Below are 82,464 nucleotides of genomic sequence, written 5' to 3'. Positions count from 1 at the left end.
CCCCCCCCCCCCCCCCCCCCCCCCCCCCCCCCCCCCCCCCCCCCCCCGCCCCCCCCCCCCCCCCCCCCCCCCACCCCCCCCCCCCCCCCCCCCCCCCCCCCCCCCCCGCCGCCCCCCCCCCCCCCCCCCGCCCCCCCCCCCCCCCCCCCCCCCCCCCCCCCCCCCCCCCCCGACGGGTCGGGAGGAGCGTGCTCACGCCGGGCGCTCGGCCTCCTGCTGCTGCACCGCGTGCACCGCGTGCCCACCGAACTGCTGGCGCAGCGCGGCGACGGCCTTCATCGTCGGCGAGTCCTCCTGGCGGGAGGAGAAGCGGGCGAACAGCGAGGCGGCGATCGTCGGCATCGGGACGGCGTTCTCGATGGCCTGCTCGACGGTCCAGCGGCCCTCGCCGGAGTCCTCCGCGTAGCCCCTGATGCGGTCGAGCTCCGGGTCCTCGTCCAGGGCGCGGACCAGCAGGTCCAGCAGCCAGGAGCGGATGACGGTGCCCTGCGTCCAGGACTTGACCACGCCGGGGACGTCCTCGATCAGGTCGACGGCGGCCAGCAGCTCGTAGCCCTCGCCGTAGGCCTGCATCATCGCGTACTCGATGCCGTTGTGGACCATCTTCGAGAAGTGGCCGGCGCCCACCGGACCGGCGTGCACGAACCCGGCCCCCGGCAGCTCCTGGCCCGACGCGTCGACCGGCGCCGGCGGCTTCAGCGCGTCGAACACCGGCTGCACCTTGGCGACGTCCTCCTTGGTGCCGCCGACCATCAGCGCGTAACCGTTCTCCAGGCCCCAGACGCCACCGGAGACCCCCGCGTCCACGTAGCCGATGCCCTTCTCGCGGCACAGGACGTCGTGGACCTGGTCGTCGGTGTACTTCGAGTTCCCGCCGTCGACGATCACGTCGCCCGGGCTGAGCAGCTCGGCCAGCTCCTTGACCGTCGCCTTCGTGGGCTCACCCGCCGGCACCATCACCCACACCACCCGCGGGGCGGACAGCGCCTCCACCAGGGCCGGCAGGCTGTCGACGTCCCGCTTCTCCGGGTGGTGGTCGAAGCCGACGACCTCGTGGCCGGCGCGGCGCAGCCGCTCGGCCATGTTGCCGCCCATCTTTCCCAGCCCGATCAGCCCCAACTGCACGACGACGTCCTCTCCTCGCTGTCTTCCGGCCTCGGTGCCCCATCGTGCTCGCCCGCTGGTGCGGCCGCGCGGCGGGTGGGCCTCCTGTCCCGTCCCGGCGCGAGCCCGCGAGCGGTGGCGGGCAGCAGGGGGACCGCGCCCCGGCCTCCGCCGTCGGCGCGGGTGGGGGCATCAGCCGGGCAGGCGCACCGGCATGATCAGGTAGCGGTAGCTGCCGGGCCGCTCGACCGGCGTGGCCGCCGCGCCCTCCTCGTCGGCCGTCGGTTCCTCCACCCCCGACAGGACGGCGGGCTTGAGCGGGCTGGTGAAGTCCATCCGCGCGCGTGGCGTGTGCACCGCGGCCAGCCCGTCGAGCAGGAACGTCGGGTTGAAGCCGATGGTGAGCGGCTCGCCGTCGAACTCGACGTCGCAGCGCTCCTCGGCCTGACCCTCGTCGTCACTGCCCCCGGCCCGCAGCGTGACCTGTCCCGGCGTGAACTCACAGCGCAGCGGCGTGCCCCGCTCGGCGACCAGGGCGACGCGCTTGGCCGCGTCGGTGAACAGGCCCACCGGGAGCACCGCGTTGGCCTGCGACTCGTTGGGCATGATCGCGCGGTACTTGACGAACTCGGCGTCCAGCAGCCGGGTGGTGGTCTGCCGGTCCTTGCCGGACAGGCCGAGGATGCCCTCCCCCGAGCTGCCCGAGGACAGCGACAGGGTGATCTCCGGGCCGCTGGTCAGCGTCTTCGCGGCGTCGGCCAGCGTGCGGGCGGGGACGAGCACCGCCGCCGACAACCCCGGGGTCTCCGGGCGCCAGGCGAACTCGCGGACCGCCAGCCGGTAGCGGTCGGTGGCCGCGAGGGTGACCAGGTCGTCGTCGATCTCCAGCCGTACACCGGTGAGCATCGGCAGGGTGTCGTCGCGGCCCGCGGCCACGGCGACCTGACCGACCGCCTCGGCGAAGACGTCGCTGTCGACCACACCCGCCGACGAGGGCATCGACGGCAGGGAGGGGTAGTCCTCCACCGGCAGGGTCGGCAGGCTGAACCGCGCGTTCCCGCAGGCGATGGACAGCCGCGGACCCTCGGCGGTGATGTCCACCGGGTGCGGCGGCAGCGCCCGGGTGATCTCGGCCAGCAGCCGTCCGGGCACGAGGGTGCGGCCGCTCTCGGTGGCCTGCACGTCGACCTCGGCGCGGGCCGAGACCTCGTAGTCGAACCCGCTCACCGACAGCTGGCTGCCGTCGACCTCGAGCAGGATGCCGGCCAGCACCGGCACCGACGGCCGGGGCGGCAGGCTGCGCGCCGTCCACGCGACGGCATCGGCGAGCACCTCACGTGCCACCCGGAACTTCATGACCTGATCCACCCCAGCTCTGTCGTACTCCTCTGCTGCGGTGCTCATCGTGCCCTGTACGTCTGACTTGCGGGTGACTGCTTCCCCGATCAGGTGTGCTCCAGCCCCTGCAGACCCTGCTTCCCCACCCTGATTGTGGTTCGAGAACTCATCGAGATAACTCCCTCATCCTCGTCATCACTGGTGTGGAACCTGGGGATCGAGCCCCTCTGCCCAGGTCAGAGCCGATGTCGACATGTTGGTGGACTGTGGGTGCACCGGCGTCGCCTGTTGTCGACACGTGGACATCTCGACGTCCGTGCACACCGACCGTCGTCTCTCCACGCGCTGTCCCCTGGTTCCCCCAGTACCCGTCCCCAGGTGCTGTGCACGACGGCGACCCCGCCGACGCGGCCGGTCCCGGGCGCGGCCGGGGACGGACGCATACCAGCAGGTCACCGACGTGCCGACGATGGGAGGACCGCGGCGCGCCCACGGACCGGCGTCACGACGCGTGACGCCGTCCCTACGAGATACCCCCAGACTGTGCACATCCCTGGGGACAACTCATCGACCTGTCGACGAGCACCGATCGGTCACCGCGGCATCCCGGCGACGCACGCAGCCTGACGCCATGCACACGGTTGTGCACAGGTGTGGAGAAGTCGACAGCGCCGACCTGGGTCACCGGCCGGCACCGCGGTGACGTCGCGGTCCCCTGGGCCGCCGGCAGGGGACGGCCCGCCGCCGACGAGCGCCGGCGGTCCCCGGGGGCGGCCGGCCGACGGGGCTACTGGCGGGCGCGGCTCTTGATGCGGGCGGTCAGCTCGGTGACCTGGGTGTACGTGGCCCGGCGCTCGCTCATCAGGTTGGTGATCTTCTTGACCGCGTGCATGACCGTGGTGTGGTCCTTGCCGCCGAAGGAGGCACCGATCCGGGGCAGGGACAGCTCGGTCAGCTCCCGGCACAGGTACATGGCGATCTGCCGGGCGTTGACCAGCGTGCGGCTGCGGTTGGAGCCCTGGAGCTCCTCCATCGTCACGGAGAAGTACTCCGCGGTCGCCGCCATGATGATCGCCGCGGTGATCTGCGGGCCCTGCTCGTCGCTGATGAGGTCCTTGAGCACCAGCTCGGCCAGCGGCAGGTCCACCTGCTGCTTGTTCAGCGACGCGAACGCGGTGACCCGGATGAGCGCGCCCTCGAGCTCGCGGATGTTGGTCTGCACCTTGCTGGCGATGAACTCCAGCACCGGGTCGGGCACCTGCAGCCGCTCGCCGTAGGCCTTCTTCCGCAGGATCGCGATGCGGGTCTCCAGGTCCGGCGCCTGGACGTCGGTGATGAGACCCCACTCGAAGCGCGTCCGCAGCCGGTCCTCCAGCGTCGTCAGCTTCTTCGGCGCCCGGTCGGAGGTGATGACGATCTGCTTGCTGGCGTTGTGCAGCGTGTTGAAGGTGTGGAAGAACTCCTCCTGCGTCCGCTCGGCGCGCTCCAGGAACTGGATGTCGTCGATGAGCAGGAAGTCGATGTCGCGGAAGCGGCGGCGGAACTCCTCGGCCCGCCCGGAGTGCACCAGGTTGATGAACTCGTTGGTGAACTCCTCGGTGCTCACGTACCGCACGCGCACGTTGGGGAACATCCGCGCCGCGTAGTGCCCGATGGCGTGCAGCAGGTGGGTCTTCCCCAGCCCGGAGTCGCCGTAGATGAACAGCGGGTTGTAGGCCCGCGCCGGCGCCTCGGCCACCGCGACCGCCGCGGCGTGGGCGAACCGGTTGCTGTTGCCGATGACGAAACTGTCGAAGACGTACTTGGGGTTCAACCCGGGGTCCTGCGCACCGGCCGGCGCCCGGCGGTCGCCGAACAGCGGGACGGCGTCCCCGCCGCGCCCGCCCGACCCGCGGCCCTCGCCCCGGCGGCCCCGGCCGGTCGCCGGGGGTGCGTCGGCGTCCCGGTCCGCGGGCTCCAGGTCGAACGGCAGGACGGCGGCGCCGTCCTCGTCCACGTCCCCGCCGCCCCAGTCACGGTCGGCGCCGCGGGTGCCGCGGCCGGCGGACCGGCGCGTCGGCGGGCTCCAGTCGGTGGCCGGCCGGTCCTCGTCCTCCGGTGCCGGGTTCTCCGGGGTACCCGGGTGCTCGGCCGGGTCGCGCTCCCAGGTCAGCGGGCGGGTGACGTCGGTCCGGACGCCGAAGGCGCTGCGCCCGTCGTCGGCGCGGTCGCGGGTCTCGCGGTCCTCCTCGGCACGCTGCGCCTCGACCGCCGACCACGGCCGCCGGGTCGGGACCTCCGGGCGCGGCTCCTCCTCGGGCTGGGCCGGGGTGTCCTCCACCTGGACGGCGACGCGGATGTCACGACCGATCTGCTCGGACAGCGCCTCGGCCAGCACCCGCCGCATGCGCGACTCGAGCACAGTCTGGGTGAACTCGTTGGGCGCCGACAGCACCGCGGTGTCCTCGAACACACCGACCGGCCGGGTCAGGTTCAGCATCGCGTTCTGCTGCGGGGACAGACTCGTCGCCAGCCGCTCGCGGATCTGGTCCCAGACCGTCGCCAGGTCCACCGTGGCATCGGCCATGACCGTGTCCTCCCCAAACCGTGTGTTCGTCGCCACTGCCGCGGGTGCGCACCGCCGCGTCCGATCCCTCGGCAGTTCCCCGCTGTGGACAGCTGGACACACGGTGTCCACACCGTCGTCCACAGGCTGTGCACGGTCGGCGACGCGCTCGTCCGGCATCCGCTCGCGCGGGCCGGTCAGGGACGTCGTCGCTGGTCAGGGAGGGGGTCGAGAGGGGTGTACGGGGAGTGCGGTGGTCGGTCGACCCAGCGGGGCGGCCCCTGTGCCGGACGCGGATGTCCGGTGTGGAGCGACGGCGACGCTAACAGCCTCGTCCACAGCCCGGCAACGAGCCCGGCGGCTCCACCCGGCGCGGCGCAGGGCGTGTCGCGGCGAGCCCGCGGCCGCACAGCACCCACCGCACCCGCGGATGAGGGAGCCTGGGGAGTCCGTGTCCGGACGGGCCCTCCGGCACCCGGGATTCCTCGGCTATGCTGGCGGGAGTCTGTGGACGGGGAGCCGGTCCTGCCGAGCTCCAACCGTCCCTGAGCGCGCGCCTGCCCGCCGGCCGGTGCGCACCGTCGATGTCGTGTAGTGGGAGTACCTCGTGAGCAAGCGCACGTTCCAGCCGAACAACCGCCGCCGGTCCAAGACCCACGGCTTCCGGCTGCGGATGCGCACCCGCGCGGGCCGGGCGATCATCGCCGGCCGTCGGCGCAAGGGTCGCGAGAAGCTCTCCGCCTGAGGTGCTGCCCGCGCAGGCACGCCTGCGCCGGCGTCCGGAGTTCACCGCGGTCGTCCGGTCCGGTCGGCGTGCCGGACGGCCGACCATGGTGCTCCACTACCTCCCCGAACGGCCCGTGACTCCGGCCGCCGGCACCGCCGGCGGGTCCGGCAGTCCACGGGCCGGCTTCGTGGTGGGCAAGGCCGTGGGCAACTCCGTGGTCCGCCACCGCGTCACCCGCCGCCTGCGGGCGGTCGTGCTGGGCGAGCTGTCCCGCCTGCCGGTCTCCGCCGACCTCGTAGTCCGTGCCCGCCCCGAGGCGGCCACCGCGAGCTCGACCGACCTGCGCCGGGACCTCGCGGCCGGGCTGGACCGCCTCCTCGGCTCCCGGGCCCGCGCCTCGTGAGCGGCGCCGCGGTCCCCTCCGGCGCCTCCCCCGCCGCACGCGGGCGGAGCCCGGTCGGCCGCGCCCTCCTGGGCGCGGTGCGCTTCTACCAGCGGGCCATCAGCCCGGCACTGCCGCCGCGCTGCCGCTTCGCCCCCACGTGCAGCGCCTACGCCGTCGAGGCGATCGAAGTCCACGGCGCCGCCCGCGGCAGCTGGCTGGCGCTGCGCCGCCTGCTCAAGTGCGCGCCCTGGCACCCCGGGGGCTTCGACCCCGTTCCCCCAGGGAGCACCGCACCACCCGGAACCGACCGCGCCACCCCGCCGGCCCCCGCCCGGGCCCCGCAGGAGGAGTCCTCCCTTGCTTGACTGGCTGTACACCGCCATCTCGTGGGTCATGGCCCGGTGGCACTCGCTGTGGAACGTGGTCTTCGGTGACCCGCCGGCCGGCAGTGGCCTGTCCGGCCTGACCTGGGCGCTGTCGATCGTCTTCCTGGTCGTCACGATCCGGGTCATCCTGTTCCCGCTGTTCGTCAAGCAGATCAAGTCGCAGCGGGCGATGCAGGAGATCCAGCCGGAGATCCAGAAGCTGCGCAAGCAGTACGGCAGCGACAAGCAGGGCTTCAGCCAGGCGATGATGGCGCTGCAGAAGGAGCGCGGGGTCAACCCGCTGGCCGGCTGCCTGCCGATCCTCCCGCAGATCCCGGTCTTCCTCTCGCTGTTCCACGTCCTGCGCCGGCTCTCCCCGGACGCCGTGGGCCTCTACAGCTGGTCGACCGAGCTCACCCGCGAGGCGGCCCAGGCACCGCTGTTCGGCGCGCCGATCTCCTCGTCGTTCAACATGACCGGGGCCAAGGAGCAGGCCATCCTCGACCTGCCCGGGGTCAGCTACACCAGCATCCGGGTCGTCGCCTTCGTGCTCATCGTGATCATGTGCGTCACGACGTACGTGACCCAGCGCCAGACGATGAAGCGCTCCGGCCCGGTCGAGGGCCAGGCCGCCACGGTGCAGAAGCTGCTGCTCTACGGCATGCCGATCAGCCTCTTCGTCACCGGCTTCTTCTTCCCGGTCGGCGTCCTCCTCTACTGGTTCACCAACAACCTGTGGACGCTGGGCCAGCAGTTCTTCATCCTCCGCAAGATGCCGCCGCCCGGGTCCCCCGCGGCCCTCGCCAAGGCCGCCGCCGACAAGCCGGCCATCGACCCGAAGACCCTCGCGCCCAAGCCCGGGGCCAAGCCGGTGCGGCCGAAGCCCGGCCGCCCCGCGGCGCCGTCGTCCACCGTGGACCCGGCCGACCCGACCGGCGACACCGCGCCGTCGGGCACCGCGTCCGCCGACGGCGCCAGCGGGTCGACCGCGGCCGGGTCCAACGGCCAGGCGCCGAGCGGCAAGGGCCCGGCCGGGCGGCCGCGCGGCACCGCCGCCCGCGGCGGCAGCCCCGGCCCGGCCAACCGGGGCAAGCGCAAGCGCCGCTGACGGCCGCCCCGGCGTCCCTCCGCGGACGCCCGCCGGCCCCGCCGGCCACCGACCACCGGGCACGCCCGGACGCCCAACCACGGGAGGAGACGCCATGAGCGCCCCGCAGAACCCCACAGACACGGCCATGACCGCTGAGGCGACGTCGGGTGCGGTCCTCAGCCCCGTGACCGGCGACGCCGGCCCGGCCCAGCCGGACCTGCCCGACCCGGACGCCGACAGCGCCGACGCGGTCGTCGAGCCGGCCGACACCGACGACGACGAGGACGGTGGCGACGACCTGCTGGTGCGCGAGGGCGACGTCGCCGGGGACTACCTGGAGCGGCTGCTCGACATCCTCGACGTCGACGGGGACATCGACCTCGACGTGGAGGGTGACCGCGCCTCGGTCGCCATCGTGGGCGGCGAGCTGCAGGACCTCGTCGGGCCGGACGGCTCGGTGCTGGAGGCCCTGCAGGAGCTGACCCGGCTGGCCGTCGCCCAGTCCACCGGTGTGCGCAGCCGGCTGATGCTCGACATCAGCGGGTTCCGCGCCAAGCGCCGGGCCGACCTCACCGCCCTGGCCGCCGAGGCGGCCCGCCGGGTGGCGCAGAGCCGGCAGCCGGAGCGGCTGGCCGCGATGAACCCGTTCGAGCGCAAGGTCGTCCACGACGTCATCGCCGGCGTCGCCGGGGTGCACAGCGAGTCGGAGGGCGAGGAGCCCAACCGTCGCGTCGTGGTCCTGCCGGATCGGTGAGTGCCCCCGCCGACGTCCCGGCCGTCCCACCGGCCCCACCCGTCGCGCGGGCGGTGTTCGGGGACGCCGTCCCCGACGCCGAGCGCTACGTGGCCCGGTTGGCCACCGACGGCGTCACCCGCGGCCTGATCGGCCCGCGGGAGGTGCCGCGGCTGTGGGAGCGGCACGTGCTCAACAGCGCCGCGGTCGCCGAGGCGGTCCCCTCCGGGGCCCGGGTGGTGGACGTCGGCAGCGGCGCCGGCCTGCCCGGCATCCCGCTGGCGCTGGCACGACCGGACCTCCAGCTCACCCTCGTGGAGCCCATGGCCCGGCGGGTGGAGTTCCTCGAGGAGGTCGTCGCCGAGCTGGGCGCCCCGTGGCGGGTGGTGCGCGGCCGGGCCGAGGAGCGCTCGGTGCGCACGGCCGTGGGCCCCGTGGACGTGGTCACCGCCCGGGCGGTGGCGGCCCTGCCCCGCCTGGTGTCGTGGTGCCGCGGGCTGATGCGGCCGGGAGCGCTGCTCGTCGCCCTGGTCGGCGCGCGGGCGGTGGAGGAGCTGCCGGCGATGGTCCCGGAGCTCGAGGGCGCGGGGATGCGCGAGATCCACGCTCGGGCTGTCGGCGCCGAGCTGGGCGACGCTGCCACTACCGTGGTGGTCATGACGCGTGGGCAACGGTGAGCTCCGCTCCCTGTTCCACGTGGAACCCGTACGTCTCCCCGAGCCCGTTCCACGTGAAACGGATCGGCAGGAAGGACCCGAGATGACCGACCCGGGCCAGCGGCTGCGGAGCAGCCTCGCCGCCGACCAGGCGGGCAGCTCCGGAGCGGACTTCGACAGCCCCATCGCCATGGAGGCCCTGCGGGCCACCCGGGTGCTGCACGCGGCCAACCAGGAACCCTTCCCCAAGCCGGGGCGGATCCGGGTCATCACCATCGCCAACCAGAAGGGCGGCGTCGGAAAGACCACGTCGGCGGTCAACCTCGGGGTGGCGCTCGCCCTCTACGGGCTGCGGACCCTGGTGATCGACCTCGACCCGCAGGGCAACACCAGCACCGCCCTCGGGGTGGAGCACACCGTCGGGACGCCGTCGGTCTACGACGCCCTGGTGGGTGACAGCTCGCTGTCGGAGGTGGTCCACCCGACCACGGCCAGCCCGCTGCTGCTCTGCGTGCCGGCGACGATCGACCTCGCCGGGGCGGAGATCGAACTGGTCTCGGTCGTCGCGCGCGAGTACCGGCTGCGCCGGGCCATCGAGGCCTACCTGGCCGCCCTGCCGGCCGAGCAGCGCCCGTCGTACGTCCTCGTGGACTGCCCGCCGTCCCTCGGCCTGCTGACCCTCAACGCGCTGGTGGCCGGCGACGAGGTGCTCATCCCCATCCAGTGCGAGTACTACGCGCTGGAGGGCCTCGGGCAGCTGCTCAACAACATCGACCTGGTGCGCCAGCACCTCAACCCGGGCATCGCCGTCCGCACCATCCTGCTGACGATGTACGACGCGCGGACCAAGCTCGCCGACCAGGTCGCGGAGGAGGTCCGCAGCCACTTCGGCGACCTGGTGCTCGACGCGGTCATCCCGCGCAACGTGCGGGTCTCCGAGGCGCCCGGCTACGGCCAGTCCGTGCTCACCTACGACCCCGGCTCCCGTGGCTCGACCAGCTACGTCGAGGCGGCCCGGGAGCTCGCCGAGCGCGGCGTCCACCTGCCGCCGCTGCCCTCGCGTTCGGGCCCCGGGATGCCCGCCGCTCCCCCACCGCCGGTGGCGGCGGCCTTCCCCGACACCGACGCGGCCACCGTGCCCGTCCCCCCTTCGTCCCCTGAGGAGCGAGCATGACCAAGCGCGGCGGCCTGGGCCGGGGGCTCGCGGCACTGATCCCCACCAGCGCCCCGCCCGTCGAGCAGCCGACGCTGCCGGGCGCCCCGGCCGACGACGACGCGGCCGCGGCGCCCACTCCGGCGGCCGAGGCGCCGGCGGCTCCCCCGGTGCACCTGCTGCCCCCGGCGGCGCAGGCGGCCGAGACGGTGGCCCGGCAGCGGGAGGAGGCCACGGTCGGCGTCCCCGGCGCGCAGCTGCGGGAGGTCGCCGTCGCCGACGTCGTGCCCAACCCGAAGCAGCCGCGTCAGGTCTTCGACGACGAGGCGCTGGAGGAGCTCACCCACTCCGTCCGCGAGTTCGGCCTGCTGCAGCCGGTCGTCGTGCGCGAGCGCAGCGAGGGCGGCTACGAGCTCATCATGGGTGAGCGCCGGCTGCGCGCCTCCCGCGCCGCCGGGCTGGACACCGTGCCGGCCATCGTCCGGGACACCACGGACGACGCCCTCCTGCGCGACGCGCTGCTGGAGAACATCCACCGCGTCCAGCTCAACCCACTGGAGGAGGCCGCGGCCTACCAGCAGCTGCTGGAGGAGTTCGGCGCCACCCACGAGGAGCTGGCGCAGCGCATCGGCCGCAGCCGGTCGCAGGTCACCAACACCATCCGGCTGCTGAAGCTGCCGGTGAAGGTCCAGACGCGGGTCGCGGCGGGGGTCATCTCCGCCGGCCACGCGCGGGCGCTGCTCGGCCTGGCCGACGCCGAGGCGCAGGACGTCCTGGCCACCCGGATCGTCGCCGAGGGGCTGTCGGTGCGGGCCACCGAGGAGGCGGTCGCGCTGGCCGCCGCCGAGCAGCCCTCGGCCAAGCGGCGGACCCGGCGGATCAACGCCCCCGGCGTCGAGGACCTCGCCGGCCGGCTGTCGGACGCCTTCGAGACCAAGGTCAAGATCCAGATCGGCCGGGCCAAGGGGCGGATCGTCGTGGAGTTCGGCTCCGTCGACGACCTGCAGCGCATCATCGGCCAGATGGCGCCGGACGTCGCCGGTCGCCGCGCGGAGGACTAGCCCCACCAGGAAGGGCCGGTTGCGTCACTGACGCAACCGGCCCTTCGTGTGCACGTGCCCGCCGGGCCTCCCTCAGCGGGTGGACGTCGCCCTGCGGGTCAGCAGCCGGGCGAGGACGTCGCCGAGCGAGTGACCGGCCGCCTCCACCGCCATCGGGAACATCGACGTCTCGGTCAGCCCCGGGGAGACGTTGACCTCCAGGAAGTGCACCTCGCCGTCCGGGCTGACGATCGCATCGGTGCGGGAGAGGTCGGCCAGGCCGAGCACCCGGTGCACCTGGACGGCGAGCGCCGCCGCCGTGGCCGCCACCTCGTCGGGCACCCGCGCGGGCGCGTGGTACTCGGTGAGGCCGGGCGTGTAACGGGACGTGTAGTCGAAGACGCCCGACTCCGGGGCGATCTCCACCGCCGGCAGCGCCTGGGGCCCCTCCCCCAGGTCGACGACGGACAGGGCCAGCTCGACCCCGTCGACGAACCGCTCGACCAGCACGGTGTCGCCGTAGGCGAAGCAGCTGACCATCGCGGCCGGGAGGTCCTCCACGCGGGTCACCTTCTGCGCCCCCAGCGCGGAGCCCCCCGACGCCGGCTTCACCATGAGCGGCAGCCCGAGCCGGGCCACGATCAGGTCGAGCACCGCGCCGGCGCCGAGCTCGCGGAACGTGCTGTGCGGCAGGGCCACCCAGTCCGGCGTCGTGACCCCCGCGGAGCGGACCACCGACTTCGCGGCCGGCTTGTCCCAGGCCAGGCGGCAGGCCGCGGCGGGCGAGCCCACGTACGGGACGCCGGCCAGGTCGAGCACCGCCCGCAGCGCGCCGTCCTCACCGGTGGCGCCGTGCAGGGCGATGAACACCGCGTCGGCCGGGGCGGCGGCCAGGCCGGGCAGCAGCTCGGCGTCGGCGTCGCGGACCTCGGCGTCCACCCCGGCGCGGGTCAGCTCCTCCTCCACCTGGGTGCCGGAGGACAGGCTGACCTCGCGCTCGAAGTTCAGCCCGCCGGCCAGGACGACGGCACGCAGCGGGTGCGGTGCCGCCGAGGGCTCCGCGGCGGGTGCGGCCGACTCACTCATGCGCGTCCGTCCTCGTAGGTGTCGCTGTTGGCCGGGCCGACGATGTTCTCGGCCTCGTGGCTGCGGAAGGGCTGGGCGACGGCGCGGAACGAGCCGGTGTCGACGGCGCCGAAGGTGGAGTGCAGGTCCAGCTCGGCCTCGATGACGCGGGCCAGCCGGCGCACGCCCTCGCGGATCTGGTCGGGCTCGGGGTAGCAGTAGGACAGCCGCATGTACTCCCGCCCCGACCCGTCGGCGTAGAAGCCGATGCCCGGCACGTAGGCCACGTGCGCGTTCACCGCGCGGGGCTGCATGAGCTTGGCGTCCAGGCCGTGCGGCAGCTTGAGCCACACGTAGAAGCCGCCGTCCGGCCTGGTCCAGGTGGTGCCCGCGGGCATCAGCTGCTCGAGGGACTCCAGCGCGGCGTCGCGGCGCTCGCGGTACAGCTCGACGAAGTGCTTGATCTGCTCCCGCCACGGCTGGGTGTCCAGGTAGCGGGCCACGGCGTACTGGGTCAGCGAGGGCGGGCAGAGCACCTGCGCCTCGGTGGCGAGCACCAGCTTCTCGCGGACGGCGAGCGGGGCGAGCACCCACCCGACGCGCAGGCCCGGGGAGAAGGTCTTGGAGAACGACCCCAGGTAGATGACCCGGCGGCTGTCCCGCGCCCGCAGCGCCCGCATCGGCTCCCGGTCGAAGCCCAGCAGCCCGTAGGGGTTGTCCTCGACGACGAGCAGGTCGTAGCGCTCGGCGATCTCCATGACCGCCTGGCGGCGCGGCTCGGACAGCGTCACGCCGGCCGGGTTGTGGTAGTTCGGCACCGTGTAGAGGAACTTCACCCGGTCGCCGTTGGCCCGGCACTCCAGCAGTGCCTGCTCCAGCGCCTCGGGGATGAGGCCGTCGTCGTCCATCGGGACGTGCCGGACGCGCGCCTCGGACGCGTCGAAGACGCCGAGCGCGCCGACGTAGGACGGCCCCTCGGCGAGGATCACGTCACCGGGGTCGCAGAACACCCGGGTCACCAGGTCCAGCCCCTGCTGGGAGCCGACGGTGACCACCACCTCGCTGGGCGAGGCGTCGGTGATGCCCTCGAGCGCCATGACGTCGCAGATGCGCTCCCGCAGCCGCGGGTCGCCCTGGCCGGAGCCGTACTGCAGGGTCTGGGCGCCCATGCCGGAGACGAGCTCGCCGATCATCGAGCCCACCGCGTCCAGCGGGAGCGCGGTGACCGCGGGCATGCCACCGGCCAGCGAGACGACCTCGGGCCGGCTCACGACGGAGAACAGTGCCCGGATCTCCGACGTCTTCATCCCGTGCGTCCGTGCTGCGTACCGGTCCGCCAGCGGGTCCAGCCGCGGATGGCGCGGAGCCGGGTGGGGGGTCACGCCGGGGCCCGGAGGCGTGCCGGGCGGGAGGTTGGCCACCCGTCGAGTGTAGGGAGCCACCCCCGGCGGCCCGCCGGGGACACGGCGGGTGTGACGGAAGGGTCCGGGGAGGCCTGATCCCAGCCGCCCCGGGAGGGGCGGCGGGGCCGGGCGGTGTCCCGGTCGGCTCACACCCTCCCGGGCAGGACGAAGGTGCCGGTCGGCGGGTCGGCCTCGGCGGGCAGGAACAGCCGCTGGACGGCGGCCAGGACGGCGCTGGCGACGGTGCTGCGCAGGCGGGCGTCGAGCAGCAGCAGCCGGTCGACCGGGTGGGAGAGGTAGCCGCAGTCCATGCGCACCGCGGGCATGCGGGTCATGCGCAGCAGGTCCCAGGTCTTGGGGTGCGAGCCGAGGTCCAGCAGGCCGGTGCGGGCCACCACCTCGCGGCGCACCAGGTTGGCGAACTGCTCCCCCACGGTGGACGACGCCCCGGAGCCGGTGCCGTAGTAGTAGCTGGCCACCCCGCGGGCGTGCTCGGAGGCGTGCGCGTCGATGTGCAGCGAGAGGAACAGGTCGGCACGGGCGTCGTTGGCGAACGCCGTCCGCTCGGCCGGGGTGGGGTTCTGCTCCCGGCCGCGGGTCAGGTAGACGGTGGCCCCGGCGGCAGCCAGCCGGCCCTCGATGCGGGAGGCCAGGTCGAGGACGAGGTCGGCCTCGGTGGTCTCGCCCGCGGTGAAGCCGGTGTCGGCCCCGCCGTGCCCGGGGTCGATGACGATCCGCCGCCCGATGAGGTGCGGGCCGCTCTCCACGAAGCTGGCGCTCTGCCGCAGCAGCTGCGGCCGGCCGCCGGTGACCTTGCGCCCCAGCTGGCGCAGCGCGCGCAGCGTCGCCGGCCCGCAGGTGCCGTCGGAGGTCAGCCCGTAGTCGCGCTGGAAGGCCCGCAGGCCCACCTCGGTCTCGGGCCCGAAGACGCCGTCCACCGGGCCGGCGTCGTAGCCGAGCTCGTGCAGCCGGTCCTGCAGGTTCGTGACGTCGTCCCCGCGGATGGGCCGTTCGGGGTCGTGGTGCAGCAGCCGGTCACCCAGCGACCAGCGGGCCTCGGACAGGGCCCGGTAGGTCTCCTCCCCGACCCGGCCGTCGACCGACAGGCCGCGGACCTGCTGGAAGTGCCGGACGGCGAGCTCGGTGGCCGGGTCGTAGACCGCGTCGTCGAGTGCGGCGTCCTCGGTGCCGCCGTCCCCGGAGGGCAGCAGGCCGAGCGCGCGCAGGGCCGCGTGCACGTCGGCCACGGCGGGGCCCCGGTCACCGGGGCCCAGGGGGTGCATGCGGCTGTCGGTTCCCATCGTGGGTCGATTGTCGTCCCCGGCCGTTCCCGCGGCCTCCCGGGGGGCACCCCGGACGCGCGAGGGCCTCCCCGGCACGTGGCCGGGGAGGCCCTCAGCACGACCCCCGGCGGGGGCGGGTGCTCAGATGTAGTCGGCGAGATCGGAGAGGATCGCGCCCTTCGGCTTGGCCCCGATGATGCTCTTCACCGGCTTGCCGCCCTGGAAGACCGTCATCGTCGGGATCGACATGACCTGGTAGTCACGGGCGATCTGCGGGTTCTCGTCGATGTTCAGCTTGGCGATCGTCAGCTTGTCGCCGTGCTCGGCGGCGATCTCCTCGAGGACCGGAGCGACCATCTTGCACGGCCCGCACCACTCCGCCCAGAAGTCGACGAGCACGGGCTTGTCGCTGCCCAGCACGTCGTTCGCGAAGCTGGCGTCGGTGACCGTCACGGTGTTGCCTGCCATGGTCGTTCTCCTCGTGGTTCGTGGCTGTGGGGTGGGCCCGGCAGGGGTAACCGACCGGAGCGGCCGTCTATGCCCCGGTCCGCCTGGTGCCCCGGATCACCCGGCGGCGAACGCGCTCAGCGCTCGCCGAAGGACTCGGCGAGGTACCGCTCGGCGTCGATGGCCGCCGCGGCGCCGGTGCCGGCCGAGGTGATGGCCTGCCGGTAGATGTGGTCGACGACGTCGCCACAGGCGAAGACACCGTCGATGTTGGTCCGGGTGGTCGGGTGCTCGACCTGGATGTAGCCCTCGTCGTCCAGCTTCAGCTGGCCGGCGAAGATCTCGCTGCGCGGGTCGTGCCCGATCGCCACGAACACGCCGGTGACCGGGACGGTCTCGGTGCTGCCGCTCTCCACGTCGGTGAGCTGGACGCCGGAGACGGTCTCCTCACCGAGGACGTCGGTGACCTGCTTGCCGAGCGCCCAGCGGATCTTCTCGTTGTCCTGGGCGCGCTGCTGCATGATCTTCGAGGCGCGCAGCTCCTGGCGACGGTGCACCACGGTGACGGTCTTGGCGAAGCGGGTGAGGAAGGTGGCCTCCTCCATCGCCGAGTCGCCGCCGCCGACCACGATGATGTCCTGGTCGCGGAAGAAGAAGCCGTCGCAGGTGGCGCAGGCGGAGACGCCGCGGCCGAGCAGGCGGGCCTCGTTGTCCAGGCCCAGGTACCGGTACTTCGAGCCGGTGGCGACGATGACCGCGTGGGCGCGGTGCACCTCGTCGCCGACCTTCACGATCTTCGGTTCGGCGGTCAGGTCGACCTCGCTGACGTCGCGCGCGACGAGCTCGGCGCCGAAGCGCTCGGCCTGCTGGCGCATGTCCATCATCAGCTGCGGGCCCTGGATGCCCTCGGCGAAGCCGGGGAAGTTCTCGACCTCGGTGGTGGTCATGAGCGCGCCACCGAACTGGGAGCCCTCGAACACCAGGGGGTGGAGGTTGGCGCGGGCGGCGTAGACGGCGGCGGTGTAGCCGGCCGGGCCCGACCCGATGATGATCAGGTCTCGGATGCCGTCATGCTCCGCCGGCGGGATCGCGGGGTTCCCGTCGGTGGTCACGGCGGGGCCGGGGGTCGGGTGGTCTGAGGTCACGGGCGGCACAACGTGGATCGTAGGAGCCGCATTCCCCCGTGAGCAGGGCCTCATTCCAGCGGGTGGAAGACCCGACGGGGGTGCGGTCAGCCGGCCGGCTGCGGGGCGACCTCGGCGATGTCGGCGGAGAAGCCGTCGTCCGAGGGCACCAGACCGGTGACCCACACCAGCAGGTAGCGGGTGGTGACCGGCTCGTCGAACCCGAGCTCCGTGGTCTCCTCCAGCTCACCGGAGGCGACCACGTCGAAGCCGTCGAGACCGTCGTCGGGCTGATCCCCGACCCGCACCTCGACCGTCGCCCCGGGGGTGGTGGTGCTCAGCGCGACGCCGGCCAGGGCCTGCTCCGACCCGAGGTCGTAGACGACGCCGACGCCGTCCTTGAGGTTGCCGAAGGCCGGGGAGCCCCGGTAGGTCAGCGTCGACCAGGCGGTGGCGGGGTCGCCGTCGAAGGACAGCGGGATGTCGTCGACGTTCTCCGGCTCGCCGTCCCCGCCGGGGTCGAGCACGGTGCCCTCGACGATCGTGGCGGGCGGCCCGTCGGCGGGCGCGGGGGGATCGTCCTCGGCCGGGGCGCTGCTGGCCGGCGGGGCGGGCGTGGTGTCCTCCGCGTCGACCGAGTCGGCCACCGACAGCACGCTGGAGCCGAACCACCACGCGAGCGCGACGACGATCGCCAGGGCGGCCAGCGGCAGGCCGATGACGAGCAGCCGCCGGCGGGCGGGTGAGGTCCCGTCGCCGTCGTCCTCCGGGTGCGGCGCGGCGTCCTCGTCGTAGCCGTGGTCGTCGTCGTCCACCCCGAAGCCGGCGGCCAGCGGCAGCAGGTCCTCGTCGGCGTCGTCCACGCGCGGTGCCGGCACCGGCGGGCGGCCCTGGGCGTCCAGCCGCCGGGGAGCGCCCGGGCCGGTGACGTTCATGGTCGGCGCGGGGTCGTCGTCGTCGGCCGCGTCCTCCTCCCGGCGCTCCCGGAGCCGGCGCAGCCACCCGCTGTCGGTCTCGTCGGGGGCGCGCACCGGCTCGGAGGCGTGACCGCGCGGCCGCTCGGCCAGCAGCGCGGCCATCGCGGCCACGCTGGACAGGCCGCCGCCGGGCTCGGTGGAACGGGCCCGGCGCACCAGGGCGGCGAGGTCGGGTGCCATGCCCGGGCGGGGCCCGGCCACGGGCTCGGCTCCCGGACGGCGGCCGGTGAGGCAGTACTCCAGGAGCTCGCCCAGCGCCGCGATGTCACCCTGCATCGTGCCGTTGGCCGCGGGCACGGCGCGCAGCCCGACCAGACCGTTGGGCCGCAGGACGACGGTCTCCGGGGTGAGCCCACCGACGGCCAGCCCGACGCGGTGCGCCTCGGCCACCCCCTCGGCGAGCCGGCGCAGCACGGTGCGGGCCTCCCGGTCGGGCATCGGGCCCTCGGCCAGCCGCTCGGCGAGGGTCTGCCCCTCGATCCACTCGTTGACCACGTAGGCCGAGCCGCCGGGTGCGCTGCCGCCGCTGCCCTCGGCCGCGTCGTAGACCATCGCGAGGGCCGGGGTGGCCAGCCCGCCGGCGGTGAGCGCCCGGGTGATCCAGTCACGGGCCGCCGCGCCGCCGGGGGTGTGCACCCGGATGGCGACGTCGCGGTTGAGGATGCGGTCCTTCGCGCGCCAGCAGCGGATGACGCCAGTGGCGGTGTTCTCGACGGGGCCGACCTCGTCGAGCGGGCGGTACCGGTCGGGGAGGCCGGTGGTCGTGGACGTCATCGACGCGGCCGACCCCCACTCCGATCCCGGCCGGCGGCTGGGTTGCCCCGGCGAGGGCGTCGCCGGGGTGGTCACCCGCGCCCCAGCCGGGCCCTGACGGCGGTCAGGGGCTCTCGGACCTCGGGAACCCGGGCGAGCACCAGCCCTGCCAGGGCCACGACGCCGATCACCACGGTACCGACCAGCAGGGTGCCGAGCGAGCCCGCCACCGACGAGCCCAGGGCGTCCTCGGTCACCAGCACCGCGCCCCAGCCGAGCAGGCCGGCCACGGCGGACGCGGCGGCGATGCGCAGCACCGGGCCCAGCGTCGTGCGGGTCGACAGCGCCCCCAGCCGCCGGCGCAGCGCCACGTGCCCCAGCACCCACCCGGCCACGTAGGTGACGCTCGTGACCAGCATCAGGCCGGCCACCACGTGCTCCGGACCGACGACGACCGGCACCAGCAGCAGCAGCGGCACGCGCACGGCCACCATGCCCAGCTGGATGAGCGTCGGCGTCCGGGCGTCCTTCATGGCGTAGAAGACCCGCAGCTGCAGCAGCGTGACCGCCATCGGCAGCAGCCCGAAGGCCCCGATCCCCAGCGCGGTCCCGATCGCCTGGGCCTCCGCGACCGTGGTGTTGCCGCGGGCGAAGGCCACCGTCGCCAGGGCCGGGCCGAGCACCGTCAGCGCGGCGGTGACCGGCAGCAGCCCGAGGGCCGACAGGCGGGTGCCGAGGCCGAGGTCCTGCACGACACCGGGGACGTCGGCCCGGGCGGCCGCCCGGCTCATCCGCGGCAGCAGCGCGGTCAGCAGGGCCACGCCGATGATCCCGTAGGGCATCTGGAACAGCAGGCTGGCGATGGCCAAGGCGCTGGAGCCCAGCCCGTCCGCGCGGCCGGCCGCGTTGGCGATGCGGGTGGCGACGGCGACGCCGACGGCGCTGACCGCGCTGTACGCGATCACCCACAGGCCGAGCGAGCCGGCCTCGCGCAGGCCCGTGTGGCGCAGCCCCCAGCGCGGCCGCAGCGGCACGCCGGCCCGGCCGAGCAGCGGCAGCAGCACCAGCGCCTGCACCGCGATGCCGAGGGTGGTGCCGCCACCGAGCAGCCAGACCTGGCCGGGGGTGATGGTCGCCGGGGTGAGGTCGCCGGGGCCGGACGCGGCGACGAACAGGACGCCGGTGGCGATGACCACGACGTTGTTGAGCACCGGCGCCCAGGCCGGCGGCCCGAACACCCCGCGGGAGTTGAGGATCGCCTGCGCCAGCGCCCCCATGCCGTAGAACACGATCTCCACCAGCAGGATGCGGGCCAGCCAGTTGGCCAGCCGGACCTGCTCCGGGTCGCCCTGGATGCCGTAGAGCGCCGTGAGGGCCGGTGCGATCGCCACGGCCAGCGCCGTCACCACCACCAGCCCGGCGACGGCGATCGTGGCCAGCCGTTGGGCGTACGCGGCGCCGCCGTCCCGGTCCCGCTCCTGGGCGTGCACCAGCAGCGGCACGATCACCGAGGTCAGGACGCCGCCGAGCAGCAGCTCGTAGACGATGTTGGGCAGCGTGTTGGCGGTGTTGTAGGCGTCGTTGACCAGCCCGACGCCCAGCGCTGCGGCGAGCACCATCGTGCGCAGCAGGCCGGTGACCCGCGAGACCAGCGTGGCCACGGCCATCGTCCCGGCGGCGCGGAGGATGCCGCGGCTGGCGCCGGGAGCCCCCTCCCGGGCCTCGAGGTCCTCGTCGGTCTCGTCGGCCGGGCGCGGCACCGCGGGCAGCACCGGGATGAGCTGGGTGTCGTCGGGGCCGGGCACCCACCGGGCGGCGCGGGGCCGCGGTGGCGGCACGGGGGGCAGCGGCCGCGCCCGGGGCGCCGGCGGCACGGGCGGCCGGGCGGGTGCCGACGCGGGGGAGGACGCGGCCGGCGACGACCCGGCCGGGGACGACGCCGTCGCCGGCGGGGGCGGCACCGGCGCCGCGGGCACGCGCGGGTACGGCGGCGGGGGCAGCGGCAGCGCGGGCGGCGTGCCGGGACCGGGCACCGGCGGTGGGCCCGCCGGCCGGTCCGCGTCGGCTCGGGTCGCCGGGGGGACCGGGGGCAGCGGGATCCGGCGCCGGCGGTCCTCCACGGGCCGCTCGTCGCGGCCGGCCGCGGTCACACCGGGCTCCGCGTCGGAGGCAGCGGCTGCGGCTGCTCGGTGGTGTCCGGGGTGCCGCGCCGGCGGCGGAGCACGAACAGCACCAGGCGGCGGAGGAACAGCAGCCCCAGCAGCGCGGCCGCACCGATCGTGATGAACAGCGAGATCGACCCGTAGGCGGTGCTCTTCACCTGCAGCTCCACCGGGTCGCCGAGCGGGCCGCCGTCGGGGGTGGTCAGGCCGGCGACGACGCCGAAGCGGCCCGACTGGCTCACCTCGGCCGGCACCTGCAGCGTGGTCCGCTGGCCGGGGGCGAGCACCTGGGCGCCGATGTCCTCCACGGTCAGGGCGGCGTTGCCCCGCGGCTGCACCCGGAGCAGCACCCGGACGGCGAAGGGCAGGTCGTTGCGGACGGTGAGCACCAGCGGGGCGTCGCCCGAGGCGAGGCTGTAGGTGCCGTCGGCCGGGGCGAGCAGGGTGACCCGCTCGCGCAGCCGGCCGAGCGTGGCCAGCAGGTCCGCGGCGCCGGTGTCGAAGCCCGCGGGGTCGTCGCGCCACGCCGCGGAGACGGCGCGGGCCACCGCGGCGTCGTAGGGAGCCAGGACGGTGCCGGGGTCGTCGACCGCCGCGCCGGCGAGGTCGTCGCGGACACCGACCGCCGTGACGACGTCGTCCAGCCCCGCGGCCTCCAGCCCGCCCGGCGCGTCCGGGGAGCCGAGCTCGCCCGTGGCCGCCGTGGGACCGTCGTCGAGCTGGGACACTGTCGTCGGCCGCAGCCACGGCAGCTGGGCCGAGGCCGCCATCATCGCCGCGGCACCGCCGGGGTCGGGGTCCACCTCGCGGGTCGGCGCGACCAGGACCGTCTGCCCGGCCGGGTCGGCACCGCTGCCCAGGGCCAGCAGCGACAGCTCGGCGAGGTAGCGCTGCTCCGCGACCCGCGCGCCCCCGGCCGCCCGGGCCGCCGCCCCGACCAGTCCGCTGAGGGCGTTGTCGGCGACCAGGGCGTCGACCTCCCCGCCGTCGACCGGGACCGTCGTCCGGGCCGCCGCACCGCCGCCGTCCAGCCCGAGCGCCGCGGTGCCGTCGGTGAGGCCGTCGGGGGAGAGCACGAGCTCCCGCACCCCGCCGGCCTGCAGCGTGGCCACGGTGTCGGGGCGCACCGACCCGCCGACGGCCCACGCGAGGTCGGTGCGGGGCTCGACGCCCAGGGCGGCGCGGAGGATCTCCGCGCCGGCCCCGGTCGGGTCGTCGTCCTCCGCCGGGGGCGGCGTGCCGTCGGTGGGAGCAGCCGGCGCGGGGGCGTCGGGGTCGTCCCGCGCCGTCCCCTCGGGCGTGCCCGGCAGGCTGCGGGTGACCACGTCGGACAGGCCGGCCGCGGTGAGGGCGTCGGCGTCGACGTCGCCGTAGGGCAGGGCCACCACCGGGTGGTCGACGGCGACGGCCCGCAGCCGGTCGAGGAACTCGGCGGCCTCCTCGGTGCCCTGCCCGGCGCCGTCCTGCCCGGCGACGTCGTAGGGCCCGGCGGCCATGAGCTCCAGCTCCTCCACGAGCGCGGGGTCGACGGCGAGGGTCACCCGCACCGCCGGCGACGGCTCCCCGCCCTCGGGCGGTGCGCTCTCGGGCAGCCGCTCGACGGCGGCGAGGACCCGGTCCAGCCGGCCGCCGTCCTCGACGGCGTCGGCCAGGCCGTCGTCGGCGAACCGGCCGTCGGCGTCGCGGTGGGTGCGCTCCACCAGTGGCCACAGCCAGGCGACGCCGGTGGCCGCGGCCGGCTGCGCCGGGGGCTGCACCAGGAAGGTGGACAGCTCGCCCAGCCGGCGGCGCTCGCCGTCGGCCGCGCTGCCGTTGAGGTTGAGCAGCACCGGGTAGACGCCGTCCCGGTCGATCTGCAGCTCACCGACGGTCGTGGTGAGCGCGAAGGCCAGCGACCCGCCGGCGGGCAGCTCACCGGGGACGGGCTGGAACGGCGTGGCGACGTCGGTCATCGGGTCGCGGTCGGAGTCGGTGGCCTGCAGCTCGGCCCGGCTCTGCAGCAGGTCGCCGCGCTGCAACCGCACCTCCAGGCCGGTGAGCGTCTCGCTGCCGGTGTTGGTCAGCGTGCCGCCGATGGTGACGACGGCGTCGGGGCCGAGGGTCCGCGGGTCGATGCGGGTGAGCTCCACCTGGACCGGCCGGGCGGGGTCGCCGGTGTCGTCCTCGCTGACCGGCGACGGTTCCCCGGGCGCGGCCGCGGCCGCCGGCAGCGGGGCCAGCCCGACCAGCGGCGCGGCCAGCAGCCCGGCCAGGACGGCGCACAGCGGCGCCGGCCGGCGGTGGGTGCGGTCCCGGTGGCGCCCGGGTGGGGTGGGGCGCGGTGCGGCGGCGCGGCCGCCGGCGCCCCCGGCAGCCGACCGGGTCACGACAGTTCCCCGCCGACGCCCGTCGTCCCGGGAGCCCCGGTGTCGCGTCCCGTGCGGAAGGGTCGCCGACCGCTCACGCGCTGTCGGCGAGCAGTGCCGGTGCCCGCTCGACGAGGGCGCGCTCGTCGGCGTAGGCGAGCCGGTCACCGAGCTCGTCGAGGGGGACCCAGGCGACCTCGGTCACCTCGATGTCGGCGTCGGACAGGGCTCCTCCGATGGCGCGGAGCAGGAAGTGGTGCACCGTCTTGTGCACCCGCCGGCCGTCGGCGACGAACCAGAAGTCGATGATGCCCAGCGGGGCGACGACCTCGCCGATGATGCCGGTCTCCTCGGCGACCTCGCGGACGGCGGTGTCCTCGGGGGTCTCGCCCTCCTCGATGTGGCCCTTGGGCAGGGACCACAGCAGCCGGCCGCGGCGGTCGGTGCGGCCGATGAGCGCCGCCCGGGGCCCGGTGACGGGGTCGTCAGCGACCACCAGGCCCCCGGCGGAGGTCTCGTCGACCCGACGCAACCGGCGGCCGGGGCGCCCTCGACCACCGGTCCCAGCCATGCCAGGAGGGTAGCGCGCGGCACGGCACTACCCTGGATCGTCGTGTCCGGTCAGCCGCCAAGTCGTCCCCCGGTCGTCGAACCGGTGCCGCCCGCCGTCCAGGAGACCGTGCGGGAGCTGGTCGACGTCTCCCCCGTGCTGACCCGGCTCGGCGAGCGCTTCACCGCGGCCGGCTTCGAGGTGCACCTGGTCGGCGGCTCGGTGCGGGACGCCCTGCTGGCCGCCGGCTCCGGGGGGCCGCGCGTCCCCGGTGACCTCGACCTGACCACCGACGCCCGCCCCGAGCAGGTGCTCGAGCTGCTGCGTGGCGTCGCCAGTTCCACGTGGAACACCGGTATCGCGTTCGGCACCGTCGGGGCGGAGGTGTCCGGCGTCCGGCTGGAGATCACCACGTTCCGGGCCGACCGCTACGACCGGGAGTCGCGCAACCCGGAGGTCGCCTGGGGCACCTCGCTGGTCGACGACCTCGCCCGCCGCGACTTCACCGTGAACGCCATGGCGGTGTCCCTCGGCCCGGACCGGGCCGTCACCGACCCCCACGGCGGGCTCGGGGACCTGCTGGCGCGGCGGCTGCGCACGCCCGGGCCCGCCGTCGAGTCCTTCGCCGACGACCCGCTGCGGATGCTGCGCGCGGTCCGCTTCGTCGCCCAGCTCGGCCTGACGCCGGACGACGAGGTGGTCGCGGCGATGACCTCGCTCGCCGGCGAGCTGGCCCGGATCACGCCGGAGCGGGTGCAGGCCGAGCTGTCCAAGACGCTGCTGCAGGACGCCCCGCGGGCGGCGCTGGAGCTGTTCGTCTCCACCGGGCTGGCCGACGTCGTCCTGCCGGAGCTGTCGGCGCTGCGCATGGAGATCGACGAGCACCACCAGCACAAGGACGTCTACAGCCACTCCCTGACCGTGCTGGACCAGGCCATCGCGCTGGAGCAGGCCGACCCGGCGGCCCAGTCCCCCGACCTGGTGCTCCGGCTGGCCGCGCTGCTGCACGACATCGGCAAGCCGGCCACCCGCCGTCACGAGGCGCGGGGGCGGGTGTCGTTCCACCACCACGAGGTGGTCGGCGCGAAGCTGGTGCGCAAGCGGCTGACCGCGCTGCGGTACCCCAAGGAGGTCATCGAGGCCGTCGCCCGGCTGACCTTCCTGCACCTGCGCTTCCACGGCTACGGCCGCGGCGAGTGGACCGACTCCGCCGTCCGCCGGTACGTCACCGACGCCGGCGACCTGCTGCCCCGGCTGCACAAGCTCGTGCGCTCGGACTGCACGACCCGCAACAAGCGGCGGGCGGCGGCACTGTCGGCCACCTACGACTCCCTCGAGACGCGGATCGCCGAGCTGTCGGCGGCCGAGGACCTCGCCCGCGTTCGCCCCGACCTCGACGGCAACGCGATCATGGAGATCCTCGGCATCCCGCCCGGCCGGGAGGTCGGCGAGGCGTGGGCCCACCTCAAGGACCTGCGGTTGGAGCGCGGACCGCTCGACCGCGAGGAGGCCGAGGCCGAGCTCCGCGCCTGGTGGGCCGCCCGCACGTAGCGGAGGCCGGGAGCGCAGGAACCTCGCTCCTCAGCCTCCGCAAGACCCCCGGGGGCGTGCGCCGCTGAGCACGGCGGTCAGGGCGTAGATCGCGCCGACGGTGACCACCAGGCCGCCCGAGACCCCCGACGCGGGCAGCAGGAACGCCGCGGCCACCAGCGCCACCACGTAGCCCACGTTGACCAGCGTGTCGTAGACGGAGAAGACCCGGCCGCGGAAGTCGTCGTCCACCGCCTCCTGCAGGGTGGCGTCGACGCAGATCTTCACCCCCTGGCCCACGAAGCCGAGGACGGACCCCGCCAGCACGACGGTCGGGGTGAGCGCGGGCAGGCCCAGGGCGACCAGCACCGGGCCGGCCAGGGCGAGCAGCAGGGTCACCCAGCGGGACCGGCCCAGCCGGCGCACGGCGGCCGGGGTGACCGCCGCCGCGAGCAGCGTGCCCCCGGCCCCGGCCGCCACCACCACGCCCAGGCCCCCGATCCCCCCGGGCACCGGCCCCCACCCGTCGAGGGTGTTGCGGAAGAGCAGCAGCGTCATCAGCGTGAGCAGGCCGAAGCACAGCCGGTGGGCGGTGACCACGGCGAGCGCGACGACGGCGGGCGGCCGGGCCCACGCGTGCCGGGCGCCGGCGACCATCCCGGCGGCCACCGCCCGCGCCGACAGGGACGCCGTCCGGGTGGCGGAGTCCGGCCCCAGGTACCGACGGCCGAAGCCGGCGACGACCGCCGCGGACACCAGGTAGGGCAGCGCGGCGGCCAGTGTCGTGATCGCGTAGGCCGAGTCCCCCGCGCCGGCCAGGGGCAGCAGCGCGACGGCGACCGCCCCGCCCACCACCGTGGCCACCGCCCCGGACGTCGTCGACAGCGCGTTGGCCGGCACCAGTGACGGCTCGTCGGCGGTGTGGGGCAGCGCCGCCGACAGGGCCGACAGGACGAAGCGGCTGACCGAGACCACCGCCAGCCCGGTGAGCAGGAACGGCGCCCCGGAGACGCCGGACCACACCAGTCCCGCGAGCAGCGCGACCAGGGCGCACCGCACGAGGTTGGCCCGCAGCAGCACCTGGCGGCGGCTCCAGCGGTCCAGCCAGACGCCGGCGAACGGGCCGACCAGCGAGTAGGGCAGGAGGAGCGCGGCGAACCCGGCGGCGACGTCGAGGGGGTCGGCCGCGCGCTGCGGGTTGAACAGCACCGTGCCGGCGAGCGCGGCCTGCAGCACGCCGTCCCCGAACTGCGCGGACAGGCGCGTGGCGAGCAGCCGGCGGAAGTCGGGGCGCACCAGCAGGTGGCGCACGGTCGTCCCCGCCTGGCGCACGCGGTCACCCTACGGTGGCCGTTCCCTCCCGGAGGGTGGACGACGGGCCGCGGCGGACGCCCCGCGGCGGGCGGGCGCGGCCACCCTGCCCCCTGCGCGTGGGGCACACTGGGTGCGATGACTCCCCCGCCCTCGTCCGATCCCGAGTCCGGGCCGCCGGCGCGTCCCGTGGCCGGACGACGTGGTGAGGACGCGGTCCCCCCGCTGTCGATCGGCGGTCTGGACGACGTCCGCCCGGGCTCGCTGCTGGTCGCCATGCCGACGCTGACCGACCCGACCTTCGCCGGGACGGTCGTCTTCGTCCTCGACCACAGCGACACCGGCACCCTGGGCGTGGTCCTGGGCCGGCCGAGCCAGGTGGAGATCCGCGACGTCCTGCCGGGCTGGTGCGACCTCGCCGTCGAGCCCGGGGTGTTCCACGTGGGCGGCCCGTGCGAGACCGACACCGCGCTGTGCCTGGCCGTCTGCCCCGGTGTCGCGCCGGCGCCCGACAGCGGCCTGCGCCGGGTCGCCGGCGACGTCCACCTGGTCGACCTCGACGCCGAGCCCGACGTCCTCGACGGGCAGGTGCAGGGTCTGCGGGTGTTCGCTGGGTACGCGGGCTGGTCGCCGGGGCAGCTGGCCGGGGAGGTCGCCGAGGGGGCGTGGGCCTGCGTGCCCGGCACCCCGGACGACGTGCTCAGCGAGCTGGCCGGCCCGGAGCTGTGGCGGCGGGTCATGGGTCGGCAGACCGGCCGGCTGGCGGTGCTGTCCACGGCACCGGCCGATCCGTCGGTCAACTGAACGGTCACGATTCGGCTGCCGGGGCAGCGCCGCGGCACCCGATCTGGTAGGAAAGACCGCGGAAGGGGGCGGTCTGGGGAAGAGGCCGCCCCCTTCCGCACGTCCGGGGCCGGGTGCCCCGCGAGTGGCCGCTACAGGCCCACGGTCGCCGAGATCTCCGGGTGTTCCGCCCCGTCGACGGTCTGCTCGGCCGCCGGCACGGTGATCTCCCGGGGGCCGTGGTCGGACAGCGTGACCGTCACGTCGTGGTCCTGGCCGGGCAGCCGGGTCTGGAACTGCACCAGCAGGTCGCTGGAGCTGTCCACGGCCACCGACCAGCCGGACTCCGACGCGTAGACCGCCGTCAGGTCGCCGTCCACCGAGCGCTCGCCCTGCCAGGTGTAGTGGGCGTCCCGGAACGCGCCGGGGTCGTCGGGCTGCTCGGCGGAGAGGTTGAGCACCAGCCGCACCAGCACGTCGGTCAGCGGCGACTCCTCGCCGGTGGCCAGGGGCCGGCGCACGTACGAGGCCTCCGGGAGGCCGGCCGCGGTCAGGGCCGCGCCGAGCCCCGGCACGTCGCCGAACCAGACGGCCTCGGGGGTGAAGAACAGGGTGCGGGTGTCGTCGGGGCGGCCGTCGCCGTAGGTGGTCACCGCCTGGGCCCGCCCGACCTGGCCGGCGAAGTCGACCTCCCCGGTGAGGGTCAGGACGGTGTCCTCTCCATACGGCGCCGTGACGACGACGTCGGCCCCGCCCTCCTCCTCGTTGCGCGCCAGCAGCTGCGCCAGGACGTCGGCCTCCGCCGCGGTCACGGGGTCACCGGTCCGCCGCTGCTCGTCGCCACCGGAGCACCCGGTGAGCAGCGCGAGCACCAGCCCCAGGGCCGGGAGCAGCGGACGGCGGCGCGGCGGCATGCGGCCCAGCGTAGGCAGCCGGACGGACCGGCACGCGCAACGCGACAGGGCCCGTCCTCCGGGTCGGAGGACGGGCCCTGTCGATCCCCCGGGCACCGCCATGGGCCCGTCAGGGGCGAGGAGCGGGGCGGCCGGGCTGCAGGGACCCGCCGCGGGCTCGCGAGCGGTGGGGGCGGGAGGCCGTCGTCAGCGCTCGACGTCGCCGCGGATGAAGGCCTCCACGGCGTCACGGGCCTCGCTGTCGTCGTACTGCACCGGCGGGCTCTTCATGAAGTAGGACGACGCGGAGAGGATCGGGCCGCCGATGCCGCGGTCCTTGGCGATCTTCGCGGCGCGGACGGCGTCGATGATGATCCCGGCCGAGTTCGGGGAGTCCCAGACCTCGAGCTTGTACTCCAGGTTCAGCGGGACGTCGCCGAACGCGCGGCCCTCCAGGCGGACGTAGGCCCACTTGCGGTCCGACAGCCACGGCACGTGGTCCGACGGGCCGATGTGGACGTTGCCCGCACCCATGTCGCGGCCGACCTGGCTGGTGACCGACTGGGTCTTGGAGATCTTCTTGGACTCCAGGCGCTCGCGCTCGAGCATGTTCTTGAAGTCCATGTTGCCGCCGACGTTGAGCTGCATCGTGCGGTCCAGCTGCACGCCGCGGTCCTCGAACAGCTTGGCCAGCACCCGGTGGGTGATGGTGGCGCCGACCTGGCTCTTGATGTCGTCGCCGACGATCGGCACCCCGGCGGCGGTGAACTTGTCCGCCCACTCCTGGGTGCCGGCGATGAAGACCGGCAGGGCGTTGACGAACGCGACGCCGGCGTCGATGGCGCACTGGGCGTAGAACTCGGCGGCCTGCTGCGAACCGACCGGCAGGTAGCAGACGAGGACGTCGGCGCCGGACTCGCGCAGCGCCGCGACGACGTCCACCGGCTCCTCGTCGGACTCCTCCACCATCTCCCGGTAGTACCTGCCCAGGCCGTCGAGTGTGGTGCCGCGCTGCACGGAGACGCCCAGGGGCGGCACGTCGCAGATCTTGATGGTGTTGTTCTCGCTCGCGACGATGGCCTCGGACAGGTCGCGGCCGACCTTCTTGGCGTCGACGTCGAACGCGGCGACGAACTCCACGTCGGACACGTGGTACTCGCCGAAGCGCACGTGCATGAGCCCGGGCACCGAGGAGGTCTCGTCGGCGTCGCGGTAGTAGTGCACGCCCTGGACGAGCGACGCGGCGCAGTTGCCGACGCCGACGATGGCGACCTTGACAGATCCCACAGGGGTCTCCTTCTTTCTTGGACCGCGAACGGTCGGTGAGCGGACCGGGGACGGTCCTGCGTGTACGGAGGGCGGCGCCGCCGCGGTCAGCCCGGGGCGGGTGGTGGGTCGGCGTCCCCCGTGTCGGGGCCGCCGGTGCGCCGCCGCTCGCTGTCGGTCAGCTCCTGGTCGATCAGCTCGGCGAGCCAGCGGACCTCCCGGTCCACCGACTCCAGGCCGTGGCGCTGCAGCTCGAGGGTGTAGCGGTCCAGGCGCTGGCGGGTCCGCGCCAGCGAGGCCCGCAGGCCCTCCCGCTGCTGCTCCACGGTGCGCCGGCGACCCTCGAGGATCCGCAGCCGCACGTCGGCGGCGGTGTGCCGGAAGAACGCCAGCCGGACGCCGAAGAGCCCGCCGTCGTCGTACGCCTCCGGGCCGGCCTGGCTGACCAGCTCGTGGAAGCGCTCCTTGCCCTCCGCGGTGATCGTGTAGACCACCTTCCCGCGCCGGCCGGTCAGCGCCGGGGCGTCGGCCGGCAGCGGTGCGCGCGGGTCGGGCTCGTCGGTGGTGACGTAACCGGCCGCGTGCAGCCGCTTGAGCGCGGGATACAGCGAGCCGTAGGAGATGCTGCGCAGCCCCCCGAGCACCTGTGCGAGCTGTTTGCGCAGCTCGTAGCCGTGCATCGGGGACTGGTGCAGCAGACCCAGGATGGCGAGCTCGAGCACGTCGCCTCCCCTTCGCCCCACGGTTCGATGTATCGGGACGATACATCGGCAGGTGGCCGGGACGACACCGGCGGGTGACCGCGAGGTGGCGGCCCGGTGGCGCCCGCGATCGCCCGCGACCTGCTCGTCTGCGCTGACGGCGTCGGTCCCGGTGCGTACATTGGCGCCGTGCCCGGACGTCGATCCGTCGTGGACTACTCGCTGCAGCGGCGAGCCGTCCTCGCCGACGTGTACGCCGGACGCACGGGGCTCTTCGAGGTCTGCGACGCCAGTCCCTACCTCTCCCGGGCGGCCAAGTACCACGGCGAGGCGACCGACGTCGTCTGCCCGGTGTGCCGCAAGGAGCGCCTGACGCTGGTCAGCTACGTCTACGGCGAGCACCTCGGGCCGACGGCCGGACAGGCCAAGACCCCGGTCGAGCTCGCCCGGATGGACGCCGCGCAGGAGGAGTTCTCCGTCTACGCCGTCGAGGTGTGCCGCGGTTGTGGCTGGAATCACCTCGACTGCTCGTACGTGCTGGGGAACGAGCCCGAGCCGGGGCGTTCGCCCCGCCGGACCCGCCGGCGCGCGGCGACGGAGTAGTCGCCGCGGGGGACCGCGGGAACAAGGCGCACCGCCGGACCCTTCCGTCACGTGGGACCGCTGTGAGTACGGCGCTGCCGCGGGTCCTCCCCCGCTCTCACAGCTGAAGACGACACCCTGGGTGCGGGATGCCTTCGTCCCGCCCACCGAACGAGTCAGAGAGGGGCCCCTTCGTGCCTCCCCACGACGAGACCTCCCCGGTCGGGCCGCACGGCGGCCCGGACCGCCGACCGGCGCCGGGCCGCAGCGGCGGCGGGAACGGCGGCAACCGGCGGCCACCGGCCGGCCGTGGGGGCCGGACGACGGCGTCGCGGTCCGGCGCACGCCCCGGTTCCGCCGTCGCACGGTCCGGTCGGCCGGCGGGCCGGCCGACGGCCAAGGCGGCGCGCACGAGGAAGCAGAAGCGGCGTCGCCGGCTGAAGGTCGTCGGTGCGACGCTCGCCGGCCTGCTCGTGCTGCTCGGCGTCTTCGTCGGCGTGGTGTACGCGACCACCGAGGTGCCCGACCCCGACTCGGTGCAGAACGCGCAGACGACCGTCGTCTACTACGCCGACGGCACCACCGAGATGGCCCGCCTGGGCGCGGAGAACCGCACCAACGTGGGTCTGGACGAGGTCTCCGAGCCGGCGCGCAACGCGATCCTCGCGGCGGAGAACCGCAGCTTCTACTCCGACCCGGGCATCTCCTTCACCGGCATCGTCCGGGCCGCGTGGAACAACCTCACCGGCGGCTCGACGCAGGGTGGCTCGACGATCACCCAGCAGTACGTGAAGAACGCCTTCCTGACCCACGACCAGACGTTCAGCCGCAAGTTCCAGGAGCTCTTCCTCGCCATCAAGCTGGACAACCAGTACGAGAAGGACGAGATCCTCGAGAACTACCTCAACACCATCTACTTCGGCCGCGGCGCCTACGGCATCGAGGCCGCGGCCAACACCTTCTTCGGGGTGCCGGCCGCCGAGCTGACGCCCCAGCAGGGTGCGGTGCTCGCCGTCCTGGTCCGCAGCCCGTCGGGGTACGACCCGGAGGTCAACCCGGAGGGTGCCCAGGACCGCTGGGGCCTGGTGCTCGACGCGATGGTCGACGAGGGCTGGCTGACCCAGGCCGAGCGGGACGCCTCGGTGTACCCGCCGGTGCTGCCCAAGACCGGCACCAACCTCGGCATCCCCGGCACCCACGAGGGTCTGGTCGTGCAGCGCGCCCTCGCCGAGCTGGAGACCAAGGGCTACACCGAGCAGCAGATCCGGGCCGGTGGGCTGCGGATCACCACCACGGTGGACAAGCCGGCTCAGGACGCCGCGGCGGCCGCCGTCCAGGAGGTGATGGACGGCGAGCCCGAGCAGCTGCGGCAGGCGCTGGTGGCCGTCGACCCGCGCAGCGGCGCGGTGCGCGCCTACTACGGCGGCGCGAACGGCACGGGGACCGACTACGCCCAGGCCCAGCGGCAGCCCGGCTCGTCGATGAAGCCCTACGCGCTGGCCGCCGCGCTGGAGGAGGGCATCAGCGTCAACGCCCGCCGCGACGGCAGCTCGCCGCAGAAGTTCGACGACCGCGAGGCGCTGGTGCGCAACTCCGGCGGCGCGTCCTGCGGCTCCTGCACGCTGGTCGAGGCCATGACCCGGTCGCTGAACACCACCTTCTACGGCCTGGCCCACGAGATCGGCCCGGAGCGGGTCCGCGAGGTCGCGCTGGCCGCGACCGGTCTGCCGGAGGTGTGGCCGGAGGGGACCAACCTCGCCGGCAACACCACGCTGGCCAACGCCGACGGCTTCACCGGGTCGGCGATCGGCATCGGCGAGTACGAGATGCGCCCGATCGACCAGGCCCACGGCTTCGCCACGCTGGCCAACGGCGGCGTCGAGCACGAGCCCTTCTTCGTCTCCCGCGTGACCGACAGCGAGGGCGCGCTGCTGCTGGAGTACTCCGGTGACGCCGGGGACCAGGCCATCGACGGTGACGTCGCCAACGACGTGACCTTCGCGCTCAAGGGCGTGGCGGCCTACTCCAAGCGGGCGCTGGACGGCGGCCGCGAGGTGGCCAGCAAGACCGGTACGCAGGGGCAGGGCGAGGACAACTCCGACGCCTGGATGGTCGGCTACACCCCGTCGCTGTCGACCGCGGTGTGGATGGGCAACGACTCCCCCAGCGACCCGATCGTCAACGCGAACCGCCAGATCATCTACGGCTCCGGCCTGCCGGGCGCCATCTGGCAGGAGTTCATGAACACCGTCCTCGAGGGGACGCCCAAGGAGGACCTGCCCGACCGGGCGGTCATCCGCGGCGACACCGGCGTGGGCGTGCCCGCCCCGGCTCCCCAGACGCGGCAGTCGCAGCCGACGGCTCCCCCGGCCCCGCAGACGCAGCCGTCCACCCCGCCGGTCGTCGACGACGGCACCCCGGACGACGGGGCCGGCGAGCAACCGGACACGGGGAGTCAGCCCAACGGCGGGACGACCGGCGGTCAGCCCAACACGGGGCAGCCCAACACCGGTCAGCCCAACACCGGTCAGCCCAACACGGGCCAGCCGAACACCGGGCAGCCCAACCCCGGGGCCGGTGTCCCCGCGCCGGCCCAGCCGGCCCAGCCGGTGCCACCGCCCGACAGCGAGCTGCAGCCGATCGGCTGACCTGCGCGGGCAGACTGTCCGCGTGAGCACTCCCCCGCAGGGCCCGTCCGACCCGGCTGACCAGCCGGCGGGCGGGCCCTCGGCGTCTCCCGGGGCCCCCGCCGCCCGGCCGGACGACGGGCGGCCCGACCGCGTCGTCCCGACCTGGACCGATCCGGTCGCGACGCAGGCCAGCGAGGCCGTGGGTGGCCCGTGGGGACGGCACGCGGTCACCGGCCGGGCCCTGTTCTGGACGCCGCTGCGGGTCTGCCTGCTGTTCACCACGACCGTGCTGGCCCTCGCCTGGGTCAAGCAGGCGCCGTGCTCGGACGGCAACTGGGCCGGCTGGGTGCAGTACACGCACTTCTGCTACTCCGACACCGTCCCGCTGTACGGCCTGCACGGGCTCGACCGCGGCGCGGTGCCCTACCTGGACTCCGCCGTCGAGTACCCGGTGCTCACCGGCGCACTCATGCTCGTCTCGGCCGCGCTCGGCCGGGTCTACGACGCGCTCGCGGCCGCGACCGGCGTGCTGCCCGCCGTCCCGGCGGTGCAGTCCTACTACGTCGCCACCTGCCTGCTGCTGTCGTTGTGCGCCCTGCTGGTCACCCGCGCGGTCCTCGGCGTCTCCGGGCGGCGCCCGTGGGACGCGGCGATGGTGGGGCTGTCCCCGCTGCTGTTCGTGCACGCGTTCACCAACTGGGACCTGCTGGCCGTCGCCCTGGCCTCGCTCGGCCTGTGGGCCTGGGCCCGCCGCCGCCCCGTGCTCGCCGGGGCGCTGCTGGGCCTCGGCGTGGCCGCCAAGCTGTACCCGGTGCTGCTGCTCGGCGCCCTGTTCCTGCTGTGCCTGCGGTCCGGCCGGCTGGGCACCTGGCTCCGGACGGCGCTCGCCGCGGTGGTGGCCTGGGTGGCGGTCGACCTGCCCGTCGCCGTCCTCGCCCCGGAGAACTGGTCGCGGTTCTTCCGGCTCAACAGCCAGCGGCCGGCCGATCCGGACACCCTGTGGAACATCGCGATCCACGTCTCCGGCGGACGGCTGTTCGACGGTCCGCTGGCCGAGGGCGAGGCACCGGTCGTGCTCAACGCGGTCGTGGCCGTCGCGGTGCTCGCCCTGGTCGCCGCGGTCGCCTGGCTGACGCTGGCCGCCCCGGTGCGGCCCCGCGTCGCCCAGGTGGCGTTCCTGCTGGTCGCCGGGTTCCTGCTGCTCAACAAGGTCTGGAGCCCGCAGTTCTCCCTCTGGCTGCTCCCGCTGGCGGTGCTCGCCCGGCCGCGGTGGCGGGCACTGCTGCTGTGGCAGGCCACCGAGGCGCTGCTGTGGGTGCCCCGGCTGCTCTGGTACCTCGGCACCGACAACCGCGGCGTCGAGGTGCAGTGGTTCTTCCTCGCCGTGACGGTGCGCGACGTCGCCGTCGTCGTCCTCATGGCCCTGGTCGTGCGGGACGTCTGGCGGCCGGACGGCGACGTCGTCCGGGTGAGCTGGCCCGGTGTCGACGACCCCGCCGGCGGCGTCCTCGACCACGCCCCGGACCGGGTGGTGCTGGGGCGCTCAGCCCAGGCGGTCCCGGAGCAGGGCGATCTCCTCGGCGTGGGCGGCGGCGTCGCCGGGGGTCTCGAGCACGACCGGACAGTCCGCGGCGCGCGCCACCTCGACGAGTAGGTCCGCCGGGATCTCCCCGTCGGTCAGCGGCGCGTGCCGGTCGCGGCTGGACCCGGCCGGGTCGCGGCTGTTGTTCAGGTGCACGAGGTCGACGCGGCCGGTGATCGCCCGGACGTCGTCCACCGCGGTCGCGAGGTCCCAGCCGGCGGCCCAGGCGTGGCAGGTGTCGAGCACGAAACCGGCACCGAACTCGCCGACGGCCTCCCACAGCCGCGCGATCGCGTCGAGGTCGCGGGCCATCGCGTTGCCGCCGCCCGCGGTGTTCTCGATCAGCAGGGGGACGGCGAAGCCGCCGGCCTCGGCCTGGCGCGCGAAGGTCTTCCGCCAGTTGTCGACGCCGGCCGCGGGGTCGTCCTTGGCCAGCACGTGGCCGCCGTGCACGACCATGGCGCGGGCGCCGATCGCGGCCGCCGCCTGGGCGTGCTTGTCCAGCAGCTTGCGGCTCGGGATGCGGATGCGGTTGTTCGTCGTCGCCACGTTGAGCACGTAGGGCGCGTGGACGACGACCATGACGCCACCGGCGAGCAGGTCGGCGGCGTCCGGGCGGGGCTTCGGGGCGGTCCAGCCCTGCGGGTCGGCGAGGAAGACCTGCACGCCGTCGGCGTCCATCTCCGCGGCGCGCGCCAGCGGACCGCCGGCGTCGAGCTCGTTGTCCTCGGTCAGGCCAGGGCCGACGTGTACGCCGATCGGGTGAGCTGCCACGGCGCGCACCCTAGTTGCGCCGGGTGACGGTGCCGGGCCTGTGGAAGCCGTCGACCGGTGGGGTCGCGGTTGACGTAGACTGGCCGGAGCGCGTTCCAGCGGTGGCTGTCACCGAGGGGGCGCGCGACGCGTGTACGACCCTCCTGCTGCAGACCGACTGCAGCCGTCCAGACCAGAGGAGGTGGGGTTCTCCGTGCGTCACTACGAACTGATGGTCATCCTCGACCCCGATCTCGAGGAGCGGACCATCGCGCCGTCCCTCGACCGGTTCCTGACCGTCGTCAGCAACTCCGGCGGCACGTTCAAGACCGAGATCTGGGGCCGTCGCCGCATGGCCTACGAGATCAAGAAGCAGGTCGAGGGCATCTACGCCGTCATCGACATCCAGGCCGAGCCGGCCGCGGTCGCCGAGCTCGACCGGCAGCTCAACCTGAACGAGTCGGTCCTGCGCACGAAGCTGATGCGGCCCGAGGCCCACTGACGATGGCCGGCGAGACCGTCATCACCGTCATCGGCAACCTGACGTCGGACCCGGAGCTGCGGTTCACGCCGTCCGGCGCCGCGGTCGCCAACTTCACCGTCGCCTCGACGCCGCGGACCTTCGACCGCCAGTCGCAGGAGTGGAAGGACGGCGAGGCGCTCTTCCTGCGCTGCAACGTGTGGCGGCAGGCGGCGGAGAACGTCGCCGAGTCGCTGACCCGCGGTTCGCGGGTGATCGTCTCCGGCCGGCTCAAGCAGCGGTCGTTCGAGACCAAGGAAGGCGAGAAGCGCACCGTCGTCGAGCTGGAGGTCGACGAGATCGGCCCCTCGCTCCGCTACGCCACCGCGAAGGTCACCAAGGCCTCGCGCGGTGAGGGTGGCGGCGGCTTCGGCGGTGGCGGCGGCGGTGGCGGCTTCGGTGGCGGCGGGTCCAGCGACCCGTGGTCGACCCCGGCCCCGCCGTCGGACGAACCGCCCTTCTGAGACAGGCCTCCGTCCTCCTCACCCCTCGCACGCTCGGGGTGGGCCTCTGGACGGGGCCGACCACTCGTTCCCTGAATCCCTCTTCGTAACTGGAGAACCCCGGTGGCCAAGCCCCCCATCCGCAAGCCGAAGAAGAAGGTCTGCCAGTTCTGCAAGGACAAGGCGACCTACATCGACTACAAGGACACGACCCTGCTGCGGAAGTTCATCTCCGACCGCGGCAAGATCCGTGCCCGCCGCGTCAGCGGCAACTGCAGCCAGCACCAGCGGGACGTCGCCGTGGCCGTGAAGAACAGCCGCGAGATGGCCCTGCTCCCCTACACCTCGACGGCGCGCTGACCATGAGCACCCAGAAGCTGATCCTGACGCAGGAGGTCACCGGTCTCGGGTCCTCCGGTGACACCGTGGAGGTCAAGGGCGGGTACGCCCGCAACTACCTCCTGCCCCGCGGCCTGGCCATCGTCGCCACCCGCGGTGCCGAGAAGCAGGTCGAGTCGCTGCGCCGGGCGCGTGCCGCCCGCGAGGTGCGGTCGCTCGAGGAGGCGCAGACCGTGGCCGGCAGCCTGTCCGGGCTGACCGTCCGTGTGCCGGCCCGCGCAGGTGAGGGCGGCCGCCTGTTCGGCCGCGTCACCACCGCCGACGTCGTCAACGCCGTCACCGCCGCCGGTGGCCCGGCGCTGGACCGTCGCCGCGTGGAGCTGCCCAGCAGCATCAAGACCACGGGGCAGCACACCGTCACCGTGCGGGTGCACCCCGAGGTGACCGCGCAGCTGGCGATCGAGGTCGTCCCCAGCTGAAGGAACACCCCGTCCTCCCCACCCTTCGCACGCTCAGGGTGGGACCCGGGACGGGGCCGCCCGGGAGGGGCGTCGGACTCCGGTCCGGCGCCCCTCCCGGCGTTCCGGGCCCGGTCAGTCGACCGCGGTCGCCTCGAGCTCGACCATCAGCTCCGGGAAGGCCAGCCGGGTGACCCCGACCAGCGTCGCGGCCGGGCGCACGCCGGCGGCCCCGAGCCGTTCGGCCAGGGTGCCGTAGCAGCCCATCATCGCGTCGACGTCGGTCGTGTAGGTGTTCAGCCGGACGACGTTGGCCAGCGTCATCCCGGCCTCCCGCAGGACCGCCTCCACGTTGTCCAGGGCCAGTGTCACCTGTGCCGCGAGGTCCCCGGGGTGCTGCGGGGTGCCCTCGGGGGACATGGCGGCCTGGCCGGAGCACACCAGCACGCGGCCGGCCCCCTCGACCACCTCGGCCTGGTTGAAGCCGATGGCCAGCGACCAGGGCCACGGGTTGACGGGGGTGCGGGTGACGGGCATCGGTCCTCCCCTCCTCGGCCGCCGCCGCGGGGCCGCGACGGTCGGCGGGCAGGGGGCCCATGGTGGACCACCGGCGGCTCCGTGTGGAGTTGTGGACATGTGACCCGTGGGGCTGGTGGGCGGCTCCCGCGACACGCCGGTGGACGACACCAGGATTTCTCCGTGATTTCTCCCGTCCACACCCGGTGGGTCGTCTTCCCGCAGGTCAGCGGCGGGATGTGGAGCCGCGCGCCCGTGAGTCCCCCGCTGTCTCCACATGTCGACACGTCTGTGTCCACCGACTTGTCCACAAGTTGTGCAGAACGGGGTGCACAGCGGTGTTGGACTGCTCCGTCCCAGCTTCCTAACGTCCTCCCCGAGCCACCGCCGGCGCGTTCTGTCGGTGCCGCGCGGTAGCAAGACCCGAACACGCGTTCGAGTCAGGTGTACGTCGTTTCTGGTGCTTCCCCCACCAGGCCCCGGCCAGCGGCCGGGGTCTGTTCGCGGGTGCGCCGGTGAGTGGATGGAGGAGCCTCCGTGGCGGTGGCCGACGAGTTCAGCCGACCGATGCCGACGGCGCCGGAGTACGACCGGCAGCCGCCGCAGGACGTCGCGGCCGAGCAGTCGGTGCTCGGTGGCATGTTGCTGAGCAAGGACGCGATCGCCGACGTCGTCGAGGTGCTGGCCGGCCCCGACTTCTACCGGCCCGCCCACCAGGTGATCTTCGACTGCATCCTCGACCTGTACGGCCGTGGCGAGCCGGCCGACGCCATCACCGTCGCCGCGGAGCTCAACCGCACCGACCAGCTGTCGAAGATGGGCGGCGCGGTCTACCTGCACACGCTCATCCAGTCCACGCCCACGGCGGCCAACGCCGGCTACTACGCGGCGATCGTGGCCGAGCAGGCGGTGCTGCGCCGGCTGGTGGAGGCCGGCACGCGGGTGGTCCAGCTGGGCTACGGCGCCGCGGGCGGCAAGGGCGACGTCGACGACATCGTCGACCGCGCCCAGCAGGAGATCTACGACGTCACCGAGAAGCGCATGAGCGAGGACTACGCGCGCCTCGAGGACGTCCTCCAGCCGACGATGGACGAGCTCGACGCCATCGCCTCCCGCGGCGGCACCGCGCGGGGCGTGCCCACCGGCATCCGCGACCTCGACGAGCTCACCAACGGCCTGCAGGCCGGTCAGATGGTCGTCATCGCCGCCCGTCCCGGTGTGGGCAAGTCGACCCTCGGGCTCGACATCGCCCGCTCGGCCACCGTGAAGCACCACCTGCCGGCGGTCATCTTCTCGCTGGAGATGAGCAAGCACGAGATCACCATGCGTCTGCTGTCGGCCGAGGCGAAGGTGCCGCTGCACCACATGCGCGCCGGCACGCTGTCGGACGAGGACTGGTCGAAGCTGGCCCGCCGCATGGGCGAGATCGCCGACGCCCCGCTCTACATCGACGACTCACCGAACATGACGATGATGGAGATCCGGGCCAAGGCGCGGCGGCTCAAGCAGCGCAACGACCTCAAGCTCGTCGTCATCGACTACCTCCAGCTGATGACGTCGGGCAAGCGGGTGGAGAGCCGCCAGCAGGAGGTCTCGGAGTTCTCCCGTGCGCTCAAGCTGCTGGCCAAGGAGCTCGAGGTGCCGGTCATCGCCATGTCGCAGCTCAACCGTGGGTCCGAGCAGCGTCAGGACAAGAAGCCGATGCTGTCCGACCTCCGCGAGTCCGGCTCCATCGAGCAGGACGCCGACATGGTCATGATGATCCACCGCGAGGACATGTACGAGAAGGAGAGCCCGCGGGCCGGCGAGGCCGACATCATGCTGGTCAAGCACCGCAACGGCCCCACCGCGAACGTCACCGTCGCCTTCCAGGGCCACTACAGCCGCTTCGTGGACATGGCCAACTGACCGATCCCCTCCCGGGCCACCGGCGCGGTCCGGAACTGTCGGACCCCGCTGCCACGGTGGGCGCGTGAAGCTGTTGACCGCGACGTACACGGGCCAGGGCGAGCAGGACGGCGACTTCTGCTCCGCCGTCGAGGGCGAGCTGGTCCTGGTGGGTGACGTCTGCGCGGCCGACCAGGCCGACCCCGACCCGGACGGCGGGTGCGGCTGCGGCCGGGCCTTCACCGGGCTCAGCTCGCACCGGGGGACGACGACCGCCCTGGTCCGCGACCTCGACTTCTCCGCCGAGGACCTGCACCTCGCCGTGGAGACGCACCTCGCCGCCAGCGGGTTCGGGCCGGAGCTCCTGGGCGACGAGGACTTCGCCGACCTGGTCGAGGAGACGGTGCGCGAGGCGGTGGCCTTCGCGCGCTGGTGGCCGGTGGGCACGGTCCTCGGTCGCCGGCTGGACGTCGTGCGCAGCCGGTCACTGCCCTCCGGAGCGGAGAACCACCGCGGGGCCGGCGACCCGTGACCCACAGCCCGGTCACGGCAGGCGGCACTCCGCCGTCGGTGGGTCGCGCCAGGGTGGGCACATGAGCGTCGACCTCTCCGCCGCCACCGACTTCATGGCGGCGCACGCCCGGCTGCTCGACCGCCGGCGGTTCGAGCACCTCTTCGGGGACGGCGAGGGTGACGCCGTCCTCACCGCCGTCGAGGCGTACCGCAACCCGGACGGCGGCTACGGCTGGGGCCTGGAGCCCGACCTGCGCTCGCGCACCAGCCAGCCCGGCGGTGCGCTGCACGCCTTCGAGGCCTTCGCCGACGCCGCGCCGGCCACGACCGGGCGGGCCCGCGAGCTGTGCGACTGGTGTGCCGCCGCCTCCCTGCCCGACGGTGGGCTGCCCTTCGCCCTCCCGGTGCCCGACCTCGCCGGCTGTGCACCGTTCTGGGTGTCCGCCGACGGCACGTCGTCCTCCCTGCAGATCACCGCGATCGTCGCCGCCACGGCCGCCCAGGTGGCCGCGCACGACCCCGCCGTCGCCGGGCACCCGTGGCTGGCGCGGGCGACGGCGTACTGCCTGGCCGCCGTCCGGCGCCTGGGCCCCGAGCCGCACGCCCTGGAGCTGGCCTTCGCCGTGCGGTTCCTCGACACGGTGCACGCCACCCACCCCGAGGCCGGGGAGCTCCTCGACCGCCTCGGGCGGCACGTCCCGGCCGACGGGCTGGTGCACGTGGCCGGCGGGGCGGACGACGAGTTCATGCGCCCGCTGGACTTCGCGCCCCACCCGGGGAGCCCCGCGCGCGCCCTGGTGAGCCCGGAGGCGGTCGAGCGGGAACTCGAGCGGCTGGCCGCCCAGCAGCAGGACGACGGCGGCTGGCGGGTCGACTTCGACAGCTGGTCACCCGCGGCGGCGCTCGAGTGGCGCGGGCACCGCACCGTGGAGGCCCTCACCCTCCTGCGCGCCAACGGCGCCCTCTGACGACGGCGTCCCCGGGCCCGAGGTCGGGCACCGGGGACGCGCGGTCGTGCGGTCGGGCGTGGGTCAGGCGGCGGACTCGGCCATCAGCCGGCGGCGCACCGTCGGCGACCCGGTACTCATCTTGTAGAGCTTGACCAGCTGCGACGGCAGGTTCCGCACCGTCGTCTTGTCCAGCCAGCCGTTGGGCAGCGACAGTCGGATGATCTTGTGCCAGGCCGACGCGACCTGCTTGGGCATCGGGGCGGCGTGGTAGTTGAGCCCGTAGCGGTCGAACAGGTCCCGGACCTTGGGGGCGATCTCGGCGTACCGGTTGCTCGGCAGGTCGGGGAACAGGTGGTGCTCGATCTGGTGCGACAGGTTGCCGGTCATGATGTGCATGGCCTTGGACCCGGAGATGTTCGCCGAGCCCAGCATCTGCCGCAGGTACCACTCGCCGCGGGTCTCCCCGTCGATCGAGCGCTTCTCGAAGGTCTCGACGCCCTCGGGGAAGTGCCCGCAGAGGATGACCGAGTTCGACCACACGTTGCGCACCAGGTTGGCCACGACGTTGGCCGCGAGGGTCGCCATGAAGTTCGGTCCGGACAGCAGCGGGTGGACGAGGTAGTCCTTGCGCACCTGCCGGCCGATCTTGCGGAGCACGGCCTTGGCGCGGGCGCGGAACTCGGGGTCCCCGGTCTGCTTCTTGGCGATGACGGCCCCGAGCTCGAGGTCGTAGGCGGCGATGCCGTACTCGAAGAAGCAGGCGTTGATGAAGCTCCACAGCGGCTGCCCGAGGTACATCGGCACCCACCGCTGGTCCTCGTCGACGCGCATGATGCCGTAGCCGAGGTCGTTGTCCTTGCCGATCACGTTCGTGTACGTGTGGTGCAGCTCGTTGTGCGAGTGCTTCCACTGCTCGGCCGGGCTGGCCATGTCCCACTCCCACGTCGTGGAGTGGATCTTCGGGTCGCGCATCCAGTCCCACTGGCCGTGCAGGATGTTGTGCCCGATCTCCATGTTGTCGAGGATCTTGGCCACCGAGAGGCCGATCGTCCCGACGATCCAGGCCGGCGGGAAGCCCGAGGCCAGCAGCACGGCGCGGCTGCCCAGCTCGATCTTGCGGTGGACGTCGATGACCTTGCGGATGTAGGCCGCATCGGCCTCACCGCGGGTGTCGATGACGCCCTGGCGGATCTCGTCGAGCTCCTTGCCGATGAGCTCGATGTCCTCGGCGGTGAGGTGGCCGATCGGGTTGACGGGCTTCTTCTGCAGAACGGTCACGCGGCAGGCTCCTGGAGGGGTCGCGGTGGTGGGTCAGTGGTCGATGTCGCAGGCGCCGGCGGCGGCGCTCACGCAGGTCTGGACGAGGACGCCGTCCCCGGGGGCGGCGGTGGTGACCTCGCCGTTGCGCAGGTCGCGGACCGCGCCCTGCCGCAGCGGCAGCACGCAGCCGAAGCAGATGCCCATCCGGCACCCGCTCGGCATGAGGACGCCGGCCTCCTCGGCGGCGTCCAGGATCGGCGTCGCGCCGTCGGCGTCCACCGTCGTGCCCGACCTGGTGAAGGAGACGGTGCCGCCCTCGCCGGCGACGACGATGGTGGGGCGGAACCGCTCGGTGAACAGCCGGTCGGCGAGCCCGGCGGTCTCCCAGTGCTCCTCCAGCGCCTCGAGCAGCCCGACCGGCCCGCACGCCCAGGTGGCGCGCTCGGCGTGGTCCGGGACCAGCGCGGTGATCGCCGCGGGGGACAGGGTGCCGGCGGTGTCGGTGTGCTGCTCGACCAGCCGGATCCGGCCCGCGGCGGCCAGTGCGCGCAGCTCGGCGCCGAAGACGACGTCCTCGGCGGTGGGCGCGGAGTGCACGAGGACGACGTCGGTGAGCTCGGGGTGGTTGCGCAGGATGCCCATCACCGGGGTGATGCCCGAGCCGGCGGTGACGAACAGCGCCTTGGCGGGGACGGGGGTCGGCAGCACGAACTCGCCCGCGGCCTGGTCCAGCTGCACGATCGTGCCCGGCCGGGTGCGGTGCACCAGGTGGTTGCTGACCTTGCCGCCGGGGATGGCCTTGACGGTGATGCTGATGCAGCCGTCGGCGCGGGTGAGGTCCGAGGTCAGCGAGTAGGCGCGCCACTGGCGGACGCCGTCGACGTCGACGCCGATGCGCACCCACTGGCCGGGCACGTGGGGCCGCCAGTCGGCGCCCGGGCGGATCACCAGGGTGGCGGCGTCGCGGGTCTCGCGGTGCACCGCCTCGATGCGCCCGCGCAGGGGGGCACCGGAGCGCAGGGGGCGCACCATGTCGAGGTAGTCGTCGGGCAGCAGCGGCGTCGTCACCAGCTCGGCGAGACGCAGCGCACGGTTGCGGAGGGCGGTCAGGGCCGGCCGGGCCGGGGAAGGGCGCGGAACGGTCGCGGTCATGCTTCTGATCGTTCCCAGCCATGCAGGCAATTACCTGTGCCCTGGACGTGAACCTCGGGCCCGGTACTGTTCCCGCCGAACAAAGCGCCGGTGACTGTGAGGTGAGTGTGACGCCGGAGCAGAACCCCTTCACCCCCGCGGTGGCCACGGCGATGCGCGCCGAGCTGCCCGCGGTGGCCGAGCGCACGGTGGCCGCGATCGTCGTCGAGGTGCCCAGTTACGCCGAGGCGTTCCAGGGCGACATGGGCCGGGCGATCGAGAACGCCGTCCAGCTGGCGCTGGGCGGGTTCCTCCAGCTGGCGACGACGACCGGTGGCGGCGACGCCAGCCGGCCGATCGGGCCGGCGCTGGAGGGCGCCTACGCCCTGGGCCGAGGGGAGGCCAAGAACGGGCGGACGATGGACGCCCTGCTGGCCGCCTACCGCGTCGGCGCGCGCGTGGCCTGGCGGCACATGAGCGAGACGGCGGTGGGCGCCGGGATGCCGGCGGCCTCGCTGGCCCGCTTCGCCGAGCTGGTGTTCGCCTACATCGACGCGCTCTCGGCCTCCAGCGTCGCCGGCCACGCCGACCACCTCGCCACCAGTGGCCGCGAGCGCCGCCGTCACCTGGAGCGGCTGGCCGAGCTGCTGCTCACGGGGAGCCCGGCCTACGACCTGGCCGCAGCGGCCGAGCGGGCCGACTGGACGCCGCCGCGCACCCTCACCGCCGTGCTCCTCCCGGAGGCCCGTGCCCGGGGGGCGGTGGCCCAGCTCGACGCCCGCACGCTGCAGGCGGGCGCGGACCTCCCCGGTGCCGAGTCCGCCACGGAACGGGCGGTGCTGCTCGTGCCGGACGCGGAGGGCTTCGCCCGGGCGGGCCTGCTCAAGGCGCTGTCCGGGCGGGAGGCCGTCGTCGGACCGCCGCGGCCGTGGCAGCACGCCCGGTCGTCCTACTCCCGGGCGCTGCGGGCGCTGCAGCTGGGCCTGCGGCCGGAGGGCGAGGCGCCGGTGGACACCGAGCAGCGGCTGGCCGAGCTGGTCCTCCGGGCCGACGGCGAGGCGCTGGCCGACCTGCGCGCCCAGGTGCTCGCGCCGCTGGACGACCTGGCGCCGGGCCCGCGGGAGAAGCTGGTCGAGACGCTGCGGTCGTGGCTGGTGCACCACGGACGGCGGGAGCGGATCGCCGGGGAGCTGTTCGTCCACCCGCAGACCGTCCGCTACCGGATGGGGCAGCTGCGTGAGCTGTTCGGCGTCCGCCTGGAGGACCCCCGCACCGTGCTGGAGCTGACGATCGCCCTGGGCACCGCGGAGCCCTGAGGCCGCTCCCTACGATCGCCGCCGTGGTCGGTGTGCTCGACGAGGTCTGGCCGCTGCTGACCGGTGCGGCGGCGCCGGCGGTCCGGGTGTCCGGGGCGACCGGTCTGGACGGGCCGCTGCCCGTCCCCGACCTGGCCGTGGGGGCGGTGGCCGCGCAGCTGCTGGCCGCCCGGCGGCTGGCGGGTCGGCCGCTGGACGGCCTCGAGGTGGACGCCGCGCACGTCGGGCTGGCGTTCCGGAGCGAGCGGTACGCCGCCGTCGGCGGGCGGCCGGTGGCGCCGGGGTTCGCGCCGCTGTCGCGGTTCTGGCGGACCGCCGACGGCTGGCTGCGGCTGCACGGCAACTACCCGCACCACCGGGACGCCGCACTCCGGGTCCTGGGGCCCGAGGGCGGGCCGGCGGCGGAGCGGTGGCGGGCCGAGGAGCTGGAGGCCGCCGTGGTCGCGGAGGGAGGCGCGGCCGCCGCCGTCCGGCCGCGGTCGGCCTGGGCGGGGACGCCGCAGGGGCGCGCCGTGGCGGCCGCTCCGCTGGTCGGGCTGCGCCGGGTCGCGGACGGGCCCGCGCGGGCGTCGTCCCCCGCCGGGGTTCGGGTGCTCGACCTGACCCGGGTCATCGCCGGTCCGGTGGCCACCCGCACGCTGGCCTCGCACGGCGCCGACGTCCTGCGGGTGGACAGCCCGCGGCTGGCCGAGGACCCGGGACAGCTGGTCGACACGGGCCCGGGCAAGCGGCACGTGCTGCTGGACCTCGCCGCGGCCGCCGACCGCCGCACCGTCGAGGAGCTGCTGGCGGGGGCGGACGTCGTCGTCCAGGGGTACCGGCCCGGGGCGCTGGCGCGGTTCGGACTGGACCCGGCCGCGTTGGCCGACCGCTTCCCGCACCTGGTCGTGGTGAGCCTGTCGGCGTGGGGTGCGGCGGGGCCGTGGGGCGGGCGGCGCGGCTTCGACTCGCTCGTGCAGGCGGCGACCGGCATCGCGGTCGAGTGCGGATCCGCCGACGCGCCGGGCGTGCTGCCGGCGCAGGCGCTGGACCACGCGACCGGTCACCTGGCCGCCGCGACGGTGCTGGCCGCGCTGGCCCGGCGCGGGGAGGAGGGCGGCGGCTGGCACGGGGAGCTGTCCCTGGCCGGGACGGCGCACTGGCTGCTGTCGGCGCCCCGGGGGCCGTCCGAGCCCGCGGGCCCTCCGGTCGACCCCGGGCCGTACCTGCTCTCGCTGCCGTCGGCCGCGGGTGCGGTGACGCTGGTCGCGCCGCCGGGGTCACCGCCCTGGCCGACCGCGGCCGCGGGGCCGGCGGGTCAGCGCCCCGGCTGGCTGCCCCGGCCGTAGCCGGGCACCGCCCAGGGCTCCGACGGCGGGCACGCGCCTCGGCCGGTGCGGCGGGATCGCGTCACGGCGTCCTGGTGGCCGGTGCACAGCTGCCGTCCAGGTCCCGTGCTGACGATGGTGCGGCCGGGTCGACGGACCGCACCGTCCCGTCACCGCATCCCGGCACCCGCGGGTCACCCCGGGAGGGCGGCCCGACCGGGTGGCGTGAGGTCCGGCTCCCTGGACGGCCGGGCCTCACGCCGTCCGCCGGGGGCACCGGCCGCCGGGCGGCACCGACGCGCGACGGGTCAGGCGGGGCGGAGGACGGCGACCAGGAACTCCGACGTCGGGGTGAACGGCCGCAGGTCCCAGGTGGCCAGCAGCAGGTCCGGCGTCCACCCGCCGGTGCGGGCGTCGGCGAGGAAGTCGTCGAACGGGTAGCCCCGGCCGGCACCGAACCCGATCGCCGCCCGGCCGTCGGCAGCCACGTGGGCCCGCAGCCGGGCCAGCACCGGGACGCGGGTGGACGGCGCCAGGAACGTCATCACGTTGCCCGCGCAGACGATCGCGTCGAAGGGATCCGCCACGCCGACGGCCGGCAGGTCGAGCTCGGCCAGGTCGCCGACCAGCCACCGCGGGCCGGGGTGGTCGTCCTCGGCGGCGGCGATGAGCACCGGGTCGACGTCCACCCCGACGACGTCGTGACCGGCCGCGGCGAGCCGGCCGCCCACCCGCCCCGGACCGCAGCCGGCGTCCAGCACCCGGGAGCGGCGCGGCAGCATCGCGTCCACCAGCCGCGCCTCACCGCCGAGGTCGGCGCCCTGCGCGGCCATGGTGCGGAAGCGCTGGACGTACGCGGCGGAGTGCCCGGGGTCGTCCTGCGTCATCTGCACCCACGCGCTCTGGTCGACCATGCGGCCCATGATCGCGCCCGACCCCGACGGAACTGCCACCCGGCTCCCAGCCGACGCCCAGCCGGGCGGGCGAGGCTCGGACCGCGGGCAGCCCACGAGGGGCCGCCGGACGACGGGAGGCGGACGTGACCACGACCAGCACCGAGCGCAGGATCCGGCGGCGGATGCGCACCCGCACCCTCACCCCGCCCACGGACGACGTCCTGCCGGCCGACCGGGCCGTCGACGTGGCCGCCGCCGCGCTGGGTCAGCACCCCGGCGCCGTGGTGGACCGCGTCGAGGTCGACGCCCACGGCCTCTACGCGGTGCGGCTGCTGACCACCTGGGGCGAGGAGGTCGTCGTCCAGGTCGACTCCGACCTCACGGTGCTGGGCTGGCTGGCGGTCCCCCGCTGACCCGCCAGTCCGGTGGGTCGGCGGGCTGCAGGGCGGGGTCGTCGGCGGCCAGCGTGCGCACCGGCCCGGGCGGCGTCCCGGGGCCCTCGAAGCGCACCGTGACCCGCCCCAGCCCCCGGCCCCACACCCAGCCGGCGCCCAGGTCGTCGTGCCGGACGTCCTGCCCCGGCCACCACCGCCGCTCGGCGGGCAGCGGGGCCTCGGCTTCCTCGGGGACCTCCTCGGCGGGCAGCAGGTCCTCCTCGGCCGGCGCGTCGTCGTCGGTCGCGAACAGGTCGCCCTGCGCGTAGGGCGACAGCCCCGAGACGCCGACGCCGAGCAACCGCAACCCCCCGGCGGTGCCGGCCTCGGTGAGCAGCCGTCGGGCGATCGAGGCGATCACCCGCGGGTCGTCCGTCGGCTGCGGCAGCGTCTGCGAGCGGGTGAGCGTGGTGAAGTCGTAGCGGCGCAGCTTGAGCGTCACCGTCCGGCCGGAGAGGTCGGCGTCGCGCAGCCGGGCGGCCACCCGCGCCGCCATCGTGTCGATCTCGCGGGTGAGGACGGCGACGTCGGTGAGGTCCCGCTCGAAGGTCGACTCCTGGGACACCGACTTCGCGCCGCGCTCGGCCACCACCGGCCGGTCGTCCTCGGCGCGGGCCAGCGCGTACAGCCCGGCGCCGTGCGCCCGGCCGGTCAGGGCGACCAGGTCGGGCAGCGACCGGGCGGCGAGGTCGGCGACGGTCTTCACGCCGATCTGGTGCAGCCGCTCGGCGGTGGCCGGCCCGACGCCGCCGAGCCGGGTCACCGGCAGCGGGTGCAGCACGTCCAGCTCCGACCCCGGGGGGACGACGACCAGCCCGTCGGGCTTGTCGAGGTCGGAGGCGATCTTGGCCATGAGCTTCGACGACCCGATGCCCACCGACCCGGTCACCCCGCCGGTCGCCGCGGTGATCCGCTCCTTGAGCTCGCGGGCCAGTTCCGTCACACCGTCCACCGACAGGTCGTGGCGGGGACCGGCCGCGAGGTCGACGTAGGCCTCGTCGATCGACACCGGCTCCACCAGTGGGGAGAGCTCGCGCAGCAGCTCCATGACGACGTCGGAGGTGCGCCGGTAGGCGGCGAACCGGCCGCCGAGGAACGCCGTCCCCGACGGGCAGCGCCGCCGGGCCTCCGCGGTGGACATCGCCGAGCGCGCCCCGTAGGCCCGCGCCTCGTAGGACGCCGTCGCCACCACACCGCGGCCGCCGACCCCGCCCACGACCACCGGTCGCCCGCGCAGCGACGGCTTGTCCCGCTGCTCGACGGCGGCGAAGAAGGCGTCGAGGTCCAGGTGGAGGATGCTCGCCTCCCGCCGCACGCCCCACCTCCTCGCTGTCGCCGGCCCTGCCCCCATCGTCGCCGGTCCTCCGACCGGGTGACGTGGACGCCCCCGAGCGCGCCGCGGCGCAGTCGATCATCGGTTCCCTGCGCGAGGACGCGCCCGCTGCGGCGTGTCGGCGAGCAGCGGTCCCGTGGTCACCCGCCCGTGGGGCCCCAGATGCCGGCGAAGTGGTGCACCGGCCCCGCGCCGGAGCCGATGCCCAGCGCGGTGCCGGCGGCCAGCGCGGCCTGCAGGTAGTCCCGGGCCCGTTCCACCAGGGGCAGCCAGTCGTCGGCCCCCTGCGCGGCGGCGAGGGCGGCCAGCGCGGAGGACAGCGTGCAGCCGGTGCCGTGGGTGGCCGTCGTCGTCACCCGCGGCCGCCGGGTGGGCGTGGCGCCGGCCGCGGTGACCAGGACGTCGACGCTCTCCTCCCCGCCGAGGTGGCCGCCCTTGAGCAGCACCGCCCGCGGCCCGAGCGCCAGCAGCGCCTCCCCCTGGGCGACCAGCCCGTCGACGTCGGTCGCGGGCGCGGTGTCCAGGAGCGCCGCCGCCTCGGGCACGTTGGGGGTGACCAGGTCGGCGAGCGGCAGCAGGGTGGTGCGGACGGCGTCCACGGCGGTCTCGTCGATCAGCCGGTGGCCGCTGGTCGACACCATCACCGGGTCGCAGACCACCGGGCCGGCGGGTCGGGCGGCCAGGACGCCGGCCACCGCGGCCACCACCTCGGCCGTCCCGAGCATGCCGAGCTTGGTGGCGGCCACGGGGACGTCGTCGAGCAGCGTGTCCAGCTGCTGGGCGACGAACTCCGCGGGCACCGGGTGCACACCGGTCACACCGCGGGTGTTCTGCGCGGTGAGGGCGGTCAGCACCGCCGTCCCGTAGGCCCCGAGCGCGCTGAAGGTCTTGAGGTCGGCCTGGATGCCGGCGCCGCCGCTGGGGTCGCTGCCGGCCACGGTGAGCGCGACCGGCACGCGCGGCGCGGTCACCGGTGCGCCTCCGCGGGACGGCCGGCGGCGATCCCGGCGCGCAGGGCGCGGGCCGCCGCCCCGGGGTCGGCCGCGGCGCAGATCGCCGACACCACGCAGAGGCCGTCCACGCCGGTGCGCGCCACCCGGGTCGCCCGGCCGGCGTCGATGCCGCCGATCGCCACCGCGGTCAGGCCCCCGGCGCGGGCCGCGGCCGCCAGCGCGGCGGTGCCCTCGAGACCCAGCCCGGGAGCGGCGTCCGGTTTCGTGGGGGTGGCCCACACCGGGCTCAGGCCGACGACGTCGACGGTGCCGGCCGGCAGGGCCAGCACCGCGTCGAGCTCGGCCGCCGAGGAGACGCTCACCCCGAGCAGCCGGTCCGGCCCGAGCAGTGCGCGGGCCTCCTCCGGCGGCAGGTCGTCCTGGCCCACGTGCGCGCCGTCGGCGCCGGCGACCGCGGCGACGTCCACCGCGTCGTTGACCACGACGGCCACGTCCGGGCGGTCGGCCAGCGCCGCCTGCACCGCCCGGGTGAGCGCCAGCAGCTCCCGGCGGGTCGCGGTCTTGTCGCGCACCTGGACGGCGGTGACCCCGCCGGCCACCGCGGCGCGGACCACGTCGGCGACCGGCCGGGGAGCGCACAGCGCGGTGTCGGTCACCAGGTAGAGGGTTGGGTCGAAGGGGGTCACCGGTGTTCCCGGACGTCGGCGCCGGCCAGCGAGTCGCCGTCGAGGGCGTCCAGCGCGTCCAGCCAGGCCGGGGTGAACGTGCCCGGGCCGTCGGCGAGGTCGGCGGCGACCTCGGCGGCCAGCGCCACGTGGGCGTGCGCGGCGACGGTGCCGGCGAGGGCGTCCCCGGTGGCGGCGACGTAGGCGGCCACCAGCGCGCCCAGGGCACAGCCGGCGCCGGTCGTGCGGGTCAGCAGCTCCGACCCGCCCCCCACGCGGACCGTCCGCCGTCCGTCGGTGACCAGGTCGACCGCGCCGCTGACGGCCACCACCCCACCGGTGCGGCGGGCCAGGTCGGCCGCGGCCGGGGCCGCGGCGTCTGCGCCGGCCGTGCTGTCCACCCCGCGGCCGCCGCCGCCCGCGCCGGCCAGCGCCATCACCTCCGAGGCGTTGCCCCGGACCACCGTGGGCCGCAGCCCGACCAGCTCGGTGGCCAGCCCGGTGCGGAAGGCCAGCCCGCCGACGGCCACCGGGTCGAGGACCCACGGCGTGCCGGCGGCGCCCGCCGACCGGGCCGCCAGGCGCATCGCCTCGGCGGTGCGGGCGTTCACCGTGCCCACGTTGACCAGCACGGCGGAGGCGACGGCGGCGAAGTCGGCGGCCTCCTCCGGGGCGTCGACCATGGCCGGTGCCGCGCCGGCGGCCAGCAGGGCGTTCGCGGTGAGCGTCTGCACGACCGTGTTGGTCAGGCAGTGCACCAGGGGGGTGGTGGCGCGCAGGGCCGCCCGGGCCGCGCGCAGGTCGTCGGCATCCACGCCGTGACATCCCTTCGCCAGTACGAACTGGAGCAGGTTCGACGGGTGTGCTCTCAGCCCCCGCAGGGACACCCCGTGTCACTTCTGCCGCCGAACCTAACAGCCGGACGGCCGGCGGGGGTCGGCGCGCTAACCTGCGCCCGTACCGCGGGAGCCCGCCCGAGTGGGCTGAGAGGGCGGCTGGGGCCGCCGACCGTTCGAACCTGTCCGGGTCATGCCGGCGTAGGGATGGAGTCCACATGCGTGCCGTGCGGTTCCACGGGGCCGGGGAGCCCCTCGTGCTGGAGGACGTCGACCGGCCGGTCCCGGGGCCGGCCGAGGTGCTGCTGGACGTCGCCGCCGCCGGCGTGTGCGGGACGGAGCTGCACTTCCTCGACGGGCTGCTCACGCCCGCGCGGACGCCGATCACCCTCGGCCATGAGGTCGCCGGCGTGGTCGTCGAGGTCGGGGACGATGTCAGCGGGATCGCCGTGGGCGACCGGGTGGCGGTGCACTACCAGCACGCCTGCGGCCGGTGCCGGTGGTGTCGTGCCGGCGAGGACCACCTGTGCGACGAGCCGCTCGGGTTCCTCGCCTTCGCCACGGACGGCGGTTTCGCCGAACAGCTGGTCGTCCCGGCCTCGGCCACGGTGCCGGTGCCGGACGGCGTCGACCTCCCCACCGCTGCCACGCTGTGCTGCAGCGGGACGACGGCGCTGCACGCGGTCGACGTCTCCGGCGTCACCCCGGGCCAGGACGCCGTCGTCTACGGCGTGGGTGGGGTGGGCCTGACCCTGGTACAGGTGCTGCGGGAGGCCGGCGTCCGGGTGATCGCCGTCGCCCGCTCCGCGCAGCGGCTGGCGCTGGCCACGGAGCTGGGCGCGGAGGTGACCGTGGACGCGTCGCGACAGGACGTGGCAGCGGCCGTGCGGAGGGCGACCGGCGGGCGCGGCGCCGACGTCGTCTTCGAGCTGGTGGGCACCCGCGAGACCGGCGCGGCCGCGCTGGCCGCGCTCGGCAAGCGGGGGACGCTGGTCTACGTCGGCTACAGCTTCGACCGGGTCGAGATCACGCCCCTGGCGATGGTGGTCCCGGAGCAGCGGATCGTCACCTCGGTGGGCAACCGTCGCGCCGAGCTCGTCGACGCCCTCGACCTCGCCGCGCGTGGCCGCCTGGTGGCCACGGTCACCACGCACCCGCTCGCGGAGGCCGCCCGGGTGCTCGGGGACCTCCGCGCCGGCCGGGTCGTGGGCCGTGCGGTGCTCGTGCCCTGACCTGGGCGGTTCAGGCGGGGACGGTCACCGCGGGGCGCGCGACCGGGACGGCCGGGCGGGGTGCGGGCCGGAACCCCCGGGTGATCAGGACGACGGCGAGGCTCATCTCCCAGGCGGTCACGGGCAGCGCGGCGGCCATGCCCCACACGGAGACCTGGTCGTAGAGGCCGAACAGGATCGCGGTCGACGACGCGAACACGACCGGGCCGCCCACCAGGCCGAGGACGGCGATCCAGCGCGGCACGAGCCGGGACCGGTACACCAGGACGGCGAGCAGCAGGCTGTTGACGCCGATGACGAGGCCCGGGCCCAGCAGGAACGTCCAGTCGTGCAGGGCCACGAGTGACTCCGCGACGGCGGCCAGCGTCCCGTCGTCCGTGCCCCCGCCGTCCGCGGCGTTCCGGCGCAGCGTGACGATCGACAGGACGCTGACGATGCCGACGACGATGACCGCGGCCTCCAGCAGGCGGCCGCAGACGTAGCCCAGCGCGATGCCCTCCCCGTGCTCCCGGACGACGGGGTACAGGGTCACCGCCGTGCCGATGCACGAGGCGGCGAGCACGACCTCCAGGAAGCCGCCCCACAGCACGCGGGTGTCGGCGCCGGCGCCGAGCACGTAGTCCGGGTCGCCCAGCGCCGGCTGGTAGAGCGCCAACGCGATGACCGCCGCCACCGCCGCGACGACGAAGAAGACCCCCGCGATGACCGCTGTCCTCCGGTGCGAGTGCATGACCAGCTCCCTCCCTCTGCAGGTGTACGGCGTACACCCATGGCGCCGACGGTAGGTGTACGACGTACACTCGTCAAGGGTCCGTCGATCGGAGGGGTGGGATGGCCCAGCAGGTGGACGGCGCGCGGCGTGTCCCGCTCAGCCGGGAACGGGTGCTGCGCGCCGCCGTGCGGCTCGCCGACGAGGCGGGCATCGACGCGGTCAGCATGCGGCGGCTCGCCCAGGAGCTGGGGGTCGTGCCGATGGCCCTGTACAAGCACGTCGCGAACAAGGACGAGCTGCTCGACGGCATGGTCGACGCCGTCATCGGCGAGTTCGATGCGCCCGACCCGTCCTTGGACTGGCGGACGGCGGTGCGCGAGCGGGTGCTGTCCGCGCGGCGCGCGGTGCTGCGGCACCCGTGGGCGCGGCAGGCGATCGAGTCCCGGACCCACCGGACGCCCGCCGTCCTCGGCTACATGGACGCCGTCACCGGCACCTTCCGGTCCGGGGGCTTCTCCGCCGACCTGACCCACCACGTGATGCACGCGCTGGGCAACCGCATCTGGGGCTTCAGCCCGGAGCTGTTCGAGGAGGCGCGGGATGCCGGCGCCCCGGCGCCGAGCCCCGAGGAGCAGGCGGCCATGGCGGCGGAGTTCGCGCAGCGGTACCCGCACGTCCTGGAGATCGCCGTGGCCGCCACCGACGGTGACCTGTCCGGCGTCGGGGCGGGCTGCGACGAGCAGTTCGAGTTCGAGTTCGCCCTCGACCTGCTCCTGGACGGGTTCGACCGGCTCCGCGAGCAGGGCTGGACCTCGCGCGGGGCGCGGTCGGCCCGCACCCCGCGCTGAGTCGCTCAGGCGTCGGTGAGCGCGGTCGCCGGCAGCCAGTCGGCGTCGAGCAGCTCGGCGATCTCCTGCAGGGACGACGTGTCCGCGCCGGCGGTCGACCCGCTGACCGCCAGCCGCTCCACCATCACCCGGGCGACCTGCTCCTCCACGGTGTCCTCGGCGAAGGCCACCCGCCACGGGGAGACCTGGCCGTCGCGGTGGGTGCGGCCGGTGACCTGCCGGGCCTGGATGCCGGAGAACCGCGGCTGGTGGAACAGCCCGACCCGCGGGGGAGCCGAGGCGGCCGAGCCGTCCGGCAGCAGCTCGCCGGCGTGCAGGCTGATCGAAGCGGTCACGGTGAACACGCACACCGGTGCGGCGCCGGTCTGGAAGCGCAGCCGCTCGGCCTCGACGTCGAACCGGTCGCGGCCGTAGATGGCGGCGACGGCGACCCCGGAGTCCAGCAGGGCCTCGCGGATCGGGTCGGCCGCCGTCTCCACGAACTCCACCGACACCGCGACCTGCCGCTCGGCCTCCACCTGCGCCTTGACCCAGTCGACGGTCGCCTGTGCGCGGATCAGGCCGGCCTTCTGCCGGAACCGCAGCAGCGCCGCGCGGCCCCGGGCGCTCTGCCGGGCGCGCCGGGCCAGCTGCATCTCGGCCCGGAACTCCTGCCACTCGGAGTCGTAGGCGGCCCGCTCGGCCGGGGTCAGCGCGACCGGCGTCCCGGTCACCGACACCGGCCCCCACGGCGCCGGCCGGTGCAGCGTCGCTGGAGGCGTGCCGTCGGCGAGCCAGCCCTGCAGCCGGGTGAGGTCGGCGCGGCGCTCGTCGGCGTCCTCGGTCCAGGCCCAGCCGTAGCGGCCGCGTTCCACGTGGAACCCGTGCTCGGCCAGGCGGCCGGGCAGGTCGGCCCAGGCGCGCAGCGGCTCGCCGTGCCGCTGGGCGAACTGCGGCGCCAGGTAGGGCAGCTCCAGGGGCGTGTGCGCCGGGGTGGCGGTGGCGGCGATGACGAACGGCGCGTCCTTGACCCGGCCGGCGCCGGAGACCGCCTTCCAGTGCTTCCACCGCTGCGTGGTCGTGTGCCGGACCATGTGCGCCTCGTCGGCGATGACGACGTCGAACCGCAGCGCGGAGACCTTCGCCAGGCGGTCCCAGGTGGTGACGCACCAGCGCAGCCCGCCGTCGCCGAACCCGGCGATCGAGCGCGTCCAGTGCGGGATGGTGATCGCCGCGGGGCGGTCGGCGACGACGAGCACCGTGCGGCCACCGCGCTGGGCGGCGACCTCCCGGGCGGCGAGGACGGCGGTGCCGGTCTTGCCCACGCCGGGGTCGTCACCGAGCAGGAACACGCGGTGCCCGGCCTCCGCGGACGCGGCGATCGCCGCGGCGCCGGTGAGCTGCTCGTCCCGGGGCGTCATGGGCCGGCCGGCGGGGAGCGGTCGCGGCGTCGGGTTCAGCTCGTCCTCGAGGAACCGCTCGAACGTGTACGGCGCGGGGTCGTAGGGCGCCAGCTCCGGCGGCAGCTCGCGGCCGGTCCAGACGTGCGCCTGCAGGTCCGGGCGCCACTGCGCGCCCGGGGCCGGCGCGCGGAACGGGACGGCGAGCACCCACACCCGCTCCCCCGGCCCGGCCACCGGCCGTTCCGGGGCGGGCTTCGCGGCCCGGCGGGCCGGCGGCTTGCGGCGGGTGGCGGTCGTGCTGCTGGTGCGGGCGGTGCTGGTCGAGCGGCTCGTCGTGCGGCGGCGCCGTCCGGGCATGGTCGTGCTCCCCCTTCGTCGGCGCGGGAGCCGACCGGTGTCGTCGTCGGCCGTCGACGGTAGGTCGGCCGGACGACGGGATCTGGTGGAATCGCCGGGTGACGACGAACTCCGAGGAGCGGCTGCACGCCCGGACGCTGGGCGACGCCGGCCCGCGGGTGGTGTTCGTGCACGGGTTGTTCGGCCAGGGGAAGAACTGGACGACGATCGCCAAGGGGTTGTCCGCCGACCACCGGGTCACCCTGCTCGACCTGCCCAACCACGGGCACTCGCCGTGGACCGAGCGCGTCGACTACGTCGACATGACCCGGATGGTCGCCGCGGAGCTCGCGTCGTTCGGGGAGCCGGTGACCCTCGTCGGGCACTCGATGGGCGGCAAGGTCGCGATGCAGCTCGCGCTGCGCCACCCGGAGCTGCTGCGCGCCCTCGTCGTCGTCGACATCGCCCCCACGGAGTACCCCGTGTCCGGCGGCCGCACCGACGACGAGGACGAGGAGGCCTCCCTGTTCGGGGCCTACATCGCCGCGATGCGGGACCTGGACCTCGGCTCGCTGACCAGCCGCGAGGACGCCGACGCCGCGCTGCGGGCCGCCGTCCCCAGCCGGATGGTGCGCTCGTTCCTCTTGCAGAGCCTGGTCCGGGAGGGGCTGGGCGAGGGCGGCGGCTGGCGGTGGCGGCTGAACCTGGAGCTGCTCGAGCGCGACCTGGGCGAGCTGCGCGGCTTCCCGGAGCCGCCGCCCGGTGCGCGCTACGACGGGCCGGTGCTGTGGATCGCCGGCGCCGACTCCCACTACGTCCTGCCCGAGGACCGCGAGCGCATGGACCAGCTGTGTCCGAACACCCGGCTGGTGCGGATCAAGAACGCCGGGCACTGGGTGCACTCGGAGCAGCCGGAGGTGTTCCTGGAGACGCTCCGGCGGTTCCTCTCCGCGGTCGAGGCGCGGGGATGAGCGTCACGCGCTCGGTGCTGCTGTTCGTGCTGGCCGCCCTGGCCGAGATCGGCGGCGCGTGGCTGGTGTGGCAGGGCGTCCGGGAGTCCCGCGGCTGGCTGTGGATCGGGGCCGGCGTGGTCGCCCTCGGCCTGTACGGGTTCGTCGCGACGCTGCAGCCGGACGCGCAGTTCGGGCGCATCCTGGCCGCCTACGGCGGGGTGTTCGTCGCGGGGTCGCTGGCCTGGGGGATGGTCGCCGACGGCTTCCGCCCCGACCGGTACGACGTGATCGGCGCCCTCATCTGCCTGGTCGGCGTCGCCGTGATCATGTACGCACCCCGGGCGGGCTGAGCCGCCCACCCGGTGGAGTGGCGTGGCCGGTCGTCCCCCGTACGGTGCCGCCTGCACCGGCGCGGTGACGGCGGTGGCGGCATGGCCATCGCGGGCATCGTGCTCGGCTGGGTCGGCGTCGGCCTGTTCGGCGTCGTCCTCGTGGCGGGGATCGCCGCCGGCGCCTGAGTCCGGTCCGCCCGCGGGTCGACGTGCCTGGCGGACCACGTCCGGCTCGCGGCGGGCCCGCGGCGCGGCCAAGATCAGCGGCATGACCGACCCCCGCGCAGGACAGCCGGCCCGGCCGGAGGACCTCGTCGACGTCGCCTCGCTGGTCACCGCGTACTACACGCTGGAGCCCGACCCGTCGGACCCGGCGCAGCAGGTGGTGTTCGGCACCAGCGGCCACCGCGGGTCGGCGTTCGACGCGGCGTTCAACGAGGCGCACATCCTCGCCACCACGCAGGCGATCTGCGAGTACCGCGCGGCGCAGGGCCACGACGGGCCGCTGTTCGTCGGCCGCGACACGCACGCGCTGTCCGAGCCGGCCTGGGCCAGTGCGCTGGAGGTCCTCGCCGCCAACGACGTGACCGTGCTGGTCGACGCCGCCGACCGGTACACACCGACCCCGGCGGTGAGCCACGCGATCCTGCGGGCCAACCGGGGGAAGAGCTCCGGCCTGGCCGACGGCATCGTCGTCACCCCGTCGCACAACCCACCCCGCGACGGCGGCTTCAAGTACAACCCGCCGTCCGGCGGCCCGGCCGACACCGACGCCACGAAGGTCATCGCCGCACGGGCCAACGAGCTCCTGCACGCCGGGCTGGAGGGGGTCCGGCGCGTGCCGTTCGCCCGGGCGCGCGCCGCGGCGCAGGCCCACGACTTCCTCGGGGACTACGTCGACGACCTGCCGTCGGTGCTCGACCTGGACGCCGTCCGGGGGGCCGGTGTCCGGATCGGTGCCGACCCGCTCGGCGGCGCGAGCGTCGACTACTGGGCCGCGATCGCCGAGCGGCACCGCCTCGACCTCACCGTGGTCAACCCGCTGGTCGACCCCACCTGGCGGTTCATGACGCTGGACTGGGACGGCAAGATCCGCATGGACTGCTCCTCCCCCAGCGCCATGGCCTCGCTGATCGGCAAGCGCGCCGACTACGCGATCGCCACGGGCAACGACGCCGACGCCGACCGGCACGGCATCGTCACCCCCGACGGCGGCCTGATGAACCCCAACCACTTCCTCGCCGTCGCCATCTCCTACCTCTTCTCCCACCGGCCCGAGTGGGGCCAGGACACCGCTGTCGGCAAGACGCTCGTGTCGTCGTCCCTCATCGACCGGGTGGTCGCCGGCCTCGGCCGGGGCCTGGTGGAGGTGCCGGTCGGCTTCAAGTGGTTCGTGCCCGGGCTGCTCGACGGGTCGGTCGGCTTCGGGGGCGAGGAGTCCGCGGGCGCGTCGTTCCTGCGCCGCGACGGCAGCGTCTGGACGACGGACAAGGACGGCATCCTGCTGGCGCTGCTGGCCAGTGAGATCCAGGCGGTGACCGGCAGCTCGCCGTCCCAGCTGCACGCGGAGCTGACCGCCCGGTACGGGGAGTCGGCGTACGCCCGCGTGGACGCCCCGGCCTCCCGGGAGCAGAAGGCCCAGCTGGGCAGGCTCTCCCCCGGCGACGTCACCGCCACCGAGCTGGCCGGCGAGCCGATCACCGCCAAGCTCACCAGCGCGCCGGGCAACGACGCCCCGATCGGCGGCCTCAAGGTGACCACCGAGAACGCCTGGTTCGCCGCCCGGCCCTCCGGCACCGAGGACGTCTACAAGGTGTACGCGGAGTCGTTCAAGGGGCCCGACCACCTGGCGCAGGTGCAGGAGGAGGCCCGCGCCGTCGTCACCGCCGCGCTGGGGGGCTGAGGTGGCCGCGCTCGACCTGACGGCGCTGGTGCGGGAGCTGGTCGGCCGCACGACGGTGTCCGGGGACGCCGCCGCCCAGCGCGACACCCTCGGCGCGCTCACCGAGGTGCTGCGCGAGCGGGCACCCCACCTCGAGGTCACCGAGGGCCGCGACCCCGACCACCCCTGGACCCTGCTGCGCACCCCCACCGACCCGGCCCGCCGGCAGCTGTTGCTGGCCTGCCACGTCGACACCGTGCCGGTGCCCGACCCCGGTGCGTGGACCCGCGACCCCTTCGGCGCCGAGCTGGACGGCGGCCGGGTGTGGGGCCGGGGCGGCAGCGACATGAAGGCCGGGGTGGTGGCCGCGGTCGCCGCACTCGCCGCCGCCGATCCGCAGACGCCGGTCGCGCTGCTGCTCACCAGCGACGAGGAGATCGGCTCGAGGGGCGCCGCCGCCGCGGCCGCCGCGGTCGCCGACCAGGCGGTGGGCGCGGTCGTCGTGCCCGAGGCCACCGGGAACCAGGTGGTCCTCGGACACAAGGGCGCGCTGTGGCTCGCCGTCCGGACGGCGGGGCGGGCCGCGCACGGCAGCACCCCCGAGCGCGGGCACAACGCCGTCCTCGACCTGGTCGCCGTGCTCGCCCGCGCCGGCACCGCCCTGCCGTTCCGCACCGACCCGTTCCTCGGCACCGAGACGTGGAACCCGGGCGTGGTGGCCGGCGGCACGGTGCCCAACGTCGTTCCCGACCGGGCCGAGGTCGTCGTCGACATGCGCACCGTCGCCCCCGGGGACGAGCTGCTGGGCTGGTGGCGGGGCCAGCCGGAGGTCGCGGACGTCGACGTGCGGGTCGACCTCCCGCCGGTCGGCACCCCCTCCGACGACCCCTGGGTGGCCTCCCTGCCCGCGACGGTGCTGCCCACGCCGGCCACCTACTTCACCGACGCGTCGGTGCTCGGCCAGGTCGTCGACGGCGCCCCGATCGTCGTCTGGGGGCCGGGGACGCCGGCGGTCATGCACGCCGTCGACGAGTACGTGGAGACGGCCGAGCTGGAGCAGGCGGCCGCCGCCTTCACCGACGTCGTCGCCCGCTGGGGCGGCTGACCGCTCCTCCCCGGCGGGCGACGCGCGTCACGCTTCGATACAGCGCTGTATCCGATACAGTCCTGCATCGTGGCGACGACCGACCTCGACCGGCCCAAGCGGCGGCGTGAGGTCACCGTCGAGCGGCTGCTCGACGCCGCGCTGGAGACCTTCGCCGAGGTGGGGTTCGCCGCCGCCAGCGTGGAGGACGTCTGCCGTCGCGGCGGCTTCACCCGGGGCGCGTTCTACTCCAGCTTCCGCACCAAGGACGAGCTGTTCGCCGCGCTCTACGAGCGGGAGACCCGGCGCGAGCTGTCCCGGGCGGAGCAGCAGCTGGCCGGCCTCGAGGCCGAGGACGACCCGGTCGCTGCCGCCGTCGAGCGGTGCCTGAACACCCTGCGGGCCGACCGCACCTGGGTGCTCGTGCACACCGAGTACACCCTGCACGCCGCCCGGCACCCCGAGGCCGCCGCCGCGCTGCGCGAGCACACCGCCGCGATGCACGCCCAGGTCACCTCGCTCATCGAGGGCGTGCTCGCCCGGGTGGGGCTGCGGCTCACCGTGCCCGCCGGGCAGCTGGCCCGCGCCCTCCTGGCCCTGCACGAGGGCGCCGTCCTGCGGTCGGTCGTCGACGACGCCGCCGACCCGTCCACCCCCGGCGACCCCGACCTCGAGCACACCGCGCTGTTGCTCCTGCTGCGCGCGGCCGTTTCCCACTGAACCCGGAGCACCCGACACCCATGGCAACCCTGCTCTCCCGGCTCGGCCGGGCCGCCTACCGTGCCCGCCGGCTCGTCGCCGCGATCTGGGTGGTGGTCCTCGCGGCCGTCGTCGCCGTCCTGGTCACCGTCGGTGGCGAGTTCGACGACACGTTCACCATCCCCGGGTCGGAGTCGCAGGCCGCGCTCGACCGGCTCGCCGAGCTGCAGCCGGAGGCGGCGGGGGCCAGCGCGCAGATCGTCTTCGCCGTCCCCGAGGGCGCCACCGTCGCCGACCCGCGCTACCAGGCCGCGATCGCCGAGGTCGTGGCACAGGCCGCGCAGGCGCCACAGGTGGCCGCGGTCGCCGACCCCTTCACCAGCCAGGCGATCACGCCCGACGGCCGGGCCGCGCTCGCCACGGTCGAGTACGAGGTGCAGCGCGAGGCGCTGGACGCCGGCAGCCTCGACGCGCTCCAGGAGACCACCGCGGCGGCGGAGGAGGCCGGCCTGGAGGTCGCCGTCGGCGGCAACGTGTTCGGCACCACCGGGGTGCACATCGGCGCGACCGAGTTCGTCGGTGTCGCCGTCGCCGTCCTGGTGCTCGTGCTGACCTTCGGCTCGCTGCTGGCCGCCGGCATGAACCTGCTGACCGCGCTCGTCGGCATCGGCGTCGGCCTCGGTGGCCTCCTCGGCGTCTCCAGCCTGATCTCGCTGTCGTCCACCGCGCCCACGCTGGCGCTGATGATCGGCCTGGCCGTCGGCATCGACTACGCGCTGTTCATCCTGTCCCGGCACCGCACCCAGCTCGCCGCGGGCATGCACCCGGAGGAGTCCGCCGCGCGCGCCACCGGCACGGCCGGGACGGCGGTGGTCTTCGCCGGTCTCACCGTGGTCATCGCCCTGGCCGGTCTCTCGGTCGTGGGCATCCCCTTCCTCAGCGTCATGGGCCTGGCCGCGGCCGCCACCGTGCTGGTCGCCGTCGCCGTCGCGCTGACCCTCCTGCCGGCGCTCATGGGCTTCGCCGGCCTGCGGCTGGCGCCCAGGGCGGGGTCGCGGGCCGCGGTGCGGGAGTCCGCCCTCGCCACCGGGACCGGCCGGCGCTCGATGGGCGAGCGCTGGGCCGCCCTGGTCACCCGCCGCCCGCTGGCCACCGTGCTGCTGACGGTCATCGGCCTGGGTGTCCTGGCGATCCCCGCCGCCCAGCTGGAGCTCGCGCTGCCCGACAACGGCGCCGCCGCCGAGGACACCAGCCAGCGCCAGGCCTACGACCTGATCAGCGAGACGTTCGGGCCCGGCCTCAACGGGCCGCTGGTCGTCCTCGTCGACGGCCTCGACCCGGCCACCGCCCAGCAGGCCACCGGACAGGTCGCGGTCGCCATCGGCGGCACCCCCACGCAGACGCCCGGGGAGTTCACCGGCGGGCTGGCCGACGTCGCCTACGCCGTCCCGACGGTGCTGCCCGAGGGCACCGCCGCGCTGGTCACCGTCGTCCCGGAGAGCGGTCCGCAGGACGCGGCGACCAGTGATCTCGTCGCCGCGCTGCGCGACCTCGCGCCGCAGCTGGAGCAGCAGACCGGCGCGGACGTCGCCGTCACCGGCCAGACCGCGGTGGCCATCGACGTGTCCGACCAGCTCAACGACGCGCTGCTGCCCTTCGCCCTGGTCGTGGTCGGCCTCGCGGTCGTCCTGCTGCTGCTGGTCTTCCGCTCGGTGCTCGTGCCGGTCAAGGCCGCCGTCGGGTTCCTGCTGTCGGTCGGCGCCTCGTTCGGCGCGGTCGTCGCGGTGTTCCAGTGGGGCTGGCTGGCCGACGTCTTCGGCGTCCCGACGACGGGGCCGATCATCAGCTTCATGCCCGTCATCCTCATGGCGGTGCTGTTCGGCCTGGCCATGGACTACGAGGTCTTCCTCGTCTCCCGCATGCGCGAGGAGTTCGTGCACGGCGCCCAGCCGCGGGCGGCGGTGCTGGCCGGTGCCCGGCACGCGTCCCGCGTCGTGGTGGCCGCCGCGCTGATCATGTTCTCGGTGTTCGCCAGCTTCGTCACCATCGACGACGTGATCGTCAAGGCGATCGCCTTCGGGCTGGCCGCCGGCATCCTGCTCGACGCGTTCGTCGTCCGGATGACGCTGGTCCCGGCCGTCCTGGCGCTGCTGGGCCGGTCGGCCTGGTGGCTGCCGCGCTGGCTGGACCGCCTCCTGCCCGACCTCGACGTCGAGGGCGCGAAGCTCGGACCCGTCACCACCGCGCCTGCACGGCGGGAGCCGCAGCCGGCGGCACACTGAGCGGCATGGACGGGGACGGGCAGGCGCAGGAGTGGGACGCCGTCCCGCCGGGGCAGCAGATCCCCCCGGCGGGACACGGCTCGCCGGGGGGCTACGGCCCGCCGCCGGCCTACGCGCCGCCACCCGGGTACGGCCCGGCGTACGGGTACGGCGCCCCGGGCTACGGTCCTCCGCCGGGGTACGCGCCGGCCGGCTACGGTCCGCCGACGGCCTACGGTCCCCCGCCCGGGTACCCGCCCTCCCCGGGCTACGGGTGGGGCTGGCCGGCCGCGCCGGCGGCCTGGCCGGACGGCCCGGCGCGGCCCGGGGTGGCGACGACCGCCATCGTCCTCGGCTTCGTCACCGGCGGGCTGACCGCGCTGGCCTCGCTCGGCTTCCTCGTGGCCGTCGCCGGTGGTGAGGACGACGCCGCGACGGTGCTCCTGCTGCTGGGCCTGCCCTGCGCGGCCGGGCTGCTGGCGGGCGCCGCCCAGCTGCAGCGCCGCCGTCCGCCGGCCCTGCTGTTCGGCGCCGCGCTGGCCGCCGTGGGGGTCCTGCTGCTGACCCTGCTCGTGGGCGCGGCCACCCTGGGCGCGGACGACCGGGCCGGCCTGACCGTGTTCCTGCTGCTCGCCGCCCCTCTGCCGGTGCTGACCGCGGTCTACGCCCGGCTCGGCCGGGTGACCGGCTGGGCCGCCGCGCGGCCGCCGGGCGGGTGGGAGCGCGAGCCGGCCACGCGCTGAGGAGGCCGGGGTCGGCCTCGGCTCCGGGCCCCGTCCCGAGCGTGCGAGGGGTGGGGAGGACGGGGTCCCCCGTGGCTCCTGGCCCCGTCCAGGGCCCCGCCCCGAGCGTGCGAGGGGTGGGGAGGACGGGGTCCTCCTACTGCCGACGGGCGGTCTTGTCCGCGTACATCGCGTCGTCGGCCTCGCGGATCAGCAGCTCGTAGGCCAGCTCGGGGTCGGTGCCCCCGGCGACGGTGCCGATGCCGATGCTCATGCCCAGCGGGACGGTGACCTCGCCGATCGACAGCGGCTCGGTGAGGGTGCTGCGCAGCCGGTCGGCCAGCGACTCGGCGTCGGCCCGCTCGCTGTTCTCGCACACGATGCTGAACTCGTCGCCGCCGACCCGCGCGGCCGTGTCGCTGGAGCGCAGCACCGAGGTGAGCCGCTCGGCGAAGCCGACGAGCACCGCGTCGCCGACGGGGTGGCCGTGGCGGTCGTTGATCTCCTTGAAGCCGTCGAGGTCGATGCCCAGCACGCAGGTGGGGGTGCGCTCGCGGTGACCGCGCTCCAGGGCGTGCCGGAGCCGGTCACCGAACAGGATCCGGTTGGGCAGCCCGGTGAGCGGGTCGTGCAGTGACCGGTGCACCAGCGCCGCCTCCAGGGCCTTGCGCTCGGTGATGTCCTCGACGATCGCCACCAGGTGCGGCGGGTCGCCGTCCGGCGTGCCCTCGACCCAGGACGAGGTGAGCTGCGTGGGCACCGCGGTGCCGTCGGCCCGCACCAGCCGGGTCTCCAGCCGCATCGTCCGATGCCGGGTGACGAGCTCGGCGTGGGCTTCCTGGGCCGCAGGCCGGTCCTCCGGGTGGATGAGGCCCAGCACCGAGCAGCCGTAGAGGTCCTCGGCGGTGCGGCCCAGCATCGCGACGAAGGCAGGGTTGGCGTCGACCAGCAGACCGGAGGGCGTGACGAGCACGATGCCCATGGGCGCGTTGGAGAACGCGCTCGCGCGGTCCGCCGGGGGCAGCGTGCCCAACGCGTTCGTCACATCCCACCTCCGTGCCGGACATTCTGCGCACACTCCGCCGCGTTCCTGCAGGTTCTCGACGTGCAGGGTGCCCCGGACGGTTCCACGTGGAACCTCGGCACGGGGCAGGATGGGGTCCCGGACGCGAGGGGGGTTGCCGTGAACGACTTCGATCTGGTGCTGCCGACCGCCGTGGACATCCGCGAGGTGGGCATGCGCGACGGCCTCCAGCTGGAGGCCCCGGTGCCGCTGGAGGCCAAGCTGCAGATGCTGGAGGCGCTGGTCGCCACCGGTGTGCGGCGGATCGAGGCGACGTCCTTCGTCTCGCCGCGGGCGGTGCCCGCGCTGGCCGACGCCGACGCGGTCGCCGCGGAGCTGTCCCGGTGGGGCGACGTGCACTGGTCGGCCCTGGTGGCCAACCCGCGGGGCGCGACCCGCGCCGTGGACGCCGGCGTCGCGGACCTGGAGTACGTCGTCTCGGCCTCCGACGGGCACAGCCGGGCCAACGCCGGGCGCTCCACCGCCGAGGCCGTCGGTGCGGTCGGGGAGATCGCCGGCCTGGCGCACGGTGCCGGCGGGTCGCTCGAGGTGGTCATCGCCACCGCCTGGGACTGCCCCTTCGACGGGCGCACGCCGATCCCCCGCACCGTGGACGTCGCACGGGCGGCGGTCACCGCGGGCGCCGACGCGCTGTGCCTGGGCGACACCATCGGGACGACGACCCCGCTGCGGGTGGTGCAACTGCTCGACGCGGTCCGTCGGGCGTGTCCGGGCGTGCCGGTCGGCGTGCACTTCCACGACACCCGCGGCACCGGGCAGGCCAACGCACTGGCCGCCGTCCAGGCCGGGGTCACCCAGCTGGACTCGTCGGTCGGCGGGCTCGGCGGCTGCCCGTTCGCCCCCGGGGCCAGCGGCAACATCGCCACCGAGGAGCTGGTCTACATGCTGGAGGAGTCCGGCGTGCGCACCGGTCTGGACCTCGACGCCGTCCTCGCCGCCGCGCGGGTCACCGAGCAGGCGGTGGGGCACGAGCTGCCCAGCTCCCTGTACCGCGCCGGGGGCCGCTCGGTGCCCCGCGCCGCGTCCGTCGGCTGACCGGCCCCGTGGTTGGCTGAGGGCATGAGCGAGTCGGGCTCCCCGCTGGACGGCGCCGTCGAGATCGTCGACCCGGGCCTCATGCGCGAGGTGCTGGGGCACTTCGCCTCCGGGGTCACCGTGGTCACCGCGATCGACGACGAGGGGCCGATCGGCTTCACCTGTCAGTCGTTCAGCTCCCTGTCGCTGGACCCGCCCCTGGTGGTCTTCGCCCCCGCACGGACGTCGCGCACCTGGCCGCGGCTGCGCGAGCTCGGCCGGTTCTGCGTCAACGTCCTCGCCGAGGACCAGGACGGCCTGTCGGCCGCGTTCGCCCGCTCCGGTGAGGACAAGTTCGCCGGCGTCCACTGGCGGCCCAGCCGGCTCGGCCGGCCGGTGCTCGACGGCGTCGTGGCCTGGATCGACTGCGAGCTGTGGGCGGAGTACGACGGCGGCGACCACACCCTCGTCGCCGCGCGCGTGCTCGACCTGGGCGCGGACGGGCGACGGCGTCCCCTGCTGTTCCACCGCGGCGCCTACGGCCTGCTGGAGGGCCCGCGCGGCTGACCCGGCGCGGTCGCCAGGTGTGGAGGCGGCGCGGACGGGCACCCACCCCGTGCACCGCCTGAGAGGAGACGATCGCCATGGGACTGCTCGACCGGCTCTTCGGCCGCCGCCGGCGCGACGACGAGGGCTACCCGCAGGGGTACGCGCGCGGCTACGACGAGGACGACGGCGGCTACGGCTACGGCGCACCGCCACGCGGGCCCCGCTCGGACGACGAGCGGGCGATCGAGCGCTACCGCTACCTGCTGCGGACCGCTCCCCCGGACCAGATCGAGGCCGCCCACGCCGAGGCGTTCGCCCAGCTCACCCCGGAGCAGCGGCGGCAGGTGCTCGACCAGCTGGCCGCGGCCGGTGAGCGGGCACGCGGCGACGACGCCCGCAGCCTGGCCCAGGCCGCGACCCGGGCGGAGATGCGCCGTCCTGGCACGCTGGAGCGGGCCTTCGGCGGCTACGGCGGCCCCGGCTACGGCCGCGGTCCCGGCTACGGCGGCGGGCCCGGATACGGGGGTGGCTTCGGCGGCGGTTACGGCCCGAGCTTCGGCAGCATGATGGGCGCCAGCCTGCTGGGCACCGTGGGCGGCCTGGTGGTCGGGACGGCGGTCGCCGACGCGCTGTTCGACACCGGTCTGGGGGACGGCGGCCTGTTCGGCGGCGGCGACGAGGAGGCCTACGCCGCGGGCTACGCCGACGGCAACGACCCCGGCGGTGACTACGGGGGCGATCCGGGCGGCGACTTCGCCGGGGGCGCCGATGCCGGAGGGTGGGACGGCGGCGGTGGCGACTTCGGCGGGGACTTCGGCGGCGGCGGCGACTTCTGAGCCGCGACCCCCGCGATCCCGTCGACCACGGGGGCGGTGCCGGCCGACACGCCGCTGACCGGCGGGTCGCCGTGCACCACCCCCGTGGTCACCCCAGGAGGTCGGCGCGGGCCTGCCGGCGCAGCCAGAGCAGGCCGAGCACCGGCAGCACCAGCGGGATGAACAGATAGCCGCGTCCGTAGGCCGACCACACCGTCTCGTCGGGGAAGGCGGCCGGGTCCAGCAGCGAGAGGGTGCCCACGACCAGCACCCCGGCCAGCTCCACCGAGCAGGCGACCACGGCGGTGCGCCGCCCCCCGCGGGCGAAGGCCACCGTGGCCACCACGTAGACGACGGCGGCCAGGGCCGACAGCAGGTAGGCGATCGGCGCCTCGGAGAAGCGGGTGGCCAGCTGGACGGCGGCCCGTGCGCCCGCGGCCAGGGCGAACACCCCGTAGACGGCGACCAGCACGCGCCCGGGCCCACCCGAGGTGTCGCCCGCGGTCGCGCCGTCCATCCGTCCGTGTTCAGCCACCGGTCGCCTCCCACAGTTGCAGCAGCCGCCAGATCATGACTGCCACCGCACCGGCGGCGACGGCCAGCACGGTGCCTGCCCAGCGGGTCGGTTCCGACCGCGCCCACAGACCGCCGGCGACCGGCAGCAGCACGATGCCGCCGAGGTAGCCCAGGAACGTCGGGGTGTCGGCGGGGTGCTGCCCCCGCACCAGCAGCACGACGGCGAGCACCGCCTGCACCAGCAGCAGCACCTCCAGCAGCGCTGTCCCCCAGAGGTGGAGCAGGCCGATCCGCCGCCGCGCGAGGGTCGAGGCGAGACCGGCCACGGCCACCACGGCGGCGACGACGGTCACCGCCACCACGAGCGCCGGGATCACCGGGGGGACCTCGCGGGGACGGCGTTGCGCACGGATGTCATCCTCCCGCGTGGGGGAGACGGCCCGGGCACCCGCCCTGCCCCGGGCCGAACACCGCGCGGGCGCGCTCAGCGGGGGGCGCGCCGGAAGGATCGTCATGACCGTCCGCGACCTGGTGGTCGACCTCTTCTCCGAGCACGTCGACGCCGTCACCGACCAGCCGGTGCGGCTGCAGGCCCTGGTGGCCCTGCTCGAGGACTTCGACGTCGCCGAGCCGACGTCGCGCATGACCCTGGCCGCGCTGCGCCGGTCCGGGTGGCTGGCCGCGTCGCGATCGGGCCGGGAGACCCTCTACAGCCCCACCGAGGCGCTGCGCAGCGCCGTCCGGACGCGCTGGGCGCGGCTGGACGAGCGGCTCGGACCGTGGGACGGCCGCTGGCGCATGGTCATCTACACCGTGCCCGAGACCGACCGGTCGGCCCGGGAGCGGGTGCGCCGCACGCTCACCCGGCACGGGTTCGGCCCGCTGGCACCGGCGACGTGGCTCTCGCCGCACAAGGTCGCGCTGGACGACGTCCGGACCGAGCTCGCCGGTGAGCCGCTGAGCCGGCTGGACCTGCTCACCGCCCAGGTGACCCAGGAGACCGGTGGCTCGGACACCGAGCTGGCGGCCCGGTGCTGGGACCTGCAGGGGGTCGCCGCCGCGCACCGCCGGGTCATCGACCGGATCCGGCAGGTGCTCGCCGGCCCGGCCCTCGACGGGGCGACGGCGCTGGTGACCCACCTGCGGGTGCTCGCCGAGATGCGGCGGGTCGGTGTCAGCGACCCGGTGCTCCCCGACGCGCTGCGACCGCCGGGCTGGCCCGGACCGGAGCTCCGCGAGGCCTGGGAGGAGCTCTGCGCCCGGCTGCACGGCCCGGCGCGCGAGCACGTGGGCAGCGTGCTGCTGCCGGGGGGCAGGCGCCCGGTTCAGCGGTGCACGGTGGACATGTCGGGGTAGCGGTCACCGGCGGTGCTGCCGGCCGGCGCGGCGTCGTCCAGCCGGCGCAGGTCGTCGTCGGAGAGCCGGACGTCGGCCGCGGCGGCGTTCTCCTCCAGGTAGGCCACCCGCTTGGTGCCGGGGATGGGCACGACGGTCGGGTTCCCCTCCCGCCCGCCCTGGGCCATCACCCACGCCAGGGCGAGCTGGCCGGCGGTGACCCCCTTCTCGTCGGCGATCTCGCGGACCCGGTCCACCAGCTCCAGGTTCCGGGCGAAGTTCTCCCCCTGGAAGCGCGGGTTGCGCCGGCGGAAGTCGTCGGGGGCGAGGTCGTCGACGCTGCGGATCTGCCCGGAGAGGAAGCCGCGGCCCAGCGGCGAGTAGGCGACGAAGCCGATGCCGAGCTCGGCGCAGGTGGCCAGCACGCCGTCGTCCTCGGGGTCGCGGGTCCACAGCGAGTACTCGGTCTGCACGGCCGTCACCGGCTGGACGGCGTGCGCGCGGCGGATGGTCTCCGGCGCGGCCTCGGAGATGCCGACCGAGCGCACCTTGCCGGCCTCGACCAGCTCACGCAGCGCGCCCCAGGTCTCCTCGACCGGCACCGTGGTGTCCACCCGGTGCTGGTAGTAGAGGTCGATGACGTCGACGCCGAGCCGCTGCAGCGAGGCGTCGCAGGCCCGGCGCACGTAGTCCGGGCGGCCGTTGATGCCGCGGAAGGAGCCGTCCTCGCCGCGCTCGTTGCCGAACTTGGTGGCCAGCACCACCTTGTCGCGGCGGCCGGCGATCGCGCGGCCGACCAGGCGCTCGTTGGTGAAGGGCCCGTACATGTCCGCGGTGTCGAGGAAGGTGACGCCGAGGTCGAGTGCCCGGTGGATGGTCCGCTCGGCCTCGGCCTGGTCGCCGGTCCCGTAGAACTCGCTCATCCCCATGCAGCCCAGGCCCTGGGCGGACACGGTCAGGTCTCCGAGTGTGCGCGTCTGCATGGCCCCTCCCCTGCCCTCCCGCGCCGCCGGTCAACCGGCTCACGGGGACCCGCTTGACAGGCGGTACCGGTGGTGTGACAGGTTAGGCAGGCCTTACTGAGCCAAGCCTTCCCTTGCCCGCCCTGACAGGAGCACGATGCGCACGACCGCCCGGCCGCTGGCCGCCCTCTCCCTCACCGTGGCCACCGCCCTGGCCCTGTCCGCGTGCGGCGAGGGCGAGGACACCGCCGGAGCCAGCGCGGCCGAGACCGAGACCGTCTCCTTCACGTGGGACCGGAACACCGCCGCGGAGGACGAGGAGCCCGTCCTCGAGGAGACGACGGTCGAGGTCCCGAAGAACCCCGAGCGGATCGTCGCCTTCGACATCGCCAGCCTCGACACCATCGGCGCGCTGGGCGGGGAGGTCGTGGGCGCCCCGCTGGACTCGGTGCCGGACTACCTCCAGGACCACCTGGCCGACGACGCCTTCAACGCCGGCACGCTGTTCGAGGCCGACCTCGTCGAGATCGAGTCGCAGCAGCCCGACCTCATCGTCATCGGCGGCCGCTCGTCGGCGCTGTACGAGGACCTCAGCGAGATCGCCCCGACCGTCGACCTGAGCCTCCGGGGGACCTACACCGAGACCCTGGAGCGCAACGCCACGTTCCTCGGCGAGGTGCTCGGCGCCGAGGACGAGGCGGCCGCGGCGATCGCCGAGGTCGAGGCCGGGATCGAGGAGGCGCGGGCCGCCACCGCTGAGGCCGGCACGGGCCTGGGTCTCATGGTCTCCGGCGGGGAGCTCAGCGCGATGGCCCCGGCCGGTGAGGGCTCCGACGCGCGCGGCGCCCGGGGTGGGCTGATCTACGACGCCTTCGGCGTCCAGCCCGTGGTGGAGGACATCAAGGCCGCCACGCACGGCGAGCCGGTCTCCTTCGAGTTCCTGCTGGAGACCGACCCCGACCACCTGTGGGTGGTCGACCGGGACGCGGCCACCGGTGAGGCGGGCGCGCAGTCGGCGCAGGCGGTGCTCGACAACGACATCGTCAAGCAGACCACCGCGTACCAGAACGACCAGATCCACTACCTCGACCCGACGGCCTGGTACATCGTCTTCGGGGGCATCGACACCACGAAGATCATGATCGACGACGTCCTGCAGATCGCGGCGTGATCCACGTGGAACCGGCGGAGCGCCCCTCCCCCTCTCCGTGACGGCGCTCGACTCCACCTCGACGAGCACCCCTGCCCGCGTGCGGCCCCGCCGCACCTGGGTGGGGGTGCTCATCGGCGTCCTCCTCGTCCTCCTCGCACTGGTCAGCCTGTTCGTCGGCGTGTCCGACGTGTCCCCGGCCTCGGTCCTCGCCGGGGGGCCCGGCAGCGACGCGGCCTTCCTGCTCCTGGTCAGCCGGATCCCCCGCACGGTCGCCGTGGTCCTCGTCGGTGCCTCCCTCGGGATCGCCGGCCTGATCATGCAGATGCTCGTGCGCAACAAGTTCGTGGAGCCGAGCACCACCGGCGTCAGCGAGTTCGCGACGCTCGGCATGCTCGTCACGATCGTGTTCTTCCCGGGCCTGGCCGTGGTGGGGAAGATGGGCGTCGCGGCGGTCTTCGGCCTCGTCGGCACCTGGGTGTTCCTGCGGGTGGTGCGGGTCGTGCCCGTCCGCCAGCTCGTGCTCGTCCCGCTGGTCGGGATCATGCTCGGCGGCGTCGTGGGCGCGGTGACGACGTTCTTCGCCTACCGCCTCGACCTCCTCCAGTCCCTCGGGCAGTGGTCCCAGGGCAGCTTCGCCACGGTCATGCAGGGCCGGTACGAGTTCGTGTGGATCGCCGGCCTCATGGTCGGGGTGGCCTGGCTGGCCGCCGACCGGTTCAGCGTGATCGGCCTCGGCGAGGAGTTCGCGACCAACCTGGGGCTGGACTACCGGCGCGTCGTCGCCGTCGGCATGGTGGTCATCGCGGTGATCACCGCGGCCGTGCTCGTCACGGCCGGGCTGATCCCCTTCCTGGGGCTGGTCGTGCCCAACGTCGTCAGCCTCCTCATCGGCGACAACGTGCGCCGCGCGATCCCCTGGGTCGCCGGGCTGGGGGCGGTCTTCGTCCTCGGCTGCGACGTCCTGGCGCGCGTCATCCGCTTCCCCTACGAGATCCCGCTGTCGGTCATCGTCGGCATCATCGGTGCGGCGGTGTTCCTCTGGCTGCTGCTGCGGAGGCGGAGCCGTGCTCACTGACCCCGCCACGACGGCGGCTCCCGCGGCCGCCCGCGCCCCCCGGGCCGGCATCGGCGCGTACTGGCGCCGGCCGTGGGTCCGCCTGGCCGCACTGGGCGCCGCCGTCCTGGTCCTGACCGTGGTCTACCTGGTCACCGACGTGCCGGGCTCGCTGGCCTTCGCGCTGGAGATCCGCAGCCTCAGCGTGGTCGCGATGGTCGTCGTCGCGACCGCGGTCGGGGTGTCGACGGTCGTGTTCCACACCATCACCCAGAACCGCATCCTCACCCCCTCGATCATGGGGTTCGACGCGTTCTACGTGCTGGTCTCGACCATCATCGTGTTCGTCTCCGGATCGGCGTCGTTCCTGGCCTTCGACCAGTTCACGCTCTGGCTCGTGCAGGTCGCCGTCATGGTGGCCTTCAGCGTGCTGCTGTTCACCTGGCTGTTCGGCGGCAGGCGCCGGTCGATCCACCTCATGCTGCTGGTCGGCATCGTGCTGGGCACGTTCTTCCGCAGCGCCACCGAGTGGATGCAGCGGATGCTCGACCCGCTGGACTTCCAGGTGCTGTCCGACGCGATGTTCGCCTCCCTCACCCGGCCCGACGAGACGCTGCTGGTGCTCACCGCCGTCCTCGTCGCCCTCGGCTGCGCCGCGGTGCTGCCCCTGCTGCGCACCCTGGACGTGCTGACGCTGGGCGAGCCGGCGGCCGTGGGCCTGGGGGTCGACCACCGCCGCGTCGTCATGGTCCTGTTCGGCGGCGTCTCGGTGATGGTCGCCGCCTCGACGGCGCTGGTGGGGCCGATCCTGTTCTTCGGCCTCATCGTCGCCAACCTCGCCTACTCCTACGCGGGCTCCTTCCGCCACGTGTGGACGCTGCCCACCGCCGTCCTCCTCGGCGTGATCTGCCTGCTGGGCGGCCAGCTGGTCCTGGAGCGGGTGCTCGGCTTCGGCGGCACCCTCTCCACGGTCATCGACTTCGCCGGCGGCCTGTTCTTCCTGTACCTCGTGCTGCGGAAGGGGGCGCGGTGATCGCGCTCGAGAACGCCACCAAGCGCTACGGCGCCCAGACGGTCGTCGACGACGTCTCGATCCGGTTCGGCGGGGAGGGCGTCACGGCGCTCATCGGCCCGAACGGCGCCGGCAAGTCCACGCTGTTCGGTCTCGTCGGCCGCCTCGTCCAGCCCGACGCCGGCCGGGTCACGGTCAACGGGATGGACGTCGCGCGGACGCCGTCGGGCCAGCTGGCCCGCACCCTCGCCGTGCTGCGCCAGGACAACCACGTCGCCGCCCGGCTGACCGTGCACGACCTGGTGGAGTTCGGCCGGTTCCCGCACTCCCGGGGGCGGCTGACGGTGGACGACCGGGAGCACATCGAGCGCGCCATCACCTACCTCGACCTCGAGCCCTACCGGGGCCGGTTCCTCGACGAGCTGTCCGGCGGTCAGCGCCAGCGGGCCTTCATCGCGATGGTGCTGGCGCAGGACACCGAGTACGTCCTGCTCGACGAGCCGCTGAACAACCTCGACCTGCGGCACATGACCGAGATCATGCGGCTGGTCCGCCAGATGGCCGACGAGCTCGGCAAGCGGGTCGTGACCGTGCTCCACGACGTCAACTTCGCCGCGACCTGGTCCGACCGCATCGTCGCGATGCGCGACGGCCGCGTCGTGGCGGACGCGGCCGCGCGGGACATCATGCGGCCGGAGGTGCTGGAGGCGGTCTACGACACCCCCGTCGACGTCCGCGAGATCGACGGCCGGCCGGTCGCCCTGTACTACGGCTGAGCGCCGCCGACGGTCCCGCCCACGTCGGCCGCGGCACCGCTGACGGGCCAAGCCCACCACCGCCGTCTGCCTCCTGAGGGCTCCGGTTCCACGTGGAACGGGCCGGTGTTTCGGACGTGTGACGTTCTCCCGGCCGCCTGGCGGGTCACCGGGGAGGGGGGTTGGATCGAACCCATGTGCGGGCTCTCCGGCGAGATCCGGTTCGACGGCTCCCTGGCCGACACCACCGCCGTCGCGCGGATGGTGGACGCCCTCGTGCCCCGCGGCCCGGACGGCCAGGGCACGTGGAGCAACGGGCGGGTGGCGTTCGGGCACCGCCGGCTGTCGGTCATCGACCTGTCCACCTGCGGCTCGCAGCCGATGATCGACAACGACCTCGGGCTGACCGCCGTCTTCAACGGCTGCATCTACGACTACCGGGAGCTGCGCGCCGAGCTCGAGGGCCACGGCTACCGGTTCTTCTCGCACAGCGACACCGAGGTGATCCTCAAGGGCTACCACCACTGGGGCACCGACGTCGTCTCGCACCTGCACGGCATGTTCGCCTTCGTCATCCACGAGCGCGACACCGGCCGCATCGTCATGGCCCGCGACCGGCTGGGCATCAAGCCGCTCTACCTGGCCGAGACGCCGGGCCGGCTGCGGTTCGCCTCCACGCTGCCCGCCCTGCTGCGGGCCGGCGACGTCGACACCTCGATCGACCCGGTCGCGCTGCACCACTACCTCACCTGGCACGCGGTCGTACCGGCGCCGCGCACGATCCTCAACGGCGTCCGGAAGCTGCCGCCGGCGACCCTGCGGGTGGTCGAGGCCGACGGCACCTCCCGCGAGGAGCGCTACTGGAACGCCACCTACGAGCGGCGCCCCGAGCACGCCTCCTGGTCCGCCCGCGACTGGGAGGACGCCATCGAGGAGGCACTGCGGGTCGCCGTCCGCCGGCGGCTGGTCGCCGACATCCCGGTCGGCGTGCTGCTGTCCGGCGGCCTGGACTCCAGTCTCATCGTCGGCCTGCTGGCCCAGGAGGGGCAGACCGGCCTGGCCACCTACTCCATCGGCTTCGAGTCGGTCGGCGGGCGCGAGGGCGACGAGTTCCAGTACTCCGACGTCATCGCCGAGCGGTTCGCGACCGACCACCACCGGATCCGGGTCGCCTCCGACGAGCTCGCCGCGGCGCTGGGGCACGCCATCGGGGCGATGGCCGAGCCCATGGTCAGCCACGACGTCGTCGCCTTCGACCTGCTCTCCGAGCGGGTCAGCCAGACCATCCGGGTGGTGCAGTCCGGCCAGGGCGCCGACGAGGTCTTCGCCGGCTACCACTGGTACCCGCCGCTGGCCGACGTCGGCCGCGACGAGGCCGTGGCGCGCTACGCCGCGGCGTTCTTCGACCGCGACCACGACCAGATGCGGAGGGTCGTCTCCGACCGGTACGCCCTCGACGAGGACCCGAGCCTGGCCTTCGTCCGTCAGCACATGTCCATGCCCGGCGCCGAGACGGCCGTGGACGCCGCCCTGCGGCTGGACAGCGAGGTCATGCTGGTCGACGACCCGGTGAAGCGCGTGGACAACATGTCCATGGCGTGGGGCCTGGAGGCGCGGGTGCCGTTCCTCGACCACGACCTCGTCGAGCTGGCCGCGATGTGCCCGCCGGAGCTCAAGCTCGCCGACGGCGGCAAGGGCGTGCTCAAGGCGATCGGCCGGCGGATCATCCCGCCGGAGGTCATCGACCGGCCCAAGGGCTACTTCCCGGTGCCGGCGATCACCCACCTCGAGGGCAAGGTGCTCGACCTGGTGCGGGACGCGCTCTCGGGCGAGGCCGCCCGGGAACGCGGGCTGTTCCGTCCCGAGTACGTGCGCGAGCTGCTCGGCGCCCCCAACGGTGAGCTCACCCCGCTGCGCGGAAACAAGCTGTGGCAGCTCGGCCTGCTCGAGCTGTGGCTGCAGACCCACGGGGTCTAGCGGTGCCCCGGGTCGCCGGGCACCGACGCCGCACGCCGGTGATGGACACCCCGTCGTTCACCAGCCGGTCGTGGCAGCAGCCCTCCGAGCACCAGCGCCAGGGCATGGCCGCCGACGTCGTCCTCGACCTGGGCTGGGGGCGGCTGGTCTTCGGCCAGACCTTCGAGGACCTCCACGGGATCGTCGACGCGTTGCGCGCCGAGGGCAGCGGCCGCCGCGACATCTGCATCTACCCGCGGGACCCGCACGTGCTGGTCGGCATGGCCCCCGACGAGCTCTTCATCGACCCCAGCTACACCTACCGGCTGGACTTGCACCGCTACCGGCCGCGGCACGAGCTGATCCGGGGCGTCTTCGTGCGCACGGTGACCTCGCTGGCCGACATGGAGGAGATCAACGGCATCTACGCCCGCAACGGCATGGTGACCGGGGACGCCGCGACGATGTGGGCCAACCACCGCACCCGGACCTTCACCTATCTGGTCGCGGAGGACCGGCGCACCGGCCGCATCGTCGGCACCGTCACCGGCGTCGACCACGTCCTGGCCTTCGGCGACCCGGAGGGCGGCGCCAGCCTGTGGTGCCTGGCCGTGCATGCCCAGGACGCCCCGCCCGGCACCGGGGAGGCGCTGGTCCGGGTGCTCGCCGAGCGCTACGTCGGCCGCGGGCGGGCCTACCTGGACCTGTCGGTCCTGTACGACAACAGCGGGGCCATCGCGCTGTACCGCAAGCTCGGGTTCCAGCGGACCCCCGCGGTGTGCGTCAAGCGCAAGAACCCGATCAACACACCGCTGTTCGCCTCCCGTCCCCCGGGCCTGGAGGAGCTCAACCCCTACGCCCGCATCATCGCCGACGAGGCCATGGAGCGCGGCATCCGCGTGGAGGTCACCGACGCCGAGTGGGGCGAGATGCGGCTGTCCCTGGGCGGCCGCAGCGTGCTCACCCGCGAGTCGCTGTCGGAGTTCACCAGCGCGGTCGCGATGAGCCGCTGCGACGACAAGCGGGTCACCCGCCGGATCGTGGAGCGCGCCGGGGTCCAGGTGCCCCGGGGCGCGCTGGTCACCGAGGGCCGGCTGGACGACGGGCGGGCGCTGCTCGACGAGTGCGGCGAGGTCGTGGTGAAGCCCGCCCGCGGCGAGCAGGGCCGGGGCATCACCGTGGGCGTGACCTCCCCCGAGGCGCTGGAGCGGGCCGTCGCCCTCGCCCTGCACTTCTGCCCCGAGGTGCTGGTCGAGGAGCTGGTCGCCGGCGACGACCTGCGGGTGGTGGTCATCGACCACGAGGTGGTGGCCGCCGCGGTGCGCCGTCCGGCCGAGGTGGTCGGCGACGGCCGCACGCCGGTGACCGGGCTGGTGCGCGCCACCAGCCGCCGCCGGGAGCGGGCCACCGGCGGGGAGTCGACGATCCCGCTGGACGACACCACCGCCGAGGTGGTCGCCGAGGCCGGCTACGCGATGGACGACGTCCCGCCGTCCGGGGAGCGCATCCGCGTCCGGCGGACGGCGAACCTGCACACCGGCGGCACCATCGAGGACGTCACCGACCGGCTGCACCCGGCGATCGCGGAGGCCGCCGTGCGGGCCAGCCGGGCGATCGGCATCCCCGTCACGGGCCTGGACTTCCTGGTGCCGGACGTCGAGGGCGAGGAGCACGTGTTCATCGAGGCCAACGAGCGGCCGGGGCTGGCCAACCACGAGCCCCAGCCGACCGCGGCGCGCTTCGTGGACCTGCTGTTCCCCGAGACCCGCCGCCGCTGACGGAGCACCCCCTGCCCCGCCACTCGCGGGCTCGCGGCGGGCCCCCGCAGGGCCGACAGCGCGGCCTCCCTTCGGGAGGATGAGCTCGTGGCGTACCTGATGGCGGCTCTCGGCGGCGTGCTGGGCGCGCTGGCCCGCTGGGGGGTGGGGACGGCGCTGCCGCACTCCCCCGACCGGTGGCCGTGGGCCACGCTCCTGGTGAACCTCACCGGGTGCCTCGCGCTCGGGGTCCTGCTGGGCGCGGTGTTCGCCGTCCACCCCGACCACCCCTGGCTGCGGCCCTTCCTGGGCACCGGAGTCCTCGGCGGCTACACGACCTTCTCGACCTTCGCCGTGGAGACGGTGCAGCTGGCGGACTCGGGCGCGTGGGCGACGGCCGGCGGCTACGTGGCGGCGTCCGTGCTCGGCGGGGTGCTCGCGGCAGCCACCGGCGTCGTCCTCGGACGCCGGCTCACCCCGCGCCCGGTCCCCCTCGAGGCCGAGGTGGCGGTCGAGGAGGACGTCGCGTGACGGCGCTGGTGGTGGCGCTCGGCGCCCTGGTCGGTGCGCCGCTGCGGCTGCTCGCGGAGCGGCTCGCCGTCGCCGGCCGTGGCCGCGGCAGCGTCGTCGGGACGCTGACGGTGAACGTGCTGGGCAGCGCGGTGCTCGGCGTCCTCCTCGGTCTGCCGTCGGTCTCCCCCACCGTGGTGGCGCTGGTCGGCACGGGCTTCTGCGGGACGGTGACCACCTTCTCGACCTACGGCAACGACGTCGTCCGGCTCGTGGAGGAACGGGCGCTGGGGCGCGCGCTCGGCTACCTCGTCGCGACGCTGGTGCTGGGCCTCGGCGCGGCCGCCGCCGGCTACGCGCTGGCCGCGTGAGGAGGGTCCACGGTGCCGCCGCGGGGCGGCATCAGTAGGGTCGGAGGCGGCATGGGTGGAGCATCCGGAGGAGACGCGCGGGCGGACAGCCCCGTCGTGGTGGTGGCCAACCGGCTGCCCGTCGACCAGGTGACCGCGCCGGACGGGACGACGCGCTGGCAGCGCAGCCCCGGCGGGCTGGTGACGGCCCTGGAGCCGTTCGTGGCCGGCCGCGGGGGCGCCTGGGTCGGCTGGTCCGGCTCGGCCGGGGAGGCGCCGGAGCCGTTCGAGTCCGGCGGCATGCAGCTGATCCCGGTCCCGCTCTCCGAGGAGGAGGTGGACCGGTACTACGAGGGCATGTCCAACGCCTCGCTGTGGCCGCTCTACCACGACGTCGTCGAGAAGCCCGAGTACCACCGGACCTGGTGGGACACCTACGTCCAGGTCAACAAGCGCTTCGCCGAGCGCGCCGCCGAGGTCGCCGCCGAGGGCGCGATCGTGTGGGTCCACGACTACCAGCTGCAGCTGGTCCCGGCGATGCTGCGCCAGCGCCGCCCCGACCTCACCATCGGGTTCTTCCTGCACATCCCCTTCCCGCCCTACGAGCTGTTCACCCAGCTGCCGTGGCGCTCGGCGATCGTGGAGGGGCTGCTCGGCGCCGACCTGGTCGGGTTCCAGCGGCCGAGCGCGGCGTCGAACTTCGTCCAGCTCGCCCGCCGGCTGCACGAGCTGCCGGCCCGCGGGACGACGGTGGAGTACGACGGCCGCACGGTCACCGCCCGCGCCTTCCCCATCTCCATCGACGTGGCCGCCTTCGACGAGCTGGCGAGCTCGCCGGAGGTGGTCCAGCGGGCCAAGGAGATCCGCGCCGAGCTCGGCAACCCGGAGAAGATCATCCTGGGTGTCGACCGGCTCGACTACACCAAGGGCATCGCCGTGCGGCTTGCCGCGTTCCAGGAGCTGCTCGAGGACGGCGTCCTGGAGGCTCCGGGCACCGTGCTGGTGCAGGTGGCCACGCCCAGCCGGGAGCGGGTCGAGCACTACGTGCACATGCGCGAGACCATCGAGCAGCAGGTCGGGCACATCAACGGCGTCTTCGGCACGCTCGGCGGCCCGGCGGTGCACTACATCAACCAGTCGGTGCCCCGCGAGGAGCTGGCCGCGCTGTACCGGGCCGCCGACGTCATGCTCGTCACGCCGTACCGCGACGGGATGAACCTGGTCGCCAAGGAGTACGTCGCGGCGCGCGGCGACCTCGGCGGTGCCCTGGTGCTCTCGGAGTTCGCCGGTGCCGCCGCCGAGCTGAAGCAGGCCTTCCTGGTCAACCCGCACGACATCGCCGGCGTCAAGAACCAGCTGGTGCGCGCACTGCGGGCCGAGCCGTCAGAGCTGGCCAGGCGGATGCGCGCCATGCGCCGGCACCTGGCGAAGAACGACCTCGAGCACTGGGCGACGTCCTTCTTCGACGCGCTGCGCGCCCAGCAGTGATGGCCGGGCTGGGCACCGCGCTCCGGGAGCTCGCCGGACGGCGGCCGCTGCTGGTGGCCAGCGACTACGACGGCGTCCTCGCCCCGCTGGTCGGGGACCCGTCGTCGGCGGTCCCCTCCCCCGGCGTCGCCGAGGCGCTGGCCCGGTTGGCGGACCGCCCCGGCGTCGTCGTCGCGCTCGTCAGCGGCCGTGGCGTGGCCGACCTCCGGACGGTCAGCGGCCTGTCCGGCCCCTACCGGTGGGTGGGCAGCCACGGCGCGGAGTTCGACGGCCCGCTCACCGGGGAGCTCGCCGCCCGCCGCGACGCCCTCGCCGAGCGGCTGGCGCCGCTCGTGGCCGCGGTGCCCGGCGCGCTGCTGGAGGTGAAGCCGGCCAGCGTGGCGGTGCACGTGCGGCAGGTCGCCGACCGCGCCGCGGCCGCGGACCTCCTCGTGGCCGCCGATCGGGCCACCGATCCGTCACTGACGAAGAAGCCGGGCAAGGAGGTGCTCGAGCTCGCCGTCACCGACGCCGACAAGGGGCGGGCCCTGCTCCGGCTGCGCGACGAGCTCGGTGCGGCGGCGGCGGTCTACCTCGGGGACGACCTCACCGACGAGGACGCCTTCCGGGCGCTCCCCGCCGGCGACGTCACCGTCAAGGTCGGCGAGGGCGACACCGCGGCCCGCTTCCGCATCCCCGGCCCCACGGCCGTCGTCCCCCTGCTCGAGGAGCTCGCGGACCTGCTCGCCTGACGCCGTGTCGCGGACGCGCCCCGGGTCACCGACCGGGCCGCGGCAGCCGACCGGCCGGGTGCTGTCGACAATCCGGGCACCGGTCCCAGGACGACCGCTGACGGTGGGCCGGAAGAGGGCCGGTCGCCGTTTCCGCGGTGTCGACAAGTGTCGACGACAAGCCGGTCACCACACCGCAGGAAAACGATTCCGCATCTGCACGGGAATGGGCGCGGAACGGCTCTGGAGTGGCTCCACACTTTGGCGAAACGCACATCCGTCTGCATTTACGCCGTCGTCCCTGGAGGGGCATCCCCGTGTACTCCACCACCCCCGCTCCCCCTGGTCGCACCTCCGGGTGGTTCGCCGACCGGCCGGTCGGCGTGCGGATCGGCGCGGTCGTCGCGCTGCTCGCCGCCGTGGTCCTGGCGACCAACGTCCTCGCGGTCCTGCGGATCTCCGAGATGCGCACCCACCAGGAGACGATCTACACCGAGAACCTCGAGCCCCTCAATGCGCTGTCCGCGGTGCAGCGCGCGACCGCCGCGCACCGCGCCCGCGTGCTGGAGTACGCCGTCTCCGACCCCGCCCGCCGCCTGGAGCTGCGCGGCGAGATGGACGAGAAGCAGGCCGACGTCGACGCCGCCCTCGCCGACTACGAGCCCTACGTCATCGACCAGGCCGCCATGGACGCCTACCTCGACGGCCGGCAGCAGTTCCTGGCCACCAACGAGGCCCAGCTGTTCCCCGCGGCCGACCGCGGTGACCTCGCCACCTACGCCCAGGTCTACCGGGACGTCTCCAGCCCCTTGCTGACCCAGATCGCCGACGGGCTGGAGGAGGAGGGCGTGGCGCAGTCCGCCCAGGCCGCTGCCCGCAACGCGGAGGCCGCCGAGCGGGCCGCCTCCGCGGTCACGACGCTGCTGGTCAGCGCCCTGGTGGCGACCGCGCTCGCCACCGGGCTCACCGTGGTCGTCGTCCGCCGGATCACCCGGACCGTGCGGGTGGTGCAGGAGGTGGCCGAGACCATGGCCGCCGGCGACCTGACCCGCAGCACCGGCGTCCACTCCGCCGACGAGCTGGGCCGGATGGCCGCGGCCCTGGACGCGGCGCAGGCCAACCTCCGGGAGGTCATGGCGTCGGTCGCGACCTCGGCGGACGCGGTGGCGGCCTCGTCGGAGGAGCTGTCGTCGTCGTCGGCGCAGATCGCGGCGTCGGCCGAGGAGACCTCGACGCAGTCCGGTGTGGTGGCCGGTGCGGCCGAGGAGGTCAGCCGCAGCGTGGAGACGGTGGCCGCGGGTGCCGAGCAGATGGGGGCCTCGATCCGGGAGATCGCGACCAACGCCGCGGAGGCCTCGGACGTGGCGGCGCGGGCGGTGACGGCGGCGGCGTCGACGACGGCGACGGTGGCCAAGCTGGGTGACTCCTCGGCCGAGATCGGCAACGTGGTCAAGGTGATCACCTCGATCGCCGAGCAGACCAACCTGCTGGCGCTCAACGCCACGATCGAGGCCGCCCGGGCCGGCGAGGCCGGCAAGGGCTTCGCCGTGGTGGCCAACGAGGTCAAGGAGCTGGCGCAGGAGACGGCCAAGGCGACCGAGGACATCGCCCGGCGGGTCGAGGCGATCCAGCACGACACCGGTGCGGCGGTGACCGCGATCGAGGAGATCTCCCAGATCGTCGCGCAGATCTCCGACCGGCAGACCACCATCGCGTCCGCCGTGGAGGAGCAGACCGCCACCACCAGTGAGATGTCCCGGTCGGTCCAGGAGGCCGCCGGCGGCTCCGGTCAGATCGCCGAGAACATCGTCAGCGTCTCCACCGCGGCGGACTCGACCACCCAGGCGCTGACCCAGACCCGCACCGCCGTCGACGAGCTGTCGCGGATGGCGTCGGACCTGCGCACCAGCATCTCCCGCTTCACCTACTGACCCGCGGCCGGTGGGGGAGGCCTCTCCCCCACCGGCC

At 74.8% G+C, this 82,464-nt stretch carries 79 protein-coding genes and 2 riboswitches; of the genes, 48 read left to right on the top strand and 31 right to left on the bottom strand.

Annotated features, from left to right (window positions below):
- Positions 1–192 precede the first annotated feature (192 nt).
- The 3 genes from gnd to dnaA all read right to left on the bottom strand — a co-directional run bounded on the left by gnd (position 193) and on the right by dnaA (position 5,008).
- Positions 193–1,125: a phosphogluconate dehydrogenase (NAD(+)-dependent, decarboxylating) gene (gene gnd, locus ACI79E_RS16915; protein ID WP_456933732.1), complete on the bottom strand. Its 933-nt coding sequence runs from the start codon at positions 1,123–1,125 to the stop codon at positions 193–195.
- A gap of 171 nt (positions 1,126–1,296) precedes the next feature.
- Complete coding sequence (dnaN, locus tag ACI79E_RS16910; protein WP_456933731.1) at positions 1,297–2,460, bottom strand: DNA polymerase III subunit beta; 1,164 nt, start codon at positions 2,458–2,460, stop codon at positions 1,297–1,299.
- Positions 2,461–3,229: 769 nt separating this feature from the next.
- Positions 3,230–5,008 (bottom strand): chromosomal replication initiator protein DnaA, encoded by a 1,779-nt coding sequence (gene dnaA, locus ACI79E_RS16905; RefSeq protein WP_456933730.1) that lies wholly within the window; start codon positions 5,006–5,008, stop codon positions 3,230–3,232.
- Between the two features lie 586 nt (positions 5,009–5,594).
- On the opposite strand from dnaA, the gene rpmH reads away from it, so the two are divergent.
- The 8 genes from rpmH to ACI79E_RS16865 all read left to right on the top strand — a co-directional run bounded on the left by rpmH (position 5,595) and on the right by ACI79E_RS16865 (position 11,157).
- Positions 5,595–5,732 (top strand): 50S ribosomal protein L34, encoded by a 138-nt coding sequence (gene rpmH, locus ACI79E_RS16900; protein WP_089305879.1) that lies wholly within the window; start codon positions 5,595–5,597, stop codon positions 5,730–5,732.
- Between the two features lies 1 nt (position 5,733).
- Entirely contained in the window at positions 5,734–6,117 is a 384-nt protein-coding gene (gene rnpA / locus ACI79E_RS16895) for a ribonuclease P protein component (RefSeq protein ID WP_456933729.1), read from the top strand.
- Positions 6,114–6,464, top strand: a complete 351-nt coding sequence (gene yidD / locus ACI79E_RS16890; RefSeq protein WP_456933728.1) for a membrane protein insertion efficiency factor YidD — start codon at positions 6,114–6,116, stop codon at positions 6,462–6,464. The genes rnpA and yidD overlap by 4 nt, the downstream gene beginning before the upstream one ends.
- Entirely contained in the window at positions 6,457–7,572 is a 1,116-nt protein-coding gene (gene yidC / locus ACI79E_RS16885; protein WP_456933727.1) for a membrane protein insertase YidC, read from the top strand. Before yidD ends, yidC begins: the two co-directional genes overlap by 8 nt.
- A gap of 94 nt (positions 7,573–7,666) precedes the next feature.
- Entirely contained in the window at positions 7,667–8,308 is a 642-nt protein-coding gene (locus ACI79E_RS16880) for a Jag family protein (protein ID WP_456933726.1), read from the top strand.
- Positions 8,305–8,964: a 16S rRNA (guanine(527)-N(7))-methyltransferase RsmG gene (gene rsmG / locus ACI79E_RS16875; protein WP_456933725.1), complete on the top strand. Its 660-nt coding sequence runs from the start codon at positions 8,305–8,307 to the stop codon at positions 8,962–8,964. Before ACI79E_RS16880 ends, rsmG begins: the two co-directional genes overlap by 4 nt.
- 82 nt (positions 8,965–9,046) lie before the next feature.
- Complete coding sequence (locus ACI79E_RS16870; protein ID WP_456933724.1) at positions 9,047–10,117, top strand: AAA family ATPase; 1,071 nt, start codon at positions 9,047–9,049, stop codon at positions 10,115–10,117.
- Entirely contained in the window at positions 10,114–11,157 is a 1,044-nt protein-coding gene (locus ACI79E_RS16865; RefSeq protein ID WP_456933723.1) for a ParB/RepB/Spo0J family partition protein, read from the top strand. The genes ACI79E_RS16870 and ACI79E_RS16865 overlap by 4 nt, the downstream gene beginning before the upstream one ends.
- 72 nt (positions 11,158–11,229) lie before the next feature.
- Here the strand turns inward: ACI79E_RS16865 and ACI79E_RS16860 are convergent, their stop codons facing one another.
- From ACI79E_RS16860 to ACI79E_RS16820, 9 genes are all read right to left on the bottom strand, one after another.
- Entirely contained in the window at positions 11,230–12,222 is a 993-nt protein-coding gene (locus ACI79E_RS16860) for a D-alanine--D-alanine ligase family protein (protein ID WP_456933722.1), read from the bottom strand.
- Positions 12,219–13,508, bottom strand: a complete 1,290-nt coding sequence (locus tag ACI79E_RS16855) for an aminotransferase-like domain-containing protein (RefSeq protein WP_456933721.1) — start codon at positions 13,506–13,508, stop codon at positions 12,219–12,221. Before ACI79E_RS16855 ends, ACI79E_RS16860 begins: the two co-directional genes overlap by 4 nt.
- Positions 13,509–13,750: 242 nt before the next feature.
- Positions 13,751–14,905: an N-acetylmuramoyl-L-alanine amidase gene (locus ACI79E_RS16850; RefSeq protein WP_456933720.1), complete on the bottom strand. Its 1,155-nt coding sequence runs from the start codon at positions 14,903–14,905 to the stop codon at positions 13,751–13,753.
- Between the two features lie 123 nt (positions 14,906–15,028).
- Complete coding sequence (gene trxA, locus ACI79E_RS16845; RefSeq protein ID WP_456933719.1) at positions 15,029–15,355, bottom strand: thioredoxin; 327 nt, start codon at positions 15,353–15,355, stop codon at positions 15,029–15,031.
- A 116-nt stretch (positions 15,356–15,471) separates the two neighbouring features.
- A complete protein-coding gene (gene trxB, locus ACI79E_RS16840) occupies positions 15,472–16,479 on the bottom strand; it encodes a thioredoxin-disulfide reductase (protein ID WP_456933718.1) in 1,008 nt (335 codons plus the stop codon).
- 86 nt (positions 16,480–16,565) lie between these two features.
- Positions 16,566–18,209, bottom strand: a complete 1,644-nt coding sequence (locus ACI79E_RS16835; protein ID WP_456933717.1) for a protein kinase family protein — start codon at positions 18,207–18,209, stop codon at positions 16,566–16,568.
- Positions 18,210–18,280: 71 nt separating this feature from the next.
- Positions 18,281–20,026: a murein biosynthesis integral membrane protein MurJ gene (gene murJ / locus ACI79E_RS16830; protein WP_456933716.1), complete on the bottom strand. Its 1,746-nt coding sequence runs from the start codon at positions 20,024–20,026 to the stop codon at positions 18,281–18,283.
- A 308-nt stretch (positions 20,027–20,334) separates the two neighbouring features.
- Positions 20,335–22,716: a DUF6049 family protein gene (locus tag ACI79E_RS16825; protein ID WP_456933715.1), complete on the bottom strand. Its 2,382-nt coding sequence runs from the start codon at positions 22,714–22,716 to the stop codon at positions 20,335–20,337.
- Positions 22,717–22,789: 73 nt separating this feature from the next.
- Positions 22,790–23,266, bottom strand: a complete 477-nt coding sequence (locus ACI79E_RS16820) for an NUDIX hydrolase (RefSeq protein ID WP_456850856.1) — start codon at positions 23,264–23,266, stop codon at positions 22,790–22,792.
- A gap of 42 nt (positions 23,267–23,308) precedes the next feature.
- On the opposite strand from ACI79E_RS16820, the gene ACI79E_RS16815 reads away from it, so the two are divergent.
- On the top strand, positions 23,309–24,796 hold the full coding sequence (locus tag ACI79E_RS16815) for a CCA tRNA nucleotidyltransferase (RefSeq protein ID WP_456933714.1): 1,488 nt from the start codon (positions 23,309–23,311) through the stop codon (positions 24,794–24,796).
- A gap of 30 nt (positions 24,797–24,826) precedes the next feature.
- Here ACI79E_RS16815 and ACI79E_RS16810 read toward each other — a convergent pair whose 3' ends face one another.
- Complete coding sequence (locus tag ACI79E_RS16810; RefSeq protein ID WP_456933713.1) at positions 24,827–26,107, bottom strand: MFS transporter; 1,281 nt, start codon at positions 26,105–26,107, stop codon at positions 24,827–24,829.
- 117 nt (positions 26,108–26,224) lie between these two features.
- On the opposite strand from ACI79E_RS16810, the gene ACI79E_RS16805 reads away from it, so the two are divergent.
- The gene (locus tag ACI79E_RS16805) at positions 26,225–26,890 is read left to right on the top strand and encodes a YqgE/AlgH family protein (RefSeq protein ID WP_456933712.1); all 666 of its coding nucleotides are present in this window, start codon (positions 26,225–26,227) and stop codon (positions 26,888–26,890) included.
- A gap of 131 nt (positions 26,891–27,021) precedes the next feature.
- Here the strand turns inward: ACI79E_RS16805 and ACI79E_RS16800 are convergent, their stop codons facing one another.
- The 3 genes from ACI79E_RS16800 to ACI79E_RS16790 all read right to left on the bottom strand — a co-directional run bounded on the left by ACI79E_RS16800 (position 27,022) and on the right by ACI79E_RS16790 (position 29,750).
- Positions 27,022–27,783, bottom strand: coding sequence for a hypothetical protein (locus ACI79E_RS16800; RefSeq protein WP_456933711.1), 762 nt, complete (start codon positions 27,781–27,783; stop codon positions 27,022–27,024).
- A 186-nt stretch (positions 27,784–27,969) separates the two neighbouring features.
- Positions 27,970–29,049: an inositol-3-phosphate synthase gene (locus ACI79E_RS16795; protein ID WP_456933710.1), complete on the bottom strand. Its 1,080-nt coding sequence runs from the start codon at positions 29,047–29,049 to the stop codon at positions 27,970–27,972.
- A gap of 86 nt (positions 29,050–29,135) precedes the next feature.
- Positions 29,136–29,750, bottom strand: coding sequence for a PadR family transcriptional regulator (locus ACI79E_RS16790; protein ID WP_456933709.1), 615 nt, complete (start codon positions 29,748–29,750; stop codon positions 29,136–29,138).
- Positions 29,751–29,918: 168 nt separating this feature from the next.
- Between ACI79E_RS16790 and ACI79E_RS16785 the strand changes: the two genes are divergently transcribed.
- The 3 genes from ACI79E_RS16785 (at position 29,919) to ACI79E_RS16775 (ending at position 34,595) form a co-directional block, all read left to right on the top strand.
- Positions 29,919–30,332, top strand: a complete 414-nt coding sequence (locus ACI79E_RS16785; RefSeq protein WP_456933708.1) for a DUF5318 domain-containing protein — start codon at positions 29,919–29,921, stop codon at positions 30,330–30,332.
- Between the two features lie 173 nt (positions 30,333–30,505).
- Complete coding sequence (locus tag ACI79E_RS16780) at positions 30,506–32,959, top strand: transglycosylase domain-containing protein (RefSeq protein WP_456933707.1); 2,454 nt, start codon at positions 30,506–30,508, stop codon at positions 32,957–32,959.
- Positions 32,960–32,981: 22 nt separating this feature from the next.
- Positions 32,982–34,595 carry a glycosyltransferase family 87 protein gene (locus ACI79E_RS16775; RefSeq protein ID WP_456933706.1) on the top strand — a complete coding sequence of 538 codons (1,614 nt, stop codon included), beginning with the start codon at positions 32,982–32,984 and terminating at the stop codon, positions 34,593–34,595.
- On the opposite strand, the gene ACI79E_RS16770 is transcribed toward ACI79E_RS16775, so the two are convergent.
- A complete protein-coding gene (locus ACI79E_RS16770; RefSeq protein WP_456933705.1) occupies positions 34,485–35,297 on the bottom strand; it encodes a deoxyribonuclease IV in 813 nt (270 codons plus the stop codon). The two genes, ACI79E_RS16775 and ACI79E_RS16770, sit on opposite strands and share 111 nt — an antisense overlap.
- A gap of 193 nt (positions 35,298–35,490) precedes the next feature.
- Here ACI79E_RS16770 and rpsF point away from each other — a divergent pair, with 193 nt between their 5' ends.
- The 4 genes from rpsF to rplI all read left to right on the top strand — a co-directional run bounded on the left by rpsF (position 35,491) and on the right by rplI (position 37,057).
- Complete coding sequence (rpsF, locus tag ACI79E_RS16765) at positions 35,491–35,778, top strand: 30S ribosomal protein S6 (RefSeq protein WP_456933704.1); 288 nt, start codon at positions 35,491–35,493, stop codon at positions 35,776–35,778.
- Between the two features lie 2 nt (positions 35,779–35,780).
- Entirely contained in the window at positions 35,781–36,260 is a 480-nt protein-coding gene (locus tag ACI79E_RS16760) for a single-stranded DNA-binding protein (RefSeq protein ID WP_456933703.1), read from the top strand.
- 102 nt (positions 36,261–36,362) lie between these two features.
- Positions 36,363–36,599, top strand: a complete 237-nt coding sequence (gene rpsR / locus ACI79E_RS16755) for a 30S ribosomal protein S18 (protein WP_097207512.1) — start codon at positions 36,363–36,365, stop codon at positions 36,597–36,599.
- A gap of 2 nt (positions 36,600–36,601) precedes the next feature.
- Entirely contained in the window at positions 36,602–37,057 is a 456-nt protein-coding gene (rplI, locus tag ACI79E_RS16750) for a 50S ribosomal protein L9 (RefSeq protein ID WP_456933702.1), read from the top strand.
- Positions 37,058–37,171: 114 nt separating this feature from the next.
- Here the strand turns inward: rplI and ACI79E_RS16745 are convergent, their stop codons facing one another.
- On the bottom strand, positions 37,172–37,573 hold the full coding sequence (locus ACI79E_RS16745) for a RidA family protein (protein WP_456933701.1): 402 nt from the start codon (positions 37,571–37,573) through the stop codon (positions 37,172–37,174).
- A 516-nt stretch (positions 37,574–38,089) separates the two neighbouring features.
- Here ACI79E_RS16745 and dnaB point away from each other — a divergent pair.
- The 3 genes from dnaB (at position 38,090) to ACI79E_RS16730 (ending at position 40,920) form a co-directional block, all read left to right on the top strand.
- Complete coding sequence (gene dnaB, locus ACI79E_RS16740) at positions 38,090–39,460, top strand: replicative DNA helicase (protein WP_456921882.1); 1,371 nt, start codon at positions 38,090–38,092, stop codon at positions 39,458–39,460.
- A 64-nt stretch (positions 39,461–39,524) separates the two neighbouring features.
- The gene (locus ACI79E_RS16735; RefSeq protein ID WP_456933700.1) at positions 39,525–39,971 is read left to right on the top strand and encodes a DUF7715 family protein; all 447 of its coding nucleotides are present in this window, start codon (positions 39,525–39,527) and stop codon (positions 39,969–39,971) included.
- Positions 39,972–40,032: 61 nt separating this feature from the next.
- Positions 40,033–40,920 carry a hypothetical protein gene (locus tag ACI79E_RS16730; RefSeq protein ID WP_456933699.1) on the top strand — a complete coding sequence of 296 codons (888 nt, stop codon included), beginning with the start codon at positions 40,033–40,035 and terminating at the stop codon, positions 40,918–40,920.
- Positions 40,921–40,983: 63 nt separating this feature from the next.
- Here the strand turns inward: ACI79E_RS16730 and ACI79E_RS16725 are convergent, their stop codons facing one another.
- Together ACI79E_RS16725 and ACI79E_RS16720 are read right to left on the bottom strand one after the other, a co-directional pair.
- On the bottom strand, positions 40,984–42,180 hold the full coding sequence (locus tag ACI79E_RS16725) for a fatty acid desaturase family protein (RefSeq protein ID WP_456933698.1): 1,197 nt from the start codon (positions 42,178–42,180) through the stop codon (positions 40,984–40,986).
- Between the two features lie 33 nt (positions 42,181–42,213).
- Positions 42,214–43,314, bottom strand: coding sequence for a ferredoxin reductase (locus ACI79E_RS16720; RefSeq protein WP_456933697.1), 1,101 nt, complete (start codon positions 43,312–43,314; stop codon positions 42,214–42,216).
- Between the two features lie 107 nt (positions 43,315–43,421).
- On the opposite strand from ACI79E_RS16720, the gene ACI79E_RS16715 reads away from it, so the two are divergent.
- Together ACI79E_RS16715 and ACI79E_RS16710 are read left to right on the top strand one after the other, a co-directional pair.
- On the top strand, positions 43,422–44,609 hold the full coding sequence (locus tag ACI79E_RS16715) for a PucR family transcriptional regulator (protein ID WP_456933696.1): 1,188 nt from the start codon (positions 43,422–43,424) through the stop codon (positions 44,607–44,609).
- A gap of 23 nt (positions 44,610–44,632) precedes the next feature.
- Positions 44,633–45,937 carry a CoA transferase gene (locus ACI79E_RS16710; protein WP_456933695.1) on the top strand — a complete coding sequence of 435 codons (1,305 nt, stop codon included), beginning with the start codon at positions 44,633–44,635 and terminating at the stop codon, positions 45,935–45,937.
- Positions 45,938–46,224: 287 nt separating this feature from the next.
- Here the strand turns inward: ACI79E_RS16710 and ACI79E_RS16705 are convergent, their stop codons facing one another.
- A complete protein-coding gene (locus tag ACI79E_RS16705) occupies positions 46,225–46,830 on the bottom strand; it encodes a class I SAM-dependent methyltransferase (RefSeq protein ID WP_456933694.1) in 606 nt (201 codons plus the stop codon).
- A gap of 125 nt (positions 46,831–46,955) precedes the next feature.
- Between ACI79E_RS16705 and ACI79E_RS16700 the strand changes: the two genes are divergently transcribed.
- A complete protein-coding gene (locus ACI79E_RS16700) occupies positions 46,956–47,225 on the top strand; it encodes a hypothetical protein (protein ID WP_456933693.1) in 270 nt (89 codons plus the stop codon).
- Here the strand turns inward: ACI79E_RS16700 and ACI79E_RS16695 are convergent.
- The 4 genes from ACI79E_RS16695 to thiM all read right to left on the bottom strand — a co-directional run bounded on the left by ACI79E_RS16695 (position 47,191) and on the right by thiM (position 51,012).
- The gene (locus tag ACI79E_RS16695; protein WP_456933692.1) at positions 47,191–48,561 is read right to left on the bottom strand and encodes a DNA polymerase IV; all 1,371 of its coding nucleotides are present in this window, start codon (positions 48,559–48,561) and stop codon (positions 47,191–47,193) included. The two genes, ACI79E_RS16700 and ACI79E_RS16695, sit on opposite strands and share 35 nt — an antisense overlap.
- A 158-nt stretch (positions 48,562–48,719) precedes the next feature.
- Positions 48,720–49,550, bottom strand: a complete 831-nt coding sequence (thiD, locus tag ACI79E_RS16690) for a bifunctional hydroxymethylpyrimidine kinase/phosphomethylpyrimidine kinase (RefSeq protein ID WP_456933691.1) — start codon at positions 49,548–49,550, stop codon at positions 48,720–48,722.
- On the bottom strand, positions 49,547–50,218 hold the full coding sequence (thiE, locus tag ACI79E_RS16685; protein ID WP_456933690.1) for a thiamine phosphate synthase: 672 nt from the start codon (positions 50,216–50,218) through the stop codon (positions 49,547–49,549). The genes thiD and thiE overlap by 4 nt, the downstream gene beginning before the upstream one ends.
- Positions 50,215–51,012 carry a hydroxyethylthiazole kinase gene (thiM, locus tag ACI79E_RS16680; protein ID WP_456933689.1) on the bottom strand — a complete coding sequence of 266 codons (798 nt, stop codon included), beginning with the start codon at positions 51,010–51,012 and terminating at the stop codon, positions 50,215–50,217. The genes thiE and thiM overlap by 4 nt, the downstream gene beginning before the upstream one ends.
- Positions 51,005–51,098: riboswitch (TPP riboswitch) on the bottom strand. It overlaps the preceding gene by 8 nt.
- A gap of 51 nt (positions 51,099–51,149) precedes the next feature.
- Positions 51,150–51,259, top strand: a riboswitch (TPP riboswitch).
- On the opposite strand from thiM, the gene ACI79E_RS16675 reads away from it, so the two are divergent.
- A complete protein-coding gene (locus ACI79E_RS16675) occupies positions 51,252–52,265 on the top strand; it encodes an alcohol dehydrogenase catalytic domain-containing protein (RefSeq protein ID WP_456933688.1) in 1,014 nt (337 codons plus the stop codon). It overlaps the preceding riboswitch by 8 nt.
- A 10-nt stretch (positions 52,266–52,275) precedes the next feature.
- Here ACI79E_RS16675 and ACI79E_RS16670 read toward each other — a convergent pair whose 3' ends face one another.
- Positions 52,276–52,995 carry a DUF4386 domain-containing protein gene (locus ACI79E_RS16670; protein WP_456933687.1) on the bottom strand — a complete coding sequence of 240 codons (720 nt, stop codon included), beginning with the start codon at positions 52,993–52,995 and terminating at the stop codon, positions 52,276–52,278.
- A gap of 101 nt (positions 52,996–53,096) precedes the next feature.
- Here ACI79E_RS16670 and ACI79E_RS16665 point away from each other — a divergent pair, with 101 nt between their 5' ends.
- Entirely contained in the window at positions 53,097–53,825 is a 729-nt protein-coding gene (locus tag ACI79E_RS16665; RefSeq protein WP_456933686.1) for a TetR/AcrR family transcriptional regulator, read from the top strand.
- Positions 53,826–53,830: 5 nt separating this feature from the next.
- Here ACI79E_RS16665 and ACI79E_RS16660 read toward each other — a convergent pair whose 3' ends face one another.
- Positions 53,831–55,564 carry a helicase gene (locus tag ACI79E_RS16660; protein WP_456933685.1) on the bottom strand — a complete coding sequence of 578 codons (1,734 nt, stop codon included), beginning with the start codon at positions 55,562–55,564 and terminating at the stop codon, positions 53,831–53,833.
- A 98-nt stretch (positions 55,565–55,662) separates the two neighbouring features.
- Between ACI79E_RS16660 and ACI79E_RS16655 the strand changes: the two genes are divergently transcribed.
- The 8 genes from ACI79E_RS16655 to ACI79E_RS16620 all read left to right on the top strand — a co-directional run bounded on the left by ACI79E_RS16655 (position 55,663) and on the right by ACI79E_RS16620 (position 63,497).
- Complete coding sequence (locus ACI79E_RS16655) at positions 55,663–56,514, top strand: alpha/beta fold hydrolase (protein WP_456933684.1); 852 nt, start codon at positions 55,663–55,665, stop codon at positions 56,512–56,514.
- Positions 56,511–56,846 carry a YnfA family protein gene (locus tag ACI79E_RS16650; protein WP_456933683.1) on the top strand — a complete coding sequence of 112 codons (336 nt, stop codon included), beginning with the start codon at positions 56,511–56,513 and terminating at the stop codon, positions 56,844–56,846. Before ACI79E_RS16655 ends, ACI79E_RS16650 begins: the two co-directional genes overlap by 4 nt.
- Positions 56,847–56,858: 12 nt before the next feature.
- Positions 56,859–57,014 (top strand): hypothetical protein, encoded by a 156-nt coding sequence (locus ACI79E_RS16645; RefSeq protein ID WP_456933682.1) that lies wholly within the window; start codon positions 56,859–56,861, stop codon positions 57,012–57,014.
- Positions 57,015–57,096: 82 nt separating this feature from the next.
- A complete protein-coding gene (gene pgm, locus ACI79E_RS16640) occupies positions 57,097–58,731 on the top strand; it encodes a phosphoglucomutase (alpha-D-glucose-1,6-bisphosphate-dependent) (RefSeq protein ID WP_456933681.1) in 1,635 nt (544 codons plus the stop codon).
- A 1-nt stretch (position 58,732) separates the two neighbouring features.
- Positions 58,733–59,815, top strand: a complete 1,083-nt coding sequence (locus tag ACI79E_RS16635) for a M20 family metallopeptidase (RefSeq protein WP_456933680.1) — start codon at positions 58,733–58,735, stop codon at positions 59,813–59,815.
- 69 nt (positions 59,816–59,884) lie between these two features.
- Positions 59,885–60,514, top strand: a complete 630-nt coding sequence (locus tag ACI79E_RS16630; RefSeq protein ID WP_456933679.1) for a TetR/AcrR family transcriptional regulator — start codon at positions 59,885–59,887, stop codon at positions 60,512–60,514.
- A 20-nt stretch (positions 60,515–60,534) separates the two neighbouring features.
- A complete protein-coding gene (locus ACI79E_RS16625) occupies positions 60,535–62,775 on the top strand; it encodes an MMPL family transporter (protein ID WP_456933678.1) in 2,241 nt (746 codons plus the stop codon).
- Between the two features lie 5 nt (positions 62,776–62,780).
- Positions 62,781–63,497 carry a hypothetical protein gene (locus tag ACI79E_RS16620; RefSeq protein WP_456933677.1) on the top strand — a complete coding sequence of 239 codons (717 nt, stop codon included), beginning with the start codon at positions 62,781–62,783 and terminating at the stop codon, positions 63,495–63,497.
- Between the two features lie 136 nt (positions 63,498–63,633).
- On the opposite strand, the gene ACI79E_RS16615 is transcribed toward ACI79E_RS16620, so the two are convergent.
- The gene (locus ACI79E_RS16615) at positions 63,634–64,521 is read right to left on the bottom strand and encodes a diguanylate cyclase domain-containing protein (protein WP_456933676.1); all 888 of its coding nucleotides are present in this window, start codon (positions 64,519–64,521) and stop codon (positions 63,634–63,636) included.
- Between the two features lie 138 nt (positions 64,522–64,659).
- Here ACI79E_RS16615 and ACI79E_RS16610 point away from each other — a divergent pair, with 138 nt between their 5' ends.
- The 3 genes from ACI79E_RS16610 (at position 64,660) to ACI79E_RS16600 (ending at position 66,959) form a co-directional block, all read left to right on the top strand.
- On the top strand, positions 64,660–65,595 hold the full coding sequence (locus tag ACI79E_RS16610; protein ID WP_456933675.1) for a hydroxymethylglutaryl-CoA lyase: 936 nt from the start codon (positions 64,660–64,662) through the stop codon (positions 65,593–65,595).
- Between the two features lie 24 nt (positions 65,596–65,619).
- Positions 65,620–66,141 (top strand): flavin reductase family protein, encoded by a 522-nt coding sequence (locus ACI79E_RS16605; protein WP_456933674.1) that lies wholly within the window; start codon positions 65,620–65,622, stop codon positions 66,139–66,141.
- Between the two features lie 77 nt (positions 66,142–66,218).
- A complete protein-coding gene (locus tag ACI79E_RS16600) occupies positions 66,219–66,959 on the top strand; it encodes a hypothetical protein (RefSeq protein WP_456933673.1) in 741 nt (246 codons plus the stop codon).
- 88 nt (positions 66,960–67,047) lie between these two features.
- On the opposite strand, the gene ACI79E_RS16595 is transcribed toward ACI79E_RS16600, so the two are convergent.
- Entirely contained in the window at positions 67,048–67,473 is a 426-nt protein-coding gene (locus ACI79E_RS16595; protein ID WP_456933672.1) for a hypothetical protein, read from the bottom strand.
- A complete protein-coding gene (locus ACI79E_RS16590; protein ID WP_456933671.1) occupies positions 67,466–67,831 on the bottom strand; it encodes a hypothetical protein in 366 nt (121 codons plus the stop codon). The genes ACI79E_RS16595 and ACI79E_RS16590 overlap by 8 nt, the downstream gene beginning before the upstream one ends.
- 136 nt (positions 67,832–67,967) lie before the next feature.
- Between ACI79E_RS16590 and ACI79E_RS16585 the strand changes: the two genes are divergently transcribed.
- The gene (locus tag ACI79E_RS16585) at positions 67,968–68,810 is read left to right on the top strand and encodes a PaaX family transcriptional regulator (protein WP_456933670.1); all 843 of its coding nucleotides are present in this window, start codon (positions 67,968–67,970) and stop codon (positions 68,808–68,810) included.
- On the opposite strand, the gene ACI79E_RS16580 is transcribed toward ACI79E_RS16585, so the two are convergent.
- Complete coding sequence (locus tag ACI79E_RS16580) at positions 68,780–69,772, bottom strand: aldo/keto reductase (RefSeq protein WP_456933669.1); 993 nt, start codon at positions 69,770–69,772, stop codon at positions 68,780–68,782. The genes ACI79E_RS16585 and ACI79E_RS16580 overlap by 31 nt on opposite strands.
- 136 nt (positions 69,773–69,908) lie before the next feature.
- Between ACI79E_RS16580 and ACI79E_RS16575 the strand changes: the two genes are divergently transcribed.
- The 11 genes from ACI79E_RS16575 to ACI79E_RS16525 all read left to right on the top strand — a co-directional run bounded on the left by ACI79E_RS16575 (position 69,909) and on the right by ACI79E_RS16525 (position 82,427).
- The gene (locus ACI79E_RS16575) at positions 69,909–70,922 is read left to right on the top strand and encodes a siderophore ABC transporter substrate-binding protein (protein ID WP_456933668.1); all 1,014 of its coding nucleotides are present in this window, start codon (positions 69,909–69,911) and stop codon (positions 70,920–70,922) included.
- Positions 70,923–70,959: 37 nt separating this feature from the next.
- Entirely contained in the window at positions 70,960–71,979 is a 1,020-nt protein-coding gene (locus tag ACI79E_RS16570; RefSeq protein WP_456933667.1) for an ABC transporter permease, read from the top strand.
- Positions 71,969–72,991, top strand: a complete 1,023-nt coding sequence (locus ACI79E_RS16565) for an iron chelate uptake ABC transporter family permease subunit (RefSeq protein WP_456933666.1) — start codon at positions 71,969–71,971, stop codon at positions 72,989–72,991. The genes ACI79E_RS16570 and ACI79E_RS16565 overlap by 11 nt, the downstream gene beginning before the upstream one ends.
- The gene (locus tag ACI79E_RS16560; RefSeq protein WP_456933665.1) at positions 72,988–73,746 is read left to right on the top strand and encodes an iron ABC transporter ATP-binding protein; all 759 of its coding nucleotides are present in this window, start codon (positions 72,988–72,990) and stop codon (positions 73,744–73,746) included. The genes ACI79E_RS16565 and ACI79E_RS16560 overlap by 4 nt, the downstream gene beginning before the upstream one ends.
- Positions 73,747–73,920: 174 nt before the next feature.
- Positions 73,921–75,702, top strand: a complete 1,782-nt coding sequence (locus tag ACI79E_RS16555) for an N-acetylglutaminylglutamine amidotransferase (protein ID WP_456933664.1) — start codon at positions 73,921–73,923, stop codon at positions 75,700–75,702.
- Positions 75,703–75,704: 2 nt separating this feature from the next.
- Entirely contained in the window at positions 75,705–77,459 is a 1,755-nt protein-coding gene (ngg, locus tag ACI79E_RS16550; protein ID WP_456933663.1) for an N-acetylglutaminylglutamine synthetase, read from the top strand.
- 87 nt (positions 77,460–77,546) lie between these two features.
- A complete protein-coding gene (gene crcB / locus ACI79E_RS16545; RefSeq protein ID WP_456933662.1) occupies positions 77,547–77,969 on the top strand; it encodes a fluoride efflux transporter CrcB in 423 nt (140 codons plus the stop codon).
- Positions 77,966–78,319: a fluoride efflux transporter FluC gene (locus ACI79E_RS16540; protein WP_456933661.1), complete on the top strand. Its 354-nt coding sequence runs from the start codon at positions 77,966–77,968 to the stop codon at positions 78,317–78,319. Before crcB ends, ACI79E_RS16540 begins: the two co-directional genes overlap by 4 nt.
- 51 nt (positions 78,320–78,370) lie before the next feature.
- Positions 78,371–79,786 (top strand): alpha,alpha-trehalose-phosphate synthase (UDP-forming), encoded by a 1,416-nt coding sequence (locus ACI79E_RS16535; RefSeq protein WP_456933660.1) that lies wholly within the window; start codon positions 78,371–78,373, stop codon positions 79,784–79,786.
- Positions 79,786–80,517 carry a trehalose-phosphatase gene (gene otsB, locus ACI79E_RS16530; RefSeq protein WP_456933659.1) on the top strand — a complete coding sequence of 244 codons (732 nt, stop codon included), beginning with the start codon at positions 79,786–79,788 and terminating at the stop codon, positions 80,515–80,517. Before ACI79E_RS16535 ends, otsB begins: the two co-directional genes overlap by 1 nt.
- A 296-nt stretch (positions 80,518–80,813) precedes the next feature.
- On the top strand, positions 80,814–82,427 hold the full coding sequence (locus ACI79E_RS16525; protein ID WP_456933658.1) for a methyl-accepting chemotaxis protein: 1,614 nt from the start codon (positions 80,814–80,816) through the stop codon (positions 82,425–82,427).
- Positions 82,428–82,464: the final 37 nt, after the last annotated feature.

Source organism: Geodermatophilus sp. SYSU D00079 (genome assembly GCF_054050635.1).
Note: the sequence above shows the minus strand (reverse complement) of the source record. Positions and strands in the feature narration are given on the sequence as shown.

Excerpts from the sequence above, each read along its gene's own strand:
- dnaN (WP_456933731.1), bottom strand. The coding sequence starts at position 2,460 with ATGAAGTTCCGGGTGGCACGTGAGGTGCTCGCCGATGCCGTCGCGTGG.
- dnaA (WP_456933730.1), bottom strand. The coding sequence starts at position 5,008 with ATGGCCGATGCCACGGTGGACCTGGCGACGGTCTGGGACCAGATCCGC.
- ACI79E_RS16880 (WP_456933726.1), top strand. The coding sequence starts at position 7,667 with ATGAGCGCCCCGCAGAACCCCACAGACACGGCCATGACCGCTGAGGCG.
- ACI79E_RS16870 (WP_456933724.1), top strand. The coding sequence starts at position 9,047 with ATGACCGACCCGGGCCAGCGGCTGCGGAGCAGCCTCGCCGCCGACCAG.
- ACI79E_RS16865 (WP_456933723.1), top strand. The coding sequence starts at position 10,114 with ATGACCAAGCGCGGCGGCCTGGGCCGGGGGCTCGCGGCACTGATCCCC.
- ACI79E_RS16860 (WP_456933722.1), bottom strand. The coding sequence starts at position 12,222 with ATGAGTGAGTCGGCCGCACCCGCCGCGGAGCCCTCGGCGGCACCGCAC.
- ACI79E_RS16855 (WP_456933721.1), bottom strand. The coding sequence starts at position 13,508 with ATGAAGACGTCGGAGATCCGGGCACTGTTCTCCGTCGTGAGCCGGCCC.
- ACI79E_RS16850 (WP_456933720.1), bottom strand. The coding sequence starts at position 14,905 with ATGGGAACCGACAGCCGCATGCACCCCCTGGGCCCCGGTGACCGGGGC.
- trxA (WP_456933719.1), bottom strand. The coding sequence starts at position 15,355 with ATGGCAGGCAACACCGTGACGGTCACCGACGCCAGCTTCGCGAACGAC.
- ACI79E_RS16835 (WP_456933717.1), bottom strand. The coding sequence starts at position 18,209 with ATGACGTCCACGACCACCGGCCTCCCCGACCGGTACCGCCCGCTCGAC.
- ACI79E_RS16820 (WP_456850856.1), bottom strand. The coding sequence starts at position 23,266 with ATGGCTGGGACCGGTGGTCGAGGGCGCCCCGGCCGCCGGTTGCGTCGG.
- ACI79E_RS16805 (WP_456933712.1), top strand. The coding sequence starts at position 26,225 with ATGACTCCCCCGCCCTCGTCCGATCCCGAGTCCGGGCCGCCGGCGCGT.
- ACI79E_RS16800 (WP_456933711.1), bottom strand. The coding sequence starts at position 27,783 with ATGCCGCCGCGCCGCCGTCCGCTGCTCCCGGCCCTGGGGCTGGTGCTC.
- ACI79E_RS16760 (WP_456933703.1), top strand. The coding sequence starts at position 35,781 with ATGGCCGGCGAGACCGTCATCACCGTCATCGGCAACCTGACGTCGGAC.
- rplI (WP_456933702.1), top strand. The coding sequence starts at position 36,602 with ATGAGCACCCAGAAGCTGATCCTGACGCAGGAGGTCACCGGTCTCGGG.
- ACI79E_RS16745 (WP_456933701.1), bottom strand. The coding sequence starts at position 37,573 with ATGCCCGTCACCCGCACCCCCGTCAACCCGTGGCCCTGGTCGCTGGCC.
- ACI79E_RS16730 (WP_456933699.1), top strand. The coding sequence starts at position 40,033 with ATGAGCGTCGACCTCTCCGCCGCCACCGACTTCATGGCGGCGCACGCC.
- ACI79E_RS16720 (WP_456933697.1), bottom strand. The coding sequence starts at position 43,314 with ATGACCGCGACCGTTCCGCGCCCTTCCCCGGCCCGGCCGGCCCTGACC.
- ACI79E_RS16705 (WP_456933694.1), bottom strand. The coding sequence starts at position 46,830 with ATGGTCGACCAGAGCGCGTGGGTGCAGATGACGCAGGACGACCCCGGG.
- ACI79E_RS16675 (WP_456933688.1), top strand. The coding sequence starts at position 51,252 with ATGCGTGCCGTGCGGTTCCACGGGGCCGGGGAGCCCCTCGTGCTGGAG.
- ACI79E_RS16670 (WP_456933687.1), bottom strand. The coding sequence starts at position 52,995 with ATGCACTCGCACCGGAGGACAGCGGTCATCGCGGGGGTCTTCTTCGTC.
- ACI79E_RS16665 (WP_456933686.1), top strand. The coding sequence starts at position 53,097 with ATGGCCCAGCAGGTGGACGGCGCGCGGCGTGTCCCGCTCAGCCGGGAA.
- ACI79E_RS16660 (WP_456933685.1), bottom strand. The coding sequence starts at position 55,564 with ATGCCCGGACGGCGCCGCCGCACGACGAGCCGCTCGACCAGCACCGCC.
- ACI79E_RS16650 (WP_456933683.1), top strand. The coding sequence starts at position 56,511 with ATGAGCGTCACGCGCTCGGTGCTGCTGTTCGTGCTGGCCGCCCTGGCC.
- pgm (WP_456933681.1), top strand. The coding sequence starts at position 57,097 with ATGACCGACCCCCGCGCAGGACAGCCGGCCCGGCCGGAGGACCTCGTC.
- ACI79E_RS16625 (WP_456933678.1), top strand. The coding sequence starts at position 60,535 with ATGGCAACCCTGCTCTCCCGGCTCGGCCGGGCCGCCTACCGTGCCCGC.
- ACI79E_RS16620 (WP_456933677.1), top strand. The coding sequence starts at position 62,781 with ATGGACGGGGACGGGCAGGCGCAGGAGTGGGACGCCGTCCCGCCGGGG.
- ACI79E_RS16605 (WP_456933674.1), top strand. The coding sequence starts at position 65,620 with ATGAGCGAGTCGGGCTCCCCGCTGGACGGCGCCGTCGAGATCGTCGAC.
- ACI79E_RS16600 (WP_456933673.1), top strand. The coding sequence starts at position 66,219 with ATGGGACTGCTCGACCGGCTCTTCGGCCGCCGCCGGCGCGACGACGAG.
- ACI79E_RS16585 (WP_456933670.1), top strand. The coding sequence starts at position 67,968 with ATGACCGTCCGCGACCTGGTGGTCGACCTCTTCTCCGAGCACGTCGAC.
- ACI79E_RS16580 (WP_456933669.1), bottom strand. The coding sequence starts at position 69,772 with ATGCAGACGCGCACACTCGGAGACCTGACCGTGTCCGCCCAGGGCCTG.
- ACI79E_RS16575 (WP_456933668.1), top strand. The coding sequence starts at position 69,909 with ATGCGCACGACCGCCCGGCCGCTGGCCGCCCTCTCCCTCACCGTGGCC.
- ACI79E_RS16555 (WP_456933664.1), top strand. The coding sequence starts at position 73,921 with ATGTGCGGGCTCTCCGGCGAGATCCGGTTCGACGGCTCCCTGGCCGAC.
- ACI79E_RS16535 (WP_456933660.1), top strand. The coding sequence starts at position 78,371 with ATGGGTGGAGCATCCGGAGGAGACGCGCGGGCGGACAGCCCCGTCGTG.
- otsB (WP_456933659.1), top strand. The coding sequence starts at position 79,786 with ATGGCCGGGCTGGGCACCGCGCTCCGGGAGCTCGCCGGACGGCGGCCG.